General features: G+C 49.8%; 116 protein-coding genes and 3 pseudogenes (2 of these 119 only partly in view). 16 read left to right on the forward strand and 103 right to left on the reverse strand.

All coding sequences use genetic code 11. The features are described 5' to 3' along the window. The 36 genes from IAE30_RS07225 to IAE30_RS07400 form a co-directional block, all read right to left on the reverse strand. A protein-coding gene (locus IAE30_RS07225; protein ID WP_200678703.1) for a conjugal transfer protein TraG N-terminal domain-containing protein crosses the window boundary here: on the reverse strand, window positions 1–551 show its 5' portion. The gene continues 961 nt to the left of window position 1, outside the view; the window shows 551 of its 1,512 coding nt (coding positions 1–551); the start codon lies at window positions 549–551; the stop codon falls past the left edge of the window. Continuing rightward, entirely contained in the window at window positions 551–871 is a 321-nt protein-coding gene (locus tag IAE30_RS07230; RefSeq protein WP_200678705.1) for a hypothetical protein, read from the reverse strand. The genes IAE30_RS07225 and IAE30_RS07230 overlap by 1 nt, the downstream gene beginning before the upstream one ends. Window position 872: 1 nt before the next feature. Next, complete coding sequence (locus IAE30_RS07235; RefSeq protein WP_200678707.1) at window positions 873–2,288, reverse strand: integrating conjugative element protein; 1,416 nt, start codon at window positions 2,286–2,288, stop codon at window positions 873–875. After that, a complete protein-coding gene (locus tag IAE30_RS07240; RefSeq protein ID WP_370585520.1) occupies window positions 2,285–3,202 on the reverse strand; it encodes a TIGR03756 family integrating conjugative element protein in 918 nt (305 codons plus the stop codon). The genes IAE30_RS07235 and IAE30_RS07240 overlap by 4 nt, the downstream gene beginning before the upstream one ends. A gap of 41 nt (window positions 3,203–3,243) precedes the next feature. Then, entirely contained in the window at window positions 3,244–3,636 is a 393-nt protein-coding gene (locus IAE30_RS07245; RefSeq protein ID WP_200678711.1) for a TIGR03757 family integrating conjugative element protein, read from the reverse strand. 216 nt (window positions 3,637–3,852) lie between these two features. After that, entirely contained in the window at window positions 3,853–4,257 is a 405-nt protein-coding gene (locus IAE30_RS07250) for a hypothetical protein (RefSeq protein ID WP_200678713.1), read from the reverse strand. Window positions 4,258–4,269: 12 nt separating this feature from the next. After that, window positions 4,270–7,074 (reverse strand): conjugative transfer ATPase, encoded by a 2,805-nt coding sequence (locus tag IAE30_RS07255; protein ID WP_200678715.1) that lies wholly within the window; start codon window positions 7,072–7,074, stop codon window positions 4,270–4,272. Then, a complete protein-coding gene (locus IAE30_RS07260) occupies window positions 7,074–7,487 on the reverse strand; it encodes a TIGR03751 family conjugal transfer lipoprotein (protein ID WP_200678717.1) in 414 nt (137 codons plus the stop codon). Before IAE30_RS07260 ends, IAE30_RS07255 begins: the two co-directional genes overlap by 1 nt. 11 nt (window positions 7,488–7,498) lie before the next feature. Continuing rightward, the gene (locus IAE30_RS07265) at window positions 7,499–8,989 is read right to left on the reverse strand and encodes a TIGR03752 family integrating conjugative element protein (protein ID WP_200678719.1); all 1,491 of its coding nucleotides are present in this window, start codon (window positions 8,987–8,989) and stop codon (window positions 7,499–7,501) included. After that, window positions 8,979–9,842, reverse strand: coding sequence for a TIGR03749 family integrating conjugative element protein (locus IAE30_RS07270; protein WP_200678721.1), 864 nt, complete (start codon window positions 9,840–9,842; stop codon window positions 8,979–8,981). Before IAE30_RS07270 ends, IAE30_RS07265 begins: the two co-directional genes overlap by 11 nt. Further along, entirely contained in the window at window positions 9,842–10,498 is a 657-nt protein-coding gene (locus IAE30_RS07275) for a PFL_4703 family integrating conjugative element protein (protein ID WP_200538993.1), read from the reverse strand. Before IAE30_RS07275 ends, IAE30_RS07270 begins: the two co-directional genes overlap by 1 nt. Beyond that, window positions 10,495–10,857, reverse strand: coding sequence for a TIGR03750 family conjugal transfer protein (locus tag IAE30_RS07280; RefSeq protein WP_200538992.1), 363 nt, complete (start codon window positions 10,855–10,857; stop codon window positions 10,495–10,497). The genes IAE30_RS07275 and IAE30_RS07280 overlap by 4 nt, the downstream gene beginning before the upstream one ends. A gap of 10 nt (window positions 10,858–10,867) precedes the next feature. After that, entirely contained in the window at window positions 10,868–11,245 is a 378-nt protein-coding gene (locus IAE30_RS07285) for a TIGR03745 family integrating conjugative element membrane protein (protein ID WP_200678723.1), read from the reverse strand. Between the two features lie 46 nt (window positions 11,246–11,291). Then, window positions 11,292–11,534, reverse strand: coding sequence for a TIGR03758 family integrating conjugative element protein (locus tag IAE30_RS07290; protein ID WP_008107119.1), 243 nt, complete (start codon window positions 11,532–11,534; stop codon window positions 11,292–11,294). Then, a complete protein-coding gene (locus IAE30_RS07295; protein WP_234472681.1) occupies window positions 11,525–11,866 on the reverse strand; it encodes an RAQPRD family integrative conjugative element protein in 342 nt (113 codons plus the stop codon). The genes IAE30_RS07290 and IAE30_RS07295 overlap by 10 nt, the downstream gene beginning before the upstream one ends. 83 nt (window positions 11,867–11,949) lie before the next feature. Further along, window positions 11,950–13,107, reverse strand: coding sequence for a reverse transcriptase family protein (locus tag IAE30_RS07300; RefSeq protein ID WP_200678725.1), 1,158 nt, complete (start codon window positions 13,105–13,107; stop codon window positions 11,950–11,952). 158 nt (window positions 13,108–13,265) lie between these two features. After that, window positions 13,266–14,543 carry a hypothetical protein gene (locus IAE30_RS07305; protein WP_200678728.1) on the reverse strand — a complete coding sequence of 426 codons (1,278 nt, stop codon included), beginning with the start codon at window positions 14,541–14,543 and terminating at the stop codon, window positions 13,266–13,268. A 151-nt stretch (window positions 14,544–14,694) separates the two neighbouring features. Continuing rightward, entirely contained in the window at window positions 14,695–15,456 is a 762-nt protein-coding gene (locus IAE30_RS07310) for a TIGR03747 family integrating conjugative element membrane protein (protein ID WP_200678729.1), read from the reverse strand. After that, complete coding sequence (gene traD / locus IAE30_RS07315) at window positions 15,456–17,540, reverse strand: type IV conjugative transfer system coupling protein TraD (RefSeq protein WP_200678731.1); 2,085 nt, start codon at window positions 17,538–17,540, stop codon at window positions 15,456–15,458. The genes IAE30_RS07310 and traD (IAE30_RS07315) overlap by 1 nt, the downstream gene beginning before the upstream one ends. 161 nt (window positions 17,541–17,701) lie before the next feature. Then, on the reverse strand, window positions 17,702–18,208 hold the full coding sequence (locus IAE30_RS07320) for an integrating conjugative element protein (protein ID WP_200678733.1): 507 nt from the start codon (window positions 18,206–18,208) through the stop codon (window positions 17,702–17,704). Beyond that, the gene (locus IAE30_RS07325; RefSeq protein WP_200678743.1) at window positions 18,205–18,840 is read right to left on the reverse strand and encodes a transglycosylase SLT domain-containing protein; all 636 of its coding nucleotides are present in this window, start codon (window positions 18,838–18,840) and stop codon (window positions 18,205–18,207) included. Before IAE30_RS07325 ends, IAE30_RS07320 begins: the two co-directional genes overlap by 4 nt. Continuing rightward, entirely contained in the window at window positions 18,819–19,346 is a 528-nt protein-coding gene (locus IAE30_RS07330; protein ID WP_234472699.1) for a TIGR03759 family integrating conjugative element protein, read from the reverse strand. The genes IAE30_RS07325 and IAE30_RS07330 overlap by 22 nt, the downstream gene beginning before the upstream one ends. A 274-nt stretch (window positions 19,347–19,620) precedes the next feature. Beyond that, window positions 19,621–21,528 carry an AAA family ATPase gene (locus IAE30_RS07335; protein WP_200678747.1) on the reverse strand — a complete coding sequence of 636 codons (1,908 nt, stop codon included), beginning with the start codon at window positions 21,526–21,528 and terminating at the stop codon, window positions 19,621–19,623. Further along, on the reverse strand, window positions 21,518–22,027 hold the full coding sequence (locus tag IAE30_RS07340) for an ABC-three component system middle component 5 (protein ID WP_200678749.1): 510 nt from the start codon (window positions 22,025–22,027) through the stop codon (window positions 21,518–21,520). The genes IAE30_RS07335 and IAE30_RS07340 overlap by 11 nt, the downstream gene beginning before the upstream one ends. Next, a complete protein-coding gene (locus IAE30_RS07345; protein WP_200678751.1) occupies window positions 22,021–22,563 on the reverse strand; it encodes an ABC-three component system protein in 543 nt (180 codons plus the stop codon). Before IAE30_RS07345 ends, IAE30_RS07340 begins: the two co-directional genes overlap by 7 nt. Further along, window positions 22,560–22,907 carry a hypothetical protein gene (locus IAE30_RS07350; RefSeq protein WP_200678753.1) on the reverse strand — a complete coding sequence of 116 codons (348 nt, stop codon included), beginning with the start codon at window positions 22,905–22,907 and terminating at the stop codon, window positions 22,560–22,562. The genes IAE30_RS07345 and IAE30_RS07350 overlap by 4 nt, the downstream gene beginning before the upstream one ends. Window positions 22,908–23,098: 191 nt before the next feature. Next, the gene (locus IAE30_RS07355; RefSeq protein ID WP_200678755.1) at window positions 23,099–23,611 is read right to left on the reverse strand and encodes an STY4534 family ICE replication protein; all 513 of its coding nucleotides are present in this window, start codon (window positions 23,609–23,611) and stop codon (window positions 23,099–23,101) included. Window positions 23,612–24,225: 614 nt separating this feature from the next. After that, the gene (locus IAE30_RS07360; RefSeq protein ID WP_008105943.1) at window positions 24,226–24,948 is read right to left on the reverse strand and encodes a PFL_4669 family integrating conjugative element protein; all 723 of its coding nucleotides are present in this window, start codon (window positions 24,946–24,948) and stop codon (window positions 24,226–24,228) included. Window positions 24,949–25,048: 100 nt separating this feature from the next. Then, window positions 25,049–26,233 carry an STY4528 family pathogenicity island replication protein gene (locus IAE30_RS07365; protein ID WP_200678757.1) on the reverse strand — a complete coding sequence of 395 codons (1,185 nt, stop codon included), beginning with the start codon at window positions 26,231–26,233 and terminating at the stop codon, window positions 25,049–25,051. A gap of 90 nt (window positions 26,234–26,323) precedes the next feature. Next, window positions 26,324–26,578 (reverse strand): hypothetical protein, encoded by a 255-nt coding sequence (locus tag IAE30_RS07370; RefSeq protein WP_200678759.1) that lies wholly within the window; start codon window positions 26,576–26,578, stop codon window positions 26,324–26,326. Further along, complete coding sequence (locus tag IAE30_RS07375; protein WP_091003683.1) at window positions 26,575–27,159, reverse strand: DUF2857 domain-containing protein; 585 nt, start codon at window positions 27,157–27,159, stop codon at window positions 26,575–26,577. Before IAE30_RS07375 ends, IAE30_RS07370 begins: the two co-directional genes overlap by 4 nt. A gap of 48 nt (window positions 27,160–27,207) precedes the next feature. Further along, on the reverse strand, window positions 27,208–28,725 hold the full coding sequence (locus IAE30_RS07380) for a ParB family protein (RefSeq protein ID WP_370585507.1): 1,518 nt from the start codon (window positions 28,723–28,725) through the stop codon (window positions 27,208–27,210). A 5-nt stretch (window positions 28,726–28,730) separates the two neighbouring features. Further along, the gene (gene dnaB-PI / locus IAE30_RS07385) at window positions 28,731–30,110 is read right to left on the reverse strand and encodes an SPI-7-type island replicative DNA helicase (protein ID WP_200678763.1); all 1,380 of its coding nucleotides are present in this window, start codon (window positions 30,108–30,110) and stop codon (window positions 28,731–28,733) included. After that, window positions 30,103–30,987 carry a ParA family protein gene (locus IAE30_RS07390; RefSeq protein ID WP_200678765.1) on the reverse strand — a complete coding sequence of 295 codons (885 nt, stop codon included), beginning with the start codon at window positions 30,985–30,987 and terminating at the stop codon, window positions 30,103–30,105. Before IAE30_RS07390 ends, dnaB-PI begins: the two co-directional genes overlap by 8 nt. A 430-nt stretch (window positions 30,988–31,417) precedes the next feature. After that, entirely contained in the window at window positions 31,418–32,377 is a 960-nt protein-coding gene (locus IAE30_RS07395; RefSeq protein WP_200678767.1) for a tyrosine-type recombinase/integrase, read from the reverse strand. Between the two features lie 33 nt (window positions 32,378–32,410). Further along, a complete protein-coding gene (locus IAE30_RS07400; protein WP_200679098.1) occupies window positions 32,411–33,889 on the reverse strand; it encodes a TraI domain-containing protein in 1,479 nt (492 codons plus the stop codon). A gap of 288 nt (window positions 33,890–34,177) precedes the next feature. On the opposite strand from IAE30_RS07400, the gene IAE30_RS07405 reads away from it, so the two are divergent. The 4 genes from IAE30_RS07405 to IAE30_RS07420 all read left to right on the forward strand — a co-directional run bounded on the left by IAE30_RS07405 (window position 34,178) and on the right by IAE30_RS07420 (window position 37,807). Beyond that, a complete protein-coding gene (locus IAE30_RS07405; RefSeq protein ID WP_200678770.1) occupies window positions 34,178–34,738 on the forward strand; it encodes a hypothetical protein in 561 nt (186 codons plus the stop codon). 175 nt (window positions 34,739–34,913) lie between these two features. Beyond that, window positions 34,914–35,822: a conjugal transfer protein TraE gene (locus IAE30_RS07410; protein WP_200678772.1), complete on the forward strand. Its 909-nt coding sequence runs from the start codon at window positions 34,914–34,916 to the stop codon at window positions 35,820–35,822. 196 nt (window positions 35,823–36,018) lie between these two features. After that, window positions 36,019–37,227: a conjugal transfer protein TraF gene (locus tag IAE30_RS07415; protein ID WP_200678780.1), complete on the forward strand. Its 1,209-nt coding sequence runs from the start codon at window positions 36,019–36,021 to the stop codon at window positions 37,225–37,227. 46 nt (window positions 37,228–37,273) lie between these two features. Beyond that, entirely contained in the window at window positions 37,274–37,807 is a 534-nt protein-coding gene (locus IAE30_RS07420; protein ID WP_200678782.1) for a membrane lipoprotein lipid attachment site-containing protein, read from the forward strand. Window positions 37,808–37,870: 63 nt separating this feature from the next. Here the strand turns inward: IAE30_RS07420 and IAE30_RS07425 are convergent, their stop codons facing one another. Together IAE30_RS07425 and umuC are read right to left on the reverse strand one after the other, a co-directional pair. Beyond that, window positions 37,871–40,402: a DEAD/DEAH box helicase family protein gene (locus tag IAE30_RS07425; protein WP_200678784.1), complete on the reverse strand. Its 2,532-nt coding sequence runs from the start codon at window positions 40,400–40,402 to the stop codon at window positions 37,871–37,873. Between the two features lie 348 nt (window positions 40,403–40,750). Then, window positions 40,751–41,590, reverse strand: a pseudogene (gene umuC / locus IAE30_RS07430) (translesion error-prone DNA polymerase V subunit UmuC); the annotation flags it as partial. Window positions 41,591–41,908: 318 nt separating this feature from the next. Between umuC and IAE30_RS07435 the strand changes: the two are divergent. Together IAE30_RS07435 and IAE30_RS07440 are read left to right on the forward strand one after the other, a co-directional pair. Then, window positions 41,909–42,946, forward strand: coding sequence for an ATP-binding protein (locus tag IAE30_RS07435; RefSeq protein ID WP_200678792.1), 1,038 nt, complete (start codon window positions 41,909–41,911; stop codon window positions 42,944–42,946). Continuing rightward, window positions 42,927–45,434, forward strand: coding sequence for a S8 family peptidase (locus tag IAE30_RS07440; RefSeq protein WP_200678794.1), 2,508 nt, complete (start codon window positions 42,927–42,929; stop codon window positions 45,432–45,434). The genes IAE30_RS07435 and IAE30_RS07440 overlap by 20 nt, the downstream gene beginning before the upstream one ends. Window positions 45,435–45,664: 230 nt before the next feature. Here IAE30_RS07440 and IAE30_RS07445 read toward each other — a convergent pair. Further along, window positions 45,665–46,186 (reverse strand): annotated as a pseudogene (locus IAE30_RS07445) (hypothetical protein); the annotation flags it as partial. A gap of 83 nt (window positions 46,187–46,269) precedes the next feature. On the opposite strand from IAE30_RS07445, the gene IAE30_RS07450 reads away from it, so the two are divergent. Then, window positions 46,270–48,918, forward strand: a complete 2,649-nt coding sequence (locus IAE30_RS07450; RefSeq protein ID WP_200678796.1) for an AAA family ATPase — start codon at window positions 46,270–46,272, stop codon at window positions 48,916–48,918. A gap of 358 nt (window positions 48,919–49,276) precedes the next feature. On the opposite strand, the pseudogene IAE30_RS30280 reads toward IAE30_RS07450, so the two are convergent. The 19 genes and pseudogenes from IAE30_RS30280 to IAE30_RS07545 form a co-directional block, all read right to left on the reverse strand. After that, window positions 49,277–49,378 (reverse strand): annotated as a pseudogene (locus tag IAE30_RS30280) (hypothetical protein); the annotation flags it as partial. 8 nt (window positions 49,379–49,386) lie between these two features. Then, window positions 49,387–49,836: a translesion error-prone DNA polymerase V autoproteolytic subunit gene (gene umuD, locus IAE30_RS07460; RefSeq protein WP_200678798.1), complete on the reverse strand. Its 450-nt coding sequence runs from the start codon at window positions 49,834–49,836 to the stop codon at window positions 49,387–49,389. 309 nt (window positions 49,837–50,145) lie between these two features. Next, on the reverse strand, window positions 50,146–50,829 hold the full coding sequence (locus tag IAE30_RS07465) for an N-6 DNA methylase (RefSeq protein ID WP_200678800.1): 684 nt from the start codon (window positions 50,827–50,829) through the stop codon (window positions 50,146–50,148). 124 nt (window positions 50,830–50,953) lie between these two features. Next, on the reverse strand, window positions 50,954–51,904 hold the full coding sequence (locus tag IAE30_RS07470; protein WP_200678802.1) for a DUF1281 domain-containing protein: 951 nt from the start codon (window positions 51,902–51,904) through the stop codon (window positions 50,954–50,956). 95 nt (window positions 51,905–51,999) lie between these two features. Beyond that, the gene (locus IAE30_RS07475; protein WP_200678804.1) at window positions 52,000–52,983 is read right to left on the reverse strand and encodes an ArdC family protein; all 984 of its coding nucleotides are present in this window, start codon (window positions 52,981–52,983) and stop codon (window positions 52,000–52,002) included. A gap of 78 nt (window positions 52,984–53,061) precedes the next feature. Continuing rightward, complete coding sequence (locus tag IAE30_RS07480; protein WP_200678806.1) at window positions 53,062–53,673, reverse strand: hypothetical protein; 612 nt, start codon at window positions 53,671–53,673, stop codon at window positions 53,062–53,064. Window positions 53,674–53,753: 80 nt separating this feature from the next. After that, a complete protein-coding gene (locus IAE30_RS07485) occupies window positions 53,754–54,062 on the reverse strand; it encodes a hypothetical protein (protein ID WP_058973033.1) in 309 nt (102 codons plus the stop codon). A 149-nt stretch (window positions 54,063–54,211) separates the two neighbouring features. Next, on the reverse strand, window positions 54,212–54,571 hold the full coding sequence (locus IAE30_RS07490) for a hypothetical protein (RefSeq protein WP_200678808.1): 360 nt from the start codon (window positions 54,569–54,571) through the stop codon (window positions 54,212–54,214). Window positions 54,572–54,667: 96 nt separating this feature from the next. Next, a complete protein-coding gene (locus IAE30_RS07495; protein ID WP_200678810.1) occupies window positions 54,668–55,072 on the reverse strand; it encodes a hypothetical protein in 405 nt (134 codons plus the stop codon). Window positions 55,073–55,649: 577 nt separating this feature from the next. Then, window positions 55,650–56,540, reverse strand: coding sequence for an integrase domain-containing protein (locus IAE30_RS07500; protein WP_200678812.1), 891 nt, complete (start codon window positions 56,538–56,540; stop codon window positions 55,650–55,652). Between the two features lie 1,115 nt (window positions 56,541–57,655). After that, window positions 57,656–58,765 (reverse strand): iron-containing alcohol dehydrogenase, encoded by a 1,110-nt coding sequence (locus IAE30_RS07505; RefSeq protein WP_200678814.1) that lies wholly within the window; start codon window positions 58,763–58,765, stop codon window positions 57,656–57,658. 19 nt (window positions 58,766–58,784) lie between these two features. After that, on the reverse strand, window positions 58,785–60,119 hold the full coding sequence (locus tag IAE30_RS07510; protein WP_200678816.1) for a hypothetical protein: 1,335 nt from the start codon (window positions 60,117–60,119) through the stop codon (window positions 58,785–58,787). A 40-nt stretch (window positions 60,120–60,159) separates the two neighbouring features. Continuing rightward, a complete protein-coding gene (locus tag IAE30_RS07515; protein WP_200678818.1) occupies window positions 60,160–61,374 on the reverse strand; it encodes an acetyl-CoA carboxylase biotin carboxylase subunit family protein in 1,215 nt (404 codons plus the stop codon). Window positions 61,375–61,376: 2 nt separating this feature from the next. Then, a complete protein-coding gene (locus IAE30_RS07520; RefSeq protein WP_200678820.1) occupies window positions 61,377–62,285 on the reverse strand; it encodes a nucleotidyltransferase domain-containing protein in 909 nt (302 codons plus the stop codon). Window positions 62,286–62,310: 25 nt separating this feature from the next. Continuing rightward, entirely contained in the window at window positions 62,311–63,567 is a 1,257-nt protein-coding gene (locus IAE30_RS07525) for an MFS transporter (RefSeq protein WP_200678822.1), read from the reverse strand. Then, the gene (locus tag IAE30_RS07530) at window positions 63,557–64,690 is read right to left on the reverse strand and encodes a peptidogalycan biosysnthesis protein (protein ID WP_200678830.1); all 1,134 of its coding nucleotides are present in this window, start codon (window positions 64,688–64,690) and stop codon (window positions 63,557–63,559) included. The genes IAE30_RS07525 and IAE30_RS07530 overlap by 11 nt, the downstream gene beginning before the upstream one ends. Further along, the gene (locus IAE30_RS07535) at window positions 64,683–65,726 is read right to left on the reverse strand and encodes a GNAT family N-acetyltransferase (RefSeq protein WP_234472702.1); all 1,044 of its coding nucleotides are present in this window, start codon (window positions 65,724–65,726) and stop codon (window positions 64,683–64,685) included. The genes IAE30_RS07530 and IAE30_RS07535 overlap by 8 nt, the downstream gene beginning before the upstream one ends. 1 nt (window position 65,727) lies before the next feature. Continuing rightward, a complete protein-coding gene (locus tag IAE30_RS07540) occupies window positions 65,728–66,603 on the reverse strand; it encodes a nucleoside-diphosphate kinase (RefSeq protein ID WP_200678834.1) in 876 nt (291 codons plus the stop codon). After that, window positions 66,596–67,336 carry a YqcI/YcgG family protein gene (locus tag IAE30_RS07545; protein WP_200678836.1) on the reverse strand — a complete coding sequence of 247 codons (741 nt, stop codon included), beginning with the start codon at window positions 67,334–67,336 and terminating at the stop codon, window positions 66,596–66,598. The genes IAE30_RS07540 and IAE30_RS07545 overlap by 8 nt, the downstream gene beginning before the upstream one ends. Before the next feature lie 532 nt (window positions 67,337–67,868). Here IAE30_RS07545 and IAE30_RS07550 point away from each other — a divergent pair. From IAE30_RS07550 to IAE30_RS07570, 5 genes are all read left to right on the forward strand, one after another. After that, complete coding sequence (locus IAE30_RS07550; protein WP_200678838.1) at window positions 67,869–69,017, forward strand: hypothetical protein; 1,149 nt, start codon at window positions 67,869–67,871, stop codon at window positions 69,015–69,017. A 55-nt stretch (window positions 69,018–69,072) separates the two neighbouring features. After that, entirely contained in the window at window positions 69,073–70,221 is a 1,149-nt protein-coding gene (gene aepY, locus IAE30_RS07555) for a phosphonopyruvate decarboxylase (protein ID WP_200678842.1), read from the forward strand. A 46-nt stretch (window positions 70,222–70,267) separates the two neighbouring features. Further along, complete coding sequence (gene aepX, locus IAE30_RS07560; RefSeq protein WP_200678850.1) at window positions 70,268–71,191, forward strand: phosphoenolpyruvate mutase; 924 nt, start codon at window positions 70,268–70,270, stop codon at window positions 71,189–71,191. 39 nt (window positions 71,192–71,230) lie between these two features. Then, complete coding sequence (locus IAE30_RS07565) at window positions 71,231–72,427, forward strand: pyridoxal phosphate-dependent aminotransferase (RefSeq protein WP_200678858.1); 1,197 nt, start codon at window positions 71,231–71,233, stop codon at window positions 72,425–72,427. Window positions 72,428–73,905: 1,478 nt separating this feature from the next. Beyond that, entirely contained in the window at window positions 73,906–74,127 is a 222-nt protein-coding gene (locus IAE30_RS07570; protein ID WP_200678860.1) for a hypothetical protein, read from the forward strand. 47 nt (window positions 74,128–74,174) lie between these two features. Here IAE30_RS07570 and IAE30_RS07575 read toward each other — a convergent pair whose 3' ends face one another. From IAE30_RS07575 to IAE30_RS07600, 6 genes are all read right to left on the reverse strand, one after another. Further along, window positions 74,175–75,695 carry a conjugal transfer protein TraG N-terminal domain-containing protein gene (locus IAE30_RS07575; protein WP_200678862.1) on the reverse strand — a complete coding sequence of 507 codons (1,521 nt, stop codon included), beginning with the start codon at window positions 75,693–75,695 and terminating at the stop codon, window positions 74,175–74,177. 10 nt (window positions 75,696–75,705) lie between these two features. After that, a complete protein-coding gene (locus IAE30_RS07580) occupies window positions 75,706–76,044 on the reverse strand; it encodes a hypothetical protein (RefSeq protein WP_200678863.1) in 339 nt (112 codons plus the stop codon). A 1-nt stretch (window position 76,045) separates the two neighbouring features. Beyond that, window positions 76,046–77,401, reverse strand: coding sequence for an integrating conjugative element protein (locus tag IAE30_RS07585; protein WP_200679100.1), 1,356 nt, complete (start codon window positions 77,399–77,401; stop codon window positions 76,046–76,048). A 79-nt stretch (window positions 77,402–77,480) separates the two neighbouring features. Beyond that, window positions 77,481–78,446, reverse strand: coding sequence for a TIGR03756 family integrating conjugative element protein (locus IAE30_RS07590; RefSeq protein WP_234472682.1), 966 nt, complete (start codon window positions 78,444–78,446; stop codon window positions 77,481–77,483). Window positions 78,447–78,448: 2 nt separating this feature from the next. After that, complete coding sequence (locus IAE30_RS07595) at window positions 78,449–78,856, reverse strand: TIGR03757 family integrating conjugative element protein (RefSeq protein WP_200678866.1); 408 nt, start codon at window positions 78,854–78,856, stop codon at window positions 78,449–78,451. A gap of 174 nt (window positions 78,857–79,030) precedes the next feature. After that, window positions 79,031–81,454 (reverse strand): ATP-binding protein, encoded by a 2,424-nt coding sequence (locus tag IAE30_RS07600; protein WP_200678868.1) that lies wholly within the window; start codon window positions 81,452–81,454, stop codon window positions 79,031–79,033. Between the two features lie 129 nt (window positions 81,455–81,583). Here IAE30_RS07600 and IAE30_RS07605 point away from each other — a divergent pair, with 129 nt between their 5' ends. Continuing rightward, window positions 81,584–81,817 carry a PerC family transcriptional regulator gene (locus IAE30_RS07605; RefSeq protein WP_200678870.1) on the forward strand — a complete coding sequence of 78 codons (234 nt, stop codon included), beginning with the start codon at window positions 81,584–81,586 and terminating at the stop codon, window positions 81,815–81,817. A gap of 91 nt (window positions 81,818–81,908) precedes the next feature. On the opposite strand, the gene IAE30_RS07610 is transcribed toward IAE30_RS07605, so the two are convergent. From IAE30_RS07610 to IAE30_RS07670, 13 genes are all read right to left on the reverse strand, one after another. After that, window positions 81,909–82,061, reverse strand: a complete 153-nt coding sequence (locus IAE30_RS07610) for a hypothetical protein (RefSeq protein ID WP_200678872.1) — start codon at window positions 82,059–82,061, stop codon at window positions 81,909–81,911. Continuing rightward, on the reverse strand, window positions 82,027–82,572 hold the full coding sequence (locus IAE30_RS07615) for a hypothetical protein (protein WP_200678874.1): 546 nt from the start codon (window positions 82,570–82,572) through the stop codon (window positions 82,027–82,029). Before IAE30_RS07615 ends, IAE30_RS07610 begins: the two co-directional genes overlap by 35 nt. A 298-nt stretch (window positions 82,573–82,870) precedes the next feature. Beyond that, the gene (locus tag IAE30_RS07620; RefSeq protein WP_200678876.1) at window positions 82,871–83,275 is read right to left on the reverse strand and encodes a hypothetical protein; all 405 of its coding nucleotides are present in this window, start codon (window positions 83,273–83,275) and stop codon (window positions 82,871–82,873) included. An 11-nt stretch (window positions 83,276–83,286) separates the two neighbouring features. Further along, on the reverse strand, window positions 83,287–86,082 hold the full coding sequence (locus tag IAE30_RS07625; protein ID WP_200678878.1) for a conjugative transfer ATPase: 2,796 nt from the start codon (window positions 86,080–86,082) through the stop codon (window positions 83,287–83,289). Continuing rightward, complete coding sequence (locus IAE30_RS07630) at window positions 86,082–86,498, reverse strand: TIGR03751 family conjugal transfer lipoprotein (protein WP_200678880.1); 417 nt, start codon at window positions 86,496–86,498, stop codon at window positions 86,082–86,084. The genes IAE30_RS07625 and IAE30_RS07630 overlap by 1 nt, the downstream gene beginning before the upstream one ends. Next, window positions 86,485–86,745 carry a hypothetical protein gene (locus IAE30_RS07635; protein WP_200678882.1) on the reverse strand — a complete coding sequence of 87 codons (261 nt, stop codon included), beginning with the start codon at window positions 86,743–86,745 and terminating at the stop codon, window positions 86,485–86,487. The genes IAE30_RS07630 and IAE30_RS07635 overlap by 14 nt, the downstream gene beginning before the upstream one ends. An 11-nt stretch (window positions 86,746–86,756) precedes the next feature. Next, complete coding sequence (locus IAE30_RS07640; protein ID WP_200678884.1) at window positions 86,757–88,277, reverse strand: TIGR03752 family integrating conjugative element protein; 1,521 nt, start codon at window positions 88,275–88,277, stop codon at window positions 86,757–86,759. Continuing rightward, window positions 88,277–89,182 carry a TIGR03749 family integrating conjugative element protein gene (locus tag IAE30_RS07645; RefSeq protein ID WP_200678886.1) on the reverse strand — a complete coding sequence of 302 codons (906 nt, stop codon included), beginning with the start codon at window positions 89,180–89,182 and terminating at the stop codon, window positions 88,277–88,279. The genes IAE30_RS07640 and IAE30_RS07645 overlap by 1 nt, the downstream gene beginning before the upstream one ends. Next, window positions 89,182–89,826, reverse strand: coding sequence for a PFL_4703 family integrating conjugative element protein (locus IAE30_RS07650; protein ID WP_200678888.1), 645 nt, complete (start codon window positions 89,824–89,826; stop codon window positions 89,182–89,184). Before IAE30_RS07650 ends, IAE30_RS07645 begins: the two co-directional genes overlap by 1 nt. Further along, on the reverse strand, window positions 89,823–90,197 hold the full coding sequence (locus tag IAE30_RS07655) for a TIGR03750 family conjugal transfer protein (protein ID WP_200678890.1): 375 nt from the start codon (window positions 90,195–90,197) through the stop codon (window positions 89,823–89,825). The genes IAE30_RS07650 and IAE30_RS07655 overlap by 4 nt, the downstream gene beginning before the upstream one ends. A 9-nt stretch (window positions 90,198–90,206) precedes the next feature. After that, complete coding sequence (locus IAE30_RS07660) at window positions 90,207–90,569, reverse strand: TIGR03745 family integrating conjugative element membrane protein (protein ID WP_200678892.1); 363 nt, start codon at window positions 90,567–90,569, stop codon at window positions 90,207–90,209. 12 nt (window positions 90,570–90,581) lie between these two features. After that, window positions 90,582–90,827: a TIGR03758 family integrating conjugative element protein gene (locus tag IAE30_RS07665; protein ID WP_034948937.1), complete on the reverse strand. Its 246-nt coding sequence runs from the start codon at window positions 90,825–90,827 to the stop codon at window positions 90,582–90,584. Next, complete coding sequence (locus tag IAE30_RS07670) at window positions 90,818–91,135, reverse strand: RAQPRD family integrative conjugative element protein (protein WP_200678894.1); 318 nt, start codon at window positions 91,133–91,135, stop codon at window positions 90,818–90,820. Before IAE30_RS07670 ends, IAE30_RS07665 begins: the two co-directional genes overlap by 10 nt. A 186-nt stretch (window positions 91,136–91,321) precedes the next feature. On the opposite strand from IAE30_RS07670, the gene IAE30_RS07675 reads away from it, so the two are divergent. Then, a complete protein-coding gene (locus IAE30_RS07675; protein ID WP_200678896.1) occupies window positions 91,322–92,233 on the forward strand; it encodes a hypothetical protein in 912 nt (303 codons plus the stop codon). On the opposite strand, the gene IAE30_RS07680 is transcribed toward IAE30_RS07675, so the two are convergent. From IAE30_RS07680 to IAE30_RS07790, 23 genes are all read right to left on the reverse strand, one after another. After that, a complete protein-coding gene (locus IAE30_RS07680; RefSeq protein ID WP_200678911.1) occupies window positions 92,223–92,471 on the reverse strand; it encodes a hypothetical protein in 249 nt (82 codons plus the stop codon). The genes IAE30_RS07675 and IAE30_RS07680 overlap by 11 nt on opposite strands. 49 nt (window positions 92,472–92,520) lie before the next feature. Continuing rightward, window positions 92,521–93,282 carry a TIGR03747 family integrating conjugative element membrane protein gene (locus tag IAE30_RS07685; protein WP_200678914.1) on the reverse strand — a complete coding sequence of 254 codons (762 nt, stop codon included), beginning with the start codon at window positions 93,280–93,282 and terminating at the stop codon, window positions 92,521–92,523. Further along, entirely contained in the window at window positions 93,263–95,380 is a 2,118-nt protein-coding gene (gene traD / locus IAE30_RS07690) for a type IV conjugative transfer system coupling protein TraD (protein ID WP_200678916.1), read from the reverse strand. Before traD (IAE30_RS07690) ends, IAE30_RS07685 begins: the two co-directional genes overlap by 20 nt. Then, window positions 95,377–96,153: a hypothetical protein gene (locus IAE30_RS07695; protein WP_200678918.1), complete on the reverse strand. Its 777-nt coding sequence runs from the start codon at window positions 96,151–96,153 to the stop codon at window positions 95,377–95,379. Before IAE30_RS07695 ends, traD (IAE30_RS07690) begins: the two co-directional genes overlap by 4 nt. A 3-nt stretch (window positions 96,154–96,156) precedes the next feature. After that, window positions 96,157–96,531, reverse strand: coding sequence for a hypothetical protein (locus IAE30_RS07700; RefSeq protein WP_200678921.1), 375 nt, complete (start codon window positions 96,529–96,531; stop codon window positions 96,157–96,159). Between the two features lies 1 nt (window position 96,532). Continuing rightward, a complete protein-coding gene (locus IAE30_RS07705; RefSeq protein WP_200678923.1) occupies window positions 96,533–97,186 on the reverse strand; it encodes a restriction endonuclease in 654 nt (217 codons plus the stop codon). Further along, a complete protein-coding gene (locus IAE30_RS07710; RefSeq protein WP_200678931.1) occupies window positions 97,186–97,716 on the reverse strand; it encodes an integrating conjugative element protein in 531 nt (176 codons plus the stop codon). Before IAE30_RS07710 ends, IAE30_RS07705 begins: the two co-directional genes overlap by 1 nt. Further along, window positions 97,713–98,324 (reverse strand): transglycosylase SLT domain-containing protein, encoded by a 612-nt coding sequence (locus IAE30_RS07715; protein WP_200678939.1) that lies wholly within the window; start codon window positions 98,322–98,324, stop codon window positions 97,713–97,715. Before IAE30_RS07715 ends, IAE30_RS07710 begins: the two co-directional genes overlap by 4 nt. Beyond that, complete coding sequence (locus IAE30_RS07720; RefSeq protein ID WP_038649680.1) at window positions 98,303–99,016, reverse strand: TIGR03759 family integrating conjugative element protein; 714 nt, start codon at window positions 99,014–99,016, stop codon at window positions 98,303–98,305. The genes IAE30_RS07715 and IAE30_RS07720 overlap by 22 nt, the downstream gene beginning before the upstream one ends. A 17-nt stretch (window positions 99,017–99,033) precedes the next feature. Next, complete coding sequence (locus tag IAE30_RS07725) at window positions 99,034–99,891, reverse strand: plasmid transfer protein (protein WP_200678941.1); 858 nt, start codon at window positions 99,889–99,891, stop codon at window positions 99,034–99,036. A gap of 198 nt (window positions 99,892–100,089) precedes the next feature. Next, window positions 100,090–100,935 (reverse strand): acyltransferase, encoded by an 846-nt coding sequence (locus tag IAE30_RS07730; protein ID WP_200678943.1) that lies wholly within the window; start codon window positions 100,933–100,935, stop codon window positions 100,090–100,092. A 5-nt stretch (window positions 100,936–100,940) separates the two neighbouring features. Then, window positions 100,941–101,165 (reverse strand): acyltransferase family protein, encoded by a 225-nt coding sequence (locus IAE30_RS30420; protein ID WP_200678945.1) that lies wholly within the window; start codon window positions 101,163–101,165, stop codon window positions 100,941–100,943. Between the two features lie 106 nt (window positions 101,166–101,271). Then, on the reverse strand, window positions 101,272–102,651 hold the full coding sequence (pilV, locus tag IAE30_RS07740) for a shufflon system plasmid conjugative transfer pilus tip adhesin PilV (protein ID WP_370585515.1): 1,380 nt from the start codon (window positions 102,649–102,651) through the stop codon (window positions 101,272–101,274). A 5-nt stretch (window positions 102,652–102,656) separates the two neighbouring features. Next, entirely contained in the window at window positions 102,657–103,325 is a 669-nt protein-coding gene (locus tag IAE30_RS07745; protein WP_200678947.1) for an A24 family peptidase, read from the reverse strand. Next, window positions 103,322–103,801 carry a lytic transglycosylase domain-containing protein gene (locus tag IAE30_RS07750; protein ID WP_200678949.1) on the reverse strand — a complete coding sequence of 160 codons (480 nt, stop codon included), beginning with the start codon at window positions 103,799–103,801 and terminating at the stop codon, window positions 103,322–103,324. The genes IAE30_RS07745 and IAE30_RS07750 overlap by 4 nt, the downstream gene beginning before the upstream one ends. A gap of 4 nt (window positions 103,802–103,805) precedes the next feature. Then, a complete protein-coding gene (locus IAE30_RS07755; RefSeq protein WP_038649688.1) occupies window positions 103,806–104,402 on the reverse strand; it encodes a type 4 pilus major pilin in 597 nt (198 codons plus the stop codon). Window positions 104,403–104,411: 9 nt separating this feature from the next. After that, window positions 104,412–105,527 (reverse strand): type II secretion system F family protein, encoded by a 1,116-nt coding sequence (locus IAE30_RS07760; RefSeq protein WP_200678959.1) that lies wholly within the window; start codon window positions 105,525–105,527, stop codon window positions 104,412–104,414. Beyond that, on the reverse strand, window positions 105,514–107,091 hold the full coding sequence (locus IAE30_RS07765; protein WP_200679111.1) for a GspE/PulE family protein: 1,578 nt from the start codon (window positions 107,089–107,091) through the stop codon (window positions 105,514–105,516). Before IAE30_RS07765 ends, IAE30_RS07760 begins: the two co-directional genes overlap by 14 nt. Before the next feature lie 7 nt (window positions 107,092–107,098). Continuing rightward, window positions 107,099–107,596, reverse strand: coding sequence for a type IV pilus biogenesis protein PilP (gene pilP, locus IAE30_RS07770; RefSeq protein WP_038643481.1), 498 nt, complete (start codon window positions 107,594–107,596; stop codon window positions 107,099–107,101). Beyond that, complete coding sequence (gene pilO2 / locus IAE30_RS07775; protein ID WP_200678968.1) at window positions 107,583–108,569, reverse strand: type 4b pilus protein PilO2; 987 nt, start codon at window positions 108,567–108,569, stop codon at window positions 107,583–107,585. The genes pilP and pilO2 overlap by 14 nt, the downstream gene beginning before the upstream one ends. Then, complete coding sequence (locus IAE30_RS07780) at window positions 108,527–109,846, reverse strand: PilN family type IVB pilus formation outer membrane protein (protein WP_234472684.1); 1,320 nt, start codon at window positions 109,844–109,846, stop codon at window positions 108,527–108,529. The genes pilO2 and IAE30_RS07780 overlap by 43 nt, the downstream gene beginning before the upstream one ends. Window positions 109,847–109,865: 19 nt before the next feature. Continuing rightward, window positions 109,866–110,309 carry a type IV pilus biogenesis protein PilM gene (gene pilM, locus IAE30_RS07785; protein WP_200678970.1) on the reverse strand — a complete coding sequence of 148 codons (444 nt, stop codon included), beginning with the start codon at window positions 110,307–110,309 and terminating at the stop codon, window positions 109,866–109,868. 1 nt (window position 110,310) lies between these two features. Continuing rightward, complete coding sequence (locus IAE30_RS07790) at window positions 110,311–111,579, reverse strand: TcpQ domain-containing protein (protein ID WP_200678981.1); 1,269 nt, start codon at window positions 111,577–111,579, stop codon at window positions 110,311–110,313. Window positions 111,580–111,723: 144 nt separating this feature from the next. Between IAE30_RS07790 and IAE30_RS07795 the strand changes: the two genes are divergently transcribed. Next, entirely contained in the window at window positions 111,724–112,476 is a 753-nt protein-coding gene (locus IAE30_RS07795; protein WP_200678983.1) for a hypothetical protein, read from the forward strand. Here the strand turns inward: IAE30_RS07795 and IAE30_RS07800 are convergent. Continuing rightward, window positions 112,436–112,735, reverse strand: a complete 300-nt coding sequence (locus tag IAE30_RS07800; RefSeq protein ID WP_200678985.1) for a hypothetical protein — start codon at window positions 112,733–112,735, stop codon at window positions 112,436–112,438. The two genes, IAE30_RS07795 and IAE30_RS07800, sit on opposite strands and share 41 nt — an antisense overlap. A 282-nt stretch (window positions 112,736–113,017) precedes the next feature. Here IAE30_RS07800 and IAE30_RS30015 point away from each other — a divergent pair, with 282 nt between their 5' ends. After that, window positions 113,018–113,362 carry an FxLYD domain-containing protein gene (locus IAE30_RS30015; RefSeq protein ID WP_234472685.1) on the forward strand — a complete coding sequence of 115 codons (345 nt, stop codon included), beginning with the start codon at window positions 113,018–113,020 and terminating at the stop codon, window positions 113,360–113,362. Window positions 113,363–113,503: 141 nt separating this feature from the next. On the opposite strand, the gene IAE30_RS07810 is transcribed toward IAE30_RS30015, so the two are convergent. After that, window positions 113,504–113,935 (reverse strand): DUF29 domain-containing protein, encoded by a 432-nt coding sequence (locus IAE30_RS07810; protein WP_200678987.1) that lies wholly within the window; start codon window positions 113,933–113,935, stop codon window positions 113,504–113,506. A 100-nt stretch (window positions 113,936–114,035) separates the two neighbouring features. Further along, window positions 114,036–114,582 carry the 3' portion of a single-stranded DNA-binding protein gene (locus tag IAE30_RS07815; protein WP_200678989.1) on the reverse strand. The gene runs 2 nt beyond the window's last position, so the window shows 547 of its 549 coding nt (coding positions 3–549); the start codon is cut by the window's right edge — 1 of its three bases falls inside, at window position 114,582; the stop codon is at window positions 114,036–114,038.

A 114,582-nucleotide genomic window follows, 5' to 3' on the forward strand; every position in this document is an offset into this window, starting at 1 on the left:
CAATCGTTGGTGAAATCCTGCAACTCGGCGGCGAGTGCTGGATTGCTGATGCGGGTGTGCTGCACTTCAAAGCGCAACTGACGTAAATCCGGGCGGCAGGGAATTGTGGCTACAGCTGCCTGTGTGACGCCTTTGGATAGCTTGTGCATCAGCACCCACCAAATTGGCGCTGCTGCCGTTTGCCCATCCATGCTGCTGATGATCGTCGAATAACCGCTTTCATCTGGCGCTTTTGGCGTCCAGGTGCCGCAGCTCTTGGAGCGGGATTCATCGTATTGGATACTGTCTAGGCTGACATTGATGATAGGCAGACAGCAAACCAGCATAACGAAAAACGCGCTGTAGAGCGCGTTCTCGATGCGTGGCAGTGACAGCTTACCTTTGTTACCCTCGTCATCGCCTTCCTCGCGCACCTTGAGCCAGATCCCAACCACTTTGAATATCAGCGGCACGGCAAACAGGCCAGTAGATATCAGCAGACCCCAGATGCCGTTATTGATGATCCAACCCAGCAAGGTAAGAAAGAACTCCAGATAGCTGTTCGTGCTCATCAGTGGCCTCCTGTTGTGGAGTACAGCGCCCATTCCATGACGACGATATAGAGCGTGCCAATGCTACAAATGCGCAGAATCATGCGATGCCAAGCGGGATCTGATTTCTTCAATTGCCAGCATTGATAAGCGAAGTAAGCGGTCACTGCATAAATCACCAGCCGCCATATCAGCCAAGCTATCCAGGTTTTATCAAACCAGCGCATGAGATGCGTTAGTGCTTCAGGTGATTTACTGGCAGACCAGAACAAAGCCAGGGCGATGCAGACTATTGCGGTGAGCGTTAACAACCATGCGAAAACCTTCAAAAATTTACGCATCTCACTCCTCCCCGGATGGCGCAGAAAGCTGATTGAAGCGCGAATCGGTATTTTCGTGCGGCTGGCGCTGCGGGTTAGTTGTGGCGCGATTGTTCTCGCGGTCGATGATGGTCAGAACGGAGTTGCGCGCCAGTTCGCGCTTCAGTTCCATTTCATTCTTGAGCGCGTTGATTTCCCTATCGAGCGATTCAACGCGGCGATCGCCTTCCTGCAACGCTTCGGGCATTGCTGCTGCATTCGGTTCCGATTGGCCGGTCACAATCATGCGGCGCATCAGCAGCGCGGTTTCAACCGTGTCAGCCATCGCCAGTTCACCCGCAAGGCGGCCAACCAGCGCCGCGTTGTCCGGGTCACGCTGCAGCGCTTTGATCACGCCGCTGGTGATCGCCAGGCTGCCGGTGCGCAGCTTTGCCAGGTTCTCGGCGTTGGGCTTCTCCGCGCCATTAACCAGCTTCACCAGTTGCTCGCCGTTGATGCGCGTGGCTTCTTCCAGCATCGGTGAAAAGCCGGTTCCGGCGACGCTGGCGCCAGGTTGCTGATCGATATCGCCATCGGTGCATTGCGCGGCATCTTTACAGGTGCGAATCGAGCGATCGCCCAGCACTTTAACCACCGCTGCTGCCGCTTCTTCGGAGCTGGAGAACTTACCGCAACTGCCACCCGTGCAGCTGTCGCCGCTGACGCTGCCGGTGCTGTTAACCGGCAGATTATTCATCATGTTATAGCCAGCGGCAGACAGGTCATAAGTCGGGCGAATCGCGCGCTGGCCACGACCACCGCGCTTTTCACCGCCGACCCAGTTGCTGCCGGATTCGCCCGTCACTTTTTCCCCGGCATCGTTCACGCGTACCGCATCCGCATCGCCGCTGTTCACCAGCTTTTTGTACTCATCCATCGCCGCCTGCTGCGTCCATTTGCTGGAGTCCGAGAAGTCCACCATGCGTTTGGCCATGTTCTGACAATTGAGCTGCGCCTTATCGAACGCCACGTTGGCCTGCAGCACGCCGTTGGTGAGCATTTCATACAGGCCGGGATTAGCGCGCTGAATCACCATTGCGGGCAAACTAGCCACCGCGCCGGTTGCGCCCTGAACCACATCGCCCATCAGGTTTTTGAAGCCGTTGGTCATGCCGTTAAGCTGATTGCCGACAGTGGTTTTCAGGTCGAAGTTGCCGCATTGCAGATCCGAGCTCCAGCCAACGTCCAAACCCAGCTTCTGCATGCTGCTGCGCGTGGCGGGCTGCGATATCACCGAGCCGCCGCCGAGGGTATAAAACAGCTTGTCGGACACCGCGCCGTTAGCACTTTTGCCGTAGCCCATGCTGCTGTCCTGAACCTGCGGCAGTGAAACGTCAAACGCCTGTGCGCTGGTTGCCAGTAGCAACGCTGACGCCGTAAACCAGATGCGCGGGATCATGATTCACCTCCAAAATCGGTGCTGTACAGGAAGGTCTGGCCGCGACGCTTGCAGCAGCTGTAAGGTTGCCAGAGCGCGAAGGCTTCATTGCCATCAACGGCTGCAGTGAAGTTGCCATCCGGGAACACGGCGCAGGTTTCGCTGAGCTGCGGAGATAACCGCTGCCATTTGTGGTTTTTGAATCCGGTGTTTTCCTTAACCGGTCCGGGCGGCCAGTAGCCAGGCGAAGGATTGCCTTTGAGGGTTTGATATACGTGTGGCTGGCCGGTGCGGGTGATGATGTCGGCGACGCGCTGCGCCACCACAGCGGCGGCTTTGTCGTCATCGGTCTGCGTGACGAAGCCCGATCGTGGGTAGACGTTGCTCCACATGTTGGCCGTTGCCTGGCTGCCAATCTCGCGCATGCCTGGCACCAGCGCTTCCGGGTAAAGCGATTCCGGTATACCGCTGCGCCATGCCAGCGTATCGAGCGTGCTGAGGAAGTAAGGATTCAGCGGCGTTGCCGCGCTCTCGCAGGAATAGCCAGAAATGCTGCCGCCAATCAGCGATGTTGCCGGATGGCCAATCGCGTCGGCATATTTGAAGTGCAGATTGGTTTTGCGCTTGCCCTGTGCTTTCAGCTCCTCGTTGCCGCCACCGGCTGGTACGCCGTACATGCCGTTTTCGAGCCCGCCCGCCGTCTGACTGACGAACGCCATTTCCTTCCAGGGGTACGCGCCGGGTTGTGCATATGCCGATACCACGGCTTCCGGGATGAAGTGCGTGACCTTGACCGATGTGCGCACCTTGCAGCCCCACGGCGTACAGAACAACCAGTAACAGATGCCGCTGACGCGCCAGCTGATACAGGATGGAGAAACCGCGCTCGCAATGATCTGCGCGCTGGTGATGGCCGATTCGGCTACCGGTTGCATAGCGGCGAACAGCAGCGCGGTAGTTGCCAGTTTCGCGCGCGTCATGGATGGCCACCTTGCGCCCGGATGTTCTTAGCCAGATCCACATCGGTGGTGCCATAAACCACGTCCACGTCGTCGAAGACCACCGCTGGATATTTTTCTATGCCAAGCTTCCACGCAGCAATAACGCCGCGCCAGGCTTCCACTAATTGCTGCTGTTGATCCGCGCTCATGCGCTGCAGACCGCTTTTGGCCGCCTGCGCAGCTGCTTCAGGATTATTGCTGAGTTGGCCAAATATTGCATTTTGCTGTTGGTCAGGTGCATCGAGAAACACCATGCGCGTATTGGCGTCAGCATTAATGGCTGGATGGCCAACTGTAGTAAAAACGGTAACGGCGGCAAAGCCGGGAGATATTGTGCAAATGAAAAGGAGTGGGATCAGCGACTTCATCAGACTTACTCCACAAAATGAGAGAAGCCATAACGGTGCGCTGGATGTGAGTTGAGTACAGCAAACAACTCTGTGTCGGACAGCGGGATTAAATGTCCCCGGTCCGAAGGGATGCAGAACAACTACGCCTGGTAGGTGTAACCTTTGGGCCGGGGACGGAGCAGACTATGCAAATTTTGGCACAACTTCACAAGCGAGAGTGCTCTGAAACAGGCGTCATTTCGCGTGCTTTGATGAAAGTTGATGCGCCAGATAAAGCTGGAGATAAAGCAGGTCGGCGGCGTCTACGACGGTCATGTACCAACGTGGGTGATGATAGTCATCTTCCGTTGGCCAGCTCAGGTGACTATTCACTGTAATCAGCAGGTCAATCGAGCTACACAGCTTGCCTTTGAAGTTCAGCGCAAGGCATGAATGACTGCCGACGCGCTGCGGATGGCTGGTGATCTGCACGGGCGGATTAACGCGAGTCCGGATTTCATCACATAGCCTGTCCAGTAAGGTCAGATCGCTCATCAAAATTTCAGGCTCACCTTGTGGCATCAGAGTAAACAGCGTGCGCGCAGCATGCCGGGAAATCGCTGTGGTAATGCGGGGTACGGGATATTTTAGTTTTAACATACGGCTCCCTGATTAAACGGCGGCAGACTTGAGGCCACGCGCTGCATCAAGCTGGCGTGCAACGATCACTGCAGCTTCAAGCTCGCTACAGTTGTGCTCTTTCATCAACTTACGGCGTTCGGCTTTTTCCTCTTTCTCGGTCATGCCAAGAGCAAGGTAGAGGCTGGGTGGCACTGCGCGAAACAGCGCTTCGGTTTTCTTCGAAAGCACCACGCCTTCGGTATAGCAGCGCGGCAGCTTACTCGCGGAAAGCAGCACCGATTTTTGCTCATCGCTCAACTTCTTAAAGCGCGCAATTTGCTCCACTTCATCAGGCGGCATTGTCAGGCAAAGCCACCATTCAGCCATGTTCAGCATCTTCTCGGCGATGTCCGGGTAATCCGCCAGGTTCTGCGTGGCCATCCACAGCCAGGCACCGAGCTTACGCCACATCTTCACCACTTTGGTCATGTACGGAGACAGCAGCGGATTGGTGGTGGTGATGTGCGCTTCATCGATGGCGAAGACGATTTCGCGGTCGAGATACTGATCGCGCTCGGCGATGTTGTTGATGGTGTTCACCAGTGAAACCATCGCCAGCGCCATCTGAGCGCCATAGTTTTCGCGCGCCAGCGTGCCTAAATCAATAAGCGTCACATCGGCTTCTGGCCACGGCGTGCCGGGACGGTTGAACAGTTCGCCTTCGAAGCCGCTGGTAAACATCGACATCGCACCGGCCATTTCATCGGCACGCGCGCGACGGCGTTCGGTCAGCAACGGCTGGCCGCTGCTGTCCACGCTGTTATCACGCGCGATGGCAAACAAGGCTGTCTGCAGATCTTCTGCAATCATCTGGCGCGATTCGTCGTAGCTGGTCTGCGCGGCCATCATAATGGCCTCACGAATCAGGCCTCTGTCAGAGCGCGTTAACCGTTCTTCTTCGCGTTTTTCGCCGCCAGTGATCATCATGCGCGCGGCGATTTCCATTTCGCCGAGAATGTCGCGCTGTTCATCACCGTCATCTTCATCGGCGTCCGGGATATCGGCTTCGTTAAGCTGCAGCTGCTCAGGTTTGAGGTCGAGCAACTGATGCGCATCGGCGAACAGCGCCAGACTGACGCCGCAGCCGGGACGGATGCTGATTTTATTCACCGTCAGGCCAAGGCTTTCGCAATAGTCGGCGTACAGGCCAAACGAGTTACCGGCTTCGGCAATAAATAAACGTGGGCGGTGAATAGCCATCAACTGGGAAAGCGTCGCGCACAGCGTGGCCGACTTGCCCGCGCCGGTTGGTCCGAAAAACAGCATATGTGCGTTCTGCGTGCGGTCCTGCTTATTCATCGGGTCGAATGTCAGCGGTTCACCGCCGCGATTGAAGAAGCTGAAGCCGGGATGACCGCTGCCGGTGGCGCGGCCAGTCACCGGCAGCAAACCGGCCAAGTGCTGCACCCACGTCAGGCGCGTATACCAGTGGCGGCGATCTTTTTGCGGGTTGAAACACATCGGCAGCGCGCGCAGCCAGGTATTCAGCGGCGAAACGTTGTATTCAGGTCGCACCGGCTGCAGGCCAGATGTCAGCAGCACCGCCAACATGTTTTGCTGACGTCGGTTGAGGTCGGCCAGATCGTCGCCGCGCAGCATGAACGTCAGCGCGCCGCGATACAGCTTGTGGCGGCGGCCAAGATACTCTTTCACTTCGCGCACATCCTCGCGCACGCGCCCGGATTCGGTGTTTTCACCCACGGCGTTTTTAGCCAGCTTAATAAAGTCGTTTTCCAGCACGTCCTGCGGCTGAGAAACGATGGTCAGTGAAACCACTGTGCCTTCGGGCAGCAAATCCATCAGCGCATTAATGTGCTCGCCGCGCGCCATTTCACCGGTCAACATGCCAGGTTCAGGTGGGCGGCGCAGACGCTCGATGGCAATCGCGCGATGCGGTTTATCGTCGAACCACCACACGCCGTTTTCGATGTCTGAGCACGGCGGCGTGTACCACAGCGTTTCGGCGAAATCGTTGGTCATCGGCAGCTCGCCTGCTTCGGCATCATGATGCTTCGCGGCGGCGTAAAACGCTTCTTTGCTCAGGCCGTGCTGCGGATCGGGATTAAACAGGCGCAGCAACCATTCATGAATCTGCGCGCCGATTTGCCGCTGGCAGGCGACGCCGGATGCTCCTAGCGATGCCGCTAGTCGGTCGCAGACCTGATTCAACATGGTAACGGGCGGCAGTGCGTGAACGTCTTTTACACCTTTGGCAGCGCCTGGCACCCAGCGATAAATCACCATGCGCGTGCGGCGCTGCTGCCCGCGCCACGGCTGGCCAGTGACCAGCGTGTCGCGGAACAAGCCCGTTGGAATGGCGATGTCCCGCAAATGGCGCTCGGTTTCACCCAGCCAGGCGTTGGTGAATTTCGTGCCGCGCGCCCAGGGTTTTACGTACTCTTTGACCGTGTTCAGATAGGGCGATGGATCGTCCTCATCCTGGCAAAAGAACTGCACCACCCACGGCGAGATGTCGTCTTCTTCCAGGCTGTCCTGCAGCGCATCTTCCACCTGATCGCGGATTTCCTCCAGGCGCGCGGCGGTGCGCCCCTCGGATGAAATCGGCGTGATGGTATAAACCGCGCCGACCGAAACGCCGTCATCAAGCAGCAGGCATTTATCTTCCGGCAGATATTCGGCCCACGGCAGGTAATCAATGATGGAAGGTTTGGCGTGATACAGCGCGGATTCATCCTGCACCGTCATTTTTCCAGGGCGCGACAGTGGCTGCGGCTGGCTGCTTTCAGGGATGTTGCTGGCTTCCGGGGCGGGCTTTTTAAACAGGGAAAACTTCATTACAGATCCTCCGTGCGCTCACCCGGCAAGGCGTACTGCACCTGGCTGTAAAACGGGAATACCGTGCTGTAACCAGGAACCGGCGAGTTGCCACCGGCAAGGTGTGGAAAGACGTACATCACCATGTCGGGGTTCGGCAGGCGCGGGAACTGCTGTGTGATCTCACTTTCCTGCGTGCGGCTATAAGAGTGGTCGAGTTTGTCGGCGCGCTGCTCTTCCGTTTCACTCAGCGGACGGCGCAGCGCTTCACGTCCCTGCGCGCCACGTTGAGCTGAACCGCTCGCGCCTTTGCCTTGCCACAGCTCCAGCATGTTGCTGTCGCCCGCTGGCAGCATCTCTTTTTTCGAGGTGCTGCAGCCTGAAATGACTGAAACCAGCGCGGCGAACGCGACCGGCATTAATGCTCTGTTCATGCGCAATCCCCTTAATCCAGTCCGATACGCGCGGCATTACCCGGCACGCTGAAGTCGTAACGCACCTTGCGGCCTTTATCTTCGTAATCGATCGCCAACTGCTGCGTTATGTGAACGGCGAGATTCGCGCCGGGTGGCACATACACCGCATCGAAGGTCTGGCCATAACGCTGTTTCACCCATTCGGAAACATCACCAACGCCACCGGCAATCACTTTGCCCATTGCCGCCTGTCCGGCATCGCCGGTTAGCGTGGAAGTCACGCCGCCGTAAGCGTTGGTTTGTCCGGTACGCTGATTTTCGTTGAGTGCTTCACCGGCAGCGGCTGCGCCGGAAAGCGCAAAGAGGGTTGGCAGATAAGTTGATGCGTTGGATTTACGCGTGCCGCTGATGCAGGGAATCCCTGCCTCATCCGAGATCCAGCCAATGCCGCCGTCCTGCTTTTTGCCACCATCCTGGCCGTTACTCTTGCCGTTAGTATCAGGACGCGGCAGCGTGCGCACCCGGCCATCGCTGAAGACGAAGGTGATAGAGTTCACCTGGCCGCGCACGCAGGAGAGCGTCCAGTCGCCTGAAGCCGTGCCGGAAACAATCGCGCCTTCTACATCGGGTAAATCGATGCCGTTGGCCGTCAGGTTGTCGCGGCCAATCAGCACTTTGAACGGATAAGGATCGGTGACGGTGCCATTAATTGGCACGCGGCCCAGCAGCGCGGTCATGCCTTTGCTGCCAATCAACGTGGAGTTTTCTGGCAGTGTGTAAACCGGCTCGGTGCTTTCCTCTTCTTTCTGGCTGTTGGAGTAGCCTTTCACCTTTCGCTCGTAGTTACTTTTGCTCTTACTCAGCGCATTATCGCCTAGGAACGATGTTGGAAATCCACTCATCGTAGATTTACCGTCGGCGGGAGTTGAACCCGCGTCCGTGCCGCTGCTGCGCTGATCGCTGGGTGAAACCCACATCACGCCATCACTGGTGTTGCCACTGGCAACATCATCCAGACCAAGCCCCAGCGGAATATCGCTGTTGTTCTGATCCTGCTTATTGGACGCCATGCGCTTGGCCAGCTGGTTGCTCAGCTCCTGAACTTTACTGGTCAGGGTTTGCTGTTCCTGCTGCAGTTGCTGGCGGCGGTCTTCAGCCAGTTTCTGGTAGTTCGCCACCGCTTCATTAACCTGACCGGCAACGTTCTGGTTGCGCGTACGCAGGCGATCGTTCTCTTTGACCAAATCGAGATTCTGGCGGTCGAGCGTTTCCTGCTTACCGCGAATGGTTTTCAGCGTGCCAACCAGCGTGCGCAGCGTGTCTTCCGGAGTATCACCCTCGACGCCCAGCGCCTTGAGCTCGGCAGGCGTCAGATCGGCCAGCGCTTTGGGCTTTTCTGGCGTGGCGCTGGTTTTTTCTGTTTCATTCTTGATGCTGCAACTTTTCATGCCCACCGCGACGCCCGCGAGCAGGAATACCGGCACCAGCACTTTGACCAGCGTGTTCGATTTAATCTGCATGGTGTTCACCTCGCGCTTTGCGGCTCACCTTCGCTTCAGGAATCAATGCGTTTTCGGGGCGCGAATCCATCACCAGATAGAGCATGGTGGTGTCTTCAGGTGTGCCGACTAAACCGAGAAAACGATGCTGGAAAGTGGCGGAGACAAACTTGCCCTGCAGCGAGCGGGGATCGAGAACGATTTTGCGGCTGGTCATGTTGCGTACGCGAAACGCCACCACGTTCTGACTTTGCACCGCCCATGCCGCAATAGGCTGGATCTCTAAAGGTTCAGCGGGATAAAGCGTGGTGATGCGGCTGGGTAAATGCAAGACCAGTGAACGCACGCCGGGAACCGGCTCAACCGTGCGCAGCGGCGCATACAATCGCTGCGACGCGTAACGCGTGAGCAGCACCGGCAGTGGCGCGGAGTAACTGACTTTCTTCTCTTCTTTGGCTGCGTCAGCTTGCTCAGGGTTGGCATCAGCCTCGCTGTCGCCCCCTTCATAAACTAACTTTACCGGCTCGGCGGAACCTTTCGCGCCAGCGGTGACATCGAGCATGATGATCTCGCCGTTCTCCACATCCTGCAGCTGGACGCGGGTCTGGGAAAACGCTTCGTTCGCTTTCAGGTACACCGCACCGCCGGTGCTTTGCACGCGCAGCTTGCCCTTTAGCGCTGGCGCGATACCGACGCGCACGTTTTTATCGACGAATACCACGCGCTCCTGGCCAACCTTGAGCGTGACCTGCAGCGGGATGCGCTCCCACTTCATCAATTCAACTGCCTGAACCGGATTCGGCGTAAGTGTTGCCACTGGCAACACTGCGAACATCAGCCTGCAGGCAAAATGCAATCTGGTGAGCGTATTCATCAAAACATCCCCTTATGCTCAGGCTTAGGTTCAGGTGGTGCGGCCTCCAGACGCTGTGGCACGCCGTCGTAGCAATCCAGCGCCAGACCGAACTGATTGGTTTCGGGATCGCCATTCCAGCGCGTAATTTTCATCGGGTAGCGCACCATCGCGCGCTTCACCGGCTCGGTGTGAAAGTACTCATCCGCGACCAAATCTAGCTGCGCGACCCAGTTGTCACGGTCGCGCACTGTGACGCTTTTGGTGCTGTAGCCGCGCTCGGGAATTTCATACACCACGCGCACACGGTCAATCAGCTCGTTGCGGTTGGTGCGCTCGGTGGCATCTCGTTCCAGAAAGTCTTTGCAGCCCGGTGTCAGGTAAGGCGACAGAGCGCGAATTTTGGCGGGATAATCCACCTCACCATTTTTCGGCCAGGCGTTAAGCTGCTGGAATATATAGAAGGCAAAGGCGTAAACCGATGACGGCGGCACTTCCCACCAGGGGCGCGTGCTGCCGGTGCGCAAGTCTGGCGGGTTATGAATGGTCATGCTGCGGGGCGCTAGCATCCAGCCAGATGACGTGATCAGCACCAACAGAATGAGGAAAGCGCAGGCGATGCGCAGCGATTTGATGTGCTGATCGCTGCGTTGAATGGCATTGCGGAACTGGCTCATTTTCCGGCTCCCTTCGGTGTACGGCGCAGAGTCCAGCTGTGTGAGCTGATGATGAGAGAACGGTCGCCATAGCCCATCCGGCGCTTCTTCTCCTCCAGCCGCTGCCAGATGTAGTTTTCTGGCTTGCCGCGTTTAAGGCGGGCCATCCAGCGCCCGCCAAACGCAATGAGTAGCAGCGGCATGAGCAGCATCCCGGTAGGGATGATGACCCAGCCAACCAGTGGAAAAAATGGCAAACACACCACGCCGCCAACCGCTAATCCAATCAATGCCGCCAGCCCCAGTTCCGGCGTGGTGAAACCGCGAAACACGACAGGTTCGGCATTCAGTCGATCGGGCAGGAAACGGATGGTCTGCATGCTTATCCCCTTACAGAATGATTTCGGCAGACTGACCGAGCAGCCAGATAGTCGCGACCAGCAGCACCACGCCGGTTGCAACGATGGAGCCAAACTTGGTCCAGGTGGCGCGTTCGTTACGCACTTCAACGAACGTGTGCACCGCGCTGGTTGCGACGTTGATAAATGCCACGGCGCAGACCAGCAGACCGGCGAAGACAATGAAGTCCTGCGCATAGCCTTTGATCTGGCCCATCAATCCGGTGCCGCCGCTGGATTCCGGCGCTTCAACCGAAGGCAGATCGGCCAGTGCCGGTTTGCAGGACAGCCAGGCCAGAATCAACACGGAACCCAGACGCATGACCTGACGGTCTTTAAAGCGAGTCAAGCGAATAAACTTTGATTTCATGGAACATTCCTCTTTGACGGGTAAAGGCACTTCGAAAATGTCTGCGTTAACTGGCGAACATCCAGATGCAGACGATCAGTAAAGCCACAGAACGGATAACAAATCGGGCAAGCGCGGCATCCCTGACTTTGGTATTTGCCCAGCCATGCCAGACATCTACCGCAGCCCATGCTGCCCAGAGAAACAGCACGCACAGTAGTAGCCCAACGGACACCAGATACAGAACGCTAATATCGATGTTGCCGGATGCCGTTTTAAACGCGTTAATCTGCGCGGCGGTCATCGCCATAGCGGACGGCCTCGCGTGTAATCGCCACTGACCTTGCCGTAATCCAATGGCTGCGCACGGGAAGGCTGCGTATAACGGTCGATGCCAGCGCGCATGGTGTTGAGGTCTTCATTGGCTTTCTTGTAATCGAAGAGGTAGCGGCGGCGATTATTAGGATCGGACTGCGCGGCGACCGTGCGGGCGCGGTCTAGGGAGAGTTGGACTTGGTCTAGTAGGCGTTGGGTAGTGGCGAGTTCGTCGAGTTCGGACGCATTAGTATTTGAACTGATAAAAACAGAAAGGAAAATTAATAAAGCATGTGATACTTGTGGATAGAAATTAGGTTGCATCATAATTTACTCCCGTTATGAGAGTAAGACTATGCTTGTCAATTCAAAGTGAATCCATTATTTAAGTTTATTGCTCAAGGTTAATTTTAAATGGTGTTATTGTATTTGTTTTTTATATATACAAAGGTTGCATTTACTTTCCTTGCCCATAATGGTTCAATTGAACTGGCGAAACTAATTTTCCCTTCCAAGTAATTTAAGAAGCCCGTGACAGATTTAAAACCTCGGCGATTGCAATGACTTATAATGCCAATGTCTTTTCTTGAAGCAAAGTGCAAGTGCATTAATATTTCTTTTTTATATTCACTTGTAAGCTTAGGAACAGGTCCATCAACCAATAGACCTAAAACTATTTTTCTTGCGCCTGGCGTGACTATTTTGGTCTTGGCTTCATTAGGCCAGAACCCATTCTTATTTAATATGTATTTTATCTCTTTTATTAAGCTAACGCATATATCTCTCGAGAAAAAAGAACGTGATGAGAAAATAATATCATCAGCGTATCGAGTGTAATTTATACCGTGAGCTATGGAAAACTCAAAAAAACTAGCGTCTAATTTTTTTGTGCATATATTTGATAGTAGTGGGCTAGTAGGTGCCCCTTGGGGTAGATGACCAATTTCTACCGTTGTGTAAGGTAATTGAGTACCTAAAGTATCATCATGCCTATACATTTTAATTGGATTCGATTTATTTCTTACTCGCGTGCACAATCGAGCCATTTCAAATGAGATTAGAGGCTGATAGCCCGCCTGAACAAATGCATCATAAACTTTGACCTCACTGATAGATTCAAAATAATTCTTAATATCTATCTTAATCATCCAGTTATTTCCACAATGCGGAATGGCGGCTTTAAGAATACCTCCATCGGCGTGAAATGCCATTGTTGACTTACTGTGCGGAATTTTTTTTAAAATGTGTTCATGTATCCATTTCTGCACAATCAACAATGATGGTTCTGGAACAGAAATAAACCGAACCCTGTCAGGATGAAAACCAGCATTGCTTTTCTTTAATTTGAACGTCTTATAATTACTGGAAGGATCTCTGCGCTGGACAATAAATCTTAGAGACGAATATGAAACACCAGAAAGAACTGACAAGTGTTTAAGTGTAAAAACTGGAGGTAAGTCCAAATAACGTAGTTTTTTTGCAGTTGCCACCGCACTATTTAAAACATCAGGAGAAACCCCATCAGCTATGCCTTGGGATATATATAAGTGAGGGCTCCATATCTTCATCTACCTTAGACTCCATTCGCGCAGCGAATGCACAGCTCACAGCCGCAAGGCATACGTCGGCGACAGGTGTGAGTTGTGTATTCCCAGTATGCGTCAGTTCAAACTATGGGAAACCATTGGTTGCCCCTCAGCCCTCCAAATTAAGGAGGATACTAGACTCAAGGATACGGAGCTCTCAATGACGAAGGGTAATAGAAATTTTGATTATCTTCAATGTTTTTTTTAATTGCTTTCTCTCTATTTATTAGCGTGTTATACAGACTCCTTCCTCTGGAGGTCAAGGCGTTACTGCGAAATTTAATTAAACCAAGTTCGTAAGCTTCATTCTCCATATTAAAAACCATTAGTGGGCTAAACCCCGACAACCTTATAATTTCAGATTCATAATTAACGCCCCTCCCTACTAATAGAACCAAAATTGACGCAAGGCGCTCTCTGTATCCGCAATTAATTGTTTTTAATGCATTATTCATATAGGGAAGCCCAAGTTTAGCAAAAAATAATTCTGATTCCTTACCAAATGAGTAAGGTTCCAAAAAATAACCTTTAATTACTGAGGATGGGTCTGGAAAGTATTTAGCCCATGTCATTTTCTTTGTGTTAACTGACTTGGATAATATTGAAGGAATGTTATTTGGTATTGAATGAGCAAAGCTCATAAGTATCCCTGAATTATCATAGCCTAAAGGGGTGTCGGAGTTGCTTGCATAATTCCTGCAAAGATCGATAATTTTAACTTGATCTTGAATTTCAAATGAATCTTTTATGGTGGGCGTTATGCAGAAGCTTTTTATAATAGGGTTTGCGGGGTGGGATTTAATTATTCTCTTGGCGTCTTTAGTGCAGGAGTAACAGTAAATGTAAAATTGTATATATTTTAGAGATGCCCAGCTTTTAATTGTCTCGACTTTCCAGAAAGAATTAAGCATTTCTGTAATTCTCTTTCCAGTGCCAATCAAATCTGTAACAAGGACTATATTTTTTATTTTTCTCTTTCTAAACTCTTCGACACTAGGATGTAAATAGAATGTGCCTGTCCATCTACGAGAACGACACTTCATTGTCGTAAGGTGGGTCATTAAAGCTTCACTGCCGATAATGTGTTTATTAAGTCTTAAAGAGTACACAGGGTGTAAGGCAGCTCCATTTGCTCTTCTTATATAGCGGCGTCTCGAAGGGTGTTTTATTTTATCTACGGAAAACATTCTCTGTGGGATGTTATCCTTCTTTTTAAACTCCCTTTCTATAAAAAAGGCCACTTTACCGATATTGCCAAAATAATAATCAAACCCGCTCAACATTGCCGCGTCAAACTCTGCTTTACTAACAAAACAGCAACGAGATAATAACTTTGAGGCTGTTTCATAATCTTCTTGATTATGAGAAAATTGAGATAGCCAGATTTCAGATTCTCTATTTGATATTTCATTGTACATAACGATGATCCTAGAGTAATTATCATATCGGTAATAAATTAATTATAATCAATAAATTTTAGCATGATTTTTATCATCCTGACGCGCCGCTTTAGCGGCTTGCCTGCTGACGACAGCGCACAAAGTCGAGCTTTGCACGCTGTCGTCCAGCTTACAGGTACTTCTTAAACGAAGCCGTCAGCACCGCCAGTGCCATTCCCAGCATCAGCGCAGCAGGCAGCAACAGCAGATTTGGGTACACAGCTGATGGCCACGATAGATACACCATGCAGGGCACATAGAACGCGGGTTTAACGAAACGTTTGGCGTGGTGATAAACGAAGCTGGATTCATATGCAGCACCATAACGTCGCAGATCTCGCCGTCCCAGACCATCAACCACTGCGACCAGCACAACCATCAGAAACAGCGGTATTGATAACACCAGAATCGTCACGCGAATCAGCGTCACCACAGCGACATACACTGTCGCCAGCAAATATTCCTGCAATGCCGATGCCAGCCAGCGGCTACCGGCACTCAATCCGGCAGCAACGGCATTCCCGCCGCTTTCCATTGCCTGATTTTGCTGTGCGATCCATCCCTGCAAACCACTATCGACAACCAGCCACTGATAAACCTGTGTTACCCAGGCAGTGACCGTCACCGTGGGCTGTGACAGCAGCAGGCTGCGCGTAAACTCAGTGGAGAGATAGCCGCTCTCGATCTGCATCACCTGCTGACTATGTGCTGCACCTTGATCTGGCCAGAAGAATGCAATGCCGATGTACTCCATTACCAGGCTGAAGAACAGCGAAGCCAGCAACATGCCGATCAGCTTCCACGGCCATCCCCATAACAGATTAAACAGAAAGCCATGCTCTTTAGGCTGCTGAACGCGAGCTGGCGGCGCTGAAGTGTTTGGTAGTGGCATTAATCACCTCCCGGCGGTTCTGCGCCTGCAGCACCAGACCACCAGGCTTCACTGGTGCGGTAATTGCGGTGCATCTCAGCAGCGATCTTCTGCAGGCTTTCCGGCATCAAATCGGTTTTATCAGCTGCGGGCAGCGGCATGCGAATTTTCCACAGTTGGCCGCCTTCCAGCAACGCGAACGCCTGCCCCTTGGGCAGGTTGATGATGTCCGCTGGTGTGAGCATCGGCGTTTTCACCATGCTCACACGGTCCTGAGTGTTGGAGGTAAAATCGGTACCTTGCTCCTGGTTGGTGATATCGGTGTAACCCGATACCAGCGTTTTGGAATACACATCCACTTCAGGCAGCTGACTGGTTAGCAGCTCGGCGGTGCGGTTCTCACGCACGCGCAGCATGATCAGCGTATTGAAGTTGCCCGTGACCTGTGCGGCTTTGGCGCTGCTACCAATGCGTGCCTCGATGTCAGAAATTGTTTGGGTGTACGCCGTCACCTCTATGCCCGCGCCGCCGCCTTTGTTAATCAGCGGAATAAACTCATCGCCCATCAGTTCATTGAACTCGTCGCAGTGCAGGCTGATCGGCAGCTTGCCGTCGCCATTCTCCGGTAGACCGTCATTGATGCCGTGCTTGTAGATATGTCCCGCGATACTCACCAAATCAGCAAACATGCTGTTGCCAACGGCAGCGCCGACTTCACTGTCAGAGAGAGCATCCAGCCCGACATAAACGATGCCGCGCTGGCGAATCACCTGTTGCCAGTCGAAAATCGGGCGCGGATCGTCGAGGTCTTCATAGTCTGGAGAAAGCAGAGCCGCCGTTTTGCCGGTGGTGAGTTTTTCCAGCAGCGGCAGTAATGAGGCGACGATTTTATCGAAGTAGGTACGGTCATAACGCACTGCCGAACGCAGCCCTTCAAGGATGGGATCATAAAGCTTTTTACCGGCTTCAGAACTCAGCGCCAGCTCCATCGCCCAGATGCGCGTGGCGTTTGATTGCCCCTGCATATTACGCGGTAGATCTTTCTCCTTTAGCACATTGCTGCCATTCTCGATTTTGCAGCGCAGCTCCGGCAGATGCTTATCAACCAGATGTTCCACGTAGCGCTGATAGAGCTCGCCAATGTTGGTGACGTAGCGAAGGATCAGCGAGTAGTCGGGGCGCTGGCCAAGCGCAACCAGCGCGCGCGTCACGATGTTCACGAACCGCCAGGCGAACTCGCGAAACGCGGCGCTGTTACCTTCAGCGCCTAATTGACCAGCGATGCGCGAAGCCACTTCCGACACACGCCCGAAGCGGCCAATCGCGTTGTAACGAGCCGAGATCTCTGGCCAGCCAAGGTGGAAAACGTGGAAGTCATCCTGACGACCGGCGCGGTGTGCTTCAGCCCACATGCGTTTTAGCAAATCGGCATCGCCTTTAGGGTCGAAAACGATGGTGATATTGCCGCGCCGAATATCCTGCGTAACCAGCAACTCTTCCAGCCGCGTTTTGCCAACGCGCGTGGTGCCAACGACTAACGTGTGCCCAACGCGCTCGCGGAGATCCATCGATACATCGCGCTCGTGCGGTTCGATGCCGTGCAGCGCCGGATTACCGCCAACCGGTGGCAACGGACGAACCGGATTCAATGGCGTATCAGCTGAAATCAACGATGACAGCCAGGGCAGAGAATGCTCACACGCGCGTTCAAGCCTCCGCGCGTACTGATAGATCTTCGCTGGCTGAACATACTTTTCGACTTCTGGCCGCCGCGTATCGAGCAGGCGCTGGGTGTGTTTTTGCTGCCACAGAAAACCTTTGCCCAGGAATAGCCGGTGATTACTTACTGGCACCTGGCGGCTGGTCATTACATAGCGCGGCAAGCGGCGCAGATTTCGGCGATACCTGATCACCTGGCATCCCTGACGGGCACGAACGGCGGCCAGCACCGCAAAGCCGGTCGCGGTGACATAACTGACCGATGGCGACAGCGCGACAGCCCAAGGCGCTGCAACGCAAACATAGCTGGCGGTAGCGGCTACCAGCGTGGTGTTGAACTCAACTGCGGGACGTAATAGCGCTTCAATAACATAGCGATCGCTCATAGCAGTGACTCACTTTTGTCAGGATTCAGACCTGCTGCGTGCTGAGTGATGCAGTTTGTGCCAGCACCAGTAAGCGCGCAGCAGGGCCATAGAAAGGATGAAGAACAGAGGAAGGAGCATCAACGATGCATGGGACATTCCATGCAATCCGGCGAATCCCATCACTGGGCTGAAACCTGTTGGCTCAGCGAATGTTCGGTGATCAGCACCGGGTAATGTTCCAACTGAAGGCGGCGCGCCAGATCGCTACCTGATACCGGTGCGAGTTGAAGAGCAGGCGCAATCTGACGCAGCTGCAGCAAGGATGCCGAGCTGCTGACATTTACCACCATCCCAACCGCACCACGACGTCTGAGCAGTTCAGCGTTACGTGATAGCCATTCTTGCGATTGAGCATCATCGCCAACCAGAAACAGCGCACCAATTCCTGGCAGTTTCAGCGCGCGCGGCTCAATGATGCCGGGAGTGAGTTCAGGTGTTGCCACTGGCAACACTGAACCTTCACTGTAATCAGGTTGGATTGATTGCTGTTGCGGCTGAGGCTCAGCGTTGATTCCCTCATAGAACGGCGCTGCCGATTTGCCGCCGAGATCCGCGATAACGTTGAGTTCAGCATGCGAGAGAAATGGCCACGCGACGATCGCGCCAGCCAGCATCAATTTGTTCATTGTTGCCTCCGGGGTTCTGTCCAGATGATTTCGGTTGAAGGAGTTTGGTTACTCGCGAGGTTGGCGGGTGCCTGTGTTGCGATTGGACGAGATTGAGCTGGCGAGAGTGATGCCAACTTTTGGCTGACAATCTGCCGATAGCGCGCTGCAGGTTTGCCGCCAGCCGGATGGTGATAGCAGCCAGCCGCTTTCAACCAGCTGCCGGGACTGCGTTCCCAGCACTCACGAAGAATGCGCGCCGCTGCGTTCAGGTTGATATAAGGATCAAACGCATCCCACGTTGAGTTGAAGCGATAACCATTCCAGCCGAGATTGACCTGCGCGATGCCGACATCGATTCTCTTCAACGGATAGCTTTTAATGAACTGCTGTAGCGCTTGCCAGGCAGCTTGTCTGCTTTCATAGCGGTAACCTTTGCCCGCGACATTGATTGTCCACGGCCACGGGCGCGTGCTGTGTGTCAGTTTGCGCGATGATTCAGCCAGCGCCAGCGAGTAAAGCGATTCAGCAGGCACGCCATGCTGCAGCGCGACTTTCTGATAACCCGGTGGCACGCTTTGCATGCTGGTTGACGCCACAGAGCTGGCGGCACTCAGCAACAAAGCGGCGGTTAGAACGCTGCGATATGCCATCCGCTTGCCCCCTGCTGGAGAAGAACCGGCATGATGCCATTGCCGTAGCGCATCCAACGGCCTGCATCGTGATTTAGGGTGATACGGCGCTCGCGAACTTGTTCGACGGGAATGTGGTGCTGTTGCGCCCAGCTACGGAGTTTCTGATCGCTGCCTTCACTATCGACAAGGTAGATATCAACGGGGCGTTTATCGGCGAGAACGGCGGAGAGTCTGGCATCGCAGCGCTGGCAATCTGCTTCGCGCACGAATAACGCCAGGCGACCACCGGAGTCATGCGCGATCCCTGCGGCGTTGCCCATGTTAACCGGCAGCATGTTGGGCATCAGGCGTTTCCAGGCAGCATCAACTTCTCGCTGGAATTTGAGCTCTTTTTCTGTGCGCTCATACTCCTGTTTTACCCAGAGTTCAGCGTAGTGACGGCGTTGAAGATCAGACTTTGACTCAATACCTAAGGCTGTTAGTGGATCTAGATTCGGGGATTGCTTTCCCCTTAGACCTTCCATAATTTTTGAGTAGTTTGAATATTCATCATCGGACAAAATTTCTTTTGAAAACTCATAACTTCTCAAGTTTTCCTCATGCAATTTTGACGAGGTTTCAGCTAATACAGATAACGAAAAAGTTAGAATGAGTGTGCTGACAAAAAAACATTTAAACATGTTTGCCCTCAATAGATTTCACCACGATCTAATTGGACAATGAATGCCTTTACAATGTATTGATAGAATTAAATGGATGTCATGGCGTTAAATTTAACGCCATGTAATTAATGTATTATTAAAAATTAAGAGTGTGCTCTCCCTTGGGGTAGTAAGGCCCAACACATAATGCGGAATTGTCCAAGTCAGGAGCTATCATTGATGTGGTAAATATGAGTTGATAATTAGACTTTAGCTTATTGCACTCATTAATTATAAGGTGCTGAAAATTATGACTTCTAGCATCAACCATACCTTTGTCTTCAATGTTATCCAATATTAGGAAGTTCGGAAGACGAGATTCAGGGTCATCAACGCAGTGTAAAAATATTGCTAGTCGCACGCAGTTTTTAAATATCACCATAGAACTGGCGGAAAATTTCCCCATCCCATCTAAATACATTCTGTCTCTAACAAAATCAATTATCACGTCACCAGGGTCTTGAAATGCTGATTCAGTACCATCATCTAAAATGAGTAATCTTTTGGTTATGCATTCAATGTCAGTATATACAGCAATCTGCCTTTCCGCTTGCAGCTCATCTAAGGATAAAAGTTGCTCTTTAATTTCTATAATCTTGCTCTGAGCCTTTTGTTTTTCAGCAAGAATTGAATTTATTTTTGCAATTCCCTCTCTATTTTCTTCAAGCGACAAAATAGCGCCTTCAATAAACCCGATATTTTTCCCCAATTCAATCATCAGGCTTTCTCTTTCGCTAGAAACTATAGAGAACGTTTGCAACCCGCGAGTTGTTTCGCTGATTTTAAAACTTATATCTTTTATTTCACGTTCTTTTTTTTCCATTTCCACCTTAAGGAAATTTATTACTTCTTTACTTTCTTTTATTTGAAAATTTAGATTATTTAATTGTTTTATATATGCTTCATCTGAGTTGCTTTTACTATGCGTTGTCTTGCACAAACTACAGCTATCTAATTCAGTAGTTACCTCAAGATGATTTAGGCAAGCGGGACAGTATTTAAATTGAATTTCACCTAAAGATAAATTTACTACTTTTGACTGGAGTAAGGCTTCTTTTCTGGACTCCAAAGTTATGAGGAATAGTTCGGTATCATTAATTTCCTTAGATAAAAATGAACGCTCATCTATTAAGGATGACCTTGTCTGAACTAGATGCTTGTTTTTAGATTGAAGTTTTTCAAGAACGCTTTGGTCTTCATTGGATATGTTTTTATTATCACCTATAATCAAGTGAGCCATATCATTATTTAGTTTATCAAGTTCATCTTTGTACTGTTGAACCCGTTCATTAAGGGATTCCTCACTAATCTTGACATCTTCTCCACCTATTATCTTGAAAATAGAATTAGCCTCTGAGTCAAATCTCTCAAACTTTTTTGTTTCGGCTAATAATTCTTGTCTCAAGTTATGGGCTTCTAAATCATCAATGCCCAGTAAATATTCTCCAATAGCTCTTCTCAAATTTGGGCTGTCGAAATTCTTTTCTTCTTTCAATAGTTTAGTTGTCGCAGATAACTGATCTACATACATCAGCCTTAAAATTTGGTGAAGAGTCAAATTTCTATCATCTTCCGTTTTATGTCGAGGAAGGTTTAATAACTCGAAAATTTGCTGTGAGAAACTATGAGTCGTATCGCTTCTTTTGTAGGGGTATCCAGTCCATTTGGATGTGAACAATAAAGCAGTATCAATAGTTCCTTCATGAATGAACATTTTTGATTGACCGCTTTCGATAATATCTCTACGTAAAGTAACTTGGTTTCCGTTTAATAAAACTTGAACGAAAACTCTGCTACAAAGCGCCTGGTATTTTGTCCATTCAGTGATTGTCGCACCCAATGCATATGAGAGTAAATCTACAACAGTAGATTTGCCGGTACCATTCCATCCTCTAATGATATTAATACCTTTGTGGAAGGCTTGGTCATATACAAACTTTTCGTTACTGGTTACAACGAACCTTTCAACATGAATACTAGGTTTTTTTGTAAAATTAATTTTCATCGTATCTATATTCCATTAAGCCGGTTCTTTTCTTTAATCCTTTACTTCCATTAAACTCAACCTTAAGGAAACCTTCTGATATCAAAGAAAACCAAGTATTTTTTTTAATGGGAGAGTTATTTAATTCTATTTCGAGTTCTTGTGGCAACATTTCAGAAGTTCTTTTCACCTTGCCATTGTTGAAACTTTTCATATCGATAAGTTGTTTTGAAAGTAAATGGTGAAGTGCTATTGATTGAATTCTTCTCAATTCCAAAAAAACGCGATTTGGATTATAAATATTTTCATAAGGTGCATCTATGTTTCTTATGGACTTCTTAAATTCTTTAAGTTCACTTGGGAATGGGGATATATTTTTCAATAGACTGGGGAATAGTAAGTAAAAATCCATCATTCTAAATAAGTCTATATCTATTTCATTCGAACCCTGTTCCTCTAACAATAAAAGAGATCTGAATACGCAATGATTTGCATCAAAAAGAGGATGGTAGATTAGCATTTTGCCTCCCATTTGATATGGCAAAGGCCAGTTAAAAAATACAGCATTCCAGAAACAAGTTCTGTAGTGATTGTATTGTCAAACCTTATTATAGCACGGTGTACAGGACTTATTATCTCTTCCATGACAAGTCTATCTACCTCCATGTTATTGCATCCGCAAATTATTGCTGGGTAGACATATTGGTGCCAGTTGGTACTGATTGCAGATAATATCTGGATGTACACCGTTTGCTCTACTAATGACATTTGATCTTTGGCTACGCGGCGAGCAAATCTGTTTTTTAAAATGGTGGCCCGCTCAATTAAATCATGTCGCGATCCACGAATAAGCTTATTTTCCAATCCGATGACTTCTCTTCCAGGGTAGTCATTAAGATAATCAGCTAAATCTTCCATTATTGATATTAGCTCATCATGACCTAAGCATGATTTTTTTACTTGATCAATTGCTGACTCTAAACTTGATAAAGAAATAAAATTATTATCACCATGATGTGATGCTGCATCTTGATACCCGACTGAGGATGAATTCATGAGAAGTTATTATCTCCCTCATGTTTAGCTTTGTCTTTGTATTCAACACGCTGAACCTTATTTACGGTTTTAGGCGTGGTTAAAACATTCTCAGTAGAATGAGTTGTTTTAGGATCGGAGAGTTCTTCTTCTTTAATCTGAGATTTAGGGTTTTTAAATGTGGAATAAAAAAAGAAAGCAGATAGCACAACTATTAGAATTATTATTATAGTGTACAATCTATCTTTTCCTAAATATTCGGTTATTTTATCATCAAAGATTTTGTCAATTAAACTATAAATTAAATAGAGAACTAAACCAGGAAGACCAACTATTTTTATAGCTTTTTCCCAAAAGTCACTCATGGCTTTCCTTAACTCAGTAAATGGTAAATTTATATTGAAATTTACCATTGCAATTGTTGTAGGTCCATAAATTTAAGTTGAGAAGTGTTTGGTTTATACTCTTATATATCAATATCTTAGTTTAATTTGGCTTAGTGGTGCTTAAGTTTTGCGCAAAAACTGGTCTTGAACAAGGTTCAAGACCAGTAAAGTTAAAACGAATTTTTAACGTAATTTTGACTTGGCTCAGCCTGTAACGGTGGCGTTGATTCCACACGTTCAGCCTTATAAACCATAGCTTGACCAATCTTGATCCAATCGACCTTAATCAGTCTGGCTTTCAGGCTAACCCGCTGTTCGCCTGCATGATCACCTTTGTTGAGCGTGAAAATGTCTGACGTCAGGTTGCTGAGAGTAAAACCAAGCAGCACTTTCTGGTCCTCGTCTACGGCTTTCTGGCAGCGGCTTATAAGGTCCGTTGCTTCTTTACCAGCGACAGTGGCATCAAAGCGCACATAGGTAGGGTTGTCAGTGGGGCCGCTCAGCGCATTAATCACCACGCTGAGGAAGCTGCCAGTGAGGGTTTCAATTCTGCGAATGTTGCTCAGATAACCCAGGCCCTTGATGTTGAGATTGAAGTATTCAGCTTTGGTAGAAGTAGTGTTGGTGTTATTTGCAGCGTTGTTGGTGTTATTTGCAGCGTTGTTGGTAGTGGTAGCAGTCATGATGTTTACTCCAGGAGTGGGAAATAGTGACGGAGAAACATTCATCCCTGACGGATAAATGCTTTCCGTCAGGAAGCGCAGATAGCTATGCCGCGCTGGCTGGTAAGTACAAATAACCTCATCACACAGGTGATATCCGCATTAAGAGGTTGAGCGGATCGACCACTGCAAAAGCAGCACTTCTCTCAGGTCATGAAGTTTTAGATGGCAACCGCGTAAGCGTTTCTCTCAGGCTGCTGAAACATTGGCTGGTTGTTGAGACAACAACAATAATGCCGTTCCAGTGTCCTGCCGCTAAAAGCGGATGTCAGCGATAAAGTAGTTTTGCGGAGATGAAAATAAAAAAGCGCCAGCAATTGCCAGCGCTCAGGGCCTGCACGCAGACCGATGGTGTATTCGTTACTCCGGGAGTTGAAGCTCCGGCGCGGTTTTCACGGAGGGCGTGCGCCTTACAGACCAAATCGGATGTGCGGTGATTTGCCTGCCGGACTGATGATTTTCTGTCCCCGTAAAAGACATCCAACCATCCCGCAGTCACGGGGTGCTACATCGAAGCCTGTTAACCTTATCAGCATCGCTTAGGACATAAAAGGCTTTGCTGAAGCGCCAGAAAGTTATTCAGAAGCTTCACTATTTTCCGCCAGCTTTTTCAGGTTAGGTGAAAAGGTTGAGAGCATTTTTCCTGTCATCACCTCCAGATCAACATCGCCCAGCAGCTTGACGGCTTCGCTGGCAATCACTGTCTTCTGCTCCAGATCGGCGCGCGTTACGGCGAACGAACGGTAATGCTGTGCGACGCCATACACTTTGCGCACCAGATGCCCGCCGTTGCTGAGCATTTCATCGCGCTCTTTGCCGCTGATCAGGCCGTAATGAGATGCCTGAAACACCTTCATAGCCAACTGGTCGTAACCAACCAGCAGCCAGACGCAGCGATAACCCAGAGGCGTGCGGCTGAAGACGCCAATATTGAGCGGCGACACCGAAGACACATCCGTCAGTGAGATGCGCGCGGGGATGGCTTTAAGCGTTGCTTCCAGCTCATCCACTAACTTCTGGATCTCTGTGGTCGCCAAATCCAGTGCGTTCTCCAGCTTCAACAGCGCCATATCTGCATAAGGATTGTCGCCCTCAGCGTCACGGCTCATCAAACCGGCGCGCTGAATCACTCGCGGCATGCTGAGGATTTGCGGCCTGCCTCGTTCGCGCAGGTCATCAGGTTGGCGTCTTCGGCCTTCCCATAATCGAATCGCATAATGCGAGTGCAGTTCAATGGTCAAAGAGGAGCGTAACGCGCCCGCTTTGGCCGTATCGGTTTCGTTCTTTTCTTCAGCCATTTCCCACTCCATATAGTTGATGATGCTGCGCCAGTTTTCAGGAGCGTTAAGGCAACATCTATCGTAAAACCATTCACACAACTGCCAGTTATCTGGCTCGCTAGCTGTTCAGACGTTGGCGTATCGATTGCACGATCCCGGCGATATCAGCGGCGGAGCTGGTTGCTCTCGTCGCTGGTTCAGTTTGCGCCGGTTTGATCGGTGCGGTGACAGACGGCAAATCAGCAACGTGAGTGAACTGGCCGGTTCTCGCTTTTTTGATCACCGCCAGCAGCCAGCCGGTTGGGTTCTGGATTGAACCGGCATCGAGGTTCTGGCCAAGTTGGTGAAGCAGCTGCTGCGACTGCTCAGTGGGCAACGCTGCCAGCCGGTGTTCAAGCATGGCGAGATCTTCCTGGGTGAAACGCTGGCGGTAGCGTTCGGGGATGATTTCAGAAGCTGGCGCAGCCGGTGTATACGTGTTTTTTTTCACACCTTGTGTAAAACAACGTACGTTACCGTTCGGATTCCGAACTCCGGGCCGAAGCCTTGGTATCCGCGAGGGTTCGGAAATCGAACTCAGTGAATTTGAATGCGCCGCTATGCAGGGTTCGGCTTCCGAACTCGGCGTTTTTATACCCGGTTCGGAAACCGAATCCGGGTTATTGAGCTTCCTGACTGCAGCCATTTCCTGCGGCGTTTGTGGTTTGCCCAAGCGACTTTCGATCTGGCTGATATGGCTTTTGCAGTGGCGCATCTGCGGGTCATTTTTGATTTCATCCAGCACCTGCAGCGCAGTTTGCTTGATGGTTTTATTGCCGCTGCGGCAAGCTTCAGCGACGGTATCGAGCCACGCAGGGTCCATGATTTCAGCGTCACAGCAGGTGAGCGGTTCGTCGTGCTGAGCATAGATATTGCCGCGCACGCGTCCCTGATCGTCACGAACGCGCTTGCACAGGCTGAGCCAGCCGGTAAGTCGCAGCATCAGCAGCACGCGGCTGACTGTTTCGCGTGACGCCTTACCTTTATGCGGGGAAGCGAGCTGCAGCTGCAGCTCGTCATAGCTGGGGAACACTGCGCCATGATTCTGCTGCGCGTACAGCCTGATCATCATCCACGCCATTTTATCGAGCGGTGAGAGCCGCGTATCAAGCAGCAGCTGGCGCGGGTATGCATCCTGCACATTGCCGAGATACAGCAAACCGCTGCGCAGCTGCGAGACTCCATCGTCACTGGACTTTTCCGCCAGGCGCGCATGCATTTTTTCCATCGTGAAAGCGATTAAGCTGTCAGAGGGGAGATTCATGTCATTTCCTTTTGCCGCCGATCGCTACGTGCCATCGGGTGAATGCTGTTATTGCTGCACCCCGCGCGGGATACAGAGTGACAACACTCGCTATTTCCAGATCGCCTTGCTGTATCTCTCATGCGTCATCAGTTCCCAGTCTTTGCCGCTGTTTTTACTCAGCAGTCGCCAGAACAGGCCAATGTCGATTTTGAGATAATCAGAGCCGTTCGCTTTGATACGCGTGAAGTTGTTCTTGCCGCACCGGAACAACGTCAGTTGCCTTACCGCTTTGCGGCGGCAGGGCTCTGGCACGTTGACCGGCGCGACAAGTCCATCAGTCAGCGTCTGATTGCGTTGGCTCATGCCATCTTCCGCATTGCTGCAGGCTCTGGCTTTTTGTTGCTGTGCCAGCCATGTACGGCGTGCCAGATAGCGGTAAGTGACAGATCCATTTGCTCAGCGCACAGCATCATCACGTCGAGGCCATCGGCGCTGTCGGGATCGTCAATGCTGGCTTTCTGCCACTTGCGCCAGATCTCGGCGTTATCCTCATCGTTGAGCACCACGCCGCGCCCCTTGCGCACCTCAATACCGGCCATGCGGCGGCGCGCGGCGACTTCCACTGTGGAAAGGCCGAAATAGTGCTGCATCAACTCGATAGAGCCGTTGAGCGCCAGCGCGCGATCGATGCGCTGCAGGCGTCTTTGCTCGCGTCGTGCCTGTTGCAACATCAGCGACAGGTTTTCGTGGTGAATGCGGAAGGTCAGCACCGATACCGGGCTGTTCATCAGGTAGTGCAGGTCTTCAATGGTAAGGCCATGAAGCATCTGCATTTCCTCTGGCATCAATCCCAGCGCCTCGCAGCGACGGATGTAGCCTGACTTGAGTTCCATCACTAACTGGGTAAGCAGGCCGTTGGTGGCCTGAGACAAGCTGTTACTCATCATCGTGATCTCCGGTTTTCAGTAATCTCAATCGACTAAGCATGCCGCTCAGCTCTGGCGCTGCAGTTCGCGCAGCCGCCGCAACGTGCGGATTAACTTCATGAAAGTTTGGGTAAGGGCATCATCAAAGCGCGGTTCGTCATCGCTGCTACCGATCAGCAGCTCTCGCATCAGATCAGGTAAGTCTTCATCGCATGCGCCGCCAGCCAGTGAGGAAAGCAGGCATGAAATCGGCGAGGCGCTAAGCTCTTCGTCAATTCGATAGCCCGCCGAATAAGCGCCGTTATCAGGTATGACCGCTTCGCCATCGCCATCCGAATCGGCCAGCTCAAAGGCAAGGCGAAAGGCGATATTGCGCAGGTGATCGGCGTCATCCTGCAGAGTGGGAATGGACCAAAAATCCGGTGCGGCTGATTGAGTGTTGCTACTGGCAACATCAGAAATCGCCCCGGAAGTGTTGCCAGTGGAAACATTAGAACTCGGCTCGGAGGTGTTGCCAGTGGCAACAGTGGAATTAGGTTCGGAAGTGTTGCCACTGGCAACACTTAATGTAGTAGGTGATGGAGTTGGCTTGCGAACTGGCGCAGGCGCGCGCGGTGCAGCTTCCGGTTCAGGCTGCTGGTTTTGCTGCTGCAGCTGCGGTGCAACCGGTTCAGGTTCGCCAAACAGCTGGCGACGATTTTGTTCACTGGGATCAAGCTCAATCAGCCAGCGGTCGTAGTTGAGTGATGGATGTGGCAGTGCGATGACCAGCTCGCCGATAAACTCGTCGCGGAACATCTCCAGCGACCAGCTCTCCGGCGAATTGAAATGCGGGCACACTTTGGTCATCACGTTTTCAAACGTCACCTCCGGTTTGGCTTCAGCCGCATAGTGATTCCATAATTTCTCGGCATCGCTACGCAGCACCAATAACGCGTTGATCTGCGGACGGCCAAGACCGGATTCCAGCAGCGCCGGTAAATGTGGATAGAGATGACGGACGCAGCTGTCCATGCGGCTCAGGCTGGAGTAACTAACCGGATAGCCTTGATCTGTCAGCGCCGTGGCCAGCTCGCGCAGGGAAACTGCTTTGCCCGATTCATCTTCAATGATTTGGCGGGCGTTGCGGATGCCGATCGCTTTCTCAATAAAACTCAGTTCGCCGCGCAGCTCGTTTTCTGCCAGATGACCAATTACGCATTTGATGCGACCCGGCCAGGGTTTGAACAGGCAATGCACGCGGTAGAAATGTTCGCTATGTGTCTCTGCCCACAGCTCACTCAGCGCCTGGTAACGCGTGTTGCCGCCGTCACTGAAGATGTAAGAGCCGGGATTGTCGGGATCGAGCGTGACTTTTGGCACGGTATCGAGGCCGCGCGCACGAATCGATGACTTGATGTCATCAAAGCGTGGATTGCGGCTGGTTCGTGGATTATCTGGATTGGGGCGCAGCTGATCCAGCGTCAGCACCATTGGCATTTCGCTGCCAGGCGCATCTGGTGTTGCCACGGTTAATGTTGCCTCGGCCTGACGGCCGCGTTTTAAAAGAGCATCTGTCAGATCGGTTGTGCGTTGTTTTGCCATCGCTGTCATGCCTGAGCCCTCCCATAACCGAAGTGATAGGAGTTGTTTTCAGCATTCGAAAAACGCGTATAGCGGCCATCATAGGCGGTTTTGACGGTGCCGATAGGGCCCTGGCGTTGCTTGCCGATGATGATTTCGGCGATGCCTTTTTCGGTGGAGTTTTCGTTGTAAACTTCATCACGATAGATGAAGAGAATCAGGTCGGCGTCCTGTTCCAGCGCGCCGGAATCACGCAGATCGCCGTTGTTTGGCCGCTTGTTGGGGCGTGACTCAACCTGACGATTTAACTGGGATAGCGCGACAAGCGGACATTTCAGCTCTTTGGCCAGCGCTTTCAGGCAGCGCGAGATCTCGGAAATCTCCTGAGTACGGTTCTCCTGCTCAGGCGCGCGCATTAGCTGCAGGTAATCGACCAGAATCAGGCTGGGTTGCCCGTATTTACGGATGTAACGCCGCGCGCGGGCACGCAACAACGCCGGAGTCTGGTCACTGTTTTCATCGATGATCAGCCGATCTTTCCAGGCAGTGACGCGCTCCATCGCCATGCTGATTCTGGCCCAGCATTCATCATCGAGCTGGCCGCTGCGCAGCAAATTCAACTCCACCTGACCCAGCATCGCAACCAGCCGCATCATCAGCTGCTCAGCGGGCATTTCCAGGCTGAAGCAGAAGACTAAATTGCTCTCCATTGCATCCAAAGCCGATTCGCACATCGCTAATGCCAGCGCCGTTTTGCCCATCGAAGGGCGCGCGGCCAATAGAATTAAGTCACCCGCCTGCAAACCGCAGGTCATCTGATCCATTTCTCTGAAACCCGTTGGCGTGCCGGTGATGCCATTACCGCCGGTCGTCTCTTCTAAGCGTGTTAGTAACTGCGACATGCCATCGAGCACCGTGATTTCCTGGTGCTGGCGCGCGTGGCCTTTTTCGGCAAGGTTGAACAACTGGCTTTCGGCGAGTTCGATGATGTTGCTGGCGGCAGCGTTGGGAAGTTGCACATCCCGCGTGAGTTGGTTGCCGAGCATATACAGCTGACGCAGCTGGCTTTTCTCGGCAATTATCCGCGCATAGGCGAGGATGTTGGCGGCGCTCGGCGTGTTCTTGCTTAACTCGGCAAGGTAAGCAAATCCGCCGCACTGGTCGATGATGTTGTGGCGTTCCAGCAGTTCGCTAAGTGTGATCAGGTCGAAAGGGCTGTTGCCTTTGGCCAGCTCGTCGATGCCTTTGAAAATCGAGCGGTGGGGGCTGGAGAAAAAGTCTTCTCGTTGAATCAGCGTAACGACATCATCCCAGCGATCGTTATCAAGCATCAGTGCGCCCAGCACCGCCTGCTCAGCATCAATAGAATGCGGCATATCGATTGGGTGATTGTTGGATTTAGACATGGTTCACCTCCTTCACTGAGCGTGAAAGAAGTGCATCAAACTGACCGCGCCATTCCGGGAACAATTCACATGCCAGGTTGTGCATCGTTTGCAGCGCCGAATCGCTTTTGCGGCGCGTCTGCGTTTCAAGCCGGTGCGCAGGTTCGCCAGCAAAGTGGCCCGCCTTATAGATGTCGAGATCGTAGATTTGGGTATTCAGCAGCGACACCGGGATCTCGTCGGCGTAGGGACTGTATTTCCCCTCGCTGACAATCGTCTCCAGTTGAGCCAGCGTAGTTTTGGCCAGTGAGGTGTAATCCATACAATTCACCAGAATGCGAATTGCCGGAAGCGCGATGCCGTAGGAGGAGAGTGTACGTAGCTGCTCGAACATCGCTATAGCGCCGCGCAGAAACTCGCGGATGTCGGGTAACACCGGCTTTACTATGCCGATGGTGGTGTGGGTGGCTGCAAGCGCGATCAGCTCCAGCATCACCGAACGCGCGCCCTGTGAATCAATGATGATGACGTCGTACTCATTGAACAGCGGATGCTGCAGCACGTTGCGCATGCGCAACCGGCCATCTGGCGCATGTAGCATGGCAGTTAGTAAGTGGGCTTGCGGGTCGTTGGAGATAATGACGTCGAGATTAGGGATAAAGCTGTTGGAGATTATGTTGCTGGATTCACTGAGATCGACTGACTGCATCAGCAGTTCGTAGATGCCGCACGGCGCTTCATAGGTGAGTTGATAGATGCTGCTGGCAGTTGGCTGGCCAAAGTCGCCATCGATTAAAAGCGTCTTCAGTCCTGCATCAGCGAGGAAGCCACAGAGGTTTGCGGCTTGCGTAGATTTGCCTTCTCCACCTTTGGTGGAAATTACGGGAAGTATTTTCATTTTGCACATCCGAAGTAAGTTCGAATATGCATCTCGTCAACTATGTAAAAACCCGTTTAACGACTTATTTCCCCCACCCAGAATCAACCCTAAAATCTGTGCAAGGGGATTGAAAATCCCCGTGTCGGTGGTTCGATTCCGCCTCCGGGCACCACTCTTCAGAGCCTGTTCGTTAAGGGATGAGATCCTTAACGGGCATGACAGTGGTCCCTAGCATGATGTTGGTAGTTTACTTACCGCACCATAGTTGAACACGGGACTTAAGTCCGGAGGATGTTCGAGCATCCTCTGGACTTCTCACGTCCTTAAAAAAATTCTTCAGCAACGTATTTACCTTTAGAAACGTTTTCTGTCAATCTTTTGTAAAGGTTTACCTCGGTTTTTTTCTCCGTTAAGAATCATATCGTTAAGATTTGACTTAAGATTAATCTTAGGCAACTTCTAGCTGTTCCAATACACTTCTGACCTTGTTTATGTCGCTTTCTACGTATTGTAGAGTAACGGCTGGCGTGGAATGGCCCAAAAGATCCTGAGCCATTTTAAGGTTTCTATCAGGCATACTCATCAAGTTAGTCGCTATTGTGTGGCGGAATCGATGAGGGCTTACAACAAATCCGCACTCATTTGAAAGACGTCGGAAAAATGCACGAAGAGGGGGATTATCCATGTTTTCACTGATCTCATTTCTGCGTCCATCAAAGCGCGATAAATTGAAAAGCTGCTCTTCCATTTTTGCACCTTTCTCAAGAGAAAGGTTATAAAGCCTTTCAAGTCTTGGTTTCAGGTGACGTGTGATTGGAACTAAATGCTCTTTATGATTTTTCGCTCCTTCTGGACGAAGGCTTATCCAGTTATGTTCAAAACTGACGTCACATAATCTAATATGCAGAAGTTGATTTTGCCTCATTCCTGTTCTTCGTAAGGCATCAAGCACGGTAAGCCAAAACCATGCAGGCCTCAACGCTGACCTTTGGATAAAATTTTTCCCAAACTGTTCATCAGACTCCCTTGACTCCATCAAAAGATAAATTTTGTTTATTTGAGTATCAGTCAACGTTTTCTTACGCTTCACATCAGGTCGGGCAATTTTTCCATTAAATGGATTCTTATTAGTTGAAACGAGTCCTTCCTCAATCGCGAAATTAAACAATGCTCTCATGTGAGTAAGTTTGTTATTCCATGTAGTTTTGGTAAGTCCCTCCACATTTATTACATGCCTTCTCCAGTTTAAGACAATCATATCATCAACATCCGCAGGATTAATTGACTCACCCGCAAAGTTAAGGAAGGTCTTTAACACCTTTTTATAACTCCATTCTGTTGCAGCTCGCAGAGTCTTACTGAAAAAATATCCTTCAATCAGTTCTTCAAACGAAAATGTCTTTTTCATCACGCCCTCATTAGTAAATTAGTCTGAAGCTTGTTATTTTCTGGCTGAAAGCCATACGCTGTCCGGAGGGCAGCACCCTTTTTTGAAGATAATGTCGGCTTTAATCATGTAGCCTGACACTTTCGTAAAACGACCGCTTTTGTCCGGCGAATCGTATTGATGGTAATGGAACAGCCCCTTACCATTTCGTGAATGATGTATGCTCAGCGACTCAAAGCTTTTCTGAAGCCGATCCTTATCAGCTGCTTCTTCACCCTTTGCTGACATGTATCGGTAAAAACAGCCTGGAGAAACCAGAAATACAAACTGCGCCAGTACATGTAAAACACTGTCTCTTTCATTAATGCTTATCGTGCCATCCTCAACGCTGTCCCTGAGCCATTCCAGATAGATTTCCCCGGGGAGGGCTTCGCTGTCGGAGGATTTACCTGCAGGCTGCTCGTCTGTTGATGGAGCCAACCCGGGAGTTAAGGAGTGAACCGCTCCCGCTGCTGGAGAGTGGCCATGTGCCATCAGATCCAGAATTGACATGAGGTTTTCTGCAGAGGCCTGGTGGTCTGCTCCATCTGACGAAATCTCCCCTTCAGGCTCGGCCTCTGTTTCTTTCCTGTTCAGTGCAGATTCAAGCCCCAGACTGAGTTCGGGTAGCGGCACAACTGTAGACATTGTTGTTTCTAAGTGCTGAGCACTATAGGAAACAACCTCACTTTCAATTGGTACTGATTTAGCGATTTCTGTACCCTGACTGGACAACGGGATCGCTTCGGTTTCATATAATTTTGGGGACGTATCATCTGATCCTGATGACACCGGTGTTGGTGACAACTCAGATGACAATACTCCGGCCATGGTGAGCCCTGTTGGCATGCCACAGCTGATAATGACATCACTGATGATGCTGTTAAGTATCCCCGATTCCTTTCGTCTTCCTGACAGGTAAAGCAGGAGGCTGTCTGACAGAACTGGCCAGCGCTGCAGCCACAGCATGCCGGCGTCCGGCAGCAGGCTGAGAGCCATATACAAGCCACTCATCTCTCCCCCCTTTTTTTTCACAGGACGAACCCGCCAGGCCACGTCGGGGACACTCATTCCCGGATACCAGACACGTCCGTTCTCAAGCCCCCCTTCCATTTGCGACAGCCAGTTGAGGTGATGGAATAGTCCGGCCCAGTACACAGCACAAACCCAGCCAGGGGCTTGCTCTGACTGCTCTTCAGGCGAGGCTCCCGGTGGCAGCATCATACCGCGCACCAGCCTGACGGCGCGCGTGGCCACCGTGAGACTCAGGTCGGTAAATCCCCCGGGGCCTGAAAAGGGGCCGTTCCATGCTGCCGGGCACGCCTGAACGCGGGCAGCCATCTGCTCAAGGGGACTTAGCCACCATGCGTCTGTTACGGGTTTCGAAAGCGGACTGTTTTCTGACAATACTTTGATGAGCTGACGTCGATCCCTTGATGCCAAACAGGCTGCAGCGCTTTGGGCAGGATGCCAGCCCGCCTCTGACGTCTTTATTTGCTCTCTATTATCAGAGTCAGCTGGAGCATCAGCACTGTTTTGCTGTCTGTTCCTACCCGTTAACCAGTTTAGTCCGCGCACCGTTACCTCCTCAGGTTTCAGCCTGATAAAATGACGTTACGCTAAAAGCCCCAGCCGCAATTGCAATGAAAAACCCGGTATTAGCCGGAGCAGAAATCTCACTTGCTAAAAATCTTCATAACCGGTTCACGGTTTCTGACTGTCAACCACTCACCTTACTGTTCTAATGCCCCCTCTTTCCTTCTATCGTGCAGAGTTTCATTTATGCAGCAGATGATTGTCTTTATCACTCTGACTTCATGGCTGGTCCTCTCCAGTCTGATGAGCAGCAGCTTTACCGGCGGCAGCAGACATGGCGTTTTTGTCACGGTCTGGGCGCTGCTAGCCTGCATACCTTTCATGCTGAAACCACTTGCCCGCGCAGAACGTCAGTTCAGGCCGGCGTTAACGCTTATAAGCCACAGACGCACGCGAGGTTGGGTGCATCTTGCTCCCTGGCAGCCCACCACGAATCTGACGCCGGAGAAGGTCGGCCAGTTCTGGAACAGCGTTAACACTTCTGCCTGTCAAGCGCTGCAGACTCACCAGACCGTCATCATCTCCTCCCATCTCCTGACCGGCATCCGCGCCCGCAGGGTGATGGCTCACCTGGAGAAATGCGGCTTTGATGTTCGCAGCCGGACATACAGCATTCCCTTTACCCCGGCCAGCAAGGCATTGATGCAGCTGGAAATCCTTTTCCGGCAATGGCGCTGGCGCACGGAATTTCGAAGTGTCTGGCCTGTGCTGGTTCTGAAACGAAAATCTTCTGATGCGCAGAAATAATTTCCCCTGTCACCGGCCTGTGCAGCAGCTCACACTGGCTACATGCGTGTATTCGATCTGAACGATCGATTTTATCCGTTATACAGGTGCCGCACAGCCAGGTAACGTAATCACAGCGGCTACAGATGAGCCTGACATAAGTCAAATCATGACGTTAGCCAGCACCAGGGAACTTATGAAGCGAAATAATATGACAACTATCCTCTCCCGTATTGCGCTGGAGCAGGATGAAGAAATGCAGCAGCTGGTCCGACAGTTTGCCGACGGCAAAAAAACAGCGGGCACGCCCATGGCCATCCGCTTTCGTCCTGCCGTACGGGAGTTCATCTCGCGGGTATCGCATAGACTGGGTATTTCCACCGCCGAACTGGTCAACGTTCTGATGGAGGGGATAATGCTGGAAACGCTCGCCCCACGTCAGGCCACGGTGACGCGGATTTATGAACGTTTCTGGCAGCTGATGGACGCACACCGGCTGAGCGTGACCGGGGTGGCCACGCTGCTGTCTGGGATGAACATGGGGCTCAGCGTACTGGAGAGCCGTGAGCGCACGCTGGACTATCTGACGGCGTCAGTAATCCATCAGCTGGCAGAATGGTTCGGCGTGTCTCCTGACTGGCTTAACGGTACTGAGAAACAGCCTGTCAAACAGGTGACGTTCACCAGCTGGCAGGATGTCGCAGATCGCCTCCTGCCTGAGGTCTGCGCCGGAACCGTACTGCCTGCCATTACGCTTGTTCGTCAGGACAGTAGTATTGACCATATCGGCGGTAAAATGGAAACGGTCGTCTTTATCCGTCAGCTGAAACAGATTAACAGAATAACACTGAGAGTCGTAACCTGCAGTGGCATTATTCCGCATGAGGTTGTAGCTAATTATAAGACAAACGATTTTCTGACTTTCAGCGAAACGATGAGGGAAATATCCCGGCTGGGAGATATTGAAACGGTATCAGTACCTGAGCATATTTTTACTCAGTTTATTCGAGGGAATGAATTACCCGTTTCATTGCTTTCAATACTCAGAGCTTTTGTTGAAGAACAGAAAGACAAGGGTATTAACTGCCAGTGGAGTTGGGAATGAAAAAATAATTAGCTGACCGGAAATTCTCGCTCACTTGAATAGCTCACAGGCGTGAGGAAAAGATTAACTCTTAACAATATATTGCTGTTTCATCCCTCATTATAAAATGGCAGCAACAGAATTCACCCTTATTTATTGGTGCGTCAGTACCAAGGATTCGCTTTACCCAAAAAATACAACCGATGAAAGGAAATAAATGATGAAAGTATCCATGATTACACACGGAATAACACTGGCGCTGTTTGCGACTGCTTTGTCGGCGGCTCAGGCAGCAGGTTCCTGGACCGAGGCGCGTAATGACGCAATGGGCGGTACTGGCGTGGCCTCATCCAGCTACACGGCGGCCGCGCTGGCCAACCCGGCGCTGATGACGCGCCATGATGCCAGTGACGATTTGGGCATTATCCTTCCGGGCATCGGGGCACAGGTCAGCGATCCGGATAACTTGCAGGACGGCCTTGATCGTGTAAAAGACAACTGGAAACGCCTCAGTGACTCTGCCGGCAGTGGTAACAGTGAAGCACAGTCCGCAGCGCTCAAAAAATCTCTGCAGGACGTCTCAGGTGACAGCGGTCACGCCAGCGCTGGCGTGTCGGCCGTGATTGCCATTCCGAACGACACGCTGCCCTTTGCCCTGGTGGTGAAAGGCTGGGGACAGGCAAAGGCCCGTGCAGTAGTGACCGAACACGATCTGAAGTATCTCGATGCCGCGCAGACCGGCATTTTCTCGCTCACGCAGGACGATCTGGACCAGTTGACCTCTCGTGCAGAAGGGGTGGCGGCACTGGTCAGTGAATACGGCCTCGCCATGGCCCATCAGTTCACGCTGGCCGGCACACCGGTTTCGGTAGGGATCACGCCAAAATTTCAGCGGGTCGATACCTGGAACTATAACGTGGCCATTAATAACTACAGCATCTCTGACTTTCACAGCGGTGAGTGGAAACGCTCGGAAAGTGGCGCCAACATGGATATCGGTTTAGCCACGCAGCTGACACCTGAATGGACGGTAGGCCTTACCGGACAGAACCTGGTATCACGGAATGTGAGCACCCGTGAAGTGAATGATCTCCAAGACACTTTCCAAATCCGCCCGCAGGCCACGGCTGGTACCTCCTGGAGCAATGGCCTCATCACGCTGTCGACAGATGTTGATCTGACCCCAGCTAGCGGCTTTGCCTCCGATGAAAAAGCTCAGTATGCCGGCGTAGGTGCCGAACTCAACGCATGGGACTGGGCCAAAGTGCGCGCTGGCTATCGGGCGGACATGCGCAGCAGCGACAACAACGTGTTTACTGCTGGCATCGGCATTTTCCCCTTAAACGTGGTCCATCTCGACCTGACCGGTATGGCCGGAACCGATCGTACCTATGGTGCGGCGGCTCAGCTTACCTTCACGTTCTGATAATTCCGGGCTGCTTCATGCAGCCCTTCACTGAAAGGTTAATAAAATGAAAAAAATGTTCTCCGCTGTCTTCTTTACAACCCTCCTTCTTGCGCTGACAGGCTGCAGCAATAACGCCTTAAACGAATTCGGCCTCGGTAATCTGAATTCGCTCCTTAATTCTCCCAGCCAGCAGCCAGCTACTGAGAACGCAGAATCGGCACCTCGTGACTCGGTGACCTGGACCTCAGGAACTTTTTCGGATCCAGTTGATGTGGTTGCAATGCGACTAAAACAACACTATGGATTTGTGTCGGATACTGATATCACCGCTGCGCGTAATAGCGGCCAGGGAAATGCTGGCTGGTCAGCGTCAGCCATTTCAGAAGGCGCCAGCTGGGAGGCACAGCCGGGCAGCTACTATCGCATGAGCCGAAACTGGGCCGGAAATGACCGCTTGACGCTCGAAATGCGAGGGAACAGCAAAGAGAGCTTTATTAAAGCAACCTATACATCTTCCAATCCGGAGCATCTTAAAAAAAGTTGGACCTCGCGTTTGTGGAAACAAATCCCGGACGTCGCTAGCGGCTCCCTAAAATAAATAAGAGGATGAAAAAAGTATGTAGGCAGGCACCGTCTAAACAGTACATGCCTACTAAATAAGTTATTTTTTTGCCTTAACTATTGACTCAGTATAAATGGAAATTAGGTTTCCAATGTCGATTTTATGAGGAGCGATGAATTTATGAATGATAGTTTCGTCTAATGCATGAATATCATAATCCTTGAACTCTTTGAAAAAAGCTCTTACATTGTCTTTTAATAGCTTCAGTTTGGTTTTTCGCATAACGAAAATATCATCAGTAAAGTCACCCTGATAAGAAAGAATTCGTGTATTTATTATTATTATTTTTTTGCATTTGGCATTTCCATATTCATCAGCAAACCAGCCGCAATGGTTATTCATTTGACCGGCTTCTGTTTTATTTATTTCCGATCGATTTTCGTCAACTTCGTTTTTACATTCAAAAAGGAAATACTGTCCATCGACATCTCCCCAAAGATTATCCGGTCCTTTTTTTATTTCTTTATCAGGGCGTTGGCAAACAAAACCAATAGCGGTTCCTAAATTGTGCATAGCATCTTCGAATTTGTCAGATTGCACGCCGAAAGAAATATTCTGCAAAATACTATCGATAGATATCATTAAGGATTGATAATTATCATGCGATGTCACCCACTTAATAATTCTATTGGCGCGCGTGGCATTAATATTGTCAATTTTTTTATAAACAACACCATCCTTCGGCTTTAGTAAATTGCAATTACGCTGAAATGCTGATTTTTGAACCCTGTTCGATTCAAGCTTGCTCATGTTATATTTATATCTGGCCTGGAGTTGAAGATACCAACCTTTCTCCATTACATCCTCAACATGATTATCACAAATATCTTGCAACACATCACATGCTTTATCTATATAACCTTTTATGAATAAATTTTCCGCTTTATATTCCAAGCTAATTAAATCATAAAGATTATCCCTCCCATCGTGCATATCAATTTCATTCATGGACTCGACATAATACTCCTTCCAACCTTCATCGCGAAGCAATGATTTATTAACTAAACCAACGAACAATTTATCAATATCTACGCCTTCCTCAATCTCATCTTTTGCAAATCCAACAATTTGACTACCTATTTCAATTTGCATTCTTGTTTGGGGAGAGAAATATTTTGTAGTTAGGGGGCTTTTCAAAAATTGAACAAGATCACCGCCAGTGATAATAATAACACTATAGTCCTTTTCACCTCGCACACTGCGACCTAACCCTTGTTCTACTCGCTGCGCTGTCTTGACATTAATTATGTCGCTGCTCGGCCTACACTCCTCCTCATACCTATCGGTTAAGGTTTCTGAGTATGGTTTGGAATCAATAACTAAAATACGGCACGAGTTATCTGGAAGATCTATTCCATCATAGCGATTCGCAAAGACTATAGCATTTGTATATATGCCTCTTTTCAACTGTTCAATGCAGTCATATATGGTTTCTGTAGTTGCCACCGTTGCTCCGATGTTTTGAAATTGCTTTGTGTTGGAGAAACTTGGTGCAAGACAAACTGTTCCAAACGTCCGTTTATCGAATGGAGGAAGCAACCAGTTTATTATTTTTTCACGATCTAATGTTTCATCAATCAAAGATGGTATTAATATCATTTTCTCACCAGACCACACAAGGTCTGGGTTAACTAATGGTTTTTTTACTGCTTCAACATCAAATCCTAAACCTTTAATAAAAAATGAATCATCCTGTGTCGTTGCAGACATAAGGAAACGATGCTTGGCTTTGCTGAAAGTGCCAAAAGAATCTATTAGTGAAAATATCGGTGATATCTCTAAAGATTCGCCAGAAATAAATGCCTGGCAATTATGTATTTCATTTTTTATTAGGGGCCAAATGAAAGAGACTCTGTTGTCCTCAATATTTTTTAGAAGCTCTTGAGCCACAAATTCTTTTTTATCAATCCATGACCAGTAAGGTATAGGAAGCAATGTATTTGTTCCAACACCATTCTCCATTTCAAGATAACTTCCTTCCCCTTGCTCTCGGAGTTCATCAGAAAAGATATTCAGTATTGATGTGTAAAGTTTGCTCTTTTTATCAACCTTTATAGTAAAACTGTTTTTAATAGAATCTATACATGCCTGAGAGTCATCTAGTATAATTGAATTCGCTAGTATTGATTTACTACCTAAACCAAAAACCGTTTTGCCGTTAAATAATTTTTGAACATGCGTTATAAGTATTTTTCGACCAGCATGAAAATCATCAGGTATCATTTTGCTGTGATCTATTATGCAGTAAGGGATGCCAAATTTTTCAGCATCTCTTACTGCTTGCTTTGCTAAATATATATTTGGGCAGACATATAAACATGGGCTGTTTTTTTCATTTATTTTAGATTGTAAGATTAGCAATCCAATTAATGTTTTACCTTCTCCAGTATGCAATTTAATTATGTTATCTCTATCATCTCTTCGGTTATTGAACCATTCTTCGAGAATTCTTTTTTGGGAAGGGCGTAACGGGCCTGCTTCGCTACGCCTATCTAAAGACTCATATATTTCAATAGGGTTGATTCTTTTGGGTAGTTCTTTTTTCTTTAGCTTTTTTGTGAAATCAATCATAACTCACTCCATTTTTGTTGTTCGGAAACTGAAGCAAAGGGTACCCATCAAATCAATGTATTAAAAATTATGTTTTTCGGCAATGATTGGTGTATCCGTTTAGCCATTCCATAAACGAATTTTTTCACCACGATCCATAGAAAGCTTTCGAAGGGTGTTGACAAACTTGAGGCAAATCCCCCTGTAACAGCTCTTTGGTTAGTGCTATGAGGAGAGAGGATGTGAAGAAAGTCAAAACGAGCTGCGGAAGAAATCATCTACTTTATTTTTGCTATGGGCCATGTCCATGTTGATGATCGTGGTGACACACTAATATTGCTTTTTATGAGTTTGATTTTTTTTGCCTGCTTATAGCACCCGAGCGCACGGAATATCACTCCAACGAGTAGTCCAGGTAGGTGATAATAACTCCCGCTTCATGTGCCACTCATTACCGACCCCTTGACGCGCAAACCACATGTGCCCGAGCCCGGACTGATTGATGCCGTCAATAACCTTCATTAGTTGCGTGCTGTTAGCCCGCGGCTTATCCTCATCAAACAGGTTCAACTGACTGACGCCGTTAGGCGTGAAGTCATCAAGCATGACACCTGCTTTCATGTAACGTCGCCCCTCTAACCAGATTCGGTCAAGCGATCGCATGGCCACCTCAATAACATCTCGCGTATCCTGAGTGGGTATCGTGAGATTCTCGCTGGCGCTGTTGCCATAATAGATTTCGCCCTGAGCATGCGGTGAAGTCCGGATAAAAATGTTAATTAGCCGACAGAACTGACGTTCTTTTCTGAGCTTTTCCGCTGCCCGTGTAGAGTACTGACACAGCGCTTCCTGCATAGCCGCTTTCGTCGTGATACGCCTACCAAAAGAGCGACTGCACACTATTTGCTGCTTTGCTGGCACAAACTCCTCAAGGGGAATACATGATTCGCCGTTTAACTCGCGAACGGTGCGTTCAAGAACCACGCTGAAGTTTTTGCGGATAAAAGCAGGATGTGCGCGTGCCAACTGCAGAGCGTTCTCAATCCCCATTAAGTTGAGCCGCTTGCCAATTCGTCGGCCGACACCCCAAATCTCCTCCACAGGCTGATTTTCAAGTAGTGTCTCAGTACGCTTGGGATTGCCTGGTGTAAGCGCAAGCACACCGCGAAATTGGGGCCACTCCTTGCTTGCCCACTGTACTGATTTTGCTGTGTAATACAGATGTTCTGTAATGAACAACAAATCTACTGAAATCAGTGAACATGACTTATGCTGCAAGCATAAGCAGATCCTGTTTAAGCATCAGTAGCTGACAAGATTAGCTTTTAAAAGTAATGCTGAAACGGGGAATTGTAACCACAGGCTGCGCCGAAGTCTGGATAGCCATCATGTAAATATTGGTCTTGTAGAGCCTTTACCTGTGAAATCAGCCGTAATGGTTAAATCACGTTTACTCAGCATGGGCTTCCTTCTAAACTCTTCAGGGACTACATATTTTCTCAGGCACCAGAACACAGGGTTACTTACGTGGCAAGCGCAGACCAACTTAAAGCACTTATCAAATCGCACATCAGTCGCGATGATGGACACTTCTATTCGGTGGCCATGCAGGTTGCTGCGCACGAAGCCAAGCAGGGTCACGGTCGCTTAGCCGATGAGCTGATAAGTATGCTCGACAAAGGCAAAGCAAAGCTGGCGGGTGATAAAAATGGCAAGCTAGTGCCGCTTGCAAATGCTGCAAAATCCCGCACAGAACTGGGTAATCTGCTGAGCGTAAGCGAACCTAGCTACCATCTGTCTGATGTCATACTGGAAAAGTCTGCTCAGGCTCAGTTAAACCGGCTAGTTCGCGAGCAGCGGATGATGGCGCGAATTCGTGAACATGGACTCTCGCCACGGCGTAAAGTTTTGCTCGTCGGTCCTCCTGGAACCGGGAAAACGCTTACCGCGTCAGCTTTAGCCGGTGAGCTGGGTATACCGCTTTTTCAGGTACGCTTCGATGCGCTTATCACCAAATTTATGGGTGAAACTGCCGCCAAACTTCGGCAGATATTTGATGCGATGATGGATATACGCGGCGTCTATTTTTTTGATGAGTTTGATGCTATTGGCTCGCAACGAAGTCTGGCCAATGACGTTGGTGAAATACGACGCGTGCTGAACAGTTTCCTGCAGATGATCGAGCAGGATAATTCTAACAGCGTAATTATTGCTGCAACAAATCATCCGGAAATCCTTGATTACGCCCTCTTCAGACGGTTTGATGATGTGATTGAATACCACCTGCCCACGCAGGAACAGGCAATGGACCTGCTTCGGGCAAGGCTGGGGGCGTTCAGTCCAAAACCGTTCAGAAAGGCAGCGATTGCAAGCCTGCTCGACGGGCTGAACTATGCGGAAATCTGCCGGGCGGTGGATGAGTCGATTAAAGATGCGTTGATGAGCGACCGAACTGTGGCAGACATTACTCTGCTCAGGCATGCGCTGGAAGAACGGCATCAGGTCAGCTTAAAGCTTGCTAAAAATGGAAATAAGAATCTGAACCATGACGGAACCAGCCGCTAATAAACGACCGCATTTCATTCTCTACGGAACAGCTAAAAACGAACCCTTTACCATCCCGAAAACTGGCGGTGGTGACTCTCCTGAGCTGCCTGAGAGAGACCGGCAGCAGCATGGGCAAATGCTCAGCACTCAGCTTCAGCAGGTAAGGGCAATAGCGGCTCAAGCCCGTGATTATCAGAGAGCAGCAGCATTACAAAGCGGAATTGGCATACAGGTTGAGTTTGTTGGTCAGCCCGACGTAGCACTGGCTTTTGAGAGCCTGAGTTACGAACGAAATAGTGACCGGTCCAAAAATATTGAAGTTCTGAGTCTGCGCGTAAGTGAAGAAAATATTACCTCAGCCAACGTCTTCATTCCGGACGGAAAAATAACTCATTTTGAAAATTACCTGAATGCCTATCTGGAAGATAGGCGCAGCGCGAAAGGAGCTTCACTCGCTCACACCCCGTTAATTAATGCTATCCGTCTCTCAAGTATTCGTTCTCTATGGACGGATGACGGGGATTTATTGCCGGCAGATCCGGACGAAGGATTCTGGTGGGAAGTCTGGCTTCCGGTACGTAGCAATCGTGACGCTGTTCTCGCTGATTTTCGCACGATACTCTCTGCGACAGAGTGCATGGCCAGTGATCATGCCGTTACCTTTCCTGAGCGAACGGTGACATGGATGTTTGGTTCCCAGAGCGAATTTTCCCGTTCCGGACTGCTTCTTAATTGCGTGGCGGAGCTGCGGCGGGCAAAAGAGACTGCGGAATTTTTTACGCGTGAATCTTATTCTGAGCAGGGTTTATGGGCTGAAGATGTGCTGGCGCGCCTGCGTGTTCCAGATGAAGGGGGAACACTCCCCTATATCTGTCTGCTTGATTCCGGCCTTAATCGTGCCCATCCTCTGATTTCTCCGTTCGTCCGGCAGGAGGATGTTCATACCGTTAATGAGGCCTGGGGAACGGACGATCGGGTCAGTCACGGCACCGGGCTGGCCGGGCTGGCGCTGTATGGCGATATGTTTGACGCCATGATTTCTCAGGGCGGAATCGATATCAGTCACAGGCTGGAGTCCGTAAAGCTGATATCAGAGCCTGGAGAACAGAATGGCGATGCTCATGATCACGCTTATCTGTTCAGCATGGCCGTAACGCGCCCGGAAATACTTTTTGGAGAGAGAAAGCGGGTATTCAGTTCGGCAGTGACGGCGACAGATTATCGCGACTTTGGTAAACCTTCAGCGTGGTCTGCAATGGTTGACTCCCTGGCATCAGACGCAGGATCTGAGCCCGCTTTCACACGGCTGTTTGTGCTCTCTGCCGGCAATATTCTCAATCGAAACCACTGGCAAACTTACCCGGCCAGCCTTTCAGTGAATCACATCCATGATCCGGCGCAGGCGTGGAATGCACTTACCGTGGGCGCCTGTACCTTCAAAAGCGCATTGGAGGAGCCCGGCTTCAGCGTCCTGGCGGGTGAAGGTGGGCTGAGTCCGTTCACCTCAACGTCATCCGGATGGGACAGCGTCTGGCCCCTTAAGCCGGATGTTGTATTTGAAGGCGGGAATGCCGGCACTGATGGCGCAATGTCCGATAACTTCGGTAGCCTAGAACTGTTGACGGCAAACGCCCGCTTTCAGCGAAACTTATTTACTACCACAAATGCCACCAGTGCTGCTTCTGCACTGGCTGCAGGAATGGCTGCCAGGCTAATGGCTCAGTTTCCCGACCTTCGCCCTGAAACCATCCGTGGGTTAATGACGCATTCGGCCCGCTGGACACCTAAGATGCTGGAAATGTACCCGGCAAACACTCAAAGTGGATATGCAAATCTCATCAGACACTGTGGATGGGGTATACCCGATCAGAACCTTGCGGTATGGAGCATCAACAACAGTCTTTCCATGATTGAAGAAAGCAGCCTGCGGCCTTATCGTAAGACCTCTGCGGGAATTAAAACAAACGAAATGAACGTGCATGCACTTCCGTGGCCTGCAGAAGAGCTGCTTGCGCTGCGTAACACCCCTGTGGAAATGCGGGTGACGCTTTCTTATTTCATTGAGCCAAATCCATCGGCACGAGGCGCTGCATCAAAATTCTATTACCCTTCGCACCGCCTGCGCTTCGCGATGAAGCGTCCCACCGAACAGACTGATGACTTCAGAGCGCGTATTAATGCTGCTGCCCGGGTAGCGGGGGAAGAAACAACCGTTTCCGGTAATGATAAAAACTGGCTGCTTGGCAAAACTCAGCGCCATAGAGGCTCACTTCATCAGGATATCTGGCAGGGGACAGCAGCTGAACTGGCAAACTGCGGCTGTCTGGCCGTGTACCCGGGGCAGGGGTGGTGGAGATCCCGTCAGGCGCTTGAAAAATATGATTCTGACGCAAAATATAGCCTGATTGTCTCTATCCATGTTCCCGGAACTGAAGTGGATCTTTTAACCCCTGTTCAGACTCAAATTGATTACCTGATTGCAAACCGCATTACGGTATTAGCCTGATTTTCAGCAGCATTCATCGCCTGGCAGACCAGTAACGACTTTGTAAAACAGACGGGTATTCCTTTAAAAGGATACAGGGCGTCACCACCAGTAGCCTATCACGAACGTATGTCGGGCCTCCTATTTATCATGGCCGATGACTATTAAAACCCATTTAACACATGCTTGCAGCATGTGTTAAATGGGAGGATGTATGGATATTAATTTATAAATTTTTGATCGCTGTATAAGGCCAAGGTTTTTGTCGGCCCCATGCCTACGCCAACTGTCAGACCTGTTGTGGCCAACACATGCGCGCGCAACCGGAGGCCAAAGGGCTCAAACCCTTCGCATCCATCTATGCCAGTTAGGTCCAAGAACATCTCGTCGATTGAATACTGCTCTACGCGTGGCGTTATTTCTTCCAGTGCAGTCATCACCCTCTGGCTAAGGCTATGATATAAGGCATAATTACTGCTAAACACATGTACGCGCTCGGCAAAATCTTGCCCCTTAATTTGGAACCACGGTGTGCCCATTTTTATGCCAAGTTTTTTGGCACCAGCGCTACGTGCTATAACACAGCCGTCGTTGTATCTGAATGCGACTAACAGTTGGTTATTGTCAAGATATTGATTTTTATAAATATTTATTTGATAACTTTTTCCAATATATCTGGTATTGGTGGACAACTTAAGTGAGCATGTTCTAAAGGTTACCGCCGTCGACTCCCCATCAGTACCACCCCTGAACGACAAATCTATGATCGCCATAGAATCTCATACTTTAATTCGTTTACATTTATTGATAGGGGGAATACAACAGTCAATACCGTTGATAGCACAAGGAGAGTGATATGGCCTCTGCAAGACAAGATTTTGATCGGTTTGTTAGGTGGATTTACCAATCTGAAGCAATCTCATCGGATGTCCGTCGACTGGCTAGCCTGTGTCTTGCAAATTTTGATGATCTTGCAGGAACCTCCAGAAATCGTAGTCAACGTTCAGTCTATCTGGCGCAGTTGATGCGTCAGCAACTCGCAGAGACCATCGAAGAAGCGCCCGCGGCCGAAGCGAATGTCGCAGAAGGGCAATGGCCATGGTCTCGTCTCCAGAGCCTGACGTTAGGCCCCTTCCGCGGTTTCAGAACACCGGAGTCCTTCGAGATCGATAAACAGATTACTCTGCTTTACGGACCTAATGGGAGTGGAAAGACCAGCCTTTGCGAAGCGCTGGAATATGCCTTATTAGGTGATGTCGAGGAGGCAGGAAACAAGCGCATTGCTGCGCGAACCTACCTCGCTAACCTTCATGCAGGTCGCTTTGCTCCACCTGTTCTCAAAGCCCTCGACAATCGAGGCCGGGAGCTTGATGTTGCTTCTAATCCAGACACGTTTCGCTTTTGCTTCGTTGAAAAAAACCGAATTGATTCATTTTCACGAATAGCCGCCCGTCCCAACGCACAGCGTGCCGAGCTCATCGCCACGCTGTTTGGCATGGACCAGTTCAGCGACTTCGTTAGCCACTTTAATGAGAGCATTGATAACCAGCTCATATTGACTGCGAATAAGCAAGCCACGCTTGATACGCGCCGCGCAGGACTGCTGGCTGATAGACAGTTGGTGGGCGGTGAAGCTGAAGCTATCAGAGTATTGGCCAGCGAAGAGTTAGCTTTAGCTGAAACTTACAAACCTGAAACAACTTACGCCGGCCTGAAAGCTTTGTTCGGTAGCGAAGGCGCGCCAGGACGTCTGCAGCAGTTGGATACCATTCTTGAGGCCCTTCCGCCCGCCATAGTTGGTATCAGCGGCCCAGTCCTTCAGGAAACCTATGACAGGGCTGAGGGACACAAAAATGAATTTAACCGCATCTCGGCCGATCTTAGAGCTCAGAGCGATCAGATATCTTTCAAGGGACTTTACGAAGCCGTACTCGCCCTGAAGGAACCTGTGGGAGATCGCTGCCCGGCGTGCGATACCCCACTTGCCGGTCAGAACCATGTCGCAAACGATCCGTACGAAAAAGCCACATCAGGACTGCAACAACTTGAAGCGCTGGCTCTACTTCAGGAAAGCCAAAAAGCAGCTGAGATTGAAGTCAAGCGTGTTTCCCACGAACTTCGGCAGATCCTCAAAAAGATTGAGCTATTCATTCGCGCTGAGCTCGCAACACCTGTAGGAGAATTCCTGGAAACATTATCCGAGGAGCCCGCTGGATTTTGGTGGGAAGCTATTGCGCCGGACAATCCCTGGAATAATCCGCCACTGGCACAAATCATCGAAATAGCAGATCAAATTGCTGCGCAAGATACCGCTACAAGGCAGTCCCAACAGGAGCGCCAGCAACATATTGTGGAACGAAGCCGGCTCAGGGATTTCCAGCTTCGCGTACAGACACAGGACCAGAAGCGTCAACAACTGAAAGATAATATTGAGGCAGCAAGTGCTCGCATTCAAGCTTTCGACGAAACAAATGCCGCTTTAATTTTGGAAGTAGCACAAGAGCAATTGGACATTGTACGGGACACGCCGCTGAAGACAACTTATGACCTTTTCCTTGAGGCAATAAGATTGTACCGCAATCAGCTACCGGGACAACTCATGGCGGGGCTTAACGAGTCGGCCATGACGCTCTACAACTCATTTAACCGCAACGATCTTGACGCAGATAAACTTGCAGCGCTCTATCTGCCGTTGACCGGCGAAGAAAAGATAGAAATTTCATTTCGGGGTGCACCTGAACGTCGGGTAGATGCGCTGCATGTTCTTAGCGAGGGGCATGTGCGCTGCCTTGGCCTTGCAATCCTGCTGGCGAAGGCAAAGAGCATTGAATGTCCATTCATTGTTTTCGATGATGCTATAAATGCCATTGACCACGACCACCGTGGTGGCATACGAGAAACGATTTTTGAAAACGACACTTTTGAAGACACTCAGTTTATTGTTACCTGTCACAGCAACGAATTCATTAAAGATATTCAGCAACATCTGCCAGTGAGACGGCGGAATAATTGCCGCGTTTACCTTCTCAGGCATCATGATGGCAATTACCAGCCTCGCGTTCGCGGTAATGTGACGAGCGCAAACTACATTGCCAGAGCAAGAGCGGGTCGCGACGTTCTTAACGACCGGGACGCATTAGCCGCTTGCCGGCAGGCATTAGAAATGCTTTCAGAGAAGGTATGGAAATGGCTTAGTAGTCATGACCAGGGAGTGCTCACATTGCAAATCGCTGCCGCAGGCGCCGAACCCCAGCTTCGGATGTTGTGCGACTCGATACTGAAAAAACTCAGGGGTGCAGCAACATTCCAACATGCCAACAAAGAGCCGTTAATAGCCGCCTACGGCGTGATCCTAGGCATTCCAGAACAGAATCTGGTCTGGACATATCTGAACAAGGGAACACACGAAGAGGAAAATCGTGATGACTTTGATGGAGAGCATGTTGAGAGTGTTATTGCTACTCTTGAAGCCCTGGATTCACTGGAGTTACGCCCCGGAAGATAACACTCAACTTAACAGAAAAAATAGTAGATACGAGTGCTGATGATACTGACCAAATGGAGCAGAGAATGACGACGAGTATGATATCTCGTCTTGTAATAGTACCGGATGACACGCGTGAAAAGCCTATCTACGGGGCTAGGAAGAAATGGAAACAACCTCCCCACTATAGGCTGCCTTCAACTCGGCCATTTCGACCCCTCAAAGGAACGGTCAACCAAGGTTAAGTCTTTTGTTGCGAATGCAAGCCTCATATCACGTCACGCCTCAGACCATCAGGGATAAATGGATAAACAGCGGTAGCTCCATTCAGAAGATGATATGAACAGCACAGAATTAACTAACATTTCTCACCACTCAGATCGTTGTTACTCAGCACAACCACTGGCCTACCACGAAGGTCAGGGCGGAAAAGTGTCTCACAGCTGGCGTAAAAGGAGTTAACATCGGCTAGACCAAACAATGGCATGATCACCTCCGGCGGGCACGAGTGCTGTTAAAGAACCAAGTGACGACGCCGAGCAGCTGTAAGTGCTCCGGATAAATTATCGGATATGCCGAGTTCATTGGCAGTAGAGCAAGACTGGGATGCAGCTGCAGGCGCTTGACTGTAAACTCGCCGTTGAGCTCGGCAATCACGATGTCGCCGTCAGAAGCTTCCTCGGCCCGGTCAACCACCATGACGTCGCCATCGCAGAGGCCCAAGTCCTGCATGCTGTTGCCGCTTGCGCGCACAAAAAAGGTTGAGGCACGCCGGCGAATGCAGAGCTCATTAAGGTCGAGTTCTTTTTCGACGAAATCCTGAGCGGGAGAGGGGAAACCGGCGGCACAAGGATCAGCATAAAGTGGTACGCGGATACGGGGGGCAAAAATGGGTGGCCAGAGCGGCGTTAGCCCAGTGTTATGTTTGGCTATGTTCATAACCCAATGCCCCTGTCATGCTGCTGCGTGACTGCGTAAGCTTTTAGTAAACTACACATAGAATTCCACCCTTCATTTAACTGTTTATGCATACAGCATTATTGAGCCAAATTTATCTGGCAAGAGGAAGCGAAAAAGTTAACTCCTGGAATAAAGCCATCTAACTGACCCTGCTGGAAATTGTTAATGAAAATCGCTGGGATAAATTTTAGGAAAGAGAACTTGTCAGGTTGGGATTAATTTTATGTGTAGAAAGAAAGCAGACCTGAATCAGGTCTACTTGGGTTGTTTTTGATAAAAATCAGAAGGTTATATTTTTCTATCCGTTATGCTGTGCAATCTATATGGCCAACGTTCCCAGTAATGTACAGGCGTGCGTAACACCCGGCGCCGCTCATCGCTTAAAGCATTTCCTACGACTACCTCACCCGGTATGCCGCTCAGTGAAAGCTGAATATAAGCCATACCTGCTGCCAGTGGGTCGATGTCTGTTGCTGAAAACCACATGTGTTGATGCGGCGGATAACCTGCCTCCATCATCACGTTGGCGTACGCCAACACCATACAACCTGAACCACAGGCTGGCTCCCAAAGTGTAATAAACGGTTTATGCTCCAATTGTTTTTCAATATTCCCAAGCTGAAGCTGAGCCATCATGCGGGCGATACTCCATGGGGTAAAAAACTGTCCACGGTATTTATCACCCATATCAAGCTGCATAAAGATCCGCCCCAGAAAATCACCTGGAGCATCCTCAAGTCCGCTGACTACATGGGCCAGCAAATGCGCCATGTTCTCCACATCGGGCTTTTCATATCGTGACACTATGCGCAAATACTTCTGCTCGCGCTTTTCGCAGAACTGAAGGCGATTTTCCAGTGCGATGACACTGCAACTGATGAAATCCTCAAATACCTGATGCCGGCGGTGGTAACGCGCCGTCTGGCTGAAGAGTGAAAGAAAAGCCTTTTCGTGATTTATAACTTTTTTCATGCGTGCTTCCTCGTGCAAAGGGAACACGCTCCCGGAGGGAAACGGTGTTCCCTTCAGGTGAAAAAAAGCCACAGCTCTCGCTGTGGCCGGTTAGTGAAGCCGTATAAAACGGTTCATTTTGGTGTTATGCACGGATACTGCCGTAATGTGCTAAGCCGGACGCAGGTACCGCTGCCTTATCAGGCGTCACCAGATACATACGGGCCCCTTCAGTGGCCTCTGACTGGCGCAGTTCCTCTGCCGGGTAAGGACCGCTGTCAACATGGTCACCACGGTCAAAGCAGTTGTAGCCTGACGTGCCGGCTTCCGGTGAAATCCAGTAGTGACGGATTTCACAGTCAAACAGCTGCGACATCTCGCCCATCACCTCGCCTGAAGGCGGAAACCAGGGAGATCTAAAGCTCAGTGTCAGTGAGCTGACTTCATCACGATTCCAGATGGCCTGATGGCCAGCCGGAAACGCCATGCCAAACAGCTGCAGATAAAGTTCTGATGCCGTGGAAAGTCCGGTGAACAAACCACTTTCGCCGTTGAGCTCAGTGGCCAGACGTGACGGCATCACCATCAGCATATCGCAGGGGCAGGTTGCCTCCGGCATGATGCTGAGCCATTCCCAGCGCTCCTGCGGGTCGAAGTGACCGCCTGCGCCGGCAACGCCAAACCAGTCGGCATAGTGCACGGCCATCAACTGCGCCATTATCTGCCGCGCTGAAAGGGGAACAGCTTCCCACTTCAGCGCATCGATGCCGGACTGCAGCCAGATTTTTTCCATGCGGGAAAACGTTTTAGTGTCGATCCATGCATCCTGCTCCAGCAGCTCAATGAAGTGCTGGAAAGCCTGGTTGGGTGAGGTCTGCGCACCCGCGCCATATGCGGTAAGCATTGGGTAAGGTGTGTATTCCACCGCCCTGACGGGCTTCAGTATGCCGGCACAGCCGGCTAGAAACAGCTTTGTAGCCTGCCGTATGGCCTGCCGGTAAAGCGGTTTTTCCGTGCCGGCAATCCAGGGCTGCATCACATCGAGGCAGACCGATTTGGCGGTGATTTCCAGACGGTTATGGCACCATGAAAACATTGTGAAACTCCTCTTGTCAGTTAAAACGAAAAGAGGGCATCCCCCTGAGGAAGATGCCCTCAGGGGGATGATGGCGGCCGCAGCCGCCGGTTCAGTTATGCCGCCTGTTCGGTATTCCGGTTCAGGGGCTCAAGTAAGTATTCCGAGGCTTCCCGGGCGAAACGACAGGCCCGGAAAATTGCTCGTTTGTCTTCACGCAGCGCTCTCAGCCAGCCGGCGAGGTAGCTTTCGTGCTGTACGTCGCCGGTAATACCCAGCTGCGCGCAGAGAAAAGCACTGCCGGTTTCCGCTATCAGCTCTTCGAAGGCGTACACCGGGTCACCAAACTGCCGTGATGAAGAGGTGATCCCTTCCCGGTTGAGTCGGCTCCCGTGACCAGTGGCATGCACCAGCTCGTGTAGCAGCGTGGACCAGTAATCCGCCTCCGTAAGAAACTGCGGCGCCGTCGGCATCACGATGCGGTCTGCGCCCGGGCGATAATACGCCCGGTCCTGCCGGCGATGGTCACACCCGACGCAGGTTGCGCTGAGTATCTGTTGCACCTGCTTCAGCTGAATTGCGCTGAGATCAGAGTGCTGCCCGGTCGGTGCAGTATGAGCAACCGTTCCGGTAACAGATTCAGGTAACCCTTCACACTGATGAACACTGAACAGCTGCAGTTGTTTGATCATGGCCAGTTGCTCCATGACAGGTTCACCGTCCCTAAACAGCAGGTTATCGCTACTGTCCCGGGCCTGTTTCTCAAACGGTTTGTAAATGATGGCCAGCGCGCTGGTTTCGCCCTTTCTGACGTATCCGCCGGCGTCTTTCGCCTGCCGGAAGGTAATCCAGCGGTCGGAGGCGTAACCGTGCTCTTCAGCAGCCATCCACAACAGCGGAATATTGATACCACTGTAGGCACGGCCGGTGACGGCATTCACCGGCAAACTGCTGCCGTGCACGCCTTTAGCCGAACGCCATGGCCGCCGCCAGGGGGGCACGCCGTTATCCAGCGCAACAATGATTTTGTCTGTGACCTGCTGGTACAGGTCGGGAGTGTTAAGTTCTGCCGCTTTACGCCGGCCAGAAGTCGTTTTCATCAGATGCTGCCTTTTAGTAAGGGGCGCATCCTGTCCAGTGGCGGACAATGCGCCACCAGTGAGTGGAAAAATCAGTTATCAGGAGTAGCGTAAGGAGCCGTCTGACATAACGGTACGGATGCGATCAGTTACGCTTGCGACTGCACGATTAAACATCTCCCGATCTGCGGGTTTGGCCCGTTTTGAGTCCAGGCGTATTACCTGATCCAGAACACGCAGTGCCTGTGAACGCCAGCTCAGACGTTCAGCATTACCCACGCAGGCATGAAAGTGGCGCAACGACTGGTCATAAAGCCACTGCACACTATCCCGGTATTGCCCCACCGGCACATACATCTTCAACGGAGGTTGCGTTTCTTTATGAAGAGTCAGCGCATTATTCAGGTCACTGATAACGGGGGTTATCAGCAGGTCACAATGTTTACTCAGCACCGCATCGAACATGCTCTGTGCCAAGAAAGTTTTGAAAGAGAATTCTTTATCTGGGATCAGCCCGTCGGCGACATCTGACCAACCAGAATCTTTTGACGGATTACAGCCTTCAGCCCAGGCTTTCATCCACTCGCCGGGGCGTCGGTCATCGGGTATGCGGATATAAATCCCCAGGTTCTTTTCGAGTATCAGCGGGCGCTGCATACCCAGATTTTGAGTGAGCAGCGGACGAAGTTCAGTTGATGTAAAGCGGATCATTTTCCCTCCAGTTAAGATGAGGAGGAAACCTCCCCGGGAGGGAAGGTCCCTCCGGGAAGTGTCAATCAGTGAAGAACGATTCAGTCGAAGCGGTAACGCAGTCCGGCCATCTGCTGCGCCATTTGCCGTCCAGCGTGTAAGGCTTTACGGGCAGAGGCAAAATGCCCGGTGCTGGCCAGCTGCTGATAGTGCCAGTCGCGTGAACTGTAACCTGTTCTGCGCGAAATGATGGCGGTATATCCGTCATCAGACTCGATGACCTCAGCGCGGAAACTGCTGTAACCGCTGCGGTTCGTAAACCATTCTGCCTGTCGCTGCTTCATTGCCTCTGTAAGGCTGCTGAGCATGCGGGTGGTACGGGTGATGAGTATCAGCATTATACTGCTCATGGTTTTCTCCTTGATGAATACGGAGAAAACCGTCACCGCGGATGCGGGAAGGTTTTCCCCGCATGGGTTATCGCGTTTGTCTCAATGACGCCAGCTTTTAGTGTATGACTCATTCGCAATCCGGTTGAGTCTGAACCCAATGGTCCGGCTCAGTCCATCCAGCGATCTTCGCTTATGAGATTCTCTTCGTCCTGGACCGCGCGCCCGAAAAAAAACGTCCAGGCAGCGTCGTCAATTTCTCTGGCCATATTGCAAAGGCCTTCGAAGAAAGACTTCCAGGATTCAGGAATAAGGTTGCGTACAGACAATGCTGCGAGGTCTTGTGCAACAGCAGCCATGTCCCAGACATAATACGCAAAGCCATCTATGTCGGTTTGAGTGTTAAGGCCAAGGCGACGTAGAGCTGCAATGCTCATCAAATCACCTTCAGCATTAACAAGCGCCACTTTATGCGCAGTCAGCTCACGGGCACGAATGTGAAAGGATGGTTCAGGTAAATACTCGTTCATAAAGGATTCCTTAAAATTGAGGAACCCTGTCCCTTACGGGTACAAAAGTCCCGTCAGGGTGACAAATGATTAAATTGTTCAGACCGTCGTGTTAATTCAGAGAGGGTAGCTCTGATAAAACATGTCGCGTAGTTGGTCTGTGGCTTCGTCCAGCGCTTTTTCCTCGCAAGCCCGGGTTATTCCCTGCTGAAAAGTTTCGTTCCAGTGTCGGCTGTGGACCTCTGCGCCCATAAGGATGAGACAGTCCACCGCGTTTTCAACAAAGTAATATCTGAGGTAACCGGATTGCATGGCAAAACCTGTGGAATCTGCAACCCACCTGATAAATGTCAGGTAATCGGGAAGACCGTCATCTGACATAGCAGCGTCGGCGTCGACCCTTAGTTTGTTCATTAAATGGAAATTAAGCTGAGTGCGAACATATTCCACCATGATGCTTGCCTTAGCAGAAGAATCACAGCTGAGTAAGGTATTTGGATTGAACACTTGTGTGTAATGCATGGAAACGATTCCTCGAAGAAGGGAAACGTCCCACAGGGAAATTTTCCCTTATGGATAGCGAACAGGCCTTTTGCAAGCTGCCAGATGATTACAACAAGAAAACCGAGAAGAGGTGATTAGTTGAAAGGACCTTAGCCCATAAGGGACTCTGTTTTCAAAGGTTAAACAGATTTATTACCGCTCTAAAGCGCCATCTCTCAGGTAACGATGGCATTGGCGTGTGACTACCCGAAGGCGTTCCTCTCAAATCACTGGAACATTGGCAGTTGTCGGTGTGACAACGGTTAGCAATCTAAGCGTACACAATCCGCTCATTTCCAGCAATACCACGGGGATAAATTTCTCAATAAACAGTTACTACTGCCAGTTAATAACAATTTAGTGTTTGTTAAAAAAGGCAGATAGTGCGCCATGCAAAAAATTGAGAAACGCATGGTGATGTGTGTATTCTTCACCATAGTGCATGTGCGCTTCTTGTGAGCAGGCTATTTCGTAATAACCTTGTTAGAGAATAAATGTAGCTCTATCGCTCAATTTCAAAAGAAATCGAATAGTCCAGTGACAGAAAAAAGAAATACTATTCATCACTCTCAACCTTGTTATAAACACGGGCCACATAATGCCCCCTGCCATCCCCATGCCCCAAGTCCATTGATGCAAGAGCCTGCGCCTCTTCTTTACTGAAACCGTTGTTTATATGAAGATTCATTACATCGACAGAATAGGCATAACGCAAACTGTGCGGTGCATATTTCCCGGTCAGTCCGGCTTCGCGCACTATATTTCGGTATCGCTCGATAGCGGTATGTAATGATGGCTTATCGATCAACTTACCGTTATTTTCATTCAAATATTTCAGCGCAATACTGATTGCGGAAAGAGTAGCGTCACGATCCAACACAGTTGTGTCTCTGGGACGACCTCCTTTTGTCCCGAATACAACGCGAATTTTTTCGTTACCAGTGAGAAGCATTTTTTGCCAAGTTTTTAATGATTTCGCGGACTGAACTGTTTCTTCGGTTCTTAAACCCAGTAACCGGGACAACCTCAATGCACATGCTACACCTTCATCCTTTTGTTCTACACTCGTCAGCACCTGCCGGAAATAAATATCGGGAATGGCAACCTTTGTTCCGTCACGACTGGTTTCTGAAATACCCAGAGCCTGATTGCTCAGTTTTTCGTGAGCCGGGTCAGCCATAAACGTTTTTCCTGCAACCCGAAGCAAAGCCCGGATGGCCGACATTTCATTCTGGAGAGTACGCTTTGAAATTTCCTCAGAGAGCCGGCTTTTCATATACAACTCAATATGTCCGGTCTTTATGTTTTTTATATCTCTAATCTGGACGTTAAGTTTTAATAAACGCTCAGCAAACCTGTCCGCAATTTTCATGCGGTCAGAGACAGTCTTGAAACTTCCCCCTGCCTCTCGGGCAAGCGTTTTTAAATTCTTATTGAGTTTTGCCATAGTCAACCATCCTTTTCAAACAGGTGTCAGTGCTTTTCCGTCTGAGTGAACGGAAAAGCACTGATACCGACTGCGCTACAACTACAGACGATGAATTTCACCCCGACGGCACGGTTTAAGGTTGCGCTTCCTGCGTCTCGACAGATAACTGTGCATCGGGGCGGCGAAAAGTTGAGTTATTGCGAAGCTCCCCAGGTCTCTGACCTGCTCGCGGTTTTCACCGGGCTGAAATGAATCAGTCTGCTTCCACACACCAGTATGTTTACTGGTGTCGCCATCGATATCGTGTCGATTTTTCTCCTATTTAAATGGAGTCCTGACCCGTTTTTATGGGTAAGACGTTTGGTTGATATTTGAACAAACAGTGAGTGATGTACGTCTTTAAGTCCCTCAAACCTTAAATTACGTGTTGGTCAGTTGGTAAAAGAGTTGTTGAAACGGCAGTGCGTAAGCTCTGCCAGTTATGCGCTGCGCGCGTCACTTGGTACTCGTTTCACTCGACCGCAAGTGACGCCGCGCTCCTCTGCTCTCAATGCATTCGTGGAAGATGCCCAAATGTTCCAAATGGTCATACCCACGCCGCAAAGTTTGCAACCGGAATTCAGCGTCTGAACGAAGGAGAAAACGTTGGCGAGTAACGCCATGGAGATAAAGAAGCCATGAACAGGCATTGAAAGAAAAGGACCTTTGTCGTTGTACGACCTCCGTTTTCAAAGGTTAAACGGAGTTACCGCCCTAGGGCACCGTCTCTCAGGTCATGACGGTTTTGGCATGCAATCACCCGAAGGCGTCCCTCTCAGATTGCCGGGACATTGGCATGTTGCTTATCGCAACGGTAAAGCAGTTGAGATGCTAGATCGGACATAGATTATTTACAAGATAAATGTCTTAGAAACATGAGAAACATGAGAAACATGAGAAACATGATAATTAGCGTGGTGTTTTAATAGCGCTCGTTTAAGTTATAAAACCTTTAGAGTTCTCTAAGAATTTATAATGCACGAAACAGAAAATAGATAATCATTTGAACGAATATAAAATAATGATACCTAACAGCACACACCGTTATTTTGTAAAGGTAAGGGATGGTTGTCGAAAATTTAGTTAAGAGATGATCACTCTGACTTTCGGCAGTATATCTCAGGCATATTATGATTTTTATCATTGAATGGAGAATTTTGTAAACGGAGGGGATCAAACTGCTCTTTTAGAGAATTAAGATCTTGAAGAGTAATTAGATCATTGATAAACGGCGCTAAGTTAACTCTGTACATATATTCAATCCAGGCTCTTTTTACATCCTTAGCATTACAAGAAAGAATGGAAATAATTCTTTCGAATTTTTCTTCAAAGGGTTTTGTTAGCGGCGAACATGCTGTTATCAACTTTGAAAATTCATTTAAATAATTTGCCATGCATAAACCAACAGCGTGACCATGAGGGATGTTATAATTAGAAGTAAGATGGTAGGAGTAAGCATGAGGAAGTGAAGTCTTAGTAATATTTATTGCCATGCCGCTAATATATGAATTATATTGCATTTGAGATATTAAATCTGCCCGTGGTGACGACACAATTAATGGGAGTAGTTCAAAGGAAGACTCAAGAGAGGCTAGCGAATAACTATCACTTACATGAGTATTATTCATATTCAAATATGACTCAATAGATTGGCATATAGTATCCAAACCACTAATAGCTACCTGCTCTGACGGCATCCTTGCCAGCAAGTTACAATCTAAAATAACGTCAGTTGGTTTAAGATAGGGATGGTTAATAGAGTATTTAGTTCCGTTACTCCAGCAAACTGCAAAGGATGTAGCCTCACTACCAGAGCCTGCGGTTGTGGGAATAGCAATAATCTGAACACGAATATTATAATTTTTATTTAGATAAAAACATATTATTTTAGATGCATCAATTATTCTCCCCCCGCCTATTGCGATTAGGATAGGTCTCTTTGAATTATCACTTAATGAGTCTCGATAATTATATATAAATTCATCATAGTCTAGCTTTGACGGTAATAAGCCGCTTGGGGTGTAAAAGAAAAAAGGTGCGCCTGTTAAAAAAATCATTTCATTTAAACAAGATCGTCCTGGAGAATCATTAAAACTACTTTTTCCTGTCAATATATACAGCTGTAATTCAGAGTTAGACTCGGCAAGGATTCTGGGCAACTCAGAGATGCTATAATAAACCCTAGATGTATGATTGGCTTGCATAAATCACCCCTAAATAAAATTATTTATACCATAGATTGAGGTCGGAGTTTAAACGCACTAAATTAGGCATACCACATCCTAGAGCTTCTATGAGTGTTGACCCGAAAAGAGTTCCTGATGCGCGTAATACAAGGATTTTACCGGATTTTGGGTGCGACTCACTGATTGAAAATTGAACACTTACGAAAGGTTTTATGTATATAGAACCATGAGGTTCAATTTCGACATTATACTGTCCTTTTGCATCCTTTATAACTAGGCTAACTGAAACGTCACCAACATTGTAATAAAATTGATGCATTCTAGAATCTATAAATTTCAATTCACTCCCTTTTTTACAGGAGATAGAAAATTCAAAGGCTTTTGAGTAGATGTTATCAGAAGAACCAGCTAGTTCTCTGACAACAATATTGTCAAGGTGGTTCCATTTCTTACTTTTTTCTACGGGTAAAACATGAGATGGAGATGAAATTAATTTTACAGGTGTTAGATCATCTTTGTTAACGTTTAAGATATTAGAAATCAAAGTAATTTCATTTTGATTGAAATCGATCTTACCCATTGAAAACTGTTCAAGGCGACTTTGTTCTATATTTGTTAACTTTGCAAGTTCATATAAAGAGATTGTACTATCAGATAACAAATCATTCAGAGGATAGTATACATTATTGTGAATGTTTTTGAAAAGAGAACCAAAAAAGTTTGAGGGTAAAATAGATAACTCATTTTGAGCGTCCCCATAAAGCGGCCCGGCAAAAGTTAACGCGAGAATAAATGCTTCACTGTTGTTGCGTTTAGTAAATGAATGAGGAATATACCTACCAAGGAAAGATGAGTCGCCCGTAGTCATTTCAACACATTTTTTTTCTCCATTTTCCTCAAAATAGAAGTTAACGTCTCCAACAAAGTAAGTGATCTGATAAAAGAAATGACCAGAATTCCATTGCACTAATTTATTTAAAGGATCATTGTCATCTACAATTACAAGCATTTCAACAAGCTCAGGCCTTATGGGGCTCACCGAACTCATTGCACTATCACGATAGTTAAAGTATTCGATCCCAGAGCGAGCTATGCATCTTTCACTCAATTTTGAATCAGCAGCACTCATATACACATAGCTGTTTATAGTGTCATCTTCAATTGCGAAGAACTCCCTTTTATTGACAGGCCAAACTTCAATTGCTCTGTTCAAACATTCCTGAGCAAAATCATCGGAACCGTCCATAAAACTTTGAAACTTTTCCTCGGGGATATCTAATTCGATAGAGGCAATTTCATTATTTCGCTTTAAAGAGTTAAGAAGTGTTCTACGAACTGCGGCAACTCTTGATTCAGAATTTGAACTTGTCATATAAACTCCAGGTTAAAATTTGAAAAAAAAATTGAAATCTTCAACTTATAAACTGAGAATTAACAAAATTAAAAGCTTCATTCAAACGTGATAGAATTTGAGAGTGATTCTCGCCTTCGACAGATATGATTGAAACAACATCGCTCCAATCTTTTGGCTTTTTAAGTATTTCACCAGGAGAAACATTTATCTGATGCTCTATAACCCAAGGCATTTCATATTTCTTAATGCAGGGGGCATTTTTACCTTCACTACCATATATCATAACATACCCAGTCATAATATCAGCAACATCAATTTCGAGTGGGATGCTTCCATCAATTTGCGAAGATAACACTACTTCATCCAGATTTATTCCTGTTCGTCTATTAAAACAAGCAATTACGCCTCCGCCGCCAGCTCTTGCACCAATCTCGCAAAAGTATAATCCCTGATCATTTACGAATACCTCATGATGTGTCACACCACTAAAAAATGGATAACATGATACAACTTTTGAATTAAAATCTAGTAATCTATCTAAGAGTTCGCCATTATTTAATGAGACATCATAGTATGGGGTAGAAGTTTCAAAATTTGAAGGAGGATCTATGCTAATTCCCGCAGTTGCAGCAATAACTTTACCATTAGAAACAACACTGTCAATATGATACAATTTTCCTGGAATGAATTCCTCAACTTCATATTCATCAATTAAAAACTCAATTGAATTTTCTACGTATCTCAACTCTTCTTTGTCTTCAATTATCATAACTCCTTGTGATCCAGCCCCAAGGCGAGGTTTTAAAACAATTTTTTTATGCTTGCTTAGCAAATAAAGAGCGGACTCATAGGAGTATTTACTATATTGCGGTGTAAGAATACCATGTGAAGTCAGGTGGTCTTTCATCAGCACTTTATCCCTGAATAGAAGTGTTTGACCCACACTTAAACCAGGGCAGTCAAATTCATTTCGCAAATTAGCTGCTGCAAGTAAATGACGTTCAGTTATAGCAATAATTGTATCAGCCTTAACCTCATTTATCTTATATAAAGATCTGGCGTGATTAATATAGTCCCGACTGTAAGACTTTGGAAGTGCTACAACAGCTTCTAACTCGGGTCCAATCGCTTCATGGATTTTGTCAATGCTGGTAATAAGTCTTACTTTGTAACCACAATTGGTCAGATAATTTGAACCTGAATTCTTGTAAAAGGCGTATCCTACTCGGTCTAAAAGTACGATACTACCTCTTTGAAAATTTTCTTCTTTCATATTCACGCTCGATGGGTGTTTAGAAGATTAGGGATTTTCTGCAAATAAGGGGCAAGCATTTTCAAAGTTAGGTCATGATATTCTGATTTTTGTAGAAGCTCAATAAGTCTTATAATCATGTCAATCACTAATTTTTGACCTACAGGCAATGACACATCTGATACGAATAAAAGTGAGTCTACGTTATTTAGCATGTAATAATTTTTGTTGTTTTGAAAAAGGCTGATGGCTCGTCCTCTTAAGTTTTTTACGCTGTAAGTTATGTTACCACTACTATTCACATATGACATTACTAAACAAAATGCAGCATTAGATAAAATTAATCGACTGTCAATTTCACTAAGGTATAAGCTGTCTTCAAAATAACTTATGGCCATAACCAAACTTAAAGCTGTAGCAGAACTTGTAAAACTTGCTATATTAATGTTTTTTTTGATTGAAATATAATCCTTTTCACCCAGCAGTGGTATGCCATTATAAATCCTCACTGCTAATCTCAGTTCTAACCCTTGTAAATTTGGTAGATCTGGTTGATATAAATTAGTGGCAGTGTTTACAATAGATAATAATTTGAAAACATCGGGTAGTTTGATATATTCTATGTTTAAATCAGTCTCCTTATAACGTATGTCAAAGCTATCACCGAAAATGGATGGGTGATTTAATTCCGTTATGCGACGTTCATGCTCTGATTCATTTGAAAGAATAAGGATATCTACATCAGATGTTGGATTGTGTTCACCTGTAGAATATGAACCAGTAAATAAAACTATATCTCCTGCTTTGTGATTGATGCGATCATAAATGACATTTGCTTCAATAGATTTTTTTTGAAGGGCAGCCAAAGATGATTTTGGTAAATAAGTATTGTAGTTCTTCTCAAATTCCTCTCTAAATTTCAAAGCAACCATAGTTTTTTCCTTGGGTGGTATTAAATTATTGCCGAGTGAAATTACGGATACTCGATGTTAAACCTACAACTATGACTAAAAAGGAAATAAATATCCCTGCATATAATAAGCTTATCTTACTTCCATACCAAGAAGACAATGACCCCATCACTAATACTCCAATTGGCATGAGGCCGTCGAAAGCTAATAGTTCGAAACTACTTACGCGACTTACAATGTTTTTAGGCACGTATGATTGAACTAGAGCTGGATACAAGGAGTTAAACCAATGCATTCCAAAGCCGTAGGCCATAGCCATTGTCAAAGAGAAAATACTATGCCCGGTAAGCCCTACTCCTGCTAAAGCGATGGACATAAATGCAAGAATCGTGAACAAAGATTTTGCAACATTTTCAGGCTGGACACGCAAAAGTACTGCAGCTCCTATTAAGGCACCAATACCTTGGAATGTATAAAAGCTACCAAGCAAAAAGTCTTTTATCGTGCCATCTTGTGTTAAAATTAAAGGAACCGAAACATCTAAAGCACCCGTGAACATTGCATTTGCCACAGTTGCGGTCAAAAGAGTAATCCATAACCACTTAACATTTGCGATATATTTAAATCCTTGCATAATGTTGTGTAAGATTGCACTCTTTTCTTGACTCTTTTTTTCGGCTTTATCCATAAATAGCACTGACTTAATACTAAATAGAGCAAAGGCTGAAATCAGAAAAGTAAAAGAATTGAATGCAAAAGCTAACCATGGTCCATTAGAATTTATCAAAAGACTTCCTAAAACAGGCCCGCCAATAATGCCTATTTGTCGTCCGACCGATATAGCCGAATTGGCTTGTAATAATTTTGATGGCGGAACTATCTCTGCCATAAAACCAAAACCTATTGGTTCGAACAATCCAGCACAGGCGCTTACTAACAAGGCAATAATGACTATAGGCCATATTAGATCTGAATAAATAGATAAGTATGCAGCTGAAGCCATTGCAAAAAAACGCATTAAGTCTAAATAAATCATAACTTTCTTTCTAGAGGCAGTAAAATCGCCGACAACACCGCCCAAAAGATATGAAATTATTGTAGGTATTAAAAGAATCGCTAATACCTGTGAAAGCACCTGCTTGTCTTGGCTTTTTTGAAGGATAAACATTATTAAAGTTATTCTAAACGTATAATCACCTAGTAATGATATGGTTCTTCCTATCCATAAAAGTTTAAAGCCAGGAGTTATTATACTGGTTTTGTAGCTAAAAAAGGAAATAAAGAGGCTGATGCTATTTCTCATATGCACTGCCCTTATAATCATTTACCGTGTGCAGGGTTTTCTCAGACATCAATTTAGCCATAGCATGATGTTGATGTTGCCCAGATTTATCAAGATGTAATACATGTCCTTTTAAAAAAAAGCTCTTACAACCTCTTAATTCTTTGACATCTTTATGGCTGATTCCATAGTCGATTACTCTTACATTTCGCACATCAATGTTCTGAATGATTGCATAGTAATTCGAGGCGAAATGTGAGTAACGTACATTGTTTCCTGCATCGGAAACACCGTTGTAAATAACTATCAATTGAGAATCAGAAAGCACGCAGACACTACTAGCTATTAACTCACACTTGTGTATAGCGCCAAAAACTTTAAGGTTGTCTCCATACCTATCAATCAAGGATTCAAGTCGTTTCTTCTCGCTTGAAAATGATGTTTGGTTGCCATATCTTCGCAATGTTGAACATCTTCCTGATACTATATCGTTGGTATATTTCCTTGCATTAACTTCAGATAATTTCATGCTCGAAGAAATTAATTTATACTCTTTCTTTATTTTTGAACGTCTATTTGCACTTAATTGTTGGAGATAATCATTCCAATCATTCCATGTCACGTTTAAAACAGACCGTGTTGTAAGATCATAAGTTTGGCCACCCAATCTTTTGAATGCTGTCTCTAAGGGGCTTTCAAAGGTGTAAAGCGAATGCACCCCACTTATATTCATACACTTGGCCCAATCAATTATCAGCGCTACAAAATCGCTGATAACACTCTGATCCTTATGTTTTTTTCCGCTAGGATTTCCATCATAACCTGGAAATACAAGAACTAAAGCAGGAAGAGAGCTTGGGATGAAATCAAGTTCTGATATAAATTTTTGTCTTGTATCCATGCAAAACGTAGAAAACACTGGCTCTTTGCGCCAAAATATTGTTTGAGGGTTATAAGCCTCATACGCATCGAATTGACTAATGATAACACCTAATATGCCTACTTCATCAGATAGAGTAAATGTATATATTTCCCCAGGTAATCTACTAGCCATGGAACTAATCCATTCTGAACTTTGGAATATATTATGATGTTGTAGTTTGGCCCACTCTTTTTCATCGAATCCTTGGGTTGCTTTAAACATCAGTTACACTCCAAACCCAGTTTGCCAATGGTATTGGTGTTAATCCAAAGCGTAATTTGAATTCATCGTTACGTCTTCCAAATTCAATTTTACGCTTGCCTAGCATGAAACCATATTCTATTTCTGCAGCAAACAAAACGTATTGAGGACTCCAATTCAATTCTTTTGGGTACAGTGCCCCTCCCGCCCAAAAATGAGCGCTTTCTTCATCAAGAAGACATATTGAAACGGCTAAGAGTTTTCCATTTAACTCAATCTTAAGTAATTTACAGGAATCACCTAGATTTTTAAGCAAAATCGCTAATTCAAGAGGCGGGTAATATCCTTTAGCATGTTTATCAGCAGTTGCAAGACACAGTTCAAGAACGTCACTTGTCAAACCGAGAGAAACTGATTCAAAAGTAATTTTTACGCCTGCTTCCTTGGACCTCCGTATATAATGATTGAGAGTACGTCGTGATGACCTTCCTACACTTTTTTTTAGATGTTGATTTAGGTTTAAGGTTTCATTCGGCACTATCGAGTAACGTGATGCCCCGCTTTCGATCAAGAACCCCGCCGCACCCAGAGATGTTGCAAATTCACTTTGTTCAACGATATTGCACAATCCGCAACTTTTAGCATTAAGCTCGTAAGCAAGAGCATTGATCTGATCTCGCATAAAATTAAGGAATTCACTATCAATAATAGTATTAGTTAACACTTTCGTATCATAACAATGCCAAAAATGTCCGATTAACATTCTTTCAGGTTCTAAGGCTGAAGCATCAAAAGGATTCAGAGTTGTTTGCAGGTACAAAGTCAAAACTGAAAAAGGCTTATCTTCAATATCTTTAAATAATAAATAGTATGCTTTAGCACCCTTTGTAAGAGGGTTTTTTTCGATGGAATCAATAAAATCCCAATTATAAAAAACAGACGCCTCAGAATGAACCTTTAAAGTGTTCCATGTTTCTTTACCTATATTTTTTAATGTGTCGAATATTTCAACAGTGTATTTTTTTTCACTGTGCGAGGAGTTACATGTATCAATCATATTATTCAACACTTTTCCGAGGTGGGAAATAGCAACTGCTTTCTAAAACTAATCGCTGCCATTTATCTAAACGAACTCGATTTCGTTCTATTGTTTTAAACAATTCTGATAATCGTCCAGGTTTGTTGGAGTCCGGAGTAAACGTAAATGCTAGAATTTGTAAAATATCTTCGGGTACTTTACCTCCTAGCTGCCCTTTGACCGAGTCACTAAATTTTGCGCTAGCTAAACCACCAGGATGTTTTAAATATTCACTAATAAATTTAATATCATATGACGAAAGAGCATGCCAATAATTTACCAATATCTCTCTTCGTAATTGAGACAATACTAAGCTAAAATTTCTTGTTTCAGGTCTTTCTGGTGTTGAAAGTTTTGCTAAGTTAAACGCTAAGGATATCGAAGCTTCTTCATTAACAATAATATCTTTACTTGACAAACCGAAAACTAATGCATCCTTTTCTGATTCATCCGGATTATCGGAGGCATGAACAATCCCTAATATCGCATTGATAGCGCCAAAATCCCGCCTGAGTTGACCGTCACTCATCAAGTGAGGGTGCTGATTGCCTTTTATGCTTTTCACGAACGCATGAGGGTTAGGTTGGTCTTTAACCCGGCAGATCATTGCCAATGATGGTGCAATTGAAAATGCATCTTCTATCAATCTGTACCTCCATGTCTGCCAGTTGCCTGCAATTACCTCTGCATAGAGTTCATCTATCATATCAGCATCCACTTCTGATAATTTTACAGCAACAGGAATGATTCCATACGTTAGGATTTTCTCAATAAATTCGAATTGAACTCCACGTATCATCGCGTCAGGAGTTATCTGCATGAAAACATGCTGCTCCCAAAAATTTAAATTACTCATTTATATTTCTCTCTTTGTTTAAAGTGAATGGACATTCACTTGTGTCAAGAACCGTATCATCATCGGGCAAGAAGTATTGGCGCCACTTGTATTTCGATGACTTTGATTCACTCCCAATATGTGGATGGATAGTAGACGAGTCATATAGTTTTAATCTTTTTCTGACATTTTTCTTCGCCTTCATTCCTTCTTTAGAGTCCCCACTTAAGTTAATAAATACTCTTTCACTTAATTGAAAAACAATCGTCAAGCACGGACCAAGATTACGGCTTCTGCGACGTTTATAAGCAGGGCTACAACCTAGAATAAACCATTTTTTTCCACCAAAGCACCATTGCCAATCAGGGTCATTAGCACTTATCGGTACCGAGCTGGGCCAAGGATGAGTATCTATTGAAGAAACTTTTTCTAATATAGACCATAGAAGATTGCAATCATCAATTAAGTTCGGATCGTCTACCGGTGGACCTACGAAAAGGATCAATGACCGCTGGTTAGGGCCAATACTCGCATGGGATATGTAATTGGATAATGTTACAGCCAATCCATCAATGTTTTCATCATCTAAGTCACGGTTCAAAAAAGTAAATGAGTTAACCCCAGCTTTTTCTGTTTGGCTTCCGAAGTAGCATGGGTAAGATGGATTAGTTATGACATCCGAAAGGATCTGTTTGGCCTTGCTGAACCAAGCCGGGAACTGATCTAATTTGCTAAACTCTAAATTGCTATTCATTAAACACCCATTTATCCATTAGAAATTCAATCAATTAGATAAGGAGCTTTATGCTTTGTAAGTTAGGCTGGAGCAGTTGTTAGTTAACCATTCTAATTTTGTATTGTACACCAGTGTTTTCTTATATGCTTAATATAAGGGTTTCCTATACTTCATGACTTTGTAGCTCAAAGTATATATTCCCATCGCTTGTAAAGAAGATTGCAGTTTGAGATTGGTTCGTCAAGTATGGAAAACAAATTTATATGTTAAATCACAAAAAACACATAAGTATGCCTAACTTAGCATTTTGTGTTTGGAGTAAAAACTTAAAGCCCATGAATGCATGTAAGTTACATATGATATTGATATATAATAAAATTTAAAAATTATTTTGGTGCATGGAGAGTTCGATTGATCGTTCGACCTTACTGTTGACATTGTCATTCCCCTGTGATTGATTAGTTAACCTCATGCTTAATTTTTTGTCAGTTTCTGTATAGTTCGCACTCTTAAATAGCGATTAAATTCATATATCTATCAGGAGATGTATATGTTAAATAGCTCAAAAGAAGTGGACGTTGATATGCTGATAATTGGTACTGGAAATCTTTGCGCTAACCTTTTACCCCTTTTAGCTAATTCAGAGAAGGTGACAAATCTTACTCTTGCTGGTCGGTCTCAAGATAGCGTTATTCGCCTTGCAAATTTGACTCAGTTTACTGCCTTTAACCTAGGAAACAGATCAAATCTTTCTACAGCAGAGATTGACTTGAATGAAATTGAGCAGACTGCTGCAACACTCTCTAAAATCAAGCCCAAGATTATTTTTATGGGTGCTTCTTTACAGGCAGCGCGGTTGATTACACTGTTACCAAAAGAACATTTTGAAGAAATCGATAAGGCAGAGTTTGGTCTTTGGTTACCGATGCAGCTTTCGCTGAATCTGAACCTCATGAAGTCTGTTAAGATGTCTGGTATTGATTGCAAAGTAGTTAACTCGGCATTCCCCGACGCTGTTGGAACTGTGTTATCAAAGGTTGGTTTAGCTCCTGACATAGGTGTAGGAAATATTGGTAATATAGTTCCAGCGCTTACGTATGCAGCCGCAATGTATTTGGGTCTCGATGTACATCGTGTTGAAATTAAACTTATTGCATCACATTATTTTACTCATTATGTCCATAGATTTGGTAATGCTGGTCGAGCTAAATACGATCTCAAAGTTTTTGTAGATGGTGCGCTCTTTAGTGAATCCTTAGATCATGCAGCTATTTTTTCTCTACTAAATGGTTCTCTTAGACGTACAGGGGGTACTGAAGGTCAAATCCTAACAGCTTCTTCAGCTTCAAAAATTCTCAATGCGCTCACTTCATCCTCACATATAAAATGTCATGCTCCCGGTCCCCTAGGACTTCCTGGAGGATATCCAGTCTTAGTCAGTAAGGATTCAATAAAATTAGACCTTGCAGCATCTTTGACACAGTCAGATGCAATAAAAATCAACGAAGAGTGTCAAAAAGCAGATGGAATTGAGAAGATCGATTTAGATGGCACAGTCCATTTTTGTGAACGAGAAGTATCAATACTAAAATCAATCCTAAATTATGAATGTAAGACTATGAAGCTAGACGACTGTTTTCTCTGGTCTAATGAACTAGCGGCTAAGTATAAGGAATATTCACAACAATTTAGACTCTAGGAATTACATCCGAACTTTTTAGATTTAGATATTTAAATTATTTAAAGGGATTCGTATGATTTCGGCAAATGATTTTATTGACGTAGCTCTAAATAACGAGTTCACATTTTATTCGGGTGTTCCATGTAGCTTTTTAACACCTTTATTAAATTGTGTGATTAGTCGACAAAATATTTTATATGTGGGTGCTACCAGTGAGGGGGAAGCTGTTGCAATCTCGACTGGGGCATGGCTTGCAGGAAAAAAAAGTGTTGTAATGTGCCAAAACTCAGGTCTGGGTAATATGATTAATCCTCTGACATCACTGAGCTATCCCTTTAGAATCCCACTCTTGTTACTTATATCATGGCGAGGTGAGCCTGGAGTTATGGACGAACCTCAACATGAACTCATGGGGGCAATAACATTAAGTTTATTAGAACAACTGAAAATCAATTATTGTTTACCCCCATCTGATGGAGAAGATCTGTCACGTCAATTTGCTCGTGCAGAGAACTACATGCTTTCAAACGGATTATCTTCAGCTTTCATTTTGAAAAAAAACTCATTCGATGATGAAGAGTTGCAATTAAAAAACATGCTATGTCCTTATAAGAAGGGTGAAACGCATGATGTTAGGAATATGCAGGTTAAAACATCACGCGTCTCGAGTTTAGAGACTATAGCCCTAGTATTACCACAAAATGTACCAGTAGTTACTACGACTGGAAAAACTGGCAGGGAATTATTTACAATAAATGATGGTCCTCAAAATATTTATCAGGTTGGTTCAATGGGTTGTGCGAGTGCAATGGGATTGGGCATTGCGCTAAATTACAAAAATACTGTTGTCGTCATCGACGGAGACGGCGCAGCACTAATGAAACTGGGAAATATGGCTACAATTGGAGCTCAGGCTCCCAAAAATCTTATACATATTCTTCTTGATAATTCGGTGCATGATAGTACAGGTGAACAACCCACCGTTTCGGGCAGCATTGATTTCCCTAATTTAGCAATTTCATGTGGTTATAATAATGTTTGGCTCTGTGATGACGTTCGAGGATTGAAACTTGCAATTGCTATGTGTTTAAAGCAAAACGGACCTAATTTTATACACATGAAAATAAAACCTGGTTCTTTAAAACAACTTGGAAGACCAAATATACCTCCACAAGACGTAGCCGTTAGATTCAAGGAGTTTTTAGCTTCAAGAAATATTTAGTTGATTTATTTTCATTTAACATGTAACGAGCTATATAGGAGCTTCAATGAATAAGATACCAACAATCAATGATTCTTACACTCACCAAAATCGTTGCATTTCAAAATTATCTAATATTTTAAGATCTGAGCTATTGTCACCTGAGTTGTCTTTCATTATGGAAGCTCATGATGGCCTTTCAGCTGCAATTGCTCAACGGGCAGGCTTCAAATCTCTTTGGGCTTCTGGATTATCCATATCGACATCTCTAGGCTACAGAGACACGAATGAAGCAAGCTGGACCGAAATCGTAGATGTTGTTGAAAGAATAGTGTATAGCAGCTCTTTACCGGTATTAGTTGATGCTGATGGCGGTTTCGGTAACTTTAATAATGCCAGACTTTGTGCAACTAAATTGCTACAAAGGGGAGCGGCCGGTATATGTATTGAGGATAAAACATTCCCAAAAACCAATAGCTTTATTGGTAATAAGCACGAATTAGCAGACATTAAGGAATTTTCCGGAAGACTGCAGGCTGTTAAGGATTCTGTTGGAAATGATTTAGTGGTAGTCGCTCGCACCGAAGCTTTAATCGCAGGCCATCCGATGGAAGAAGCGTTAGCCAGAGCTCACGCTTACGCTGATGCTGGTGTAGATGCAGTATTAATTCATTCTCGATTGCCTCGCGCAGATGAAATTGTTGATTTTTTGAATCTTTGGGATAGTCGACTTCCCGTGATAATCGTTCCTACAAAATATTACATGACTCCAACACAGACTTATCGAGATGCTAATGTTTCTGCCGTTATATGGGCAAATCACTCTATGCGTGCTGCTGCATCGCATATGACAAAAATATGTAAATCTATTGCAGCCAATCAGAGTATTGCACAAATTGAAAATGATATATCTTCTCTAGATGAGATTTTTAGCCTCTTAAATTATGATCAATTAAAAGAAGATGAGAAATTTTACTTCCCTAAATCTTAACCATTCAGCTCTCTATGAATAAAAATTGGATGACATACTATGTTTGCAGATAGATTACAACACTTAAAAACATCTGGCACCACATCTGCTCGTCTAGCCGCTGAGAAAGCAGTTGCTTCTGGTAAGCACCTTATCGATCTCACTTCTGGAGAAGTATGGTGTGATACACATCCTTTGATTAAAACAGGAGCCATCAAGGCTATTGAATCAAATATCAATAAGTACACGCATCCATTAGGTATTCTTCAATTGAGACAAACATTAGCAAAGGTTTTGTCCGATGACGATAATGTTCCTTGGTCTGCAGAAGAAATTGCTGTAACTTCTGGGGCTATGCAAGCGCTCTTTAATACGATGATGGTGTTGTTAAACAAAGGTGATGAAGTAATTCTTTCATTACCTTATTGGTCTACATACCCTGCCCAAATATCTTTGGCAGGAGGTATACCAGTTTTCATAGATACTAGAGACACACACTATAAACTTACGATTGAAGACATCAAGCGTTCGCTTACGTCAAAAACAAAAATAATACTTGTTAATACACCCTCAAATCCCACAGGAGTATTGTTAGACTCGCTATTTTTGAAGCAATTAGCTCAAATTGCTGAAGATAATGATATTTGGATTATCTTTGATCAGGTATACAAAGATTTCATTTATGATAAATCAAGTGAAATTCATTTTTTAAATCTTGCTCCTAAGATAAGAAATAGAACAGTTCTAATTAACTCGTTATCAAAAAATCTTGCGTTAACTGGCTGGCGCTTGGGTTTTCTAGCTGCCCCGAAATCTTTTGTTGATCAAATATCAATTTTCCAAGGCAATACCACTAACAATGTTAATGTTATCACACAATATGCGGCCTTGGAGTATCTTCAATCATTAGGTAGTACTGTGAACAATGTTACTTTTTCACAATTACTGCATTCTAGGGATGTAGCTGCGAATGAGTTAAAGATGCTCCATAACAAGTTAATCAGCTTTAACTTACCAAGTGGCGGATTGTTTATATATTTCAATTTTAAAATGATCTTTATGAATAATGCTTTGCGAGATAAGCTTATTAGTATTGACAATCTTGTCGAGTTGTTGATTACTGATATCGGTGTTGCTTGTGTAAGCGGTAATGCTTTTGGAGATGAATATGGACTGAGGGTTTCCATAGGTGCTCCAACAGTAAATGTTAAACTAGGAATTTCACGCCTAGTATCTTTTTTCAATTGCCTTCATTAATATCAACAAGATTTTGTTACTTAAGTTTTTTTCCAAATTATTAACAAGAGATGTTTTATATGAATAAATACACTCTTACTCTACTTTCTAAAAAAATTTCTTTTTTTATTTCGGAAGCTTACTTTTTAATTTTGAAAGATAAATGTAAAAATCAATATTTATGGTCAATAAGATGTTAAAGTAACTCTATTCTCTTCAGTTGCCCTTGATGTTCTTAAGCTGAAGACATGATGTATGAAAAAAAATAATTCCAGAGGAATGTATACTCACGCATTTTCTCGACGGTTACGTGCCTCATGAATCGGGTAGTTACATACTATGCAGCTGCTCGATCTTCACATGCACTGTGACGTGTTTGACATTATCAAACCTATCGATTTAATCGAAGATGTCCGCCCTCGCTTCTGGTTTTTTTTTAAATCTCCCTTCTTAAACCGTTCTCGTTTCAGTTATTGTAATTAACTCCGGGAGCTGCATTATGATAGCAATTATCACGGCTATTTATGTTGCTTTTCAAATTTTAGATGCCATAAAATATTATCATATATCGTTGATATATTGAGAGCCATCATTCATAATCGTTCAACGTTTGTGCCGGTGGTTTACGTCGGTTTACGTCACCAGCCAGCCATCTTCAATGCATCCATTACTAATTCGGTAGTCATTCTTCCTCCCATACTACGAGCATATAATGCTCGTCGGAACAAATCGATAATATTGGCAAGGCATAACCCGACTTCATTTCTGCTAATTTAGGTCATGTCAATTACCTAATGCTATTATTCTGTTCGGAAAAGGAATGTTCGCTCAAGATTTTTAGGACTATCCAGTTGCGATTTTACGCCACAGTTCAAACGTCCTTTTCGGCATCCAGTCTTGGATGCTAATTCAGCCACCCTCATTAACAACGCAACCCTATTACGTCCTGCGCATTCATCCAAATCCTTTTTATCGGAACACATTTTATTTAAGTCATAAACAGTGCAACTTTTAACTCGCAGTTGGTTAATAAGACCTGTCTGGTGTTCATCCTCACGGCAACGCAATGATTTTGGCTGCTTTAGCCGCTTGTAATGGGCTCAGTAATGTAAGCGACGACCTTAGATATGCTTCCTATACGATAAAATGGCCACATGGTAATGCATTTACATTTGTCCTCATGAATTTTATATCCAATAATATTTAGCTCAAAGCTCACATTCTATATCACGGAAGAAACCATTTTATTTATATTTAAATGGTGTGTTTTGAGAGGGGCATTCATTTTCCATTTTTTAAAATTAATCATTTATAATTTAGTGCAACATAGCATGCTGAGTTGTTGTTTTTAATAAAAACATCTTTGTTCAGCTTAAAAGGTTTCATAATTTAATGCCTTACAAAATGAGCTTTGAGTATAGTACAAAAATTTGCCAGTGGTGATGTTTTTTGGTATTGTAAATTAGAATGATAATCTTGTTAAGAATAAGGGAGTTGTGATGGAAAGTGATTGGAATCTAGAGTTGGATAAATACGAGAGTGGGCGCACTTTAGGGGAGGACTTAAGATACTCAGTCAAGACGGCTTGCTCAGCTGTTTCTATAGTTGCCTCAAAACTTCCTGATTCGACTTCAAAGGCTAAAAAGCTTAATGATGGCTTTCGTGATGGTATTGAAGGGTATGGTTGGTACGTAGGCAATTACAGAATAGATCGTGAATAGAGGCTGTTAGTGATTGATCTTCCAGCCTCATCTTTAGTTAGAAATAGTTAGATTAGTTTCTTAGCCCCAGCTTTAAAAGCCTCACCGGCCATAGCTCCCCCTTCTTGCCCTGCTTGTTGAGCTTGAGCACCTCCCTTAATGAACCCCTCAGCAATGCCTCCAATTTTCACTCCAATCCAGCCCAGCATGCCCACCCAAAAAGCTGGGAACACCACATACATCATCCCCAGTACCAAATTCATGATCCATCCATCTCTTGGAGAGCTGAGGAAATCTGCGATAGGTTCACCTGAAGCAAGTCCGTTAGCAGCAAGGCTTGAGTACAAAATGGTTATCAGTCTGTCATCAAGCCAGCCAGCAAGCTCCCACCAGAAGGTGATGAACTGCAGTGCAAACAGCGCAAATGATATAGTAACCACCGTTTTGGGCTCATAGGCACTGAACATCATCAGCACAGGTATGACAGTAATAATCATCATCTGCAATAGCGCCTGTATCATCGGAAGCGCCTGTTTCAACGCATCGAAGCCAGGAAGTGCCTCTACCTGCTTCATGCCTAAACCTACAGTAGATGCCAGCCGTGAGAGATTGCCGCCAATGCCTGACGCTGTATCATCCGCGCCGGCCATATAGGTCACCCCTCCGCCTGAAAGTCCGGCATTACGCGGGCTAACTATCCATCGAAGTACCACTTCCTCCCATTGTTGACCTGGAAACTGCCTCTGCACTTCTTTACGCGTGTAATCACTTAAAGTGGCCAGCACGCGAGTGCGCAGCCCGGATGATCCGCCGGACCACCACGTTTTACAGGTGGGATAGCCTCCCTGACCGGTGTCCGGATAGCCGCTGTCGCGCGTGCTGTCATAGGGCCACTGGCTCCTCGGGGTGGTGGCGGTGTAGTAATCATAGTAACCCGCCGTATTCAGGAAGTAGTCGCTGCCTATCCAGCCTACGGAGTTAATGGTCGCATCGCTGAGCTGAGTATTGCTGCTTTTGAGGCGGAAATATGCCCGGGAGTAGCACTGGTCGGCAAAATCCTGCACCTCCTGCAGCAATACAGGGTCACGTAGTTTGGTGTTCTGCACGTCAAAGCGCATCTGGCGCAGCTGTGTGCCGCAGGGGATAGACGCAATCATCGCCTGTGTGGTCCCCTTAGACATCATATGCAGCAGATACCACCATATGGGTACCTGAGCAGTACGTCCGTCAAAGTCGTTAACAAGTCCGTTGTAACCGGAGTTTTGCGGCGTCGGCACGCTGATGCCACACTGCTTTGCTCTCGAACTGTCGAACTTGATGGTGCTGATATCAACCGGCAGGAGTGGAATACAGCAGAACAGCATCACCACGAACGAGACGTAAATAGCGTGCTCAATGCGCGGCATAGCAAGAAGCCCCTTGTTACCCTCATCCGCACCTTCCTCACGCACCTTAAGCCAGACGCCAAGCACTTTAAACACCAGCGGCAGGGCAAACAGCCCCGTGCTGCTGAGGATGGCCCACATGGCGTTATTCATCACCCAACCAAAGAGGACCAGAAAGTATTCCAGATAACTGTTTGCAGTCATGGTCTTTTCCTTATGCCGTGCCGGTCCAGGCCACGCACTCTGTGGCCAGAATAAACAATACGCCGAGCAACTCGGTGCGTGGCAGGCGCGCACGGACTTCCGGCCAGCGCCTCAGCAGTTGTGGGCGTACCTTTATGAGCCAGACTCCTGCGATACCGGCATACATCAACAGTCGCCAGGCAAACAACGCCCAGCGGCTGTTATGCAGCCAGCGACGGGTCAGGTGGCCATCCGGGTCGTAAGCCATAAATACGTAAGCCAGGGCAAACATACCTGCAGTAATCAGAACCAGGACGGATACCATCATAATGAAACGGCCTGTGCGGCCGCGGAACCAGGTGCGTTTCATGTCAGTTTGCTCCGGAAGACTGCGTCTGGTTCATCTGGCCAAAGCCCTGGTCCTGGTTGCCGGACTTCTGCTGCAGCTGGTTGTCCTGGTTACGGGTTCCCTGACGCGCGAGCGTGGTCAGCAGGCTGTTGTTGCTGATGGACTTGCGAAGCTCCATTTCATTACGCAGGGCATTCAGTTCCCGATCGAGCGCATCAATACGACGGTCACCTTCGGCAATCGCCTCTGGCTGTTCCGCTGCGTTGGGCTCAGATTCGCCCGTGGTCAGCATACGTCGCATGGTCAGCGCGGTTTCCACGGTGTCAGCCATCGCCAGCTCACCGGCCAGTCGCTGAACCAGCGCGACCTTGTCAGGGTCATCGCGCAGCGACTGGATGACGCCGCGCGTCACGACAAGACTGCCGGTTTTAAGGGCTGCGAGGTTATCAGCCGTTGGCTGCAGTTCTCCGCCGACCAGCTTGCCGAGCTGCTCAAGATTGGCTTTGGTGGCATCTTCCAGCACCGGCGAGAAACCTGTACCGGCAAGCGTGCTACCAGGCTGATTGTCTGAACCGCCGCTGGTGCACTCGCTGGTCTCACGGCAGGTGCGAATGGAACGGTCGCCCAGTACTTTAACCACCGCTGCGGCGGCCGCATCGGACGTTGGCCAACGCTGACATACGGTGCCACTGCAGCCCGATGTGCTTACGCTGCTGTTACTTTTGACCGGCAGGCTGTTCATCATGTTGTATCCTGCCTTCGCGAGGTCCCGCGTCGGCTGAATGGCCTGCTGGCCTTTTCCGCCGCGTTTCTGACCTCCGACCCAGGTCACCCCCTCTTCACCGGTTGCTTTCTGCAGTTTCTGGTCGCTGGAGACGGCATCACCGCCGCTGGAGGCGACAATATCCTTGTACTCTTCGGAGACGGCGGCCTGTTGCCACTTACTCCCCAGCGTATAATCGGCAAGCTTTTTCGACATGTTCTGGCAGTTGAGCTGGGCTTTATCAAAACTGAGTCCCGCCTGCAAAACGCCGTTGGTGAGCATTTCATACAGTCCCGGATTCGCCCGCTGGATGGCCATTGCCGGCATGCTCATGACCGCGCCGGTTGCGCCCTGAATAACGTTACCCATCAGGTCCTTAAAACCACTTGTGACCCCGTTAAGCTGATTGCCCACGGTGGTTTTCAGGTCAAAGTTGCCGCACATGAGGTCGCTGCTCCAGCCGCTGTTCAGACCTAAACGTGACATGTTGCTGCGGCTTGGCGGCGGGGAAATGACCGATCCGCCCCCGATCGAATAGAACAAACCATCATTAATGGCGCCGCTGACCGAAGCGCCCCCTGATGACAGCGATGTATCAACGGCCAGCGCCGGCATGGAGATAAGAGAAAAAAGCGTGCACGCCGCCACCAGGCGGATTACAACCCGTGTCTGCTGTTGTTTCATAGGTTTATCCTCAGGAGAAATCGGTGCTGTAAAGGAAGGTCTGGCCACGGCGCTTGCAACAGCTGTAAGGTTGCCAGAGTGCCCAGGCGTAGTTGCCGTCTTCAGCAATCTGGCCATCGGTGTCCGGAAATACCGCGCAGCTCTGCGAGAGCTGAGGAGATAGTCGCTGCCACTTGTGATTTTTGGTTCCCGTGTTTTCCTGTACCGGATCGGGTGGCCAGTAGCCTGGTGAACGCTGGCCTGTGAGCGGACTGTAGACGTGAAGCTGACCTTCCCGGGTGATGATATCGGCCACGCGCTGAACCACGATTGCCGCGGATTTGTAGCTGTCGGTCTGCGTGACAAAGCCGCCACGTGGATAAACGTTGCCCCACATCGCCCCGGATGTCGTACTGCCAATTTCACGCTGCCCCCGGATTAGGGCTTCCGGATAGAAGGATTCAGGTATGCCGGTGCGCCAGGCGAGCGCATCGAGAGCGCTCGTAAAATACGGCATAAAGGGTGTGGCGGCGCTGTCACACGAGTAGCCCGACACCATACCACCGATGAGTTTTGTCGCCGGATGACCGTATGCATCGCCATAGTAAAAGTGCAGGTTCTGCTTGCGCTCGCCGGGCGCCTTCATTTCCTGGCGGCCGCCACCGGTCGGCACCCCGCCCGCGCCGCCCAGAAGGGCGCTTTCGGCGCCGTCGGCCAGGCTGCTGACGGCAGACATTTCGGTCCAGGGATTGGCGCCGGGGCTCAGATAGGCCGACACCACGGCCTCAGGGATATAATGCGTCACCTTGACGGATGTTTTCACCGAGCAGCCAAACGGCGTGCAGAACAACCAGTAGCAGATGCCGCTGATACGCCAGCTGATGCAGTCCTGACTGGCGGCGCTGGAGAGCAGGCTGGCAGTATTGACGCTGGCAATCGTGCCCGTACAGGCCAGCAATGTGGCCAGCGCCAGACGGCGTGGGCGGGAGAAGGACATTTTCACTGTGCTTTCTCCTTCCAGGCATTGAGCTGCTGCATGGCTACACCGGCGTCGGTAGTGCCGTACACGACCCATCTGTCGTCAAACACCACGGCAGGGTACTTTTCCAGCCCCAGAGACCAGGCGTGCGTGAGGCCGGCATAAGCGCCTGCCAGATCCTGCTGGCGCTGCTGAAAGGCCTGTGAGTTAACGATCGCGCGCGCCTGTCGCTCAGCCTGCGCCGGATCTGCCGACAGGGGCCCAAACATCTGCGCCTGAAGCCTGTCGGGCGCATCGAGCAGAATCACGGTGACCTCTGGCCCGGGATTGCCCGCGACCGGGTGGGCGCTGTCGGTGTAAATAACGGTGCCGGCGCATGCACCGGCGGAAAGGAATAACGCTGTGAAGCAGCTGACAGAATATTTCATGGAGAACACTCCCTGAGTGAATAACCCGCTCAGGGTGCGTTCAATATCGGGGCGGGTCAGTAATTAACTCTGAGCCCGTTACTGATATTTTTTCGCCCCAACGTCAGGTTGACAGAACGGGAAAAGTGCACCGATATGTCAGGTGACAAACCGGGGAATATGCACTGTTTCAGTTCAGTTGCCCCCACTGGTTTCACGCCACTCAAGATAGTCCATCTCATTCATAAATCCGGCCGCAGCCGCGTTACGTTCGATGCTCCACCGCGTTTCGCCCTCCAGAAGGAAAGGAAGCCAGTCGGAAGGGACAGCCCTTTCATGGGCTGGCTCAATGTCCTGCTCATAAAAGTCTTCCGTTTCGCCATCAGCCCCGAAATTTTCCGGAAAATCACGGGCAAACCACTTTGCCCTGTTTTCCCACGCACGCATGGCCCAGGTGGCCAGCATCTCTTCATCAGTATCTGTCTCATAAGCCAGGAATCTGACGATCTGGTCACTCAGCATGTCCTCCGTTACTTCAGGTAAAAGTGATAAATAATGCGTTTTGAAGGCATCCAGCCAGTGTTGCTCTGCCGAATCCTGCCGCTCATTCGGCATGTATCCTGAACTTTCCTCATCTGATGCATACCATTCTTCAAAAGCCTGCTTCTCCCGTAACCGCTGAGCCTGATTTTCCCGGGTCTGCTCTATGCCAGCGGCCACAACGCTGTTCCAGTCAGTTTCCGCCGGCGCAGCCGGGGCCGAACCGTTCAGCAGCTGATTAAGCAGACTGAGCCGGGAAGTATCTTCCGGCTCTGACGGTGCGTTGACAGCGTCTTCAATGCCTTTGCGGCTGATTACGCCGGGCAGGCCCTTTTTCTCCCTCCCGGTGCTGGCCCGCTCTGTCAGATAACGCTCTCGCCAGGCCGTCCCGGTCGCGCGTTTACCCTCACCCTCCAGACTCGTGGTGTATTTCATCAGCCAGACATGCATGTAACGCTGGCGATCGGGCGCGCACAGAATGCTGATATCATGAAAGCGCTGATAAAAAGCCTCGTCGTGACCACAATCCATGCTGTCACCTTCGTGTGCCACCTCATGCTCCGTCAGGCTGAACAGGAGACTGGCGGTCTGGAGCGCGTCGGATTTGAGCCGGCGCACAATATCGATGTTATAGGCAATATAAGTATCTCCGTCTGTCCACGCATCGGCAGACGTAGACTCACCCAGAAGGATCTGAAAACGTTTGCCGCCATAAGAGCGTGACTGATAGCCTGACTCGCCCCCCGAGCACACGGCGGCATACTGGGCCAGGCACCAGCGCAGTGCTGTCCAGGCCCGGCGAGTTTCCTTATCAAGCTGTTTTTCGCTGACCATCTGCGTGCGATCGATAAAGTTGGCGCTGAGGGTGTCAAAATCAACCAGCGCCAGGTCGGTCTGCCAGCCGGCACCCCATCGCTGTTGCCCGGGTAAGTGTTCACGGAACGCCAGCAGGTTTGCACGTACGCGGCTCAGGCACTCCATGAACTCATCCGGTTCAAAGCAGCCGAAGCGGGCGAGAGTGACGGGGTGCACTACGGGCGCGATACCGGCCCGGGCAATTATTTCCCCGCGCGGAACATCGCGTGCATACCGTGCGAGGGTAAAACAGTTTTTGTCCGTTGCCGCCGGGTAATAGCGGCATTTACGGATGAAGTGTTCGAGCGTGACGTGGCGTTTTCCGGGCAGGAGGGTGATGACCTCCTCACCGTTCATTAGCTTCTGGAGATCCCCCTCTCCTGCGAGCAGCGCGCGCGCCGTTTTCTCCCGTCGCGCTTCTGTTTTACGGTGCTTACCCTGATTGTCTGAGAAATCGGCGGCAAGCTCGCCAAACCTGGCGGCAACGACTTTCCATACAGGGCAGGTCTTGCGGAGGATTTCAGTCCGCGAGACGTTCAGCGCAAGAGGCTTTTTGCTGACGATGAGGCCGCCGATACCCCAGATATGGCCAGGGTCGTGACGCACCAGAACACCCTGATTGTAAATCGACAGGGCGCCGTCTTCCCGGAGACGATACCAGGCCACATCGTCCTCCGCGTCCCATGTCTCCCGTGCCGGCTGGCGTGAAATTAGGGTACCATTGAGGCATACCGAGACGGGGGTATAGCGTACCAGGTCACGTATTTCCTGAATGCACGACATACGCTCCTGGCTGCTCAGCGGTTCATACCATTCCCCGCGGATACAGCAACCCGGCTCAGCCTCCGCAATTTCCTCCAGGTCGTAGTGATATCCCATTACACGGGTATCAACCGACATCTGCCAGCGCTGCGATCGCCAGACTGTGCGGGCATGCGCCATAATCTGGCCGCGGCCCAGACGAAAGCGACCATAGGTCGCATCCCCTTCCTGATGCGGCGTGCCAAAACGGCCAAAGTAGCGCTTAACGCCATCATGTGAAGTAAATCCCCGACCGTCATCGCGGCAGGAGAAGCCCTCCTGGGAAATATCGACAGTGACAGCGCCGGCTGCGGCATCGACGCTGTTCATGATCAGTTCGATAACAGCTTTACCGATCGAACCGGCCTGACTGTAGATGATGTGGTGAATAATTTGCGGATCGAGTTCAAAGGGATAGCGCATTAACAGACTCCTTTTTATGGACTGAAGTCCATTTTCTGGTTATGCGCACAGGGTTAAATAAAGAACTGTGATTGCCATTGTGAAAGAATAGGTGGAACTGTTCAGACATGAGTCATGCCGGTGGAAAAAATGGAACTGAAAGACACAATTGCTGAATCGCTGGAAAGCAGGGGCTTATGGCGACGTGCAGCCTATCGCTGGCTGACCGTGCTGGATGATATTACTGACGATGCCGCACGCGAGGCCATCATCCGCCGCAGAGAGCGCTGTCTGGGTCACGCCGCCAATCTGTCACCTGACGGTCGGAGAAGCGAAACACGGCGACTTTATAAGATTCAGAGCCGGTATAATGACGGTTATTAAGTCGTTGATGGATTTTTGTAAGTGCAGAGGCGTTCGTTATCGAGAAACAAAAAAGGCTCCATACGGAGCCTTTACAACCAGGATGGCTGGATCAGAGAGGTTTTACTTTAAAAGCGCCTGCCTGTTCAGCTTTTGTCTTAACAGTCAGAAAACGCTTTAACATTTCAACCTTACCTGCATGTACAGCGGTATAGTCAATGCCACCCTTCTCATTGGTCCGGGCAGTGTTGCGTTCTAATTGCATAGTATGCTCCTTGAGTTGTAAACAAGAACCCCATTTTTTCGGCATAACGCTTGATGTACCTGTCATAAACGCGCTGCAACTTTTCGTTGTCTGCGCCGAAAAAAATTAGCTCTATCTTTTCAGTGTCAGCGACACGGAAAATCATCTCGACTATCGTTTTATAAAGATAGTTTAGTTCATGTAAGTGAAGATCCAAGCCGCCAGCAGGTTTCCCGAAAGGGTTACCGTCGGCACACGGGTTCTCTTCAGTTGCACGATCATAAAAACTCACGACCTGTATGGAGAACAGGCTTGCTATCTCCTCTCCAATCATCTGATGCATCGTTTCAGCAGCAGCAGGATCAACTGATGGAGGCATGAACAGTAATCTAATCTCAATCCGCCGCTTTGAGCATCCTGACAGGATGAACTCAATATCAACGTAGGCACCTTCCCCGAACCGGTCACCAAGTATGACCAAACCCTCAGAAAAATGCTTATGTTTAGATGCTTCCAGATTGTCTTCATGCATGGTAGACAACCTGCAACGGATGACTGTGTTTAAGCAAGGTGGCTATAATACACACACCAGATGAAAAGTAATACACATTTTCTCCGCCGTTGTCATGACTGAGAGCATGTTGAGAAACATCCATGCTAATCGGTCCATAAATTGGAAAATCGGCGTAATCCTACAAAACTTTAAGAAAAAGTTACATTTTTATTATTGGTAAAATGCGTCCTGAAGCGGGCTCTATGCCGCCCGCCCCCGCAGCCTGCCTGACGGCCAGACACCAAAAGTCGCTGTCTGGCCGTCAGGCAGGGCCAGTTTAATTACATACTACTCCGCCTGTTACCCTGTCTATCTCCTTCAATACCCACAGCAGGTCGGTGGCATCCGGCACGCAGATATTCCAGCGCAGGCTGGCCCCGAACTCCGCCTCATTCGGCCATAATGTATTACCCGTGACGGTGATCAGAATATCGAGCGTTTTCTCATGAGCATCAGCCAGATGAACCGCTACACAACTGCGGCGGCCTACCCGGTGGGGATACACCGAGAGCAGTACGGGTTTGTCCAGGCGGTTAATGATTTCCCGCTGCAGCAAATCCAGCGACACGCTGTCAGCCTGCCCGATTGAAGCCATCCCTTGAGGCGGAACGTTAAAAATGACAGACGCGATCAGAGCCTTGTCCGGTACGACCATTAGCGGTGCCATAGTCAGTTTTTTCATGAATTCCCCCGTCAAATACTCAGTCCGCGATTTTCATCAAGTCGGCGCGCAACATGAAACGCAGCCTCAAGTTCACTGCAATTTAATTCGTTCATTATTTGCCGTCTCTCGGCTTTTTCCGGTTTTTCAGTCATCCCTAAAGCCAGATACAGACTGGGCGGAACTGCACGGAACAGGGCCTGGACTTTTTCTGAAAGAATGACCCCTTCGGTATATTTTCGCGGCACCTTGGTGGCAGAGAGCAGCATGACACGCTGTTCATCCGTCAGCGTCTTGAAACGGGCAATCTGCTCCACTTCCTGCGGAGGCATTACCAGACATATCCACCACTCTGCCATGTTCAGCATTTTTTTAGCCGTGTCCGGGAAATCCTCAAGGTTCTGAGTGAATATCCAGAGCCATGTCCCCAGCTTTCGCCACATTTTGACAATTTTGGTGGCATAGGGACCCAGCAGCGGGTTCGTGGTCACAATATGTCCCTCATCGATGGGTACAATGATATCCCTGTCGCTGTACTGGTCGCGCTCGGCGATATTGTTGATGGTGTTCAGCAGGGAAATAACGGCTACCGCCATTTGTGCTTCATAGCCCTCACGGGCCAGCGTACCCAGGTCAACGATTGTCACATCCGCCTCTGGCCATGGGGTGCCGGGACGGTTGAAGAGTTCACCTTCAAATCCTTCCGTGAACATCCGCAGCGCCTCTGACATCTCCTCTGCGCGGGAGCGACGTGCAGCGGTGCGTTTTTCGCGGCCGTCTTCACCGTGGCTGATGTCCCGGGCAATATTCTGCAGTGCAAACATCAGGTCTTCAGGCAGCATCTGCCGGTCTTCATCATACGCGGTTCTGGCCGCAATCATGATGGCCTCACGGATCATGCCGCGGTCTGCGCGCGTTAACCTGGATTCTTCAGCAGCTTCTCCACCGGTAATCATCAGCCGGGCGGCAATTTCCATCTCTCCCAGCACATCCCGCTCTTCATCTTTATCTTCATCATCAATATCAGGAAGCGCGTCTTCACTGATGATGAGCGCGTCCGGTTTCACCTGCATCAGCAGATGAGAATCTCCGAACGGCGCAAGCGAGATGACTTTTCCGGGCTTGATGCTCACCCGGTGAACGCTGAGGCCGAGAGACGCGCAGTAATCACCAAAAAGTCCGAAGCTGTTGCCCGCTTCAATCAGAAAAATACGGGGGCGATAAATGGCCATCATCTGCGCAAGCTTAACAAGTGCCGTTGCAGACTTACCTGCACCGGTGGGCCCGAACAGCATCAGGTGGGCATTCTGCGTACGATCATTCCTGTTCAGTGGGTCGACCGAAAGCGGTCCGCCTCCCCGGTTAAAGAACGTAAAGCCGGGGTTGCCGGTGCCGGTATCTCGTCCATACACCGGTACCAGACAGGCAAAATGCTGCACAAACATCAGCCGGGTATACCAGTTGTGACGGTCCTGCGCCGGATTGAAGCACATGGGTAAGGCGCGCATATAGGTACTCAACGGACCGATATCATGCTCGGGGTTTACCGGTTCCAGCCCGCAGTTGAGCAGCTTACTGCTGAGATCGAGATAGCGCCGATCAAGTGAAGGCAGATCGCGCGCTTTGATAAGCAGCGTAACGGCGGCGCGATAAAGCTTATGTTTATTGCCCAGGTAGGTACGTGCCGTGGCGGCGTCTTCACGCGCGCGAAGGGAATCCACGTTTTCACCCATTGAATCGCGGCTCAGGCGGGCAAATGTCTCCTCCAGTTTATCCTGCGGATGGATCACCAGCGTCAGGGTCAGCACCGTCCCCTCCGGCAGCAGATCCATGATGGCATTGATATTATCACCACGTTTTACCTCTCCGGTCAGATGTCCGGTGGAAGGGGCGTTGCGCAGTCTGGCGACGGGGACGGCCTTGTGCGCCACATCATCGAACCACCATACGCCTTTCTCCCCGTCGCTGCGGGGGCGGGTAAACCACAGGCTTTCACTGAAATCATTCAGCAACGGCAGCTCGCCGGGCGCATCGTCGGTGTGTTTTGCGCAGCGGTACAGCGTGGCCTTGTCTACCCATTTCGGATCCGGATTGAACCAGCGCAGCAGCCAGCTGTGGATCTGCTCTCCATTCTGACGCTGACACCGAATTCCGGCGCCACTCAGTGCGGAAGTCAGTCGATCGCATACCTGTCTGAGCAGCACTTCAGGCGCCATCGGGTCACGGTATGGAGATTCAACCCAGCGATAGATCACCATTCGGGTTCGCCTGATCTGACCGCGCCAGGGCGCACCGGTCACCGCATCATCTACGAAGAGTCCCTTTTCACTGGCCACGTTCTGCAGATGGCGGGCCTGCTCGCTGAGCCAGGCTTCCGTAAATGCGGTTCCCTGCGCACCAGATTTGACATAACCCCGTATATTATCCATGTAGGCAGTCAAATCTGATTCATCCTGGCAATAGAACTGGACTACCCACTGATGGGCATCCAGCTCCGGGAGACTGTCCTGCAGGGCGTTTTCCACCACGTCACGAATTTCGTCGAGTCGCGAATCCGGACGCCCCTCGGTTCCGACCGGAATGATTTCGTAAACGGCGCCTACCGAAACGCCGTCATCGAGGAGGATGCACTCGTGCGCCGGGAGATATTCTCCCCATGGGATGTGATCGATAATGGACGGGGCTGTACTGTACAGGGTCGCTTCATCACGGCGGGTCAGACGTCCTTCGCGGGTCAGCGGCTCATGTCCGTTAACAGAAAACGGGCCGTCACCGTACTGGTGCGGTGCCTCAGCTTCCGCCCTGCGGCGGAAAAGTGAAAAAGCCATTACAAATCCTCCGTGCGCTCGCCGGGCAACGCGTACTGTACCTGGCTGTAAAAAGAAAAGACGGTGCTGTAACCGGGCACCGGCGTATTGCCCTCAGCGAGATGCGGGAAGACGTACATCACCATGTCGGGATTAGGCAGGCGGGGAAACGTCTGCTGGATTTCGTTTTCCTGCGTGCGGCTGTAACTTTCACGAGTCTGCTGAGCGATCGTCCGCTCAGAGTCCGTCACGGGCCGGCGCAGGGTGGTACGACTTTCTCCAGTGGCGTGGGAGGCGGAGGCGCCATCGTTCCACAGCTCGAGCATAGAGCTGTCACCGGGTGGCAGCATCTCATCCTTTGACGTGCTGCAGCCGGCGAGCCAAAAGGGCAGCAAAAATATCAGAGGTAACATACGGTGGTATTTAGCGGTTTGCATGGTCTTCCTCCGTTGTTTCAGCCCCGGTTATCACGGCAGACACCTGCATCACCCGTCCATCCGGAAGGGAATAACGCATATCTTTGCGTTCCCGTGCCAGTTTCTGACCTACCGCGAAAATGGCGCAGTCCGTCACATCGTGGTGAATCCCATCCCACTTTCCGTTGTCTTTGCGGACAAAGCCCGCATAAAGTCTTCCACCGAGTGGGGTATACCCCACCCTGTATTCTAAATGGGTGTTTTGCATTGAATTCCCCGTCAGTCCATTCCTGTGCCATTACCGGCAAGGCTGAAGTCATATTTAACCTTGCGGCCTTTTTCTTCATAATCGATGGCCAGCTGGCGCGTGATATGTAAAGCGACCTTCTGACCAGGTGGGACATAGATGGCGTCGAAGGTCTGTCCGTAGCGGGCTTTAACCCAGTCGACCGTTTCCCTCATACCGCCTGAGAGCGCTTTGCCCAGCACGGCCTGACCGGCATCACCGGTGAGAGACGAAGTCACGCCACCGTAGGCGTTGGTCTGGGTTGTATTCTGGTTCTGCGCAAATGCGTCACCCGCAGCTCCCGCGGCGGCAAGCCCTGCGATGGTCGGCAGGTAGGTTGAGGCGTTGCTTTTACGCGTACCGGAGATGCATGGAATGCCGTTATCGTCTGAAAGCCATCCGATGCTGCTGTTATTGCCGTTCGCGTTACCATTGTTCTGGGTGCCGCCACTGTTCTGGCCATCGGGAGAAGGCAGCGTTCTGACGGTACCGTCGGTAAAGACAAACGTAATGCTGGTAATGGAGCCGCGCACGCAGGACAGCGTCCAGTCACCGGTGGCGGTCCCGGATACAATAGCGCCCTGCACGTCGGGCAGTTCGATGCCATTAGCCGTCAGGTTGTCTTTACCAATCATGACTTTAAAGGGATAGGGATCCGTGACTTTGCCATCAATCGGAATACGCCCCAGGAGTGCTGTCATCGCGCGGCTCCCGACCAGCGTTGAGTTCTCCGGTAGCGTATAAACTGGATCGGTGGCCTTTTGTGCATCAGTGAGTTGAGTCTGCACCGCTGCGGCAATATTGCCGGCAGCCTGTTTTCCCGCCTGACCCACATCACCAAACGATGTGGCAAACGAGAAACCCGTTGCGTTATTTTTATTGGTTTCAGTTACTGCCTTTCCGCTGGCATCAACGGCAATACCGTCTTTAGGTTCTACCCACTGCAAACCGTCTGGAGAAGGGGTGCTTGCGGCACCGGGATTGAGTCCATTGTCGTAACCCAGCCCTATCGGTATGTCACCGCCCGGACCACTGCTTTTTGCACCTGCATTTGTACCGGCCTCACCGTTCTGCAGCTGATCCATGAGCTGCTTAACCTGCGTACCGAGATCGTTAACCTGCGCGCTGAGCTGAAGGCGCTTCTGTGCCTCTTCAGCGCGAACATTGCTGACAACCTGATTAATTTGCGCATCAACGTTGCCGTTAGTGGTTTTGAGCGCCTTGTTTTCGTCACTGAGTTTTTTATTGTCATCAGCAAGTGTGTCCAGGCGATCCTGTACTTTACGGAAGTTGCCCACCACCGTGCGCAGCGTATCCTGCGGCGTATCACCTTCAATACCGAGCGTTTTAAGGTCTTCTGGTGACAGGTCTTTCAGTGCAGCATTCGTTGGTGCGTGTGAACCGGTGGAGGGCTGGCCACCGCCTGAGCAGGATTTCACGCCGACGACAATAGCGCTGGCCAGCACCACCGGCACAGCGACCCTGACAATGAGATTAGAGGAAGGTGCTTTCATTATTTTTCTCTCCGCTTACGGCCGTCAGCAGGCTGCAGTGACGGCGGTTCGGCGATAAAGGCTCCCTCCGGACGCCCGGACGTTACCAGATAAAGCACCGTGGTATCCTCTGGCGTGCCTGCACGCCCCAGCCAGCGGTGCTGGAAGGCCGCCGTCATGAACTGGCCCTCAAGCGCACGCGGATCGAGGATGACCTTGCCCGGTGAACGATTACGCACCTGCAGGGCAATGACGCTACTGCCCTGAAGGCTCCAGGCTGCCATTGGCGTGACGGAAACGGGCTCAGAGGGCATGAGCGTAGTAATGGACGACGGCAGTTTGAGGGATACCGGACTGATACCCGGCACTGCTTCTACCGTGCGCAGCGGACCATACATGTTCTGCGCCGCATAGCGGGTCAGGATCACCGGCAGCGGCGCATTAAGTTTCGCCGGCTTACGGTCTGCCTTAGCTGTCTGATTATCCGTTTGCTGAGCGCCACGACCGGTGCTGTCCCCGTCACTGCTGACGGACTGCTTGTCACGCGCAGTAGCCGTGGCCACCTCACCGTCATACACAATTTTCACTGGCTCACGTGTGGTTTTACCCGGCGCTGCAGACACGTCCAGCAGAATAAGTTCCCCGTTCTCTTTATCCTGAAGCTCAAGTCGCGTCACCGGGAACGCTTCGCTGGCATCGAGATACACCGCACCACCCGTGCTTTGAATGCGCAGTTTGCTGTTAAGCGTGGGCGGAAAACCCACTCGCACGTTTTTATTTACGAATACGATGCGTTCCTGCCCGACGGTAAGCGGGACCTGAAGCGGAATACGCTCCCACTTCATCAGTTCCACCGCACTGGCCATACCAGGGAGAAACAGGCCAGAGAGAAGAACAAGAGAGTACTTTTTCAATGTATGCCTCATCACTTTTTCTCCGGCTCAGGCAGGGTGACAGCCTCCAGGCGCTGCGGCGTGGCCGCATAACAGTCCAGCGCGAGACCGAAAGGGTTGCGCTCCGGATCGCCTTCCCAGCGCACCACTTTCAGGGGGTAGCGGACCAGCGCGCGCTTAACCGACTCAGTGTGGTAGTACTCATCTGCCACCAGGTCGAGCTGTGCAATCCAGTGGTCCTGATCGAGAATGGTGACGCTGCGGTTGCTGTAACCACGGCGCGGGATTTCATATACCACGCGAACGCGATCACGAAGCTCATCACTGTTCTTACGCATCTCTGCGTCTTTGTTCAGAAAGTCCTGACAGGATGGTGTGAGGTACGGGCTCATCTGTGCGATTTTGGCCGGATAATCCACCTCGCCATTTTTTGGCCAGGAATTCAGCTGCTGAAAAATATAAAAGGCAAAGCTGTAGACGGTTGAAGGCGGTACCTCCCACCATTTACGCGTACTGCCGGAACGCAGGTCCGGCGGATTGTGAATGGTCAGCTCGGAAGGAGCACGCATCCAGCCAACGCCCGTGACCAGCAAACCGGCAAACAGCAGCACACAGGCGATGCGCAGGGAAATAATGTGATTGTCGCGTGCCGTCATGCCATTACGAAAACGACTCATCGCTCCCCCCCGCACGTAACAGCCCGGGTACGTTTTACCTCCCATGCACGGCTGTCCAGAACCATCGAGCGTGACAGGCGGGCCCTGCAGCGAATTTCTTCCAGACGCTGCCAGATGTAATTCTCCGGCTTGCCACGCTTGTAGCGAGCAATCCAGCCTCCCCCCAGGAATACCACGATGAGTGGCATGAGCAGCATGCAGGTAGGAAAAGCCAGCCACCCGATAAAAGGCACCACCGCCAGCGGCACTGCCAGAGGGACACCGGCAATGACACCAGCAATGGCCGCCAGCAGAAACTCACCAGACGTAAAACCTTTCCACACCACAGGGGGGTTATTCAGACGGTCAGGAAGGAAATCGATGACGGCCATACACGCTCCTTACAGAATGTCTGAGGCTTTGGTGGCCAGATATATGACTGCCAGGATGAGCATGATGCCCACCACTGCGTAAAGCAGGAATTCTGTCCAGGAGCCTTTGCCCTTTCGGATGTCGTGGAAAGAAGTGATGATGGCATGCGCAACGGCCAGAAAAGCGCTTGTACATATAAGCAGGCCCAGTGCCAGTCCGGCCATCTTGGCGTAGCCCATCATGGTGTTGTAGGTGCCACCACCACCTCCTGTCGTGGGCTGCTCAACAGAGGGAAGGTCTGCCAGAGCCTGTCCGGCAGACATTAATCCTGAAAGCAGTAGCCCCGCCCGCGCAAAAGCAGAGTAGTAAAACCTGAGTAACTTGGATTTCATTGATTTATCCTTTCAGTGGAAAAACAGAAAGAGCATCGACAGGTAAAGCACGACCAGCCTGACGGCGAGCTCATTGAACTGACGGAACGTCACGGATTTTGATACGACCCCGCGATAGGCCTGAACCAGCGCCCAGGCGCAGAAAAGCAGAATTACGACCGCAAGCGTGCCGAGAATGAGAGTATTCAGCTGCCCAGGAGTCAGGCTGCTGCCGGTCCCCGCGCTCCAGCCGTTCAGCTGCGCACCGTTCATCGCCATGCGGGTTCCTCAGCACGATACTGGCCGGTAACTGAGGACTGGCGGGAGGCAGGCTGCGCCCGCGAAGGTTCAAGATAGGTCGATATACCCTGCTTCATAGTGGAGATATCGCGCGTCGCCTGCTGGTAATCGAAATAAAAGCGAGCATCCTGGGTCTGATTGGCCACAACACGCGCCCGGTCCAGACCGGCCTGCACCTGATCCAACTGACGTAAAACCTGCGCCAGCTCGTCTTTCTCTGATGCATGGCACTGCAGAGCGGGAAGTGTGGCTATCAGCAGGACAATGAGTTTTCTGGTGTGACGCATGGGGATCTCCCGGTTAACTGGTCGTCGGGAGATTGACTTAAAGGAGCAGGTCTTACAGCAGGAAATTATTTATGCATTCACGAAAATAACCTGTTACAGCAGTCGCTTTACCTGCGGGTGTTTCAGACTCTGGGGCAGGTATGTTATAAAAATGAACAATATGACTGAGAAAGGACGCGCTGGAAGGTGAATGTTTACAAGCTTGACGTAAAAAAGCAGGGATACTGGGCGCTCGATAAAGATGATTACGAACAACGCACTGCCCGTCGTTCACCGTGGTACAAAGTGAGCGATTCAGGTTCTCCCCGTTATTTTGCCGTCTGCCCTGCCTGCAATAATCCCATCCAGATAATAGGCTTCTATAGGCTCCCCGCCAATGTCTCCGCTCCCTATGCAAAACACTATAATACCGCGCTGCCTGGTGTAGGGTTCTATGACAGGGAAGCATATGAACATTGTCCATACGCGGACAAAACGAAAAGTTCTGGCTCAGATAAAGGTAAAAGATCACCTGGCGCTCTTTCACGGCTGATACTTCAGTTGCTTATCGAACATTTTGATAAGGTGATCTGGCTGCTGAGCAAGACTATCGGCATCAGAATTGATGAAAAGCTGGCAGTGTCCATGCTTCGACAATATGCGCGTGAGGAAGGGTGGCTGTATTCCCGGGCGACGTTGATGAACATTCCATGGATATTTGCGTATATGGCAGACTGGCAGGATATTTTTTACAAAAAAATGGAAAACAAGGAAATGGCTCAGGCACTAATAAATGCTGAGCCGCGAAGGCTGTCTTTGAATGAGAATGATTATCTTGTAAAAGCCCCCGCCTGCACTGAGTTTCTGACGGTTGGGGCTTATTACACCTGTCACACCGCTTCGGTGACCAATGATATTCTTAGCGAGACAATGGATTTAGTGGTCACGATAAGGTGCGGTTATGAAAATCCCCGTGAGATTTACCGTCGTGAAATCGATTTTGACTTCAATTATTTTAATAATATTGTTAATTTTTCTGAGTGGAACAGCTCAGCCGCCGGTCAGAGACTGCTGAAACATGCGGCTGAAATCCTCGGGCCGCACCTGCTCAATCAATGATTTCAGGGTATTTATGTTTCAGCAGGGACCACCATATTTCTGGAATGGCAGGCACCTCACCCAGTTTTTCCGCATCACGCAGGCATCTCAAGAGCGTCTCCAGTGGCATAAGCATAGTGTGGCACCTATCCTGCAGAACAAAGTTCATCTCCTGCATCTCTGGTGATGGTCTGACAGCTGCCACTGGAAGCGCCTGATTCAGTTCAGACGTATTGCCGGAATTATATTTGTTCACCATATTTCCTCACAGATATTCCCTGATACAGCCCTCACTCAGCATGAGGGCGCTATAAATACTTTTTAAAGCTTGCTGTCGTGACGGCAAGAATTGCACCCACCAGTAGCGCAGATGGTAGCAGCAGAAGATTTGGCCAGACCGCTGTGGGCCAGGCCAGATAGAGCATGCATGGTCCGTACAGCGCGGGTTTGATGAAACGTTTTGCGTGGTGATAGACAAAGCTGGACTCATAACCCGCTCCGTAGCGCCGCAGGTCACGCCGGACCAGTCCGTCAACCACGCCCGTTATGATCACCAGTGCAAAAAGAGGTAGGCTCAAAAAGAGGATCATGACCCGGATAAAGAAAATCAGCGTGACCCAGACCGTTGCCTGAAGATAGACCTCAAGCCAGCTGACCAGTAAGGCGCCAACGCCGTTCAGCGCCGGAATAAGGCCACTTCCCTTTTTACTCAGGGAGTTGAACGACTGCAGCCAGCCGCTGAATCCGCTGTCCACAAAAAGCCACTGCCATGCCACATGTACCCATCGACTGACAGTCTCGACCGGCGCGCTCATCAGCAGGCTACGGGTGTACCCCTCTGACAGCCACCGGCTTTCTGCCAGCATGACGCGGTAGCTGTGTGCAGCCCCTTCATCGGGCCAAAGCAGAGCAATGCAGGCGTACTCAATCAGCAGGCTGACCAGCAATGAGCCCAGCAAAATGCCAATAAGACCCATCGGAAAATCCCACAGCAGCATGCCTATCGGGCCAGACTGCCGCTGACGAGCTGGCTGGCTGCGCTGTCCGTTTTCACTGTCCTGCTGTGACATCCGATCCCCCCGTAAACACCAGGTCACCGCCCGTCCACCACGTTTCACCCGAGTGGTAGTTCTTCTCCATGCTGTCAGCGAGATGTTTCAGACTGGCAGGCATATGCGGGTCGTTGTTATCTGCCGGCAACGGCATACGAATTTTCCATAGCTGGCCGCCTTCCAGCAGCGCAAATGCCTGCCCCTTGGGCAGGTTGATGATATCGGCAGGGCTTATCATTGGCGTTTTTATCAGGCTCACCTGATCGTTGACGTTACTGTTAAAATCCGTGCCTTCGCCAGGACGGGACACGTCGGTAACCCCGGAAGTCAGCGTTTTCTGGTAGACGTCCACTTCCGGAAGCTGATCGGTGAGCAGCATGGCGGTATTCTTCTCACGCACACGGAGCATCACCAGGGTATTGAAGTTGCCCACAACCTGATTGGCTTTGGCCGCGCTGCCAATGCGGGCCTCAATATCAGACAGTGTCTGCGTGTAAGCCGTCACCTGAAAACCGGCGCCGCCGCCTTTGTTTATGAGCGGGATGAATTCATCCCCCATCAGTTCGTTAAACTCATCGCAGTGCAGGTTAATGGCTACTTTTGACGACTGGCCCTCATCTTCATCACCGAGACCGAATTTATAAATGTGACCGCCTTCGGATACGAGGTCAGCGAACATGCTGTTACCCACGGCGGCGGCCACAACAGGATCAGAGAGGGCGTCGAGCCCGACATAGACCACGCCGCGCGATTTGATAATGTTGTGCCAGTCCAGAATCGGCCGGGGGTCGTTGAGGTCAGTGTAATCCGGGGCGAGAAGCGCCGCCGTTTTACCCGTGGTCAGTTTCTCCAGCAATGGCAGCAGGGAGGCGACAATCTTATCGAAATAGGTCCGGTCATACTGAACCGCGCTGCGAAGCCCGTCCAGCACGGGGTCCCAGAGCTTTTTACCCTCAGGGCTCCCCAGTACCTGTTCGGACACCCATATCTTTGCGCCATTGGGTCTGCCCTGAAGATGGCGAGGCAGGTCCTTATCGCTTACCCCGTTGCTCAGCAGTGCCTCGACCGAGTTCATAAGCTGCGGCGCTTTTTCACTCAGCAGATTATCGACATAGGTTTCATAAAGCTCACCGATGTTGGTGACATAGCGGAGAATGAGACTGTAGTCGGGCCGCTGCCCCAGAGCGACCAGCGCGCGCGTGATGATATTAACAAAGCGCCAGGCGAACTCACGAAATGCGGCAGAGTTACCCTCACCAGAGAGCTGACCGGCCACGCGGGATGCCACCTCAGATATACGGCTGAACCTTCCTACTGCGTTGTAGCGTGCGCTGATATCAGGCCAGCCCAGGTGAAACACCCAGAAATTATCCTGACGCCCCGCACGATGGGACTCGGCGTACATTCGACGAAGCAGGTCCGCATCGCCTTTAGGATCAAATACGATGACAACCTCATGCTCGCCGGCCGCATTTTTCCGCCGGATATCCTGCGTAATGAGCAACTCTGCCAGCCGGGTTTTGCCCACGCGCGTAGTGCCAATAACCAGCATATGCCCTACGCGTTCGCCAAGATCATAGGTGACAGCGGTTTCATCAGGTTCGACACCATGATAAACCGGACTGCCGCCAACCGGGGGCAACGGACGGAAAGGGTTAAGAACTGAATCAGTCCGCGTCAGGCGGCACAGCCAGGGGAGGCTGTGTTCCATCTTTTTTTCCACGTCACGCGCCATGCGATACAGCACTGAAGGCTGAACATACACTTCACACTCCGGGCGACGCGCTTCCATCAGCCGCTGCGTGTGGCGAGCTGACCACCGGAACCCCTTCCCTAAAAACAGGTGGCGGCGGCTGACGGGTATCTGTTCACTGGTGAGAACATAACGGGGAAGACGGCGGATGTTGCGGCGATAGCGCAGTATCTTCAGGCCCTGCCGGGTGCGCTTCAGGGCCAGCACCCCAAAACCCGCAGCAGTCACCCAACTGACGGAAGGCGCAAGCGCCACCGCCCACGGGGCTGTCAGACAGATGCAGGTCGCGCTCGCAGCGACGGTTGCGGAATACATTTCTACGGCCGGACGGAGCAAAGACTCCATGACGTAATCATTGCTCATGGGCGCTTCCATCCTGTCAGCCTGTGAAAAAAGCCGGTGCGGCCAGCTGACGCACGCTGATCGCGCCACGTCCGTAGCTCATGGAGAAGTCTCCAGCCATCTTTCGGGTCTGAGACAGCACGAGCGGCAGTGACTGAACTGACGGCGGGATTATCACGGTACTCCCGCTGCCAGGAGCCCGAGCTGAAATACAGCGAGCTGGAATACGTATCAGTTTTCCAGCCTGCAGTATCCTCACGGCCGCGATGGATGTGGTTGACTTCAAGGTCCATATAAAAACCCTGGGCGGTATGCTGACTCAACTCATCACGAAGCGCCACATACACGGCCAGCAGAGGTTCATCGAACTCGTAATGACTGAGATGCACCCCGTGCAGATACGCCATTTCCCGCTCATGGAACAAAAACCGCGCCAGACCGCTGCGATGATTGCCGTCGGCGCCGATATACCAGTCAATGCCGTTGTAGCTGTTGTAATACATGGAGGGCTTTTTGCGTTCAGTCTCCAGATAGTACCCCGGGTTGCGTTCGAGCATGGGGATATTGCGGTCCATGCGTTTACCACGATGCAGGAAATCATGCCAGGTGAGTCCCTGATAATCCGGGTGTTCGGTTCCCTTAATGCAAAACACGTTAATGCTGCCCTGATCCGTCCAGTAATGCCGGCGCAAAAAACCACCGTGCAGCCGCAGTTTATGGTCATCCCATACGCCAATAATGTCCCCAGCCCAGTGCGGTGGATTAGCGTCCGTTCTCGTCAGAAAGTCACTCATGGCTTATTGACCTCTTCCTTTACCGGCAATATCTGGCCAGTCATGATGGGACCCGACGATTTTACGGACCTGAAAAACCAGCTCGAAGAGCAGACCGGCGAGGCACAGCGGTATATATGCGTCGGGCAGCAGACGCAATGTACGTAATAACCCTGCATTCAGGACCTCTGGCGTGTAGGCCGGGCTGATAAAGACCGCTACAGGCACTGCAGCCATAACGACCGACGCCAGGCAGCTGAAAAGAAAAAGTGGACGAAAGATAATTATCCTGATTGCACACTGGACCAGGTTTCCAAGGACGGTATAAATCATTCTGGCCCTCTCCGATGTCAACATGTCACAGATAAGTTCGGAGGGGGGCGTGTTGAGTTTGCGCATATCAGCGTTCCTTTCGGGCAGAAGGTGACAGGGAGAAAGCCGGTGGTGAAACTGCACGTGTTGGTGTCTGTCGCTCAGGTGAAACGTTGAGCTTTTCCATCCAGCGACGGTCGCCTGCCAGCAATCTCAGCAGTGGCTGACCGCTGATGAGCCTGATGCCTGGATAGCGGAGGAATGCTTCTCTGCTCACTTCACTCGTGCGCCCGGTGTGTACAAACAGCCCCGACGCCCGTTCAGTTTCGGTCAGCAGGCCGAATGCAGAGACGTGCGCGGCGTTGATGGTATCGCTGTAGCGCTTGGCCTGAATCAGCCAGCGCTGACCGTTTATCCAGACCTGACCGTCAGCACCACCGTCACCGCTGTATCGTGCGTTGCGTTGTATGCGAAATCCCTGTCGGGACATCGCCGTCAATAACATTTCCTCGAAGACGTACGGGTTCATCTTACGAAGCCAGGTGATTCTGGCCGCGTCGTCACGCAGCTGCGGCAAACGAAGCAGTGCCCGGGCCGCCTGTTTCTGATAGCGGTGATGGCGACGCTGGCTGACCGAACGCGGCCTTAACACTGTGATGGCAAGTGCCAGCGCCCCCGCCAGTAACAGAGCAAGCATCCCCCTGTGCTGACTCAGCAGCTCGGCGATGAGAATGACCGACATCACTGTGATATTCCTGTTGCGGTGATAAGCAGGGGGTAATGATTCAGCCCCAGCCGGCGAGCCAGGTCGCCGCCGCTGACGGGCACCATAGCCACGCCCGGCGCCAGTTGACGAAGGGTGTTTAAACCCTGCTCATCCTGGACGCTTATCACCATGCCAGTTGCCTGCATGCCACTGAGTGATGCAGCATGCTGCTGCAGCCATTGACGTGAAGCCACGTCATCACCCAGCACAAATACCGGCGGCATACCGGGAAGGTTCAGTGGCCGGGATGCTACAACTCCCGGAGACATTTCCGGCGTACTGACCGGCAGCATATCGGAAATGCTCAGAGATGCGGGCGGCTGTGGCAATGACTCAGGCATGCCGGTGTCGTTGTTCTGACCGGCATTGATGGCCTCAAAGAGGGGGGCGGTTGGCTCACCACCTGAATCGCCCACGACGATGAGCGAGGCGCATGCACTGAAGGCGACAGCCATAACGGCTGAAAGGAGTGAGACGGTAAAAGCCTGACGAAAGAGTTTTTTCATTGAGGTTCAATCCAGGTGAGCGTTGAGCGGGCCAGCGCCACAGGCTGAGCTGAGCCTGCCGGTATACTGGCTTGTGCGATCTGACTGAGTTTGCGACGAACGATGGCCATATAGGTCGCTGCGTGTTGCCCGCCCGCAGGATGGTGGTAACAACCCGCAGCCCGCAGCCAGCTGCCAGGTCGGGCGTCATAGCAGGCTCTCAGTATCCGGGCGGCAGCGCGAAGGTTGGTATAGGGGTCGAAAGCATCACGATACGTCGGAAAAAAATGCCCGTTCCAGCCCAGATTGACCTGCGCAATGCCGACATCAATGTTCTTAAGGGGCCAGCGCTGCATAAACCCCATAAGTGCCGAAAAAGCCTGCTCCCGCGTCTCATAGTGGTATCCTTTTCCCGCCACATTTATTGTCCATGGCCAGGGCTTAGCCCCCCATGCGGTCTGGCGGGTACTTTCTGCCATGGCCAGTGAATACAGTGATTCAGCAGGCACACGTTCAGCTGCTGCAATCTGCCGGTAAGCATCGGGAATAACCTGCAGCTCTGCAGACAAGGCGGGCCCTGTGGCAAAAAGCAGGACAGTAAAGAACATCAGAATGCGGCAAGCTGCCATCCGTTTTCTCCCTGCTGCAGAATGACCGGCATCTGACCCTGACCGTAGCGCATCCACAGGCCGCCATCATGGTTCAGAGTAATCTGACGGCTGCGGACTTTATCTACCGGAATATTGTGTTTAATGGCCCATGTCCTGATGCCTTCGTCGCTGCTGTCTCCTACCAGATAAATATCAACCGGCCGGTTGTCGGCCAGAACGGCGGCCAGGCGCGCATCGCAGCGGGTGCAGTTTTCCTTCACAAAGAGGGCCAGACGGCCCTGCGTGTCGTGCGCAATGCCGGCCGCGTTGCTGCCCATATTGACGGCCAGCGTCTCCGGATACAGTCGCAGCCAGGCTGCGTTAATTTCTCGCTGAAAAGCCAGCTCCTTCTCGCTTCGCTGATACTCATGTCTGACCCAGAGTTCAGCAAGGCGGCGACGTTCGGCAGAGCTGTCAGTCTCAACACCCAGTGCGGTGAGTGGATCAAGCCCGGGGGACATAATGCCCCGCGATCCCTTCATCATCGCCTGATACCGACTCCAGTCGGTATCAGATAATCCCCACTGCTGAGCCTGCTGCTGCGCGCTCAGAACGCTCGTGGATGACTGCTGCAATACCGATACCACGCTTTGCGCGGGTGACGTCTGGACTTCAGCAGCCTGAAGTGCCCATGGCATAAGACTCAGTGCTGCCAGTAAAAAGTTTCTCATATACGTTTTAGCTCCACTTATTGAGCCTGGATCAGCTGTTCACTGCCATTGACCTGGAAGCGGGCCGCATGCCCCCCCTCCGTGGATTTCAGCGTCCAGCCCATCAGACTGTCACCCGGAGAAAGCAGGCGCATCGCTGATATCTGCGATGCACCCCGGGGAATGACCACGGCGAAGGTCTGACCGCCACGACGTTCAATGCCGGTCAGCTCGAACGGTGCAGCCAGCGTCACCGCGCGCCTGACTGACCGGTTAATCTTTTTTGATGCGGACGCCGTCCGACTTTTTCCTGCCTCACTGGCGGTGCGGGGCTTTTCAGGCTCTGAAGGTTTTTGTGCAGGTTCTGCCCTGCGGTTAAGCTCATCCAGCGCGGCTTTAGCCTGCTGAACGTCGTGCTCTAGCGCACCCGCGCGGGTCTGCAACTGAGCCACCGCCTGGCTGTTGGTGTTTTCGTTATCACGGAGCTGATTGATCGCGCTCTTCAGGCTGTCCTGCTGTTCACGGGTTGACTGAACTTCGCCAGGCAGATCAGCAAGCGCGGCGGCCTGCTGTTCAAGCGTTTTAAGCCGATTTTCCATTGCCGAAACATTTGAGGTCAGCTGGCCAATCTGTCCGCTGCGAAAAGCGGCATCGAGCGTGTTAACACGAATGGTGAGGTCAGATACCTGACTGCCCATAACAACCAGCGCAATGAGTGATCCGGCCAGACTGACAGTCAGTAAAATGGCACTGCCGGTCAGGAGAATTTTTCGGGGGCTAAACGTCAATCGCTGACGCGGCTTGACTGCAACTGAGGGCTGCACCTCTGGCCCACTGAGCTGAGACTCAGGCGCATCCGGAAGCAGTTCCTCGGGTGAGGCATGACTGGGTGACATACAGGGTTTCCTTATGGCTGCACTGCATAATTGCCATAAGGTGCAAAAATGATTGGATCATGACGATGGTTTAATCAAAATCCGTTCCATAAAATTTTTCCGGACGTACTAATGTCGTCAGTTTTATAAATGTAGGGGCCAAAAATAGCCCCAAGTGGTTTTATGACTAAAAATTAAAAGGGAGCTTATGTAAAAACATCATGAATGAACTCGAGTGCTTATCTTATTTCTAAGAGAAATCGGCCGCTCAATGTATTGATAAGAAAACCAAGCCAATAAGCATGAAAGAATAATGGAAATCGTGAATCTTAGGTATCCATCGGGAACTCCGAAGTCTGAAAATCTCTTACCTATACCATTATTCATAAGAGTATGTATAAGGTATAGAGAAAAAGAAATATTGCCTAACTCCACCATTACATTTGGAACGTATCTGGAGATCTGTTCTTCTGCCATTACAAAGCTTAATAACAATAAACCATATGCCCACCCGGAGCTGAGTAAACCATGACTCACGCACAGGCCATTAGAAAAAAGATAAGTAGTCATGATCATGCATATTATAGTTAATGATACTTTTAATTTCTTTGGGATAATTTTTAAATGCGGGTAAGAAAACCCAATTAACGCGCCTATAACAAAAAGAAAAATCATGGGGTTAGACATTAGGCCTAACATTGCTGAGTTAAACCTGTAGCCGTCAGGATTCAATGATAGCTCGTACCCAGATGATAATGGTAAAATAATCAATGTGGAAGAAAGTAATATAGCTAAACATGTCAATCGGTTTTTGAATAAGACAGAGATGGCCACCATCAGATAAAAGAACACTTCATAGTTAAGAGTCCATCTAATCCCATACATACCATTATCATCCACATAGAAGGGAGGATGTTCGGGGTAAATTGGATAAAATCCAAAGGCACTTATCAAATTTTCCGTCTTGTCAGCGTAATGGAAGGTGCTCATTGCACCACCGAGTAAAAATGATATTAAAAGAATAATATAATAAGCGGGGAGAATTCGAAGAGCTCTTTTCTTCAAAAAGACTAAAGCTCCCTTAATCCTACAGGTGTATTCTTAGCGCTCAACGTGATAACAAAACCACTAATCAGGAAAAAAAGGTCGACTCCAGTTGCTCCCCATCCAAACAGCTTATCTCCCAACCCCGGACTTTCAACATTAATATTCCAGCGAAAATGAAACAACATCACGCTTAACGCAGCAAACCCTCGTAAAGCCTGTATACCTCTAAATGTATCTTTATTTACCATTTTTTTTGTGAAAATTTCGCAATGAGTGTAAGCAAAGCGACACTATATCATTATAAAAAAAATTTTGACGATTGATTAGGCACTGACACTCTAAAAGAGGGGTGATTTATCGTGCACAATAAGCGATTGCCCTTACACAACCACCAAAGTCGCCGGGTGGAGCTACTATCCACCCGTTACCTGATACATCAGGGTAAGATGAGTCCGGGGAATTGCGGCCAGCATCATCGTTGGTCCATTGTGTCATCTGAAAACCTCCAGACATGAGTCGGAACCCTGCCGGACAATATGCCGCTGTTACGCCTGACTTGTTACTACATTTTATATCACCATATGTAGTGGTCGTTTCAGTTATCGCGGGGGTTTTCCACACTCCATTGACACACGATAGAATGGCACCAGTACTATCCCTACTCACCTGGCCATTGGGACTACATCCATTTCCTGCAAAATTGATTCCATCCAACTGCAAATTTTCACCTGTAGATAAACGACCATCAGATCTCACGCTACCTCCACGAACCTGACCGCCGGTGTAAATATTTTTGTTATTGATGGCACGCACCCAGTCGTTATCAGACATATAAAAACCGCCGCCATACGTCTCATTCAGCCAGCCCTTGCTCCCACGCGTTATAAACCAGCCATTATTTGAACGGATATCATTATTTGCCGTCATGGCATTACCCGCAGTCACATTCGAGCCGGCTGTCACATTCTGCCCGGTCACAGTTCCACTGGCGGTGATATTACCGCCCGCAGTGACATTACTGGTGAAGGCACCGTTTGCTGCATTGACGGTGGCCGTGTTATTGAGATTGTTTCCTCCCATGTCAATGCTGGTATGCATCGTATTCAGGTCGGGCTTGCCGGTAACGGAAAAACGATACAGACGATCACTTTCACCCCGCGCAACGCCAAGTTCATCGGTTGTGAGGAGCACGGCAATATGCCCCTGCGTGGTAGTGACACCAAATTGTGACAACGGTATGCTCCAGCTGCTCATCGCACCGGTGGCGATGCCTGACGTCCAGATATACCCACCCATGCCTGACGTGATATCCATGGATATCTGACGCAGCGCCAGAAATGGAAGCGCGGAGCCGTTCTGCGTGTACACCAGAGCTTGCAGCTGATCGGTATTTGTCCCATTGCGGACCAGCGCAGCACGATATCCCTGACCATCTATCGTATTTTCACTGAACCCTTGCTCAAGAAAACCGGTATTTTTTAACATGACCGGGGTCACGATGACCGGGGCCGTTGTTGTGGCACTCGAGAGCAATGTGTCGTAATAACGCCCCGTGTAACTCTTCACGGCCTGGGTAAAGCGTGAAACCTGTGCGGACGTGTTCATCCAGGTGCGCTTTTGCATCCATTCGCTGATCAGTGAATAACCCCATACGCTGACCAGCAGAAGGATAATCAGTGCAGCGCCGGTGCTAAGGATGGCCCATCCCCGGTCCATTGAGTTGTTTGATTTCACGGGCTTCACCATGTAATGAGTGGTTGATAAAGTCGGGTTAAAGTGACAAGAATCGCGCCAGTGCACAGCCAGGGCCCCATCGGTCCCCCTTCACTGACGCGGCGAACCAGCAACTGCCAGATCACAAAAAATATGACGCCGGCAAGCAAAGCAGAAAGTCCTTCAGGTCCGCCCAGCCAGGCAGACACGGCGCCCGCCAGCCAGACATCCCCCAGACCCAGGCATTCTCGGCCATGCATTTTGAACGTGGCATATCGCCATACGGCGAATACCGCCAGCGCGGTCACAGCTGAGAAGAAGTGTTCCCAGAAAGCGGGAACGACAAGAGCAGAGATCAGCCCGGCGATCAGACAGCTCACCGTCATTTCCCGGGGAAGAAAGCCGGTCATGACATCACTCAGCGTCATTCTGAACAGAAAAAGGCTGAATAATACCGCCATAAGTCGTTCCAGGGCGGGCGCCGGAGACATAATCATGCAGGCTGCTGCGGCTGCGAAAAGCCAGGTGATACCTGCCGGTGCGGGTGTGGAAAAGACCTTTACCCACTCCCTGCCATCATCTGAGGTCAACAGATAAAGGCGCACAAGGCTCGCCATTGCGCTGAAGATGCAGATGCACATTGGAAAAATAATGATAAGCGTGGGCCACGGCATGCTCAGGGTCAGCAGGGTCACAGTTTCACTCCCCGTTCTTTCAGCAAAAGCTGGCGGTAAATGGCATAAATCCGGTTGGCGTAGGACTCACGGGTTTCATGACGATCTTTTCTGAAGCCGGCGTTATAAGAGCCCAGGCAGTTCCAGCTGATGCCACAGACCTGAAAATGCTTCGCCAGTATCCAGGTGCCGATTTGCACATTCAGACAGGGGCGCGTCAGGAGTTCCTGAGGGCTGTGGATAACGCCCTGAGCCATCAACGAAGGAATGTGTGTTGAGTTGACCTGCATAAGTCCGTAGTCGGTGCTCAGCGCCCGACCCGTAGTTTTATCGCGGTTGATACTGGTAATCCCTGGCCGGAGGCTGCTTTCGCCCGTTGCGATGGCTTTTAGCAACAGTGGGTCAATGTGATATTTCGCGCCCGCCGCATCAAAGCAGAAGGCCCCCGCACGGGGGCACAGCATGATCAGAAGCAGAAACGTGAAAATGCGCAGCATGTCATCAGCCGTTGTGCGTGAAGACGAGGGTATTGTTACCGGTCATACCGCTGTCAGCAGAGCAGGATTTGCCCGCCTCTTCTGCACTCACAACACCATCGCTGTAGTCCGTACTGTTGATGGTGATGGCGCTGAAAGCACCACCTGAGCCCAGTTGGGTCGCGAGAGAGATGCAGTCTGCCTGCGGTACCTTCTGAGTCGTCACGGAAAATCCGTTGTTAAACCCGTTAGTCGCCACCGGCGCCATCACCACCTGTCCGCCGTAACTGTTCCACATGGTGGCGGAGCCTGAGCTCGCCGTTCCCTGAATGGTCCAGCCCGCTTTCGGTGCGCCCCCCTGCTGAATAAGCGTACCGGTCATCGTGGTGCCACTGGTGAAGTTATATCCCCCCTGTGTCTGCTTGAGCTGCTGAGCATTTGTCACGATGGTCTGGAGATTTGACACCTCCACGCCAACGGACTTTTTCCCCCACAGGCTCCATACCCATGCACCAACGATACAGATAACAATGACGGTACCCAGCGCAATGGCACCGTGTTCCAGAATGCCCCAGCCCCGGTCGGGATGGCGCTGATGCTGCGGGAAAGCCTTTGATGACATGATTTTTCCTTAATGATTGCTGAACGTGTTCATGTCCTGAATCTGCATCACCATCAGCAGGATGAGTAAGAAGAAACTCATAATCAGAACGAGAGAAAAGAGTTTGGTGACGTTCGCGCGCCGGGCAACGCGCGCCAGGGCCTGCTCCAGCCAGCGGTCGGCATACCGGGTAATCAGCGACGCAGCGCTGCTGCCTTTATCCAGCAGCGAGAGGTAGTTCACCGCCTCACGGCTGGGGAAGTCATAACCGCTGTTGCGCATTGCACGGCCCAGAGAATCCCCTTCGCTCATGCACTCCATCGCCCCCTCAATCCGCTCCTGCAGCCAGGGCGGTGCAAATCCGTTCAGGATCTGCAGAGACTTGAGTTCCTGCACGCCGGCACCGAGCAGCGCCCCAATATTCATCAGAAAAACGGCGCCCTGCAGGTCTTTGTAAACCGACCAGGGCATGAGGTAATCAGCGAAACGACGCAGTCGCCCCCGCCACCGCGGCAGAGACCAGAAGGCAAGAACCACCAGACCGGCGGCTACACCCGCCGCGGTCAGCCCCCACTGGCCTGTCCAGAGTGCGACGCCGTTCATCAGGCCGAGTGCCCCGGTCCAGCCCGCAGGATCGGACATTTTGCTCATCGTTGGCACCAGCGCCAGATTGTTGGCCAGCAGCAGTCCTGTTCCCAGCAAGACCAGCACGACAGGGAACACCGAGGCGAAAAGAACCTGACCGAGGATGCGCCGGCGGGCGAGAATGAGCTTGTCGGCCTGCATCAGGGCGCCAGGAATATTGCCGGTTTCCATCCCGGCGCTGATAAGCGCTGCCTCCTCATAGGGTGCCCAGACGGCGAGGACGTCCTGCAGTGCGCGCCCGGGGCGGTTATCGTTTACCCCCTCAAGGCAGTCCTGGACCAGCTCATTGTAGGGATGCCAGCGCTGGCCAAAATCGGTATGCACTTCACCGATCATGATCAGCGCCTCTTTCAGTTGTTTGCGGTTATCCAGCAGAAAGCGCAACGTCTCGTAAAAGGGCTGGCGATACTGGCCGGTAAAGGTCGCCCTGACCAGGCGATAGCGCAGTTTTTCTGCGACCGACATGTCCCTGTCAGGCGTAAAGCGATTAGCGGATGCCATCAGGGACCTCGCAATGCATTACCTCATCTTCATCCAGTGGACAGATAAGATCCCCTTCGAGCGGATCGACACGCCCCTCTGCCAGATATCGCATCAGGTGCATACGCCGGGTAATCCCCCCGTTGTTCACCCAGTACTGGCGGGCCACCGCCGGCCCGTGTGACAGCCAGAGCTGCATCTGGCGCGCATCCGTCCTGACCACCTCGGCCACGGCCGTTCGCCCCGTCACCCCACGGCTGATAATGCGTCCCGTCAGCGGCACCGTTTTCTGACAGTGCGGGCAACCTTCGTGATTTCGGAAGTAAAGTTTGCTGGTATCGCAGAGCCCCTCAACGGTGCAGTACCGTTCGAGTCGGGCACGCGTATCGGCGTCCAGATCAGGGGATTTAACCTTCCAGGGGACACGGCAGCGTTCACACAGCAGCGGCACCAGACGCTGGCCTATCAGGCCGGTGATGAGTGCCGCATCCGCCAGAAGATGACGGTCCACACCAAAGTGCTCCATACGGCGAAGTGCGCCAATTGCGCTTTGTGTGTGTGTGGTAGAAAGAAGAAGATGACCCGTTTCACTGGCATAAATGGCCGCAATCAGTGAATGAAGGTCCCGCATCTCACCGTTCATGATGGCATCCGGATCAAGGCGCAGCGCGGAGGCGTTGGCATTATCCCATGCACGGCTGACAGCCTCCGGGGAGTTATCGGCGGGCATAACGGGTGTCTGAATCGCGCCCGGAATACGACCCTCGGGTGGATTTTCCAGCGTCAGCAGGCGCTTTTTCCCGCCGGTCAGTTTCAGCCAGATATCACTGAAGACGCGCAGCGTGGCGCTTTTACCTGAACCCGTTGGCCCGGTCAGCAGCACCATCCCTTCGGGTAGCTTCAGGATCTGCATGATAAGCTTTATCTGCTCCGGCAAAAAACCCAGCTGCGGTAGCGTCGGTATCCTGTCGCCGTCGTCCGGGATAAGACGCATGACCACAATCAGCCCGTCAGGTGTGGGGCGATGCTCGTAGCGTGCGCCATAGAGACCGGCCCGGCGCGCAAACTTTGCGTCGACGCGCCCGGACTGCTCACGGCCGGCAAAGAAGGACTGCTCACGGACGTCGCACATAGAGAGGTAGGAAGTGGATGCCAGCGTCATGCCCTCCACATCTTTCACCTCATCAACCACTTCGAGCTCGCCATGGATCCGCAGCTGTACGATCGTCAGTTTACGGTCTGCACTGATCTCAAAATGGATGTCAGACGCACTGAACTCATGGCCCAGCTTCATGTAGCTGATGACCTTGTCCTGCGAGACGCTGACGTCCCGTTTATCCATGTCCGCTTCGCTGATCCCCTGACTGAGGCCCATTCCCTGACGGTCAGCCACTTCCCGACGACGGTTCAGTTCGCTCAGGGTCACAAACTCGGTTGTCGCGGCCGGATAATGGCGTGTAACGTCCATTACCCAGCGCTGAATCGCCGCTTCTTTTCGCCGGTTACCATCAATCAGCAGCGTCACGCCACCGGCTGGCTGCCGTTCAGCGTATACAAAATCCATAATCTCTTTATCAGGTGTCATCATGGCCTCAGAAGGAGAGTTCAGAATCGTCGTTGAGGCGCACAAGCGTGGACGTGACCTCAGTAACACGCTTTGTGGTGCCCGGGATTTGATCCCCTTTCACCACCTCTGTCACACCCCCGTCGGGGAGCACAATACGGGCACGTAGCTGATTACCACGTCCGTAAATCTCCTGAAGCCGCACGCTGCCGGCGCGCTTCTCCGCGCCAGCTGATACGGTCTGCTGTGAGGGGGCAGGCTGCGCCATCAGTGGCATGGCAGGCTGAGCGGCAGTGGCCAGATAATTCCTGTCGGTACTCTGCCCGGACTGGCTTTCACGCAGCTGCTGCTCGAGACGGGCTGTCTGAACTTTCTGCTCAAGGATGAGGTTTCGCGCCTGTGCAGCTTCAAGCTCACCCAGCGTGACGTTGGGCGGCAGTGAGTCGCTGGCCAGGGCCGGCAGTGTCGTTCCGCAGAGCAGAACGGCCAGCAGCAAGTTCATGCCGGCGGGATTAATTCTGCGCATAAACGCTCCCCTTCATCGTGTAGTCGAACTGCCCCTGCGGGCTCATGGTGATGGACAGGCTGGTCAGGCGGAGCCCTGTGGCATCAAAATCCTGAAGCAGCCGCTCAGGCTGCAGGCGAGAGCTGACTGAGAACGAGAATTCCCGCCAGTCCTGCAGGGGGATGTTTTTTTCCTGGCCCGGCGTGACAGCCGGCGGCTTCACCTCGGTAAACTTCACGTCGAGATTCCGTCGCTGCAGATGGGAAATAAACCGCATGAGCTGAGCGTCAGCACCGGGGAGCGCTTCGTCCGTGAGTCCGGCGGGTGAGGTGCGTTTGAAGGGAATGAAAACGTCGCCGCTTTTGCCGCCCTCCTGCAGGTTAAAGACGGCTGAGTGACCCAGCAGCTCGCGCGCGCGGCGGGAAAAGTCCTCCACGGTTGCACCGGGGGTGGCAATAAACCGCAAACGCAGCCCTTCCGGCACGCATTCGCCATCCGTAAATCGCCAGCCGGCCACGGAGGCAAAAACAGGTTCACGGGTGAGCCAGCAGTTGCTGAGCAGCACAGAAACGGGAAGCTGCGAGGCCCACGGGTGCGGTGCGCGTGCGGGCACGGCCGGTTTTTCAGGCTTAAGCGCCATGCGGGCGCGAAACGCCGCCATCGCAGCCGCCTGTTCGGCTTTCTCAGAGGCGGTGTCGTACCAGTAAATCCCAGAGGCCACTGCAAGGGTCACGAGAGCCGCAGGAAGGATAACGGACATCGCAGTGACGCGCTTACGCAGCCGGCAGCGCTTAAGCTGAGTGCGGCTGAGTCTGTCAGTCAGCGTACTGGCGTGGCGATCGTCGTCCACCGTCGCGGCACACCGTAATCCCGGCGCATCGGCGTCGTTGAACCGCAGGAAATTTTTTGCAGCCAGTTCAATGGTGGCGCGCGAACCAGTCACGTCGCCCATCACCGAAAGCTGCCCGCCGATGGCGGCAAAGAACACCCACATGACGTTGAACTGGTAAGGATCCCTTTTTGTTTAGATAGCTGATAGGCCACTGGCGTAAGGTTGGCCGTGGGGTTAGTCTGATTCATCTCCATGCTGACGTTACCCTGCTCAGACAACGCTTTGATAAGCAGGCTGGAGCCGGAGAATTTTGCGGCGTTGCCGGAGGCCGTATCGAGAATCGAAAATCCAGCACTGCCTGCAGACGTCGACGCGTTGGCCATGGAGCCGGTCAGGCTGGCGCCCACGTTATTAAGCGATTTGTAGACCAGCCCCCAGTCCAGCCCCAGCTCCTCGTTGCGCGTCTGCGTTACACTGACAATCTGAATATTGAGCTGAACCTGACGACTGAGCACTTTGTTCTGGTATTCGATATAGCGCCCGATACGATTAAGAACATCTGGCGTATCCGTTACGCTGAGGGTCCCGGTGGCGGCCGACAGCCAGAACCGGCCAGATTTTGGCGTCAGCATCTGTTCAATGGTTTTACGGATATCATCGTACAGGTCGCTGTTCATGCCGTAATCGGTCTTCTGATTAGAGCTGATGTCACCCGTTGAGCCGCCTGATGTGCCGCCACCGCTGCCGAGCTGATTGCCGGAACCAGAGTTAATAGAGGCGCTGCTGTTGACTTTGGTATTAAGAATGACGAGCTGAAAGGTGCGGGTATCCTGCTGATAGAAATACACGCCGCTGCTGTCACTTCGCCATGACAGACCGTATCCGCTTGCTTCTAATTCAAGCAGGTCATGAACATCTCCCTGAAACTTAATACCACGCATGAGAACTGAGGGCTGCTGAACGGTGGTGGGCTGTACAGAAGTGGCCCCCATCTGAGCCAGGGGAACCCGACCATTGTCATCAGGCGCTGGCAACTGGCCACTCATCTGCGAGGTGGTCACGCTACCGGTTGAAACGTTACTGAGTGCCGCAAAGGCATCCGGCGTGATGGAAACCCTGATGCCGCAAAGCGCGGTAATGCGTTGTCCTAGCTCAGGCAGTGATATACCGTCTGGACGGTTTATCGTTATCTGGCAGGCAGGCAGATTTTTTTCGTCCGGCGTGGATACGACGGGCGCAACCGGCTGCAGGTTAACCCAGGGTTTGTCGGACCAGACGACGGTAGGTTGGGTCATTGCCTGTCGGCTCTGCAACACCCGCTGAGCAGTGTCAGCCTGTCCTGAAGCTTCTTTGTCCATTTTACTGATTTCTGTCAGCGAACAGGATGACAGCACGAACGCGGTGGCCAGCGCTGTCAGGCAGAAAGGTATACGCGGCATCCGCAGCTCCCTGAGGTGGTTAATTGAGGTAAACAATGCTGCCCTCCGTTATTCCGGAGGGCAGGGAAAGATTCATATCGGTGCCGTCAGCCATGCGCAGGCGACCGTCGCTGACGGTCAGCGCCAGCGCTGAGGTCACTGACTGGCTTCGCAGGGCGGCAAAAACGCCGTCAGTAGCAGGGACCCATACCCAGAGTCGGTTGTTCAGAATGACGGATTGAATTCGGCTGTCAGGCGCAGGCATCATGCCTGTCTGAGCGGGGGTAACAGCACCATCGGCGACCGTGCGACCATGGCGCCAGTTATTGACCGCATCGGCCGTACGCAGCATGTCTGCGGCAAGCTTACCCGGCAGCGTTTGCTGGACAGCCGCACGAACGTGCTCTGACGAATGACGCTGCGCATCACCCGCCATCAGCGCAATGACCAGACAAAACACCAGTACCGGCAGCGCGAATCCCATCTCAGTGCTCCCCGCCCGCAGGGGTATCGCTGACGGAAATCAGGCACTGAATACGGTTTGCCTCAGCAAACAGCGGTTTTTCGGCCTTGCGATAGAGGTCAAATACCTGAACCATCACCGACTCAAAGTTGCCGTGAAAAATCAGAGGGGCATCAATACGGTAATCAAGCGATACTGGCCAGATAATGACCCAGTTGCCGCCGTTACTGCACGGCGCCTTCGAAGCCCAGCCGGTGAGCGTCTCTTTCAGGGTTGAACCCGGTTCTGCCCGCCATGTCTGACCCACCGGGGCGACGGTAACAGGTGTGCCCGGAATGAGAGAGGCTGCCGTCTGGCTGCTCACAGGGGGCGCGGGGGGGAGCGTTGAGACCGGACGCACAGAGGACGCTTTTGGTGTGGCATTCACTGTAGTCTGTGTGACCACCGGCGGACGAACTGCCACAGTCTGAGAACCGGGCTGTGGAGCCACTTTAGCAACCGGTACCTTAACCAATAGCGGCGGATTGTTAACCGGAGGGTTGTACGCTGAGTTCTGCGTTTTCTGGGGTTTAGCGGTGGTCAGCATGGGTGACGGCACGGCCAGATCCTGTGGAGTCAACGCTGTTTTTTTGACGGAAGCCGGCAGGGTTTCCCCAGTGAAAGGGTTACGGGGTAAAGCATTTTCAGGAACGGCCGGGCCCGCTGACTGAACGGGTTTCGGCTGAGCCGGGTTATTTGCCGACAGGCTCTTTGCCGGTGTGAGCGTTGCCGCCGCTGCGTCAAACTGGCGGTACTGATCGCGCAGCACAAAACAAATTTCACGGTTAACTTCATCCACCTTCAGCCGCCAGGCGGGGCCGGCAAGAATTTGCAGCGCCTCGCTCAGCTTAACCGGGCCAATATCGCGCTGAACAGCGGGAAGCGGACGGCTGAGAAGTTCCGAAAATGCAGAAGTCGTGGCTGAGCACAGTGAATAACCTGATTCCAGCAGGAGATAGCGAAATCCATCTCCTACTGTGTTAACCAGCTGTGCAGGCATCGTGATATCAATAATCTGATTGAGCGGATCTCGCTGTGCATCATCCGGGCGCGTACTGACGAGCGTGTAGCGATCGTAGCGCACCACTTCGGGGGCTCGATTGCGGTAAATGTCATCGAAACGTGCAGGCTGCTGATAACGCCCATGAGTTAATAGCGCAGGGTCAGAAGCCGGGTTGCTGCAGCTGGCTAACATGACAGAGCAGGCGAGCAGGCCGGCTCCCGTTGCCGCGCGTCTTGAAGGTACTGCCATCAGGATTCACCCCAGGAATAGTCTTAGTCAGGAGTGCTATTCTGGCGGTGATGAAAAAGCGGGCAATGCGAAACTCTTACTGTCGACTGAAGGAAAAAAATCCACAGCCGATAGTTAATTCAGGTGTGGCAATGGCAGATATGCATGGAATACTGGAAAAGTAGTTACGACATCAGTGAGGTGTCTTCAATATTTGGTGGAATGCTGACTCTGCTCAGTAGCCTTCTCCTTCTGTGGGTGCTAATCAGTTACGTCTGGTATAAGTTTAAAAACAAACCCTATGAAAAAGCAGTTTACCATTTCACCTCCGCAGCGAATCTCGGGAAAATCGAGGCAGCACAATCATTGCGAGCCGCAAGAGATGGGATTATATACGCAACCCGAAATCCAAAGCTTTCACGCGTCGGCTCATCCAAAACAAAAAAGTCATCGAGCACTCCCCCTGTTGTGGTATTTCGCGGCGAAGCGTTAAAGATTTTCAGTAATAAAAACCATTTCCTCAAAGCCCTTGTTCATGGCCACCATTTTTATGGCGTCATCTTTTGTGAGGCTATAACTAATGAAAAGGGCGATGTTCTTATCCTGAAAAGTCACAGGTTGCTCAACGCTCTTATCATTGATAAAGCCGTAGTTAAAATGCCTTCTGGTCGACGGGGTAACATGATTCGCTACCTTTCATGGGTGACGGGCTTTCATAAGTTCTTACTTCCTGCTGTACACCTGGGTTCGCTTACCTGGATTGTCAGCGTGGCAGTGAACGAGCCTGTACCGATAGCCTGGTGCGGGCTGTATTTAATCCTCCTGGTTACTATGCTGGTATTTATCCTTGTATGTTCTCCACTGATCATGAGATCCCTTAAAAAAAGAGATGAAAAAGTGGAAGCAAGGTCACTATGAGATACCCCAACGCAACGATAATACCGACATCGTCATTTTTAAAGGCGCGAGAGATAATTTGGTTCAGCGTGTAAACCCCAAGGTTAACGGCAATAATTGCAGGCCAGCCAACATGCGGTTTTAGCATCACGTATGAGCTTCCCGCAGCGAGCATGTAAACAAGCAGGTAGATGACCAGAGCGTCAGCGGTGCCAAAGTAAAGCAGGTCGAGCACAGTGTAGAAAGCTCTCTTCTTTTCGTTCCACTTCGGTCTACTCACTATATCCCTCCTGATTTAAGGGCACAGCGTCTTTAAAAGGATTACTTCTTTCATGCAGAAAGAGTGAACAGTCGGTCATACCAACCTTCGCAATCGTGTTGTCTGGTGGAAATACCATCAGGATTCACCACAGATATGGCCTAATCAGGAGAGCTATTCTGGCGGTGATGAAAAAGCGGACAATGTGAAACTCTGAGTTCAGATTGAAGAATAAAGTACTGACGGCCGATAGAAGAAAAGTGACAGTTCGTCACGTTAAGGATTACTCATCAAGAGGGTGTTATGAAGAGAAAATTATCAGCCATCTGTTTCGCCGCTGCTTTCATTACCAGCTCAGCAGCTTTGGCCGCGACCAGCAACAAAGTTGCGGTAAGTGACCTGCACTTCCAGAAAACGCAAAACGGTCTGCAGAACATTCAAGGGCTGGGACAAAATACCAGTGGTAAAACGCTCGGCAATATTATCTTTAAATTTAATTTGCTGAAAAATGACGTCGTCATCGGGCAGGCTGTAGATATGGCCAGTAATATCGAACCTGGTCAGAAGTTTACTATTAACGCTAATTACAACAGTATCCAGCAGCCAGATTCGTTCAAACTGACCGAAGTGCTGGCAACAGAAAAATAACTCCCCTTCGGGGCAACCCGTCCACGCCATAAAAGCAAGTTTCATGTCATGGACGGGTTTCCGATAACTGACTAAATACCAGAGAATTCAGGACAAAAAAAACGCCATGATGGCGCTTAGTCTTAAGACAGGCTGACAAAATTAATCCGGGTAGTATTCCTGAGACAAAATTTGTTCCATTTCCCAGATGCAATCTTCAGGAAAAACATCAAGCTGCGTCTCCTGAGCTGCAGAAGAGACTGCATCTGCCCATACTGTAGCAATCCAGTCACTATCGGTAAGAGCCGTTTTTAAGCTCGGAGTGCCTTTTATATGTAATGCCAGTGCTTTTCTTTGCTCTTTGATGGTTCGCTGCCAGCTTGACCCACGACGGCCTGACTGAAACTTCCATTTGAGAAGATGCGCCAGCAGAACGGCCATACGACTGGCCAGCTCCCGCTTTTCGCTTTTACCCACGTCTTCGATCTCCTCGGCGATATTAGCAATATCAATCTCAGAGAACCGACCGGCACGGAGTAAAGCTGCCTGCTCCTGAGCCCAGGCAACAACGTCAGCTTCGTAGCGTGTGTTCATGGTAGATCTCCAGTGACATTCCTGATTAATGAACATCATTATAGAAGAAAAAAGCGCCAGACTGAACTGGCGCATAAGAGGGTATATCTATCTGAATCCATTATGAAATTGCGTAAATGGCTTTTTTACAGATGCCATAACCGTGTCCGAGAAACGGTATGTCATCATCAAAATCCATCGGTGGCTCATTCTGCGGATTTCGTGGCGCTGACGGAGTCTGCTGAGGCTGCTGAGGTTGACCCCAGCCACCCTGCTGACCTGACTGCGCATTGTTTCCACTGGTACTGGAGCTGTTACTGCGACCCCCGCCCAGCATCTGCATCGTTCCGTTAACGCCCACAACGACTTCGGTTGTCCAGCGATCGGTACCGCTGTTATCCGTCCATTTGCGGGTGCGTAACTGACCTTCAATATACACCTGTGAACCCTTTCGCAGGTATTCACCGGCAACCTCAGCCAGCTTGCCAAACAGCACGACACGATGCCATTCGGTATTTTCACGGTTTTCACCGGTCTGTTTATCACGCCAGGTTTCTGAAGTCGCCAGGTTTAAACCGGTTACTGCATTGCCATTTGGCATGTAACGTACTTCAGGATCTTGGCCGAGATGACCAACCAGGATGACTTTGTTGACGCCGCGTGCGGAC

The organism is Pantoea sp. S61 (genome assembly GCF_016625145.1).
Taxonomy (GTDB): Bacteria; Pseudomonadota; Gammaproteobacteria; order Enterobacterales; family Enterobacteriaceae; genus Pantoea; species Pantoea rwandensis_B.

Bases quoted from the DNA above. Each gene is read 5' to 3' on its own strand.
- IAE30_RS07230 (WP_200678705.1), bottom strand. From the start codon at position 871: ATGCGTAAATTTTTGAAGGTTTTCGCATGGTTGTTAACGCTCACCGCA.
- IAE30_RS07235 (WP_200678707.1), bottom strand. From the start codon at position 2,288: ATGATCCCGCGCATCTGGTTTACGGCGTCAGCGTTGCTACTGGCAACC.
- IAE30_RS07240 (WP_370585520.1), bottom strand. From the start codon at position 3,202: ATGCAACCGGTAGCCGAATCGGCCATCACCAGCGCGCAGATCATTGCG.
- IAE30_RS07245 (WP_200678711.1), bottom strand. From the start codon at position 3,636: ATGAAGTCGCTGATCCCACTCCTTTTCATTTGCACAATATCTCCCGGC.
- IAE30_RS07250 (WP_200678713.1), bottom strand. From the start codon at position 4,257: ATGTTAAAACTAAAATATCCCGTACCCCGCATTACCACAGCGATTTCC.
- IAE30_RS07255 (WP_200678715.1), bottom strand. From the start codon at position 7,074: ATGAAGTTTTCCCTGTTTAAAAAGCCCGCCCCGGAAGCCAGCAACATC.
- IAE30_RS07260 (WP_200678717.1), bottom strand. From the start codon at position 7,487: ATGAACAGAGCATTAATGCCGGTCGCGTTCGCCGCGCTGGTTTCAGTC.
- IAE30_RS07265 (WP_200678719.1), bottom strand. From the start codon at position 8,989: ATGCAGATTAAATCGAACACGCTGGTCAAAGTGCTGGTGCCGGTATTC.
- IAE30_RS07270 (WP_200678721.1), bottom strand. From the start codon at position 9,842: ATGAATACGCTCACCAGATTGCATTTTGCCTGCAGGCTGATGTTCGCA.
- IAE30_RS07275 (WP_200538993.1), bottom strand. From the start codon at position 10,498: ATGAGCCAGTTCCGCAATGCCATTCAACGCAGCGATCAGCACATCAAA.
- IAE30_RS07280 (WP_200538992.1), bottom strand. From the start codon at position 10,857: ATGCAGACCATCCGTTTCCTGCCCGATCGACTGAATGCCGAACCTGTC.
- IAE30_RS07285 (WP_200678723.1), bottom strand. From the start codon at position 11,245: ATGAAATCAAAGTTTATTCGCTTGACTCGCTTTAAAGACCGTCAGGTC.
- IAE30_RS07290 (WP_008107119.1), bottom strand. From the start codon at position 11,534: ATGGCGATGACCGCCGCGCAGATTAACGCGTTTAAAACGGCATCCGGC.
- IAE30_RS07295 (WP_234472681.1), bottom strand. From the start codon at position 11,866: ATGATGCAACCTAATTTCTATCCACAAGTATCACATGCTTTATTAATT.
- IAE30_RS07300 (WP_200678725.1), bottom strand. From the start codon at position 13,107: ATGAAGATATGGAGCCCTCACTTATATATATCCCAAGGCATAGCTGAT.
- IAE30_RS07305 (WP_200678728.1), bottom strand. From the start codon at position 14,543: ATGTACAATGAAATATCAAATAGAGAATCTGAAATCTGGCTATCTCAA.
- IAE30_RS07310 (WP_200678729.1), bottom strand. From the start codon at position 15,456: ATGCCACTACCAAACACTTCAGCGCCGCCAGCTCGCGTTCAGCAGCCT.
- traD (WP_200678731.1), bottom strand. From the start codon at position 17,540: ATGAGCGATCGCTATGTTATTGAAGCGCTATTACGTCCCGCAGTTGAG.
- IAE30_RS07320 (WP_200678733.1), bottom strand. From the start codon at position 18,208: ATGAACAAATTGATGCTGGCTGGCGCGATCGTCGCGTGGCCATTTCTC.
- IAE30_RS07325 (WP_200678743.1), bottom strand. From the start codon at position 18,840: ATGGCATATCGCAGCGTTCTAACCGCCGCTTTGTTGCTGAGTGCCGCC.
- IAE30_RS07330 (WP_234472699.1), bottom strand. From the start codon at position 19,346: ATGGAAGGTCTAAGGGGAAAGCAATCCCCGAATCTAGATCCACTAACA.
- IAE30_RS07335 (WP_200678747.1), bottom strand. From the start codon at position 21,528: ATGAAAATTAATTTTACAAAAAAACCTAGTATTCATGTTGAAAGGTTC.
- IAE30_RS07340 (WP_200678749.1), bottom strand. From the start codon at position 22,027: ATGCTAATCTACCATCCTCTTTTTGATGCAAATCATTGCGTATTCAGA.
- IAE30_RS07345 (WP_200678751.1), bottom strand. From the start codon at position 22,563: ATGAATTCATCCTCAGTCGGGTATCAAGATGCAGCATCACATCATGGT.
- IAE30_RS07350 (WP_200678753.1), bottom strand. From the start codon at position 22,907: ATGAGTGACTTTTGGGAAAAAGCTATAAAAATAGTTGGTCTTCCTGGT.
- IAE30_RS07355 (WP_200678755.1), bottom strand. From the start codon at position 23,611: ATGACTGCTACCACTACCAACAACGCTGCAAATAACACCAACAACGCT.
- IAE30_RS07360 (WP_008105943.1), bottom strand. From the start codon at position 24,948: ATGGCTGAAGAAAAGAACGAAACCGATACGGCCAAAGCGGGCGCGTTA.
- IAE30_RS07365 (WP_200678757.1), bottom strand. From the start codon at position 26,233: ATGAATCTCCCCTCTGACAGCTTAATCGCTTTCACGATGGAAAAAATG.
- IAE30_RS07370 (WP_200678759.1), bottom strand. From the start codon at position 26,578: ATGAGCCAACGCAATCAGACGCTGACTGATGGACTTGTCGCGCCGGTC.
- IAE30_RS07375 (WP_091003683.1), bottom strand. From the start codon at position 27,159: ATGAGTAACAGCTTGTCTCAGGCCACCAACGGCCTGCTTACCCAGTTA.
- IAE30_RS07380 (WP_370585507.1), bottom strand. From the start codon at position 28,725: ATGGCAAAACAACGCACAACCGATCTGACAGATGCTCTTTTAAAACGC.
- dnaB-PI (WP_200678763.1), bottom strand. From the start codon at position 30,110: ATGTCTAAATCCAACAATCACCCAATCGATATGCCGCATTCTATTGAT.
- IAE30_RS07390 (WP_200678765.1), bottom strand. From the start codon at position 30,987: ATGAAAATACTTCCCGTAATTTCCACCAAAGGTGGAGAAGGCAAATCT.
- IAE30_RS07395 (WP_200678767.1), bottom strand. From the start codon at position 32,377: ATGAAAAAGACATTTTCGTTTGAAGAACTGATTGAAGGATATTTTTTC.
- IAE30_RS07405 (WP_200678770.1), top strand. From the start codon at position 34,178: ATGCAGCAGATGATTGTCTTTATCACTCTGACTTCATGGCTGGTCCTC.
- IAE30_RS07410 (WP_200678772.1), top strand. From the start codon at position 34,914: ATGAAGCGAAATAATATGACAACTATCCTCTCCCGTATTGCGCTGGAG.
- IAE30_RS07415 (WP_200678780.1), top strand. From the start codon at position 36,019: ATGATGAAAGTATCCATGATTACACACGGAATAACACTGGCGCTGTTT.
- IAE30_RS07420 (WP_200678782.1), top strand. From the start codon at position 37,274: ATGAAAAAAATGTTCTCCGCTGTCTTCTTTACAACCCTCCTTCTTGCG.
- IAE30_RS07425 (WP_200678784.1), bottom strand. From the start codon at position 40,402: ATGATTGATTTCACAAAAAAGCTAAAGAAAAAAGAACTACCCAAAAGA.
- IAE30_RS07440 (WP_200678794.1), top strand. From the start codon at position 42,927: ATGACGGAACCAGCCGCTAATAAACGACCGCATTTCATTCTCTACGGA.
- IAE30_RS07450 (WP_200678796.1), top strand. From the start codon at position 46,270: ATGGCCTCTGCAAGACAAGATTTTGATCGGTTTGTTAGGTGGATTTAC.
- umuD (WP_200678798.1), bottom strand. From the start codon at position 49,836: ATGAACATAGCCAAACATAACACTGGGCTAACGCCGCTCTGGCCACCC.
- IAE30_RS07465 (WP_200678800.1), bottom strand. From the start codon at position 50,829: ATGAAAAAAGTTATAAATCACGAAAAGGCTTTTCTTTCACTCTTCAGC.
- IAE30_RS07470 (WP_200678802.1), bottom strand. From the start codon at position 51,904: ATGTTTTCATGGTGCCATAACCGTCTGGAAATCACCGCCAAATCGGTC.
- IAE30_RS07475 (WP_200678804.1), bottom strand. From the start codon at position 52,983: ATGAAAACGACTTCTGGCCGGCGTAAAGCGGCAGAACTTAACACTCCC.
- IAE30_RS07480 (WP_200678806.1), bottom strand. From the start codon at position 53,673: ATGATCCGCTTTACATCAACTGAACTTCGTCCGCTGCTCACTCAAAAT.
- IAE30_RS07485 (WP_058973033.1), bottom strand. From the start codon at position 54,062: ATGAGCAGTATAATGCTGATACTCATCACCCGTACCACCCGCATGCTC.
- IAE30_RS07490 (WP_200678808.1), bottom strand. From the start codon at position 54,571: ATGAACGAGTATTTACCTGAACCATCCTTTCACATTCGTGCCCGTGAG.
- IAE30_RS07495 (WP_200678810.1), bottom strand. From the start codon at position 55,072: ATGCATTACACACAAGTGTTCAATCCAAATACCTTACTCAGCTGTGAT.
- IAE30_RS07500 (WP_200678812.1), bottom strand. From the start codon at position 56,540: ATGGCAAAACTCAATAAGAATTTAAAAACGCTTGCCCGAGAGGCAGGG.
- IAE30_RS07505 (WP_200678814.1), bottom strand. From the start codon at position 58,765: ATGCAAGCCAATCATACATCTAGGGTTTATTATAGCATCTCTGAGTTG.
- IAE30_RS07510 (WP_200678816.1), bottom strand. From the start codon at position 60,119: ATGACAAGTTCAAATTCTGAATCAAGAGTTGCCGCAGTTCGTAGAACA.
- IAE30_RS07515 (WP_200678818.1), bottom strand. From the start codon at position 61,374: ATGAAAGAAGAAAATTTTCAAAGAGGTAGTATCGTACTTTTAGACCGA.
- IAE30_RS07520 (WP_200678820.1), bottom strand. From the start codon at position 62,285: ATGGTTGCTTTGAAATTTAGAGAGGAATTTGAGAAGAACTACAATACT.
- IAE30_RS07525 (WP_200678822.1), bottom strand. From the start codon at position 63,567: ATGAGAAATAGCATCAGCCTCTTTATTTCCTTTTTTAGCTACAAAACC.
- IAE30_RS07530 (WP_200678830.1), bottom strand. From the start codon at position 64,690: ATGTTTAAAGCAACCCAAGGATTCGATGAAAAAGAGTGGGCCAAACTA.
- IAE30_RS07535 (WP_234472702.1), bottom strand. From the start codon at position 65,726: ATGATTGATACATGTAACTCCTCGCACAGTGAAAAAAAATACACTGTT.
- IAE30_RS07540 (WP_200678834.1), bottom strand. From the start codon at position 66,603: ATGAGTAATTTAAATTTTTGGGAGCAGCATGTTTTCATGCAGATAACT.
- IAE30_RS07545 (WP_200678836.1), bottom strand. From the start codon at position 67,336: ATGAATAGCAATTTAGAGTTTAGCAAATTAGATCAGTTCCCGGCTTGG.
- IAE30_RS07550 (WP_200678838.1), top strand. From the start codon at position 67,869: ATGTTAAATAGCTCAAAAGAAGTGGACGTTGATATGCTGATAATTGGT.
- aepY (WP_200678842.1), top strand. From the start codon at position 69,073: ATGATTTCGGCAAATGATTTTATTGACGTAGCTCTAAATAACGAGTTC.
- aepX (WP_200678850.1), top strand. From the start codon at position 70,268: ATGAATAAGATACCAACAATCAATGATTCTTACACTCACCAAAATCGT.
- IAE30_RS07565 (WP_200678858.1), top strand. From the start codon at position 71,231: ATGTTTGCAGATAGATTACAACACTTAAAAACATCTGGCACCACATCT.
- IAE30_RS07570 (WP_200678860.1), top strand. From the start codon at position 73,906: ATGGAAAGTGATTGGAATCTAGAGTTGGATAAATACGAGAGTGGGCGC.
- IAE30_RS07575 (WP_200678862.1), bottom strand. From the start codon at position 75,695: ATGACTGCAAACAGTTATCTGGAATACTTTCTGGTCCTCTTTGGTTGG.
- IAE30_RS07580 (WP_200678863.1), bottom strand. From the start codon at position 76,044: ATGAAACGCACCTGGTTCCGCGGCCGCACAGGCCGTTTCATTATGATG.
- IAE30_RS07585 (WP_200679100.1), bottom strand. From the start codon at position 77,401: ATGCCGGCGCTGGCCGTTGATACATCGCTGTCATCAGGGGGCGCTTCG.
- IAE30_RS07590 (WP_234472682.1), bottom strand. From the start codon at position 78,446: ATGTCCTTCTCCCGCCCACGCCGTCTGGCGCTGGCCACATTGCTGGCC.
- IAE30_RS07595 (WP_200678866.1), bottom strand. From the start codon at position 78,856: ATGAAATATTCTGTCAGCTGCTTCACAGCGTTATTCCTTTCCGCCGGT.
- IAE30_RS07600 (WP_200678868.1), bottom strand. From the start codon at position 81,454: ATGCGCTATCCCTTTGAACTCGATCCGCAAATTATTCACCACATCATC.
- IAE30_RS07605 (WP_200678870.1), top strand. From the start codon at position 81,584: ATGGAACTGAAAGACACAATTGCTGAATCGCTGGAAAGCAGGGGCTTA.
- IAE30_RS07610 (WP_200678872.1), bottom strand. From the start codon at position 82,061: ATGCAATTAGAACGCAACACTGCCCGGACCAATGAGAAGGGTGGCATT.
- IAE30_RS07615 (WP_200678874.1), bottom strand. From the start codon at position 82,572: ATGCATGAAGACAATCTGGAAGCATCTAAACATAAGCATTTTTCTGAG.
- IAE30_RS07620 (WP_200678876.1), bottom strand. From the start codon at position 83,275: ATGAAAAAACTGACTATGGCACCGCTAATGGTCGTACCGGACAAGGCT.
- IAE30_RS07625 (WP_200678878.1), bottom strand. From the start codon at position 86,082: ATGGCTTTTTCACTTTTCCGCCGCAGGGCGGAAGCTGAGGCACCGCAC.
- IAE30_RS07630 (WP_200678880.1), bottom strand. From the start codon at position 86,498: ATGCAAACCGCTAAATACCACCGTATGTTACCTCTGATATTTTTGCTG.
- IAE30_RS07635 (WP_200678882.1), bottom strand. From the start codon at position 86,745: ATGCAAAACACCCATTTAGAATACAGGGTGGGGTATACCCCACTCGGT.
- IAE30_RS07640 (WP_200678884.1), bottom strand. From the start codon at position 88,277: ATGAAAGCACCTTCCTCTAATCTCATTGTCAGGGTCGCTGTGCCGGTG.
- IAE30_RS07645 (WP_200678886.1), bottom strand. From the start codon at position 89,182: ATGAGGCATACATTGAAAAAGTACTCTCTTGTTCTTCTCTCTGGCCTG.
- IAE30_RS07650 (WP_200678888.1), bottom strand. From the start codon at position 89,826: ATGAGTCGTTTTCGTAATGGCATGACGGCACGCGACAATCACATTATT.
- IAE30_RS07655 (WP_200678890.1), bottom strand. From the start codon at position 90,197: ATGGCCGTCATCGATTTCCTTCCTGACCGTCTGAATAACCCCCCTGTG.
- IAE30_RS07660 (WP_200678892.1), bottom strand. From the start codon at position 90,569: ATGAAATCCAAGTTACTCAGGTTTTACTACTCTGCTTTTGCGCGGGCG.
- IAE30_RS07665 (WP_034948937.1), bottom strand. From the start codon at position 90,827: ATGGCGATGAACGGTGCGCAGCTGAACGGCTGGAGCGCGGGGACCGGC.
- IAE30_RS07670 (WP_200678894.1), bottom strand. From the start codon at position 91,135: ATGCGTCACACCAGAAAACTCATTGTCCTGCTGATAGCCACACTTCCC.
- IAE30_RS07680 (WP_200678911.1), bottom strand. From the start codon at position 92,471: ATGGTGAACAAATATAATTCCGGCAATACGTCTGAACTGAATCAGGCG.
- IAE30_RS07685 (WP_200678914.1), bottom strand. From the start codon at position 93,282: ATGTCACAGCAGGACAGTGAAAACGGACAGCGCAGCCAGCCAGCTCGT.
- traD (WP_200678916.1), bottom strand. From the start codon at position 95,380: ATGAGCAATGATTACGTCATGGAGTCTTTGCTCCGTCCGGCCGTAGAA.
- IAE30_RS07695 (WP_200678918.1), bottom strand. From the start codon at position 96,153: ATGAGTGACTTTCTGACGAGAACGGACGCTAATCCACCGCACTGGGCT.
- IAE30_RS07700 (WP_200678921.1), bottom strand. From the start codon at position 96,531: ATGCGCAAACTCAACACGCCCCCCTCCGAACTTATCTGTGACATGTTG.
- IAE30_RS07705 (WP_200678923.1), bottom strand. From the start codon at position 97,186: ATGTCGGTCATTCTCATCGCCGAGCTGCTGAGTCAGCACAGGGGGATG.
- IAE30_RS07710 (WP_200678931.1), bottom strand. From the start codon at position 97,716: ATGAAAAAACTCTTTCGTCAGGCTTTTACCGTCTCACTCCTTTCAGCC.
- IAE30_RS07715 (WP_200678939.1), bottom strand. From the start codon at position 98,324: ATGGCAGCTTGCCGCATTCTGATGTTCTTTACTGTCCTGCTTTTTGCC.
- IAE30_RS07720 (WP_038649680.1), bottom strand. From the start codon at position 99,016: ATGAGAAACTTTTTACTGGCAGCACTGAGTCTTATGCCATGGGCACTT.
- IAE30_RS07725 (WP_200678941.1), bottom strand. From the start codon at position 99,891: ATGTCACCCAGTCATGCCTCACCCGAGGAACTGCTTCCGGATGCGCCT.
- IAE30_RS30420 (WP_200678945.1), bottom strand. From the start codon at position 101,165: ATGGTAAATAAAGATACATTTAGAGGTATACAGGCTTTACGAGGGTTT.
- IAE30_RS07750 (WP_200678949.1), bottom strand. From the start codon at position 103,801: ATGCTGCGCATTTTCACGTTTCTGCTTCTGATCATGCTGTGCCCCCGT.
- IAE30_RS07755 (WP_038649688.1), bottom strand. From the start codon at position 104,402: ATGTCATCAAAGGCTTTCCCGCAGCATCAGCGCCATCCCGACCGGGGC.
- IAE30_RS07760 (WP_200678959.1), bottom strand. From the start codon at position 105,527: ATGGCATCCGCTAATCGCTTTACGCCTGACAGGGACATGTCGGTCGCA.
- IAE30_RS07765 (WP_200679111.1), bottom strand. From the start codon at position 107,091: ATGACACCTGATAAAGAGATTATGGATTTTGTATACGCTGAACGGCAG.
- pilP (WP_038643481.1), bottom strand. From the start codon at position 107,596: ATGCGCAGAATTAATCCCGCCGGCATGAACTTGCTGCTGGCCGTTCTG.
- pilO2 (WP_200678968.1), bottom strand. From the start codon at position 108,569: ATGTGGGTGTTCTTTGCCGCCATCGGCGGGCAGCTTTCGGTGATGGGC.
- IAE30_RS07780 (WP_234472684.1), bottom strand. From the start codon at position 109,846: ATGCCGCGTATACCTTTCTGCCTGACAGCGCTGGCCACCGCGTTCGTG.
- pilM (WP_200678970.1), bottom strand. From the start codon at position 110,309: ATGGGATTCGCGCTGCCGGTACTGGTGTTTTGTCTGGTCATTGCGCTG.
- IAE30_RS07790 (WP_200678981.1), bottom strand. From the start codon at position 111,579: ATGGCAGTACCTTCAAGACGCGCGGCAACGGGAGCCGGCCTGCTCGCC.
- IAE30_RS07795 (WP_200678983.1), top strand. From the start codon at position 111,724: ATGGAATACTGGAAAAGTAGTTACGACATCAGTGAGGTGTCTTCAATA.
- IAE30_RS30015 (WP_234472685.1), top strand. From the start codon at position 113,018: ATGAAGAGAAAATTATCAGCCATCTGTTTCGCCGCTGCTTTCATTACC.
- IAE30_RS07810 (WP_200678987.1), bottom strand. From the start codon at position 113,935: ATGAACACACGCTACGAAGCTGACGTTGTTGCCTGGGCTCAGGAGCAG.